A 111,332-nucleotide genomic window follows, 5' to 3' on the forward strand; every position below is an offset into this window, starting at 1 on the left:
AATTTCTTTTTCCCCCCCCACATGTGGGGGGGTGTGTTGTGGTGACGTGTTCTGTTCTGGGCCGCAGTCTGGGCCGCGCTGCGGCCCGACCTCGGGTGATTGCTAGTCCAGGTAGTCGCGCACTAGAACCGGGTGGGCGGTGTGCTGGTCCGAGGTCATCGAGGTGACTCACGAGCGTAATCGCACTGAATATCTTTGGCTGACAACCGAAGACGGCTCCGTCGATCAGTAACTTGTTGATTGCACGCTCATGTCGAGCCATGTGGCCAGTGCGCGCCCCAGGTCAACTGGATGCAGGCCGCAGACTATTCATGAGCAGGCCCAGGGCGAACTCGAAGCGGTCGGGTCCGGTGCCGGAGATCAGCTCGGCGGCATGGCGTCGAGTCTGCGGGAATTTCTCGGCAGGCAGTGCGGTGAAGCGGTCCAGCAACTCCTCGTGGCTGAGCACCCATTCCTGATCCTGATGGCGGCGCCGTTGCTGGACCAGTGACTGTTCCAGCGCATAGGCGCTGACGTAGAGGGACAGCGCGTCCCGGGCCCATCCGGCGGTCCTCGGTTCGATGCCGCCCGCGAGCAGGATCGCCAGGATTCCTTCGCCGACCCGCAGCGTTTCCAGGTTGGTCGGCACCATGGCCAGCGCGGCCCGCGAGACTCCGGGGTATTTCAGGTACAGGTCGCGGATCTGCGTGTACACCCCGAGCAACTGCTCACGCCAGGCGTCCGAATTCGGTTCGGGGAGTACGACTTCGGCGTAGAGCCTGCCGATCAGCAAATCGTCGATGTCGTCCTTGTTGACGATGTGCGCGTAGAGCGACGACGGACCGGTGCCGAGCGCGGCGGCGACCCGGCGGATGGTCAGCGCGTCATACCCCTCGGTGGCGACGACCTCCAGGGCGGCGTCGGTGATCCGTTCGACGGTGATGGGCTTCTTGCGTGGTGCCGACACGGCAGCCTCGGCTGCGGGTTGGGCGTGGCGGGCTGCGCGGCGTTGGCGGGGATCGGCGGGCATACCGGCAACTATAGCTTGACACGAACTAAGTTCGTTACATAGAACTTAGATCGTCATGGCGAACTAAGTTCGTATCGTTGTCCAGGAGGTGCGTGATGCGAGTTTCCGTCGTCGGAGCCGGTCTGGGAGGTCTGGCTCTCGCACAGGGTCTGCGTGGTGCCGGGATCGAGGCCGACGTGTTCGAGCGCGACCCGGGGATCGTCGTGCGGTTCCAGGGCTACCGGCTCGTGCTGAATCCGATCGGTTTCCGGGCGGTGCGAAACTGTCTGCCGACGCGCTGGCACCCGCTGCTCGACGAGATCGTCATGGACGCCTCCGCCGAACAGCTGATCCTGGACCCGCAACTGAACGAGATCGGCAGGCTCGGCGCGGGCCGGACCGGCATCGTCGTCGACCGGCAGGTGCTGCGACACCTGTTGCTGACCGATCTCACCGTGCACACCGATGCCGCGCTGACCGGCTACGACGTGCTGGCCGACGGCAAAGTCCGAGCCCGGTTCGCCCGCCGCGACCCGGCCACCACCGACCTGCTCGTCGGCGCGGACGGCGTCACCTCCGCGGTCCGCGGGGTGTTGTCGCCGCACACCACCCCGGCCGACACCGGCGTCCGGTTCGTCATCGGCCGCACCCCGCTGACCGACGAATTCGCAGCCCTGTCCAAGGCTTTCGGCTCGAAGATCGCCGGCGACGGCGTCAGCCTGCTGCTCGGCGCGATGCGCTTCCGTACCCCGCCGAAGCAGGCCGCCGAGCAATTGGCCCCCGAAGTCACGCTGCCCGACATCGGCGACTACGTGCGCTGGGCGATGATCCTGCCGCCGAACAGTTCGCTGGAGGATCTGACCGCGCAGGACGCCGTGCTGTCCAGGATGGAGGGCTGGCACCCGGCGCTGCGCGCGCTGATCGAGCAGGCCGACCCGGACAACAGCACACTGCTCTCGATCCGAGTGGTCAAGCCCGGTGAGCGCTGGGCGTCCGGCCCGGTCACGCTGCTCGGCGACGCGATCCACGCCACCTCTCCGACCGGCGGCAACGGCGCGAACACCGCGCTGCGCGATGCGGACCTGTTGCGCCGCTGCCTGATCGAGGCCGACGAAGGCCGCCGCGATCTGCGTAACGCGGTCGACGACTACGAGCGGCAGATGTTCGAGTACGGCGCCGAAGCCGTCCGCAGCAGCCTCGAGAAACTGCCCGCCTTCGCCCCCGAAGCGAAACTGTCCTGAGGCCGGTGCACGGAAAGCCCATCTGGCACGGGATCGGTTGCCGCGCAGCTCATTCCGTGGTTCGGAGCACTCGACTTCTCGTGGGTATCGACGAATCCAGCGAGCATGGCTATCTCTGGACCGACAAGTTCGTCCAGGTCGGCCGCAGCGTGATGGCCCCGCGCGGAAACTGCGACTTGCAGACCGGCTTCGAAAACATCGGCTGTCGCAGCAACTAATTCTGTTGCTGATATCTAGGACTGAGACCGCTGTGCTCAGGTCCTGATCCGAGTTTGGGCCGCTGAGCTGTAGCTCAGCGGCCCGAACTCGGGTGATCGCTAGTCCAGGTAGTCGCGCAGGACCTGGGAGCGGCTCGGGTGGCGGAGCTTGCTCATGGTCTTGGACTCGATCTGGCGGATGCGTTCGCGGGTGACGCCGTAGACCTGGCCGATTTCGTCCAGGGTTCGGGGCTGGCCATCCGTGAGGCCGAAGCGGAGGCGGACTACGCCGGCCTCGCGTTCGGACAGGGTCTCGAGGACCGATTGGAGCTGGTCCTGGAGGAGGGTGAAGGAGACTGCGTCGACGGCGACGACGGCTTCGGAGTCTTCGATGAAGTCGCCGAGTTGGGAGTCGCCCTCATCACCGATGGTCTGGTCCAGAGAGATGGGCTCGCGCGCGTACTGCTGGATTTCCAGCACCTTCTCGGGCGTGATGTCCATTTCCTTGGCGAGCTCTTCGGGGGTGGGCTCGCGGCCCAGGTCCTGGAGGAGTTCGCGCTGGATGCGGCCGAGCTTGTTGATGACCTCGACCATGTGCACGGGGATGCGGATGGTGCGGGCCTGGTCGGCCATGGCGCGGGTGATGGCCTGGCGGATCCACCACGTCGCGTAGGTCGAGAACTTGTAACCCTTGGTGTAGTCGAACTTCTCGACCGCGCGGATCAGACCGAGGTTGCCCTCCTGGATCAGGTCCAGGAACGCCATGCCGCGGCCGGTGTAGCGCTTGGCGAGCGACACGACCAGTCGCAGGTTGGCTTCCAGCAGGTGGTTCTTGGCGCGGTTGCCGTCGCGCATGATCCACTGGAAGTCGCGGCGCGACTGCACCGGCAGCTTCTCGCCCTTCTCGGCGAACTCGCGCATCTTCTCCGTGGCGTAGAGGCCGGCCTCGATCCGCTTGGCGAGCTCGACCTCCTCCTCGGCGTTGAGCAGCGCGACCTTACCGATCTGCTTGAGGTAGGCGCGGACCGAGTCGGCGGAGGCGGTGAGCTCGGCATCCTTGCGGGCCTGGCGCAGCGCCTCGGATTCCTCTTCGTCCCAGACGAAGTCACCGGAGGCCTTGTCCTTCTCCGAGGGCTCGTCGGCCTCTTCGGCCTCCTCGGCGGCGGGAGCGGCCGGGCCGGCCTCCTGCTCCTCGTCCTCTTCGACCTCGTCGACCAGGTCGTCCTCGTCGAGGTCGTCCTCGTCGATCTCGATGTCACCCAGGTCGTCGTCGAGTTCCAGCGAGTCGTCGTCGATGACCTCGTCGCCCTCAGCGCCTTCGGCGCCGGGCTCCGCGGCCTTCTTCGGCGAGGCCTTCTTCGCCGCCGTCTTCTTGGCGGTGGCCTTCGTCGCCTTCTTGGCCGCGGTCTTCTTGGCCGCGGTCTTCTTCGCCGCGACCTTCTTGGCCGGGGCCTTCTTCGCGGCAGCCTTCTTGACCGGCCGTGCTTCAGTGGTGTCTGCTGAATCAGCGGCCTCGGCCGATTCGGCGGTCTCTCGGGTATTCGTGGCTACCACGTACGCCCTTTCGTGACGGTCTCGTGCGGCGTCACGCCAGAGTGGTGATCCGGCGGAGCGGTTCTGTCGGGGGGTAAACCGGCTCTCGTGCCGGTGTCGGTTTCCGGCCTACCGCCGGGCATGTGTTCCATTGTAACGATCGAACCAGCTTACTTACGGTGCGATCCCGGCTGACACCGCCATGGCTGCTCCGACGATGCCCGCGGTGTTGCGCAGTACGGCAGGTACCACGGGGGTTCTGTTGGTGAGCAACGGAATCCACTCCTGGTGGTCGCGGCTGATGCCGCCGCCCGCGACGAACACGTTCGGCCAGAACAGGTTTTCCAAGGTGACCAGCACCTTGCTGACCTCCCGCGCCCACTCCGGGTAGGACATGCCGACCCGATCCTTGACCGAGGCGGCGGCCCGGTGCTCGGCCTCGCGGCCGTCGACCTCCATGTGCCCGAGCTCGCTGTTGGGCACGAGCACGCCGTTGTACATCATGGCCGATCCGATACCGGTGCCGAAGGTGAGCAGCATGACCAACCCGTCGAGATCCTTTGCCGCGCCGTACCGGTCCTCGGCCATGCCCGCCGCGTCGGCGTCGTTGAGGACGGTCACGTCGCGGCCGCCCAGCGCCAGCGAGAACAGGTGCCGGGCGTCGATGCCGATCCAGGTCGGGTCGATATTGGCGGCCGTGCGGATCTGCCCGTGCAGCACCACGCTCGGCATGGTGATGCCGACCGGGCCCTCCCAACCGGACTGGGCGACGAGTTTGGCGACTGACTCGGCGACCGCGTTCGGAGTGGCCGGATGCGGCGTCGCGATCTTGATGCGCTCGTAGACCAGCTCGCCGGTCGCGAGATCGACCTCGGCGCCCTTCACACCGCTGCCGCCGATATCGATGCCGAACGCGCGTCCGGGATCGGACATGGACCACTCCTCGTTTTCCTGGGATGCCGGCGAGTCGAAGCCACCGGCCGATGACCGCTCGATCGACCTCCGCCTTGTGTCGTGCACGACAAGCCTAATGCGCCGGATGCCGGATCTGTGCTGCGATGGTGCTCGTGCCGGAATCGAATTTCACTTCCACTGTCCCCGCCGCCGCCACGACCACCGACACGTCCGATATCGCCGAACTGCGCCGCGTCGCGGTGTATCTGGCCGAGACCGCCGCCGCGCACGTCCGCGCGCGCCGGCCGCAGGTCTTCGGACCGGGCACGCACGAGCAGGACGCCGTGCAGTCCAAGAGCACCCCCACCGACCCCGTCACCATCGTCGACACCGAGACCGAGCAGCTGGTCCGCAAACTGGTCGCCGAACTGCGCCCCGGCGACCGCGTGGTCGGCGAGGAGGACGGCGGCGCCCTGGCCGACGACCCGGATCTGGTGCACTGGGTCGTCGATCCCATCGACGGCACCGTCAACTTCGTCTACGGCATCCCGTCCTACTCGGTGTCGGTGGGCGCGGTGCGCGGCGGCCGTCCCGTCGCGGGCGCGGTCGCCGATGTCGCGCACGCGGTCACCTACAGCGCCGGGCTCGGCCTGGGTGCGCACCGTGCTGATTCCAGCGTGGACGGCACCGCCCCGGGGGGTGCGCCGATCGCCTTGCGCGCCAACCGGGTCGACGCGGTGTCCATGGCGCTGGTGGCCACCGGCTTCGCCTACGCCACCGAGCGCCGGATCCGTCAGGGTGAGCTGGTGGCGCAGGTGCTGCCGCACATTCGCGACATCCGCCGCTTCGGCTCGGCGGCGCTGGACCTGTGCGCCGTGGCCGAGGGCCGCACCGACGCCTACTACGAGCACGGCCTGAACCTGTGGGACTGGGCGGCGGGCGCGCTGATCGCGACCGAGGCGGGCGCACGCCTGATCCTGCCGCCCGGACCCGACTCGCCGGGCACCGCAGGCGATTTGGTGTCCGCCGCCGCCCCCGGCATCGCTGACGAACTGTTCGGTCTGTTCAGGCGTCTGGATGTCACCACCCCTATCCCAGTGCCGTGACAGCGGGCTGGACGACCACCGGGCCCGGCTGACCGCCGGTCCGGACCGGGCAAAACGAATCGCCGCGATCGAAGGATCGCGGCGATTCGTGTTATCCGGTTCATTTTTGGTTGCGCCGGTTGGAGTCTCGCGCCGGGTCTGCCGGTCAGAGCATGCACCCCGCGAAAGAGATTCTCAGCACTTCGCGTGCCGCGCGGCCTCCAGCAGCTTCGGGTCGATGGCCGGCGCGGTGCCGGGCGTCGGGTTCTTCAGCGACTTCAGCACCTCCTCGGCATCGGTGTCGGGCCGGATATCGCGGAACAGCGAGCCCAGCACCATGTCCACGGTGTCGTCCTGGCGCTGATCCTCGATGAGCTCGGCGCACGGCGCCACCAGCTGCACGGACGCCGCCGCGGGCCGGCCCTTCACGCCGAAACGGATCTGCCCGGTGCATTCGAGGTCGCCGTTCACGTACACCGGATCGTTACCGATCTGGACGTCCGGTGCACTGGCGAAACCGAGGTCACCCAGCTCGGAGGCGACGTGCGCGGCCTGACCGCGCTGGCCGTTGGCATTGAACACGCGCACCTTCGACTGGGCGAGGGCCGCGGGCTCCACATCCCGCAATCGCGACGCCCCCACTCGCTCGCCGAGGGGGGCGGGCTGGGCCGCGGTCGTGCTCGAGGCGGGGCTGGGGGAGTTGCAGGCCATCGCACCCTGGTCACCCTCGCTCGTGGTCAGCGCCTTGAACCACACGCCGACGCAGATGAGAGCGATGATGCCCACCATGGCCGCCCAGGGCTGCCAGCGCCGCCGGATGAAGGACCGTCCGTCCGGATCGGTCGAGTTACCTTGGGTGATCAGTGAAACCACGCCCACACTCTACGAAAACGTCGCGGTTGTCGTGTGAACGGCCACGGCAAGTCGGCCGCTGGGTGTGGCGGGGAGGTCTCGGAGGATGCCAGGAAGATCTCGAAGAGTTCCCTTGTCGGTGACGATTACCCCTCAGTTTCAACTCGCAGGGGTTTTGATTGCGACTTTTGTCCCGGGGTCCGCTATTGTCTGGCGGCCCAGATCGTACAGCCCGGGTGAAACTGGGGTTCGATTTCGGGAACAACAAGGGCATGTCCTGCGTTGACCGAGCGCGATCCGGTGCGGATGAGGAGTATCCGGCTCGGATCTGTGACCGGTGTACGCGTGACGTACACCACGGGCGGGGCGGCATCCCACCCGATCCGGCTCCTGCCAGGAGCCGGTCAGGAGGGTGCCGGTCCGGGATATACGGAGTAAGGACGAGGGGAAGACGACATGGCAACCGACTATGACGCACCGCGGCGCAATGAATCCGACGACGTGTCGGAGGACTCGCTGGAGGAGCTGAAGGCTCGCCGCAACGAAGCCGCGTCCGCCGTCGTGGATATCGACGAATCCGATACCGCGGAATCGTTCGAGCTTCCCGGCGCGGACCTTTCCGAGGAAGTGCTCTCGGTCCGGGTCATCCCGAAGCAGGCGGACGAATTCACATGTTCGAGCTGCTTCCTGGTGCACCACCGCAGCCGACTGGCCACCGAGTCCGGCGGTCAGCTGATCTGCATGGACTGCGCCGCGTAAGGCACGGTCCCGGAGCGCAATCCGTCAGCCCGCGCTCGGTCCGCCGAGCGCGGACCGGACGGGGCTGCGCGGAAAGTCCCCTGTGCGAAGCAGGGCGGAAAGTCCGCTTCGCAGCGGGGCGCGGAATCTCGATGAATCAGGACTGCTCGGCCGCGTTCTTCAGGCCGAGCGCGGTGATGATGCGTTCCGGATGACGCGTACTGACCAGCCAGTACGGCGTCGGATCGTCCGGATCATCGAGCACGAGCAACACCATGGGCCCGATCCAGGCCCGATGCTGGACGAACGCGGCGGGGTCGAGCTGTCGGCCCAGCGCCGCGCTTTTCGCACTGGTCGGCACCGGTGCGGCGCGCTTGACGAAGGTCGCGGGCAGGTGCGCGCGATCGGTGCGCAGTTCCGGCACACCGGCGTCGTCGGGGGCCACTTCCACGCGATGGCGGGAGAACCACAGCAGCACCCAGACGGGCACCGGGAACAGCAGCACGTACGGCAGCCACGCCCGCACTCCCGGTGCGCCCATGTGGATTTCGGCTGCCAGCAGCCCCGTCACGACGAGCGCGACGGGCCACCACCACAGCGGCACCCAGAGGCGCTCGGTGTAGAGGGGCTCGGTCTGCTGTTTGGGATCCATGGTCACCTGAGGGGGCTGGTCGGACACGACCTCAGACTAGGTCAATGACCGAGAGGGGGAACGCGTAGGCTCGGCCTACGTGACCGGTATTCCACCTATTCCCCTGCTGCGGCTCGATCCCGGCATCCCCGTACCGACGCGTGCCCACGAGGGCGACGCCGGCGTGGACCTGTGCACCACCGAGGACGTCATCATCGAACCGGGGGAGCGGGTGCTCGTCGGCACCGGCATCGCGGTGGCGCTCCCGATCGGCACGGTCGGGCTGATCCATCCGCGCTCGGGCCTGGCGGCGAAGGCGGGACTGTCGGTTGTCAATACCCCCGGCACGGTCGATGCGGGCTACCGCGGTGAGATCAAGGTGTGCCTGATCAATCACGATCCGCGCACGGCCATCGAGCTCCGGCGGGGTGACCGCATCGCGCAGTTGCTGGTGCAGAAGGTCGAATTGGTGGACTTCGTCGAGGTCGAGGCGCTCGACGACACCGCGCGCGGCGCAGGAGGATACGGATCCAGCGGTGGGCACGCCAGCCTGTCCGCGCGGTCCGGTGGGGCGGGTCAGGCGACCGGCAAGGAGGCATGACGATGGTGTTCGGACGCAAGAAGAACAAGGGCGGCGACAGAGACGACGCGTCGCAGTACGACGACGAGTACACCGAGTACGACGAGTACGAGGGCGCGGACGAGTACGACGAGACCGGCTACGCGGCAGACGAATTCGAGGAGTTCGACGAGCCCGCCGCCCGCGGCCCGGAGACCGGTCCCTACGACTACGAGGACGTCGCCGACCGGCTCGAGTCGATCGCCGAGCAGCGCCTGGATCTGGGCTCGGTCATCGTGCCGGTGCCGCCGGGCGGGCAGCTGCAGGTCGAGATGACCCCCGAAGGCGCGCCGCAGGCGGTGCATCTGGCCACCCAGCACGGCCGGATCACGGTGGCGGCCTACGCCGCTCCCAAGACCTCGGGCCAATGGCGTTCGGTGGCAGCCGATCTGGCCGAGACGCTGCGCAAGGACGGCGCGCAGGTGTCGGTGGTGCAGGGTCCGTGGGGTCGTGAGCTGCACGCCGTGACCCAGGGCGCGGATCTGCGCTTCATCGGCGTGGACGGCTACCGCTGGATGGTGCGCCTGGTCGCGGCTGGTCCGACCGGCGCGGCCGACGAGAACACCCCGCTGGTGGCCGCGGCTCGCGCGGTCATGAGCGAGACCGTGGTGCGCCGCGGGGACGAGCCGCTGCCGGTGCGTGAACCGCTGCCGGTGGTCCTACCCCAGGAGCTGGCCGACCAGCTCGCCGCCGCCCACCAGCAGCAGCTGGCCGCCCAGCAGCAGGCCATGCAGGCCCAGATGGCCGCCATGCAGGGCGGCCCGGCCTTCCAGCCCGAGCAGGCGCCCACCGAACCGCGTCGCGGCGCGGAGGGCTCGGCCATGCAGCAGCTCGGCCTGAACTGACCGGACGGTCCGGACCGGTCGGCCCGGATTCGGCTGCACGACAAGCGAAACGGGGCTCCGCCACTGCGGCGGAGCCCCGTTTCGCTCTCGGCGCGATGAAGGTGCGCAGCGCGGCCACCGGGCTGTCGTGAGCGCGACCCGCCGCAGTCACGGACGGGCGTCGTGGCGGGGACGGATTCCGGTCAGGGGGTGGGGATGCGGCGGGGGAGCAGGGCGTTGATGCCCCGGGCGCCGAGGACCGACGGGTCCGCGCCCAGCTCGTCGAGGGTGATCGAGTGCAGGGTGGCGTGCGGGAGCAGCGTGGCCCAGCGTTCGGCCACGACGAACGGGTGGACGGGGTCGTCGATCGCGCCGATGACCTCGACGGGGGCGGTGACGGCGGCCAGGACCTCGGGTTCGGGCCAGCGGTAGGCGGCGGCCTCTTCCAGAGCGGCGGGCAGTTCGGGCCACTGGGAGGTCCAGGAGCGAGTGAGGGCCTCGGCCAGCCAGGCGGGGCTGGATTCGCGCATGCGGGTCAGGACGGCGTCGAGGCCGTCGGCGCGCAGCTGGGCGGCGGTGGCGGCGGCGCTCAGGGCGGCAGGGCAGCCGGTGGTGTCGGCGCCGGTCCAGGCGGGCAGGGCGGCGACCACGCCGTGCACCGAATCCGGGTGATGCGCGGCCCAGTCGACGGCGACGGCCGCACCCAGCGAGATGCCCGCGATCAGCACCGGGCCCGAGCGCGCGGCGGCGTCCAGGGCGCTGCGGTAGCTGTCGATCACCCCGCGCGGGTCCGGGTCGACCGCGAGGAACGGCAGATCCAGTGCGGCGCAAGCAGATCCGAAGGCGCGGCGGGCGAAATGGGCGTCGGAGCCGGTTCCGGGCAGGGCGACGGCGACCGCCGGACGTCGTAGATCGGGCACCGATCGAGAGTACTGGTGACCGGCGTGCGTGGCGGGTGCAGGCCGTCCCATCTACAGTGGCGGAGGTACGGCCACGGGCGGCCGGATGGCAAACCGCCGGGCGCCGTGGAAGGAACGAACGACGTGAGACCCACGCCGTCGAGCTCTACAGGAGAGCGTGCGAGATGCCATCCGCGGGTGGGAAGGACACCCCGTCGGGCTATTTCCGGCGGCTCAGCCGGCGCCTGACAGAGGACCTGGATCGTTTGGATGCCGAGGAGCTCGCCGAGACGTCGGAGGCGTCGGGCGCGTGCCGGGCATCGGAGTGCCGGCGCGGTGAGGAAGTCACCATGCTGGGCCGGCTCCGCAGTGTCGAGGCCTGTCCCAAATCGGCGGGCGCCGAGGTGGAAGCCGAGTTCTTCGACGGCACCGACAGCGTGGCGCTGGTGTTCATCGGGCGGCGTCGCATCCCGGGAATCGAACCGGGTCGTCGTATCCTGGTGCGCGGCCGGGTCGGCGAACGCGACGGCGGCAAGGTCATCTACAACCCCTACTACGAACTCCGCGGGAACTCCTGACACTCATGCCTAACCCCACCAGCAACGGCGACCAGGGCCGTGATCGCACCGAGTCCTTCGGCGCGCCAGCCCCGTTCGATCCGCCCACGGTCCAGCTCAATGCCGTCTCGGGCGACGAACCGCCACTGCGCATGGACCACGCGCTGCTGGACGAGGACATGCAGGCGCTGGTCGACGCCGAGCGCGCGGCCCGGGACGCCGGCGACGACGAGGGCGAGCAGGAACCCGAGCAGACGCTGCTCGAGCAGATGGGCGGTCTCAGCGGCCTGATCTACTCCTCGCTGCCGGTGCTGGTGTTCGTGCCGGTGAACTCGCTGCGCGGGCTGACCGCCGCCATCTGGGCGTCGCTGGGCGTGGCCGCGGCGATCCTGGTGTGGCGCCTGGTGCGTCGCGGTCCGATCCAGCCGGCCATCTCGGGCTTCCTCGGGGTGGGCGTGTGCGCGTTCATCGCCTACCGGATGGGTGAGGCCAAGGGCTTCTTCCTGTTCGGCATCTACGCCAGCCTGGTCTACGGCGGTGTGTTCCTGATGTCGCTGGTGGTGCGCTGGCCGTTGGCGGGCGTGATCTGGGGTGCGCTCAACGGGCACGGCACCGAGTGGCGTTCGGACAAGCGCGTCATGCGGCTCTACGACATCGCGACCGCGGTGTGGGCGTTGGTGTTCGTGGCCCGCTACCTGGTGCAGAACCACCTCTACGACGCCAACAGCACCGGTCTGCTGGCCGTGGCGCGCATCGCCATGGGCTGGCCGCTGACCGCCGTGGCGGCGCTGGTGACCTTCTGGGCGGTGCGCAAGGCGGGCCATCTGCCCTCCTCGTCCGCCAAAGCCCCGGAATCCGCGGGCTAGACAACCGCCCGATCGGGCCCTTATCGCGCTAAATGTCGAGGGCGCAACACCTTCGGAGCCATTGGGGGACGGAAGGGGGTGACCAACCCACCCCTGGGGTACCTATTTCGGCGGGCTCCCGGCGAGCACGATCTTTCTCAGAAGCTCTCAGCAGCTCATCGGAGAAAGGATCGCGGAGTTGGTTACCGACGGCAAGGCAGTGGCAGCGCAGGACCGGGGCGAGGGGCTCGGGACCGCGGTGCAGACGGCAGCCTCGCGCCGGCACCCGGCGGGGCGGGGAGGCAAAGCGGGAAGTGTGGCGTCGTCGGAGTCCCGGCGCGCCGCAGCGGAATTGGAGACGCTGATCGGCCCGGCCGCCGCCGGTGACCGGGCAGCGGTCTCGGAGATTCTCAAGATCGTGTATCCGCTGGTGCGCCGCTACTGCGCGGCGCGCATGGGCGGCGCGGGTCACCTGCACGTGACCGCGGACGATGTGGCGCAGGAGGTCTGTCTGGCGACGGTGCAGGCCATCCCGCGCTACCGGGATCAGGGCAAGTCGTTCCTGGCTTTCGTCTACGGCATCTCGGCGAACAAGGTGGCCGACGCGTTCCGGCGGGCGCAGCTGCACCCGGCCTACCCGGTCGCGGAGTTCCCGGACGCGCCGATGAACGAGGCGGGACCCGAGGAGCGGGCGCTGGCGATGGAAACCCGCCGGGCGGCACGCGATCTCATGCAGGTGCTGTCCTCGACCCACCGTGAGGTGCTGGTCATGCGAATCGTGCTGGGGTGGACGGCGGCGGAGACCGCCGAGGCCATCGGCACCAGCCCGGGCGTGGTGCGGGTCATGCAGCATCGCGCGCTGAACCGGCTGCGCGCCGAACTGCGGGTGGCGTCCTGACGGTTCGGTGCGGTCAACGGCGAGTGGGCCGGGCGCAGGGGGTGCGCCCGGCCCACTGTTGTGTCCGGATCCGTGGTCGGCGCGCGGTCAGGCCGGGGCGTCGCCCGTGCTGTTGAAACTGTTGACGCCGAGCGCTTTGCGCAGCTCGTCCTCGGCTTCGACGGAGGCGACGAACAGCAGCTCGTCCTCGCCTTCGAGGGGGTCGTCGGCCTGCGGGACGATGACGCGGCCGCCGCGCAGGATGGTGACCAGGGCGGCGTCGCGGGGCAGGGCGAGGGTGCGAACGGCCTTGCCCGCCAAGGGGGTGTCGGTGGGCAGGGTGATCTCGACCAGGTTGGCCTGACCCTGGCGCAGTGTCATCAGCCGGACCAGGTCGCCCACCGAGACGGCCTCCTCGACCAGTGAGGCGAGCAGCCGCGGGGTGGAGACGGCGACGTCCACCCCCCAAGACGAGTCGAACAGCCACTCGTTGCGGGGGTCGTTGACGCGGGCCACCACGCGCCCCACGCCGAACTCGGTCTTGGCCAGCAGGCTGAACACCAGGTTCACCTTGTCGTCGCCGGTGGCGGCGATGACCACGTCGTAGGTTTCCAGGCCGGCCTCCTCGAGGGTTTCGAGTTCGCAGGCGTCGGCGTGGGTCCAGACCGCGGTGGGCGCGCTGGTCGGGTCGATGTGGTCGAGGCGGCGTTCCAGCAGCATGACCTGGTGGCCGCCACGCAGGAGTTCCTGGGCGATGGAGCGGCCGACGGCTCCGGCGCCGGCGATGGCTACCTTCATGCTCGGGCTTCTTTCACGATCAGTCTTCGCTAGCGGGGGGATTCGCGGCGAGTGCGACGGCCTCGCCGACGGTGCCGGAGGTGGCGGCGACATAGACCAGGTCGTCGGCCTGCAGCATGGACTTGCCATTGGGCAGTACGCCCTGTCCGAAGCGGATGATGAAGGCCACCCGGGCGCCGATGGCGTCCTCGAGCGACTGCACCGAACGCCCGTACCAGTTCTCGTGCAGGACGAGTTCGGTGACCGCGACGGTGCCGGTCGGGTCGCGCCAGGTGGTGGTCGACTGGTCGGCGACCAGGGCGCGCAGGAAGCGGTCGGTGGTCCAGGGCACGGTGGCGATGGTGGGGATGCCCAGGCGCTCGTACACGGCGGCGCGCTTGGCGTCGTAGATGCGGGCCACCACGCGTTCCACGCCGAAGGTCTCGCGGGCCACGCGGGCGGAGATGATGTTGGAGTTGTCGCCGGAGGACACCGCGGCGAAGGCGCCGGCGCGCTCGATTCCGGCGCGGGTCAAGACATCTCGATCGAAACCGACGCCGGTGATGCACGCACCGGGGAAGTCGCGGCCCAGACGCAGGAAGGCGCTCGAGTTCTGATCGATCACCGCGACCTCGTGGCCGATGCGGACGAGGGCACGAGCGAGCGAGGAGCCGACCCGCCCACACCCCATGATCACGACGTACACCGTACGAACCCCATTCCCGAAAACCGTGGTGTGCGGTCTGGTTGCTTGCTCGGGTCGCAACCGTACCGTTCGAGTTTCACTGCGGGCACTTTCCCCCTCCGGAAGGCGTTCAAACCGGAATCGGGAAAACCTCACAACCCGCATCCGCCACCCTACGACTGCGAGGTCGCGCCCCGAACACGGTCACTCGCGCACTGCCTTATGCTGCCTGGAGTGTCGAAGTTGACGACGGCCGCCAAGCGCATGCTGGTCGGCCGCCCATTCCGCAGCGATTCTCTCGGGCATACGCTGCTGCCCAAGCGGATCGCGCTCCCGGTGTTCGCCTCGGACGCGTTGTCCTCGGTGGCATACGCGCCCGAGGAGATCTTCCTGGTGCTGTCGGTGGCCGGACTGTCGGCCTACGCCTACGCGCCGTGGCTCGGTCTGGCGGTCGCGCTGGTGATGGCCGTGGTGGTTGCCAGCTACCGCCAGAACGTGCACGCCTACCCGTCCGGCGGCGGCGACTACGAGGTCGCGACGAAGAACCTCGGCCCCACCGCGGGATTGACCGTCGGCAGCGCGCTGCTGGTGGACTACGTGCTCACGGTGGCGGTGTCGATTTCGTCGGCGGCCTCCAATATCGGGTCGGCGGTGCCGTTCGTCGCCACCCACAAGGTGTTGTTCGCGGTCTCGGCGATCGTGATCCTCACCGCAATCAATCTGCGCGGTGTGCGGGAATCCGGTACGGCCTTCGCGATCCCCACCTACGCCTTCATGATCGGCATGTTCATCATGCTCATCTGGGGCTTCACCCGGCTCGGCCTGGGGCAGACCGTGCACGCCGAGTCGTACGGCTTCGGCTTGAAGGCCGAGGACGAGCATCTGTTCGGGCTGGCGTTCGTGTTCCTCCTCGCCCGCGCGTTCTCCTCCGGTTGCGCGGCGCTGACCGGTGTCGAGGCGATCAGCAATGGCGTGCCCGCGTTCCGCAAACCCAAGTCCCGCAATGCCGCGACCACTCTGTTGCTGCTCGGCTGCATCGCAGTGACGCTTTTCATGGGCATGATCGTGCTCACTCAGAAGGTCGGCATCGTGTACGCGCACAACACCGACGACCTGATCGGCGCACCCGCCGGATACGAGCAGAAGACGCTGGTGGCGCAGCTGGCGGGCGCGGTGTTCTCCGGATTCCAGCCCGGCTTCTACTTCATCACCATCGTCACCGCGCTGATCCTGGTGCTGGCGGCCAATACCGCCTTCAACGGCTTCCCGGTGCTGGGTTCGATTCTGGCGCAGGACCGTTTCCTGCCGCGGCAGCTGCACACCCGCGGTGATCGGCTGGCGTTCAGCAACGGCATCCTGTTCCTGGCGGGCGCGGCCATCGCCTTCGTGGTGCTGTTCGGCGCGGAGGTGACGCGCCTGATCCAGCTCTACATCGTGGGCGTGTTCGTGTCGTTCGTGCTGAGTCAGACCGGCATGCTGCGGCACTGGACGCGACTGCTGCGCACCGAGACCGATCCGGCGGTGCGGGCGCGGATGAAGCGGTCGCGGGTGATCAACGCGATCGGTCTCACCATGACCGCGACCGTGCTGCTGATCGTGCTGGTCACCAAGTTCCTGGCGGGCGCGTGGATCGCCATCGTCACCATGGCGGCCATCTTCGGGCTGATGAAACTCATTCGCCGCCACTACGACACGGTGTCGCGAGAGCTGGACGAGTCCGAATGGGACGGCGTGCTGCCCAGTCGCACGCACTCGATCGTGCTGGTGTCCAAGCTGCACCTGCCCACCAAGCGCGCCCTGGCCTACGCCCGCGCCACCCGGCCCGACACGCTCGAGGCCATCACGGTGAACGTCGACGAGCCCGACACCCGGGCGCTGGTGCGGGAGTGGGAGCACAGCGATATCGTGGTGCCGCTCAAGGTGATCGAGTCCCCGTACCGTGAGATCACCAAGCCGGTGGTGGATTACGTGAAGCGGGTCCGCAAGGACTCCCCGCGCGACGTGGTGACCGTGTTCATCCCGGAATACGTGGTCGGCCACTGGTGGGAGCAGTTGCTGCACAACCAGAGTGCGCTGCGGCTGAAGGGCCGGCTGCTGTTCGAGCCCGGCGTCATGGTGACCAGCGTGCCCTGGCAGCTGTCGTCCTCGGCGGGCCGGGCCCGTCCCGGCCGGGTGGTCAATGCCCCCGGTTCGGTGCGTCGCGGATTCGGAGACGAGGCATGAGCGCCGGATCCGATTGGTACGGAGAGGTCTTCGAGGTCCGCCTGGGCCCGCCCGGCCACGGCGGCTTCTGTGTGGCCCGTCACGAGGGCCGCGTGCTGTTCGTCCGCCACGGCCTGCCCGGTGAACTGGTCCGCGCTCTCGTCACCGAGGACCGCGGTGGCTCCTTCTGCCGCGCCGACGCCATCGAGATCCTCGACGCCTCGCCCGACCGCATTCCCGCCACCTGCCCGGTCTCCGGCCCGGGCGGTGCCGGCTGCTGCGACTTCACCTTCGCCACCCCCGCGGCCCAGCGCGAACTCAAACGCCAGGTCGTCGCCGAGCAGCTGCGCCGCCTCGCCGACTGGGAACCGGACTTCGCCGTCGAACCGATCCCGGCACCGCCCGGATTGGCGATCGGTGTAGCACCAGGAACCTCGCTCGGTGCACCGATCCCGGAGCCCGGCCATCCCGGGCGGCTCGGCAGCGTGACGACCGACCTCGGCTCGACTCTGCTCGGCGGTCCCGCCGAGCCCGCCGCGACGGCCCCGCGCCCGACCCCTGGCACGAGCGTCCCGCCGGGTCGAATCGGCGGGGTGTCGACGCCCTCTGCGCGCGCGCTCATCGCCCGCCCCGGTGCCGGGGAAACGGCGCAGGGCGGCGAGCCTTCGGTGGGGTCGTATACCGCCGGATGGCGGAGCCGGGTGCGGCTGGTGGTGGACGCGGAGGGGCGGGCCGGGGTGCACCGGTATCGGAGCACCGAGGTGATCGCGGATCTGCGGTGCCCGCAGCCGGTGGCGGGGGCCATGGTGGGGATCGGCGAGCGGGTGTGGACGCCCGGGGCGGATCTCGTTGTGGTCGTGGATGGGGACGGGGTGCGGCATGTCGTCGAACTGGCTCCGGCCGGGGCGGCGGCGGGCGGTCCGCGCGGGCGTCGTGAAAGAGGCGGTGGGGCAGGGGATTCCGGTCGGCCTGGCGGGGGTGATCGGCGCAGCACCGCCGCGCGGCGAGCGGCGGCGCACAGTGCGCGGACCGAGCGCGTGGTGGATGGCAGTGGCCGGGCGGTGCAGTACGTGGGCGAGCGGCGGTGGGAGCTGTCGGCGACCGGGTTCTGGCAGCCGCATTACGGTGCGGCGCAGTGCTATTCGGATGTGGTGGCGGAGTGGGCGGACTGCGCACCCGGGGCGCTGGTCTGGGACCTGTACTGCGGCGTGGGCGTGTTCGCCGCGCGGCTGGCGGAGCAGGTCGGTGTGACCGGAATGGTGCACGGTGTCGAGTTCGCGCGCACCGCGGTCGCCGAAGGGCGTGCCGCGCTACGGGATCTGCCGTGGGTGGACCTGACCGTCGAGCGCGTCGAGCGGTGGATTCACGAACAGCGGGATACCGCACCGGACGTCGTCGTGCTCGACCCGCCGCGCGCGGGCGCGGGCAAGGACGTGATCAATGCGCTGAGCGAGCGTTCGCCGCGGCGCATCATCCACATCGGTTGCGACCCCGCCGCTTTCGCCCGGGACATCGGTCTCTACCGCGCCGCCGGCTACCAGCCGGTGGACCTGCGCGTCTTCGACGCTTTCCCCGGCACCCACCACGTGGAGTGCATCGCGGTCCTGGAACGCTGACCAGGTCCTGCGAGATCGGGGAGCTGTCCCTGCGGAATGTCGCCCGATGCTCCGCGCCGACAGCTCCCCGATCTTGGTGTGGCGCGTCGGGGTCGCGGGGGATGGGTTGGGGCGCGGGCGGTTTGGGGGTGCGCCAAGATGTTGCCCATGACTACGTTGTCGGATCCGACTGTGGCGTCGGTGGTGGAGCTGATCTATGGGGATCAGTCGCGGTTCCACTCGCTCGAGGCATTGCTGCTGGGGGTGGATCTCAAGCGGCCGGAGTACGGCGTCGAGTTGTGGGTGAACGCCGACAGCTACTGGGGGCGGTTGGTGACGCCGGTGTACGGCGCGCGGCTGGCGGCGCTGGGCGGGAACGCGGAGGCGGATCGGGCACTGCTGGATCTGGTCGAGGTGACGGTGGCGCGGTTCCTGCAGGGAGAGTCCTTGGCGCGCAAGAGCCTTCCGGGGTGGATGCCGGCGCTGCGCACGGCGCTGCTCGAGGACGGGTACCGGATGAAGATCGACCGGGTGAACGGTGCGGGGCCGGAGGCGAGCGTGCGATGTCGCCTGAAACCCACGGCGTGGCTGCCGGTGCGGCTGGCCGAGCGGGTGGCGCTGCTGGCGACCGAGCTCGAGGTGCGCGGCCAGCAGACGGCGCTGGATCACCTGCGGCACGCGGTGAAACACTATGAGCGGGGCCGGTTCCCGGCGTGTGAGAAGCGGCTGCGGTCGGCGTTGCAGCAGGTGACGGCGTACGCGGCCGGGACCGGTGATCCGGACGGCGGTCGCAATGTGCGGCACCTGGTGGACATCGGCCGCCTCACCATCGCGCAGGGCACGCGGCTGCTGCACGATCTGCGCGGGATGGTCGTCGAGGACCCGTTCCCGCATCGAACCCGGGCGGACGCCACCCGGTTTCGCATTCAGCTCACCGCCGTGCGCGCGGGTTCCCTGCTGGCGCAGGTCGAGCTCTGAGGCTCAGGCCAGCTGCCAGGTGATTCGGACGCTGGTGGACAGTTCGCTCTCGCCGAGCTCCACCGGCACCGCGCCGCCGGGAGCGGCCATCTTGCTGGCGGCGAACGCGATTCGCGGCGTGGGCGCGGGACCGGAGACGTCCTCGGTGATCTCGAGCACCGGTCCCAGCCGGCGGCCCGCCCGGAACACGTACTGTTCGGCCTTGCCCAGCGCGTGGTCCCAGGCGGCGTCGCGGGCGCGGACCATGAGGCTCTCCTCGTCGGCGACGGTCAGCGTCAGCCCGCCCAGGCGCACATCGTCGCCGCCCGCGTCGACCGCGTGCGCGATGATCGCGGCGGGCCCGCCGTCGGCGGCGGGTTTCGCCTCCCCGCCGGGTCCGGCGATCTCGCGCAGCGTGACCGTCAGCGCGGTGCCGGCGATATAGCCGACCAGCTGCTCCCGATTCCCTTCGGTCCATACGGTTTCCGCGCGCACCGTGAGCCCGCTGGTCGTGATGTCGCGACCCGCCACGCCGTTCGCGCGCAGCGACGAGATCATCGCGTCGGCGCGTTCCCCGGCCCGCGCGTAGGCGGCGGCCACGGTGTCGGCGCGCGTCTCGACCGAGATCGACACCCGCATGATGTCCGGCGTGGCACTGGCACTGCCCGAGCCGACGATCGTGATCGTGCCGGTGGCGTTCTCGCTGGTCACGGATTCCTCCTCGATCGATGCGGGCACAACCCAGCCGATGCTACCGAGCGCCGCCGACCACCTGCCGCCACCGCGTCGACGACGGGTGCCGCGATTCAGCCGACCGGTTGCCCGGTTCCGGTCGCCTGGTCGAGGGTCGCGGCGAGCGAGCGGGCGCCGGTGGCGATCTCGCTCGCCGCGGCCAGCTCCAGCCGGATCTCCAGATCCGGTGCGGCGGCCGGGCCGTCGTGATGGGTGAGGCCGGATTCGGTGATCACGTAGTGGAAGGCGGTTTCGCCGATGCGGACCGTGACGGTGCCGGCGGGCACCAGCTCGGCCACGGCATGTCCGAGGGGGAGTGCGAACCAGTGCGCTCGTACGGCATCGGTCGCGCGCTGTTCGCCGAGTTGTGCCGCGCCCCAGGCCGACAGCGAGTCCAGCACCGGTCGCAGTGCCGCGCCGGAGTCGGTGAGCTCGTAGACCGCGGTTCCGGCGCGGGGGCCGACGCGGCGCTTGGTGAGAATCCCATCACGCTCGAGATCCTTGAGCCGGGCGGCCAGCACATCGGTGCTGATGCCGGGCAGGTCGGCGAACAGATCGCTGTATCGGCGCGGGCCCGAACACAATTCGCGGACCACCAGCAGGTTCCACCGGTCGCCGACGATGTCGAGGGCGCGGCTGACGGTGCAGTAGTGGTCGTAGCTTCGGCGTCTCACGATCCCACTCTAACCCCCAGCTTGGAAATACCAAGTGCAAACTTGGAATTTCCAAGTAGAGTGTGCGGCAACCACACCGAGAAGAGGTCGTTTGATGCAGGTGAAGCAGTCGAGCAAGCTGGCGGGCGTGTCCTACGAGATCCGCGGGCCGGTCGCCGAGCACGCCGCACGGCTGGAGGCGGAAGGGCATCACGTCGTGAAGCTCAACACCGGCAACCCGCTGACCTTCGGCTTCGAGGCGCCCGCCGAACTGCTTCAGGACATGGTCCGCAATCTGCCGCAGTCCAGCGGCTACTCCGCCTCCAAGGGCCTGCTCTCGGCGCGGCGCGCGGTGGTGCAGTACTACCAGACCCTCGGACTCTCCGAGGTCGACGTCGAACAGGTCTTCCTGGGCAACGGCGTCTCCGAGCTCATCATGATGGCCATGACCGCGCTGCTGGAGAACGGTGACGAAGTCCTGGTTCCCGCACCGGATTTCCCGCTCTGGACCGCCGCCACCGCGCTCAACGGCGGCCGGCCCGTGCACTACATCTGTGACGAGGGCTCGGACTGGATGCCCGATCTGGCCGATATCGAGTCCAAGATCACCGACCGCACCCGGGCGCTGGTCATCATCAACCCGAACAACCCCACGGGCGCGGTGTATTCGCCCGAGGTGGTGCGCCAGATGCTGGAGATCGCGCGCCGCCACAACCTGGTGGTGTTCTCCGACGAGATCTACGACAAGATCCTCTACGACGGCCTGGCCCACACCGCGACCGCCGCGCTGGCCCCGGATCTGTTGTGCCTCACCTTCTCCGGGCTCTCCAAGTCCTACCGCGCCGCCGGCTTCCGCGGTGGCTGGCTGGTGGTATCGGGCCCGATCGAGCACGCCGAGAACTACCTCGAGGGCCTGACCATGCTGGCGGGTCTCCGGTTGTGCGCGAATGTCCCTGCGCAGCAGGCGATTCAGGCCGCGCTCGGCGGACACCAGAGCATCTACGACCTCACCCTGCCCGGCGGCCGCCTGCGCGAGCAGCGCGACCGCGCGTGGGAGGCGCTCAACGCCATCCCGGGCATCTCGTGCGTGAAGCCCCGGGGCGCGCTGTACGCCTTCCCGCGCATCGACCTCGACATGTACCGGATCCACGACGACGAGCAGTTCGTGCTGGATCTGCTGCTGCGCGAGAAGATCCACATCGTGCAGGGCACCGGCTTCAATTGGCCGCGCCCCGACCACTTCCGGATCGTGACGCTGCCGCACGCCGATGAGCTCGAGGCCATCATCGAGCGCATCGGACGTTTCCTGGCGACCTACAAGCAGTAGGTCTCAGACCGGGCGGCCCGCCGTCATCCCGCCGTCGACGACGAACTCGGCGCCATTGCAATAGCTGGATTCGTGGCTGGCGAGGAACACCACGAGCGCCGTGACCTCTTCGGGCACACCGAGGCGGGCCAGGGTGTTCGCGTCGCGATCGGTGGTCGTGCCCTCGGGCACGCCGATCATGGGCGTCATGATCCCGCCCGGGTGAACGGAATTCACCCGTACCCCGTGCGGGGCGAGTTCGAGCGCCGCGGACTTGGTGAGCCCGCGCACCCCGAATTTCGAGGCGGTGTAGGCGTGCGCGCCCGGCACGCCCTGGATCCCCGCAGCGGAGGAGATGTTCACCACCGCCGCGGGCCTGGCCGCCACCAGGGCGTCGCGGGCGGCGGTCAGGCCGAGGAAGGGGCCGGTGAGGTTGATGGACAGGGCCCGCTGCCACTGCTCTTCGGTGTAGGTGCCGAGCGGCCCGAAGTCGAGGATGCCGGCATTGTTGACCAGCACGTCGAGCTTGCCGAAGCGTTCGACCGCGGTGTCCACGGCCGTGCGCCAGTCCTCGGCCCTGGCGACATCGAGGTGGACGTACGCCGCGGCGTCGCCGAGTTCGGCGGCCAGTTTCGCGCCCGCCTCGTCGGAGATGTCGCCGATGAGCACCGAGGCGCCCTCGGCCACGAATGCCCGCGCGTGCGAGGCGCCCATTCCCGATGCCGCGCCGCTGATCAGCGCTACGCGCCCGTCGAGCCGTCCACTCATGCTCGGTGCCTTCCGTCGAGATCGATGATGGTCCGCTCCGGCCGGAACACGCAGCGGGTGGTGGTGTAGATGGTGGGCATGCACTTGTTGCAGTGCACGCAGGCCGACCGGGTGGCCGCGTCGGACTGGATGCGCTGCAACAGATTCGGCTCGCGCAGCAGTGCCCGGCCCATGGCGACGAACTCGAATCCCTCGGTCATGGCCAGGTTCATGGTGTCGAGATTGGTGATGCCGCCCAGCAGGATCAGCGGCATGGACAGTTCGCGGCGGAACTGGCGGGCCCGCTCCAGCAGGTACGCCTCGTGGTAGGGGTACTCCTTGAGGAAGGCACGCCCGACCAGTTTGAAACCCATGCGCGCCGGGCCGGGCAGCACCTCGGCGAACTCCTTGCGCGGTGCGTCGCCGTGGAACAGCAGCATGGGGTTGAGAAGTGAACTGCCCGCGGTCAATTCGAGGGCGTCGAGCGCGCCGTCGGCCTCCAGCCAGGCGGCTACCTGGATGCTCTCCGGGACCGTGAGCCCGCCGCGGCGGCCGTCCTCCATGTTCAGTTTGGCGGTCACCGCCAGCCGGTCGCCCACGGCATCCCTGACCGCGCAGGCGATTTCGCGTGCGAGCCGGGCCCGGTTGGCGAGCGTACCGCCCCACTTGTCGTGGCGGCGGTTGAGCAGCGGGCTCAGGAACGAGCTCACCAGATAATTGTGGCCGAAATGGATTTCGACCGCGTCGAATCCGGCCTGCTCGGCCAGCAGCGCCGCATTCGCGTGTGCCGCAATGAGTTCGCGGATCTCGGAGTCGCCGGGCACGTGCATGGCCTGCATGCTCAGCGGGCTGAACATACGGCTCGGCGCGAGCGCGGGGGCGCGGTTGGAGGCGGCGTTGGCGACCGGACCGGCGTGCCCGATCTGGGCGCTGGCGGCCGCGCCCTCGGCGTGCACGGCGTCGGTCAGCTCACGCAGTCCGGGAACGGCTTCGGGCCGCATCCAGATCTGGTGCCGATCGGTGCGGCCGCCCGGCGCGACCGCGCAGTAGGCGACGGTGGTCATGCCCACCCCGCCCGCGGCGACCTCGCGGTGGAAGTCGATGAGCTCGGGGGTGACCAGCGCGTCGGGGGTGCGTCCCTCGAAGGTGGCGGCCTTGATCACCCGGTTGCGCAGGGTGATCGGGCCGAGTTTCGCCGGTGCGAAGATCTCGTTCATGGTTGTTCTCCCGGTGCAGTGAGTCCGGCCACCACGAAGTTCCGCAGGGCCGTCAACGCCGGTTCGGGCATCCCGTGATCCTCGATCTCGGGAGCGCCGAACCGCATGATGATCAGGTCGAAGGCCAGCATCCAGCGCCGTCGCGCCTCGCCGGCCCCCAGTTCGGGCAGCAGCGGGGTCCAGGAATCCATCCGGAACCACGGCCCCTGCCACGAGGTCTGATGCCGGCCCAGCACGAAGCGGGCCAGCAGCCGAAGATGCAGGCGCCCCAGCGGATCCGCGGCCAGCTCCTGGAACGGCGCGAGGATGGTGTCCACCACCGCGGGCACCGAATCCCGCCCGCCCGTGGCCCGGTCCAGCCCCTCCTCCCACAGCGGCCCGAGCCTGGCCTCGATGAGGGCGGCGACCAGCGCCTCCTTGGATCCGAAGTGGTAGTGCACCGCCGCGGGATTGGCGCCCGCCGCCGCGCACACGGCGCGTACCGATACCTCGTCATAGGGCTCGGTCAGCAGTAGCTGCTCGGCCGCAGCCAGCAGCCGTTCCCGCGTTCCCGCGGACACCTTCTCGACCATGGCAAGCAGTGAAACACGGTTCAATCAGTAATTCAATCATTGATTGAAAATTGCCGTTGTGGGCGTGGTCTGCGTTGTGGGCCTGGTCTATTGGACGTGGCGGCGGCACCATCGCGCCGGGCAGCAGTGCGCGATCACTCGCTCTGCGACCAGGCCGCGACCGGCAGGGTCAGATAGACGCCGATATGGGCGTCGACGAACTTCTCGATATCGGCGAGCAGCTGGTCACAGCGCTCCTGCCGGTTCTCGGCCCGGCTCGCGAAGTACTTCGACCGGACCTCGATGACCACATCCATCCCCGAGCGATCGAACTTGCCCAGTGGATGGAAGCGGATCTCGACATCCCCCGGCTGCAGGTCGCCGTCGTAGGGCTCCTCCGGGCATTCGACGGCGAGGGACACCAGGTGCGGCAGCCATTTGCCCAGCTCACGCAGCACGGTCTCGGGAAGCTCCGGCTTGTAGGTCACCTCGACGAGGGGCATCCGGCCAGTGTATTAGCCGAGGCAAGGACCATCGGGGCCCGGCGGCGGTACGCGCTAGCGGGCGGGGAGGGCGCGGCCGATGATCTCCTCGATGACCGCGCTCTTGGCGTTGGCGTAGTGCTGGACGTACTTCCACTGTCGTTGCGCCAGTTCGCGTTTGGTCCGTTCGTAGTGGGCGCGGTCGGCCGCGTGGGTGCGGAGCCGATCACGGAAGGCGAGGACTCGCTCGATCTCGGTGTCGCCGAGGCCGGGGGAGAACACGTGGAGGTTGACGTCGTGCGGCGCACCGTCTTCCACGCGGCGGACCAGGCAGCGGTGTTCGTGCCAGTCGGGTTCGCGTACGCGCAGGGTGTATCCGGCGGCTTCCAGGGCGGACACGTAGGCCGGTTCGTCGGCGGTGTCCGCGACCACGAGCAGGATGTCGATGACCGGCTTGGCGGCGAGGCCGGGCACCGAGGTGGAACCGGTGTGCTCGAGCCGTAAGACCTTCGCCCCCAAGGCCGCTCGGATCGCCCGGGCGTCGTCGGCGTACCAGGACGGCCAGTCGGGGTCGGGTTCCTCGAGGATCACCGGCACCGCGTGGGGCGTCAGCTCGCCGACGAACGCGGCGGAGATCTCGTCGTCGTCCATGATGGCCACGACCTGAGCCTAATCGGTGCGGGTCAGGAGGTACGGAGACTGGCGATCATCTGCGCGGCCCGGTCGGCGGTGAGTTCGCCCTGGGTGCCGCGGTCGGCCAGGACGGCCAGCACCAGCAGCGCCTTGTTCGGGCCGGCGAACGCGAAGGTGTAGATCGAGTAGCTGGTCGTGGTGCAGCCCGGCGCGCCCGGCTGCCAGCTGCCGGAGGTCTCGACCTGCTGGCCGGTGATGCCGCTGGCGGTGGTGACCGCGGCCGGCGCGCCCTGGTTGCCGCCGGTCGCGTCCGAATAGCCGCTCTCCGCCGAGATTCTCGCCACCTTGACGGCCGCGGCGGCGGGATCGCTGCCGTCCACGTGGGCGACGAAGGCGAGGGTCCGATACGCCGAGCCCGCGCAGTAGTCGTTGCCCTCGGTGGACTTGGCGTGCCCGATGACCGAGCCGTCGGTCCCGGTCTGCACGGTGATATCGGTGGGCTCGGCGATCGTCCACCCGGCGGGCACGTCGTAGCTGATACCCAGTGCCGGGGCGACCACGGTGGTGCTGCCGGGCTTGGGTGCGCCGGACCGGGACGGCCCGGTGGCGGACGGCCCGCCCGAGGGCGCGGCGGTGGTGCCGGGCGCGGCGGTGGTGCCGCTGCCGGCGGAGTCCCGGGTCAGCGCGTACGCCGCGATACCGCCGCCGGCCAGCACGATGACCGCGGCCAGCGCGGCGAGGATCAGCAGGGTGCGACGGGGCCCGCCGCCGGGTGCGGATGGCGACGCGTAGCCCGGAATCGGTTGCTGCCCCGCATAATTCGGGACGGAATGCTGACCGGTGACGTACGGGTGCTGCTGTCCGGTGACGTACTGGGGCTGCTGGCCGGTGATGTACTGCGGAGGCGCGAGCTGGTACCCCGGGGGCAGTTGCGCGGCAAAGCCCGGATACTCGGTCGGCTGCGGTGCCTCGCCCTGGTAACCCCAGTCCTGTTGTCCCGCATCGGGATAACCCCAACCATGAGGCCCGCCGTGGGGGTTCGCCCAGTGATCATTGTTGTCGGTCACGTGTTTTCACCCTCCGGCCGCACCGAGCCGCCTCGGCTTGGTCGAAGCCCGACCCTATCGGGTGTGTCCTAGCCCTGCGACGCGGGCGCGTCCGGGCCGGGATCCGGCCGGGCCGGGGACACCCGGATCACCCCGGCGTCCAGATCGAGGCTGACCCGGGGCCGGTGGCCCTCGCCGCTGCCGTCCTCGCTGCCCTCGTCCTGCAGCTTCTTGCCGGGGAACAGTTCGCCTATGACGCCCACGAATTCACCCTAGCCCTCACATGCGGTGGTAGCGCGGACCGCGATACCCGTACCGCCCGCGTGCGAAGACGAAGAACAGCACCGGGAACAGGAAGAAGGGGAAGAAGTGGGTGGTCGCCGCGAACGCGATCATGAACAGCAGCAGCACGGCCGCACCGATCGGGGCCACCGGCAGCGGGCGGCGCGGGGCGGGCGGCGGGGCCGGGATCTGCGGCGCGGGCCGTTGCGGCCGGGGTAGGTCGCCGAACAGCACCGCCAGCTCGCCCGCGGTCTTGGCCGCGTATGCCCGGCCCACCCGCTCGTCGTATTCCGCGATGTCGAGCCGGCCGGCGGCGAAATGCTCGCCCAGTGCGGCGGCGGCCTGCTCGCGTTCCGCGGTACCGACGCGGACGGTGGACGGTCCGTAGACCGCGGGATCGAAATCGGTCATGACAATCCACCTCGGGGGAGGGAAGCAATCTCGTTGTCCGCCAGCGTAGGCGCGTTCGCGGCGGCGCGCCTGCACGTGTTTGCGTAATCCCGGCTACGCCTGCTGACGTAGGCCCGCCGCGGGCTGTCCAGCGGCCAGCCCGGCGAATTCGTCGACCTTGGGATGGTCGGTGTCGGTGCGCCACACCAGCCGGACCCGTGCGTCGGGCAGGCCGGTGAGCGGGACGAATGTCACCTCCGGATGAGTGAAGTAGGTGGGCATGGCGGTGGTGGTGGCGAAGACGGCGTTGTTGTGGGCGACCGCGGTGAGCATCTCGGGTTCGGTGCGCGCGGGCGCGACCCGCGGGATGGGCCGCCCGCCCGGGGTGGTGGCCGGAGGCCAGAAGGCGCGCGCGAATTCGGGCGCGACATCCGGATGCGGTCCGATTACCCGCAATTCGGCCAGATCCTCGACGTCGACGCGGTCGCGGGTGGCCCACGGATGGCTGCGGGCGATGGCCAGCAGCCGCGGGAACACGCCCACCTCCGGCCCGACGGTCAGGCCGAGCTGCTCGACCGGGGCGAGGCAGATCTGGATGTCCACCTCGCCGCGCCGCAGCGGGCCGAAGATGTCGGTCCACGCCAGCTGGGTCAGCGTGACCTGGCATTCCGGATGGCGGGCCCGGAATCCGGTCAGTGCGGTGTCCAGGGTGGACGCGTAGGGCCCGAGGAATCCGATGCGCAGACCCCGTGCCGCGGTGCGGGTTTCGGCGAAGGCCCGCTGCAGCTCCTGGAAGGCGGGGCGGGCCCGGGCCAGCAGATGCTCGCCCAGCGGATTGAGGGTGACCCGGCGGCTGGTGCGCTCCACCAGGCGGCGGCCGACGCGGCGCTCCAGGCTGCGGATCAGCTGGCTGACCCGGGGCTGGGACAGTCCGAGGCGGTCGGCGGTCCGGCCGAAGTGCAGTTCTTCGGCGAGGACCACGAACGCTTCCAGTTCGGCCGGGTCGACGCGGGTTTCTCGAGGCGAGTCTTCGATCAGCATTTCTTATCGATCTTCGCGGATTTCGGCGTTGATGGCTATCCGACACGTGACGGATGCTGAGCCGGTGAGTAGATCGCGTCGACTTGCCGCGGTCACCGAGATGGGCGGCATCGTCCTGAGCACCCGACACCGGCGAACACCCGACGCTAAGGAAAACCCCTGTGCCGCATTTGAAGAGCCTGCGCGAGTTCATCGAGGCGCTCGACGCCATCGGTGAGGTCCAGCACATCGACACCGAGGTCGACTGGAATCTGGAGATCGGCGCGATCATTCGCCGCTCCTACGATCTGCGGGCCCCCGCGCCGTTGTTCACCAATATCACCGGATATCAGGACAGTGGTTTCCGGGTGCTCGGCGCACCCGGCGCGCTCTCGGGTCCGCAGCACCGGCTGGCGCGCATCGCGCTGGCGCTGGGCCTGCCCGCCGACGCCACCGGTCAGCAGATCGTGGAGGTGCTCGCCGAGGCGCGCGCCAAGCCGGGCATCCCGCCGGTGGTGGTGGACCGCGCGGCCGCGCCCTGCAAAGAGAACGTCATGCTCGGCGGCGACATCGACCTGTTCGTCTTCCCGACCCCGAAGCTGCACGGCAATGACGGCGGCCGCTACATCCAGACCTACGGGATGAACATCGTCAAGACACCCGACGGCTCGTGGACCAACTGGTCGATCAACCGCATGATGATCCACGACCGGAACACCCTGGCCTGCCTGATCCCGGGACCCCAGCACCTGGGCATCATCCGCTCGAAGTGGACCGAGATCGGCGAGCCCATGCCGATCGCACTGGCCATCGGCGTCGAGCCGGGCCTGCCGTGGGTGGGCGGCATGCCGATTCCCGAGGGCGAGGACGAAACCCATTACCTGGGCGCGCTCTTCGGCGAGGGCCTGGAACTGGTCCCGGCCGAGACCGTCGATCTGCTGGTGCCCGCGACCGCCGAGATCGTGATCGAGGGTCACATCGCGCTCGACGAGACGGTCATGGAGGGCCCGTTCAACGAGTTCCCCGGCTACAACGCCACCGAGGCCGGCCCCAAGGCGGTCTTCCACGTCTCGGCGATCACCCACCGCGACGGCGCGATCCAGCCGACCGTGGCGGCGGGCCCGCCGGTGGAGGAGGACCACACCATCATCGGCACCACCAGTGCCGCCGAGATCCTTCACCTGCTGCGGCAGGCCGGACTGCCGATCTCCTCGGCCTGGTACAACTTCGAGGCCGCGGTGCACTGGCTGACCCTGGCGGTCCGGCAGGACTGGCACGAGAGCACCGGCCTGGGCTCGCACGAGCTGGTGGACCAGATCGCCAAGATCATCTTCACCGGCAAGCCGTCGGTCAACGCGCCCAAGATCCTGGTGGTCGAGGACGATGTCGACATCACGAATATCGACGAGGTGGTGTGGGCCTTCGCCACCCGCTCCCACCCGGATGTCGAGCGCGGTGAATTCCATTATCCGGCAGCGGTTTCCGATCAGCTCGCGGTCTACCTCTCGCCGGAGGAAGCACATTCCTTCATGGCGGGCAAGGTGATCTACAACTGCCTGCTGGCCGATCACTTCCCGCAGGGCCGCCGCCCGATCAAGGGCAGCTTCGAGAACGGCTGGCCCGCGGAGATCCAGCAGCGCGTCCTGGATCGCTGGCAGGAGTACGGCTACCGCTGATCGCGGGAACGACTACGGGCGGCGTCGTGCGACCGGACGAGGGGTGTCGGACGAGGCTCGGCCCGAGGCGGGCCAGATGCCGCCGTGCGCCGACCGCGCGCACGGCGGCATCGGCCTGTGTACAGGCAGCGGGCCGGCGCATACGTGAACGGCCCGGAAATCGACCGAATCGTGAAGGCGGCGTCCGGATCTCCGCTGCCGTAGACCGGCCTGTCCGCGGTAGCCAGGCAGATGCCGAATGAATCGGGTTGTACTGCCGCCAGTTCCGGAATGTGGTCGGCCGGCGTTCCCGACGTGTCGGCCCGGCACAGCTCGTACACTTCGTCGATGATGCGGGCGACCACGCCGCCGGACGGACCCTCTGGGCCACCGTAACCGGCGAAATCTGTGTTGAGCCTCACATCTGCTACGGATGTTGCAGGTGGCGTTTCGTTCCTGGCATCGGGGGCCGGAATGGGCTCCGTAGACTGTTGCAAACACAGGAGACATCCGGAGGGAGCAATAGCCGTGGGAGTGCTTTCCCGGGTCGACACGCCCGAGGACCTGCGTCGGCTGTCGGTACCGGAGCTGCACGAGCTGGCCGAGGAGATTCGTGAGTTCCTGGTGCGGAAGGTCGCCGTCACCGGCGGGCACCTGGGGCCGAACCTCGGCGTCGTGGAGCTGACCATCGCGTTGCACCGGGTTTTCGACTCGCCGGCCGACCCGATCATCTTCGATACCGGGCATCAGGCCTACGTGCACAAGATCCTTACCGGCCGCAAGGACGGGTTCGACACGCTGCGCAAAGAGGGCGGGCTGTCGGGGTACCCGAGCCGGGCCGAGAGCGCCCACGACTGGGTGGAGTCCTCGCACGCGTCGGCCTCGCTGTCCTACGCGGACGGCATCGCCAAGGCGTTCGCGCTGACCCGGCAGAAGCGGCATGTGGTCGCGGTCGTCGGTGACGGCGCGCTCACTGGCGGCATGTGCTGGGAGGCGCTGAACAATATCGCCGCCGGGCCGGACCGCTCGGTCATCGTGGTCGTCAACGACAATGGCCGCTCCTACGCGCCGACCATCGGCGGGCTCGCCGAGCGGCTCGCGGGGCTGCGCACCCAGCCCGCCTACGAGCACGCGCTCGACGCCACCAAGCGGATCGTCCAGAGCATTCCGCGCGTGGGGGATTCGGCGTACTCGATGCTGCACGCCATCAAGACCGGCATCAAGGACGCGGTCGCGCCGCAGGAGCTGTTCAGCGATCTCGGGCTGAAGTATGTGGGCCCGGTCGACGGGCACGATCCGGTACAGCTGGAGGCTGCGCTGCGGCGGGCCAAGGACTTCGGTGGTCCGGTCATCGTGCACGCGGTGACGCAGAAGGGTCGCGGCTACAAGCCGGCCGAGGACCACGAGGCCGATCAGATGCACGCCATCAACCAGATCGACCCGGAGACCGGTGAGCCGCTGGGTGGCCCGTCCGCGCCGAGCTGGACCTCGGTGTTCTCCAAGGAGCTCATCGCCCAGGCCGAGCAGCGTGACGACATCGTGGCGATCACCGCCGCCATGCCGGGGCCGACCGGTCTGACCCCGTTCGGAAATCGCTTCCCGGAGCGCATGTTCGACGTCGGCATCGCCGAACAGCACGCCATGACCTCCGCGGCCGGTATGGCCCTGGGCGGTCTGCACCCCGTGGTGGCCATCTACTCCACCTTCCTCAACCGGGCCTTCGATCAGCTGCTCATGGATGTGGCGCTGCTCAAGCTCCCGGTGACCCTGGTGCTCGATCGCGCCGGCATCACCGGCGACGACGGCGCCTCGCACAACGGCATGTGGGACCTGTCGGTGCTGGGCATCATCCCCGGCATCCGGGTCGCGGCCCCGCGCGACGCCGCCCGCCTGCGTGAGGAATTGGGGGAGGCCCTGCACATCAGCGACGGGCCCACCGCCATCCGCTTCCCCAAGGGTCCTGCGATCGAAGAGATTCCGGCGGTGGAACGCTTCGAGGGCGTGGATGTGCTGCGCCTGCCCGACGTGCAAGACGCTGCCGCGTACTCGGTGCGCGCCGATGTCCTGCTGGTCGCGGTCGGCGCCTTCGCCGACCTCGCGCTCAAGGTCGCGGATCTGCTGGAGGCCGAGGGCGTCTCGGTGACCGTGGTCGACCCGCGCTGGGTCCTCCCGGTCTCCGACACCGTGGTGAAGCTGGCCGAGAACCACCGCCTGGTGGTCACTCTGGAGGACAGTGGCCTGCACGGCGGTATCGGCTCCACCGTTTCCGCCCGGCTCCGCAGTTCGGGCGTCGACGTTCCGACCCGCGACCTCGGCGTCCCCCAGCATTTCCTGGACCACTCCTCCCGCGCCAAGATCCACCAGGATCTCGGCCTCACTCCGGGCGAGGTGGCCCAGCGGGTGCACGTGTGGCTCGGCGCCGCCGATGCCTCCGGCAGCGAGATCGAACAGGCCCTGCTCCCGGCGGCCGAGTAGCACCGCCGAGTGACACTCCGCTCGTGACGGGCCCGCGATCATCCGATCGCGGGCCCTTCTTTCTATACGGAGCTGGGGTTCTCGCGTAGATTCTGAAACAGGTTACAGTTTCGGGACGGGAGTTCGGATGTCGTTTGTGCTTGTCGAGAAGCCGCGGCCGGGGATCGCGTTGGTCACGTTGAACCGGCCGGACCGGATGAACGCCATGGCGTTCGACGTGATGGTGCCGCTGCGGGAGACCCTCGAGGGCGTGGCGGCCGACAACGAGGTGCGCGTGGTGGTGCTCACGGGCGCCGGGCACGGGTTCTGCTCGGGCGCGGATCTGCAGCACGCGGGCAAGGTGCCGGGGGTAGAGGGGTTGACGCGCACCAGTATTGCGCGGCGCTCGATGGAGCTGCTGAACAATGTGATGCTCACGATCAAGCGGATGCACCAGCCGGTGATCAGCGCCATCAACGGCGCGGCCATCGGCGGCGGGTTCTGCCTGGCCATGGGGACCGATATCCGAATCGCCTCGGAGGACGCCTATTTCCGCGCGGCGGGCATCAACAACGGCCTGACCTCGGCCGAACTCGGCATCAGCTACACGCTGCCGCGGGCCATCGGCTCCACCCGCGCCTTCGAGATCATGCTCACCGGCCGCGATGTGGACGCCGCGGAAGCCGAGCGCATCGGCATCGTCTCCCGCGTCGTCCCCGGCGACAAACTCCTCGAGGCCGCCTACGACACCGCCGACCAGATCATCCGCTGGAGCCGGGTCGGCGGCGAGCTCACCAAGCGCCTGCTGTGGAGTGGCCTGGAGGCGGGCAGTTTCGAATCCCACATGCAGAACGAGGGCATGGCCCAGCTCTACGTCCGCCTCACCACCGACAATTTCGACGAGGCCATCCGAGCCCGCCGCGACCGCCGCCCACCCGAATTCCAGGACTGAGCGAACGGCCGCCGCGCGCCCGGCGCGTTCTGAGTGCCGGATCCGAGCGGGTCCGCGCTGCCGGAGCCGAGCGGACCGCCGCTGCCGGATCCGACGCAGGTGCCCTGCAGCGGTGGCTGCTGTGGGACAGGTGATCCCGGTGGCGCGGCGACCACGGACACCGGGATCACTGTCGGCGGGGATGCCATGAACGGGATGACGCCGATGAGCGTGAGGGAAGGTGCCGGTCGAGAAAACCCTTGTGGCCCAACTTTCTTGGGCGATATTCCCGGGGTCAGCTCTTCGGGTAGAGGGCTTCGCTCAGGCGCGGGACGGTCAGAGCACGCTGCCACGGGCGGGCCCCGCCCGCGGCGAGGTAGCCCTCGATGAGGGTCGGGGCTTCACCGTTGGCGACCGATTTGGGCAGCCCGTCCCAGCACATGCGGCGCAGCAGGTCCGGGGTGAGCAGGTTCTCGACCGGGACCGACACCTCGGTGGAGAGGTCGGTCATGGCCGCGCGGGCGCACTGCAGGCGGGCGGCGGCGGCCGGGTCACGGCGCTCCCAGCGGTTGACCGGGGGCGGGCCGTCGAAGTGCTGGGTGAGCGGCGGGAGTTCGCTGTCGGGGAGGGTGCGGGCGCGTTCCACCGCGCCGAGCCATTCGCGCGAGTAGCGGCGCTGGCGGGGGCCGCCGAAGATCGGCAGGGTGCGCAGCTGGGCGATGGACTTGGGCTCGTTGGTGGCGGCGGCCACGATGGCCGAGTCCGGGAGGATACGGGCGGGGGCCACGTCGCGCAGGCGGGCCAGGCGGTCGCGGGTCGTCCATAGTTCGCGGACGATGGCGAGCTGGCGGGTACGGCGCAGGGTGTGGATGCCGGAGGTACGCCGCCAGCGGTCGGCCTTGGGGCCGGCCGGCTCCGCGGTGCGGACGTGCTCGAATTCCTCTGCGGCCCACTCGGATTTGCCCTGCTCGGCCAGGTCGGCGGCGACCGCGTCGCGCAGCTCGATGAGTAGCTCGACATCGAGGGCCGCGTAGTTCAGCCAGTCGTCGGGCAGCGGCCGGGTGGACCAGTCGGCCGCGCCGTGGCCCTTGCGCAGCTCGCGGCCGAGCAGCTTCTCCACCATGGCGGCCAGGCCCACGCGCTCGTAACCCGCGAGGCGGCCGCCGAGTTCGGTGTCGAAGAGCCGGGCCGGGTGCAGCCCGAGTTCGGCCAGCCCGGGCAGATCCTGATCCGCGGAGTGCAGCACCCACTCCAGATCGTTGATCGCCTCGGCCAGCGGCGTGAGCTCCCCGTCCACCGGGATCGGGTCGATCAGGAAGGTGCCCGCACCCTCGCGCCGCAGCTGGATCAGGTACGCGCGATTGGAGTAGCGGAAGCCGGAGGCGCGCTCGGCGTCGACCGCGAGCGGTCCGGTTCCGGCGGCGAGCCGGTTGGCGGCTGCGGCCACCGCGGCGGCGGAGTCCAGTACCGGCGGCACACCGTCCACTGGCGCGAGCAACGGTACCGCGGCAGTGGCTTCGGGTTCATCTGGTACGGACATGGTCTTGAACTCTACGGGTTGGGCATTGGCGGGCCGCGTCACGTCGGTGAAACGACCGGCCGTGACACTGCGTCGGGCCATGGGGAATCGTACGTGGCGGCCGTCGATTTCGTTGCAGTACAGATGTTCTCGCAGGCGAGAGGGGATTTTCGGGCGACCGGCGCGGGAATTCGCGGATCGGCCGTCCCGATCTCGCGCCCAATTATTCGGTGCTCTCGTCCCGGCGCACGTCCAGCCGGGTTACCCCCGCGGGCGGCAGTCCGGCCGCGTAGGCGAGCACCTCGCAGAAGGCTTCCACGTGCGGCCGCATGACGGTGTCGGACACGGTCCAGGAGGCGCGCAGTTCGAGCTGGTGCGCGCGTGGCGGCCCGGCGATGTCGCCGTAGCGCACCGAGCTGGTAGCGGTGACCGTGCCGCCGAGGGCGGTGAAGGAGGTGCGCGAGTCCAGCGCGTCGACCAGCCAGCTCCACGCCACCTCCGGCAGCAGCGGGTCGGCGGCGAGGGCGGAGTCGATGTCGGCCTGGATGTAGGCGACCAGACGGAACACCCCGTGCCAGGCTTCCTGCCCGGCCGGGTCGTGCAGCAGGATCAGCCGGCCGAACGCGTCGCCCTCGGAGTCGACGGGCACCACATTTGTATCGGGTCGCGTGACTTCCGCGCCTAGGGCGTACGAGTACGGGGCGAGGCGCTGCGGCGGGCGGATCGGTGCCAGCTCGATTCGAGGATGCACAGATGCGGTTCCCATGGCCTCGACCGCGGCGCGGAACCGGGCTGGTTCTTCGGGCTCCGGGGTGGGGGCAGCGCCGTCGCGGAAGTCGAGCGGTGTCACGAAAGGCACCGTAGACCCCTCCGGTGCCGAGTAGTGCGAGGCGCGCCGCCGGGCCCCCTTTACGATGGGCGGTGATGAGTACTCACACCCGACGCCTGCTGACCGATGCCCCGTTCCTTGCCGCCGCCACCGGTGGCGTGCCGCATCGGCGTCCGGTGTGGTTCATGAGACAGGCTGGTCGGTCCCTTCCGGAGTATCGCGAGGTGCGTGCCGGAATCGGCATGCTGGAATCGTGTTTCGATCCGGAGCTGGTGTGCGAGATCACCATGCAGCCGATCCGCCGCCACCAGATGGACGCGGCAATCCTCTTCTCCGACATCGTGGTTCCGCTCAAGGCCGCCGGTATCGATCTCGACATCGTGGCCGGCGTCGGCCCGGTGGTCGCGAATCCGGTGCGCACCGTCGCCGATGTGCGTGCGCTGCCGCGCCTGCGCGCCGAGGAGGTGGGCGCGGTCACCGCCGGTGTGAAGCTGCTGCTGGACGCGCTCGGTGACACCCCGCTCATCGGATTCGCCGGTGCCCCGTTCACTTTGGCGTCGTACCTGGTCGAGGGCGGGCCCAGTAAGAACCACGAGCGCACCAAGGCGATGATGCTCGCCGACCCAGAGACCTGGCACCAGCTGCTGGGCGTGCTCACCGACATCACCATCGAATTCCTGCGCGCCCAGATCGATGCGGGCGTGGACGCCGTGCAGCTGTTCGACTCCTGGGCGGGCGCGCTGAGCCTGGCCCAGTACCGGGAATACGTTCTGCCGCACTCGGAACGGGTCTTCACCGAGATCGCGTCCGCGGGTGTGCCGCGCATCCACTTCGGCGTCGGCACCGGAGAACTGCTGGGCGCCATGGGCGAAGCGGGCGCGGACGTGGTCGGCGTCGACTGGCGGATTCCGCTGAACGAGGCCGCGCGCCGGGTCGGCCCCGGAAAAGCGTTGCAGGGCAACCTCGATCCGGCCGTGCTCTTCGCGGGCCCGGCGGCGATCGACGCCGAGGTGCGCCGCATCGCCCGTGAAGCCGACGAGGCAATCACTTTGGGCGCCAAAGGTCACATCTTCAACCTCGGCCACGGCGTCCTCCCGAACACCGACCCCGGTGTCATCACCGAGACCGTCGCCCTGATCCACAGCCTCCCGCTCCCGCTCTGACCAGCACCTCGAAGGCGCTGGCCGTCGGGGCCCGGCCGCGGCTGGTGGCCGCGCTGTGGTCGAGGTCACCGATACCGTCGAATGCCCAGCGGATGCGCCGGCCCGCCCAGGTGAGCTCCGGGAGGGCGGCGTAGGCGCGACGGGCGGCGGGAGTAGGTTGGCTCGGGGCGGCTCGAGGTCGAGGTGCGGGTCGCGGGCCGCGGGCTCGTGTGGTCGCGGCGTTCGGCGAGTGGCGAGGAGTTGTCGATGCGGGTCGCGGTTGTCGGTGGCGGCATCAGTGGGCTGGTGGCCGCGTATCGGCTGCGGAAGGCGCTCGGGGAGTCGGCGGAACTGATCCTCGTGGAGCGGCGGGATCGGGTCGGGGGGATCCTGCGGACCGTGCAGATCGAGGGGGATCCGGTCGATCTGGGGGCCGAGGCGTTTGTGGGCCGGCGGCCCGAGATTCCGGAACTGATGGGGGAGTTGGGGATTGCGGAGCAGCTCGTTCATCCCGCGGGCAAGCGGCCGCTGGTGTGGTCGGAAGGGGTGGGGCATCGGCTGCCCGAGCGGACGCTGATGGGCATCCCCGCCGCGCCGGAATCGGTTGCGGGGCTGGTGGATGCGCAGACCCTGGCCACCGTTGCGGCGGAGCCGTCCCGGCCGCTGCGGTGGGAGCGGGGCGGGGACGTGTCGGTGGGGGAGCTGGTGCGGGATCGCTTCGGGGAGCAGGTGGTCCGGCGCAGCGTGGATCCGCTGCTCGGGGGAGTGTATGCGGGACTTGCGGATTCGATCGGCGTGCGGGCCGCGCTGCCGACGCTGGCCGCCGCCCTGGATCGCGGCGCGGCCAGCCTGACCCGGGCCGTGTCCGAGGCCCTGCCCCCGCCCAGCACCACGCCGGTGTTCGGCGGCATCCGCGACGGCTACCGCGTCCTGCTGGACGCGCTGCGCGCCGCCGCCGATGTGAAGGCCGAAACCGGTACGGCGGTCACCACTCTCGCCCGCACCGCACAGGGCTGGCGGCTCGACCCGGTCGGCGACGTCGACGCTGTGATTCTCGCGACCCCTGCCCCGGTGACCGCGGAGCTCCTGCGCGCGGTGGCCCCGGAGGCCGCCGAGCTGGCCGCTGGAATCGACCTGGCCTCCTCGGCGGTGGTGGCCCTGGCCCTGCCGCCCGAGACCGCCCTGCCCGACAACTCCGGCATCCTCGTCGCTACCGGTGAACCGTTGCGCGCCAAGGCCTTCACCCTCTCCAGCCGCAAGTGGCCGCACCTGGCCGCCCGTGACGTGGCCCTGGTCCGCGTCTCCTTCGGCCGCTTCGGCGACCCGGCTCCGCTGTCCTGGTCCGACGACGACCTCATCACCGCCGCTGTCGAAGATCTCACCACCGTCACCGCCGCCGACATCCGCCCCCTGCGGGCCGTGGTCCAGCGCTGGCCCGGCGGCCTTCCGCAGTACGCCCCCGGCCACACCACCCGCATCGCCGACCTGCGTTCCGCCACGGCCGACCTCCCCGGCCTGGCCCTGGCCGGCGCCTACCTCGACGGCGTCGGCGTCCCCGCCTGCGCCGCGACCGGCACCAAGGCCGCCGCCCGCATCATCGCGCAGCTCTCCTGACCCACTCCCCGGGACCTCGCTCGTCGAGGGCCCTCGCGGTCGCCGTGATCGAGGTCGGCATGTCTTCGATCCAACCAGTGTTGACGCTGCCTACATCCTTCCCCTATGTTAGCGCTGCGCACATTATGTAAGCGCAGTCAACATTTGGAGGTGGATTGCCCGATGACGAGTGATTTGTTCTCGCCGCTGGTACTGCGATCGGGCGCGGTCCTGGCCAACCGGATCGTGAAAGCGGCCATGGAGGAGGGGATGGCCGGCTACGGGCAATTACCCGACGACCATCTCGTGTCGCTCTACCGACGGTGGGGAGCGGGCGGCTCGGGCGCCCTGATCACCGGCAATGTGATGGTGCACGCCGAGGCGCTCACCGGACCCGGCGGCATCGTGCTCGATGACGCCGCGCCGCTGGAACCGTTCGCGGAATGGGCGCGGGCGGGCAAGGCGGCGGGTGCGGCCATGTGGATGCAGATCAGTCACCCGGGCCGCCAGGTCGCGGCCAACCAGCCCGGCGTGGTGTGGGGTCCGTCGGATATCCCGGTCGATCTGGGCCGGCTCAGCAGCCGGTTCGGCCGTCCGGTCGCGATGACGAAGGCTCAGATCGAGGACACCATCGCCCGGTTCGCCACCACCGCGCGCCGCGCCGAACAGGCCGGGTTCGACGGGGTGGAAATCCATGCCGCACATGGCTATCTGCTGTCGCAGTTCCTGTCTCCGCTGGTCAACAACCGCACGGACGAGTGGGGTGGCTCGCTGGAGAACCGGGCGCGGCTTCTGCTCGAGGTGGTGCGCGCGATCTGCGTGGTCGTGTCGCCCCGGTTCGTGGTCGCGGTGAAACTGAACTCCGCCGACTTCCAGCGCGGCGGCTTCGACGCCGACGACGCCCGCCGGGTGATCGCCCTGCTCACGCCCCTCGGCGTCGACCTGGTCGAAGTGTCGGGCGGCAGTTACGAAAGCCCCGCCATGACCGGCCGCCCCGCCGACAGCCGGACGCAGGCTCGCGAAGCCTATTTCCTGGAGCTGGCGACGGAACTGGTTGCCACCAGCCCGATTCCGCTCATGCTCACCGGCGGCATCACCCGCCTCCAGACCGCCCAGGACGTCCTGGCGAGCGGCGTGGCGGTGATCGGCATGGGCACCGCCCTGTCCATCACCCCGGACCTCCCCGCCCGCTGGCGCGACGATCTCGGGGCCGACGCCACCCCGAAGCCCATCACCTGGTCGAACAAGGCCCTCGCGTCCGCCGCGGGTATGGCGGTGGTTCGGCACCACATGCGCCGCATGGCTCGCGGCCGGAACCCCCGTCCCGCAACCGGTCCCGTCCAGGCCCTGCTGTCCGACCAGATCGTGCAGGGGCGCGCCCTCCGCCGCTACCGTTCCTGGCTCCAGTCCCGTCCGGCCCATCCCGCCCCGGCCGACACCGGACGCTGACCCTCCGTCACCGCGGCATCAGCGGGCTACCAGGTCGATCGGATCGGTGTTCGCGCCGCAGACGATGACCGCCACCCGTTCGCCGGGGGCGGGGACGTAGGCGCCCGACAGCAGGGCGGCCAGGGCAGTGGAACCGCCGTGCTCGACGGCGACACGGCGGCAGTCCCACAGGGTTTGGCGGGCGGCGATGATCTGCTTGTCACTGACCAGGACCGAGCGGACATCGCCCGCGTTCGCGGCGGACAGGGCCATGGGCGTGACGCGACGGGCGCCGAGGGAATCGGCTGCGACGGAGTCGATTTCGACGTCCACCGGTTCCCCGGCCTCGACCGCCGCGTGGAAGGCACGGCAGTGTTCGGGTTCCACCGCCACCACCCGCACGCCGTGATGATTGGCCGACACCGTGATTCCGGTCAGCAGCCCGCCGCCGCCGACCGCGACCACCACGGTGTCGAGTTCCGGTACCTGCGAGACGATTTCGTCGAGCAGTGTTCCCGCGCCCGCCGCGATATAGGGGTCGTCGTAGGCGTGTGAGCGCAGCGCCCCGCTGACCGCGGCGAAGCGCTCGCATTCGGCGGCCGCGTCGGCGTAGGCGTCGCCGCCGCACAGCACCTGCGCCCCCAGTGCCCGCAGCCGCGCCACTTTCACCGCGGGTGCGGAGTCGGGCAGGAACACGGTGGCGGTGGAGTCGACCAGCCGGGCGGCCCACGCGCACGCCACCCCGGCGTTCCCGCCGGAGGCGATGGTGATCCCCACCTTGGGCAGCAGCCCCTGTTCCCGCTGTGCCAGTACGAAATTCGCCGCCCCGCGCGCCTTGAAGCTGCCGGTGTGCTGCATGTGCTCGAGCGCGAACCAGACCTCGCCGGCCACCGGGACGGTGTCGGCGTCCGCGCGGGCGAGGACCACCGGGCGGGTGTGGCCGGCGATTCGGTCGGCCGCCGCTGTCACGTCCCCATATGTCGGATGCACTGGCGCTTCTTTCGTTTCCGTCGCTGGATCCTCTTCCCGCCGCGCGGCGCACGGCACGGCTCACGGAACACCCCCGAGCCGATGGACCCCCTTGTTCCACTGTAGTGGGCGGCGCACTCCATCGAGCAGCGTTTCACCGCCTGGTACCGGCTGCGCACCGGCTATCCGGACTGGTCATGCTGCGCGGCCCGCGCCCCTGGCTGGGCCGGAACCTGCGGTCGCGGCTCACCGAACCCCAACTGGCTGATAATCTTTCGCGCCGCCGCCGCATCGCCTCCTGGGCCGCCGGCGCGAGCCGAATCACGCAGTGCGAGCCGAATCACGCGGTCCGCCGTGCCCCATTTCGGGCGGGTTCGGGCGCAGTGGCACGATGGAGGCCATGGCGCGACTCGACTACAAGGCCCTCAACGACACCATCCGCTACCTCATGTTCTCGGTGTTCCAGGTGGAGCCCGGCGTGCTCGGCGAGGATCGCCAGGCGGCGATCAAGGAGGCGCGGGCCTTCTTCGACTCGCTCGAGGAGCGCGGCGTGGTGGTGCGCGGTATCTACGATGTCGCCGGCCTGCGCGCCGACGCCGACTTCATGATCTGGTGGCACGCGGAGCAGATCGAGGATCTGCAGGCCGCCTACGCCGACTTCCGCCGCGTCACCGAGCTGGGCCAGATCTCCAACCCGGTCTGGAGCAATGCGGCCCTGCACCGCCCCGCCGAGTTCAACAAGTCCCACATCCCCGCCTTCCTCGCGGGCGAGGAGCCGGGCAACTACATCTGTGTCTACCCGTTCGTGCGCTCCTACGACTGGTACCTGCTCCCCGACGAGGAGCGCCGCAAGATGCTGGCCGACCACGGCAAGGCCGCCCGCGACTACCCGGACGTGCGCGCCAACACCGTGGCCTCGTTCGCCCTGGGCGACTACGAGTGGATCCTGGCCTTCGAGGCCCCCGAGCTGCACCGCATCGTCGACCTCATGCGCGACCTGCGTGCCACCGAGGCGCGTCGCCATGTGCGCGAGGAGATTCCGTTCTTCACCGGCCCGCGCGTGGAGCTCGAGCAGCTCATCGCCGCACTGCCGTAGCTACCTGCACACTCCCGTAGCGACCCGCACGGAGATCGGGCCCGGCCGCATACCGCGGCCGGGCCCGATGTCGTTAGCGGGAAGGTCGCCGGTGTGTTGCCCGCATAATTCGGGGCATGCGCGAAATCACGCATGCCCCATAGTGTTTCTGCGACTCACTCAGCTGCGCTGTCCGAGGGGTGCAATCGGAGCGAGATCGAGTTGATGCAGTAGCGCTTGTCCGTGGGCGTGGGATATCCCTCGCCCTCGAACACGTGCCCCAGATGACTGTGGCAGTTCGAGCACAGTACTTCGACGCGCCGCATCCCCAGCGAGTTGTCCTCCACCAGCAGCACGGCTTCCGACTTCGCCGGATCGAAGAACGACGGCCACCCGCAGTGCGAGTGGAACTTCTCGGCGCTGCGGAACAATTCGGCCCCGCACGCCCGGCAGGAGTAGACGCCCTCGGTCTCGGTGTCGGTGTATTCGCCCGTGAACGCCCGCTCGGTGCCCGCCTCGCGCAGTACCCGGTATTCGTCCGGGGTCAGCTTGGTCCGCCATTCCTGCGGGGTCAGCTGGATACGCGGGACGGGCAGACCCTCGGTCCCCGTGGAGCTGTCAGCATCGGAACTCATGGCTCCACGCTAATACGAGGCGGTCGCCTTCGTCCGGGGCGCGATGGTGACCTCGGGTTCGTCGGCCACCCATTCGGGGTGCATCCACTTCGGATCCAGGGACGTGCCGACCTCGAGGCGGCCTTCGCGACGGGCGGCGAGATAGCGGTCGCCCAGCACGCAGAACACCACGATCAGCAGCAGCCCCCACCCGAAGGTCGTGCGCAGGTACTCCAGATCGCGGCCGATGCTCTGCCAGCGGTCCGAGAGCCACTTGTCGTAGGACATGAATCCGAAGATCGCCACCCACGCGGGCCAGTTGCGCAGCAGCGAGTTGCGCAACACCACGGTCATCAGCATGGGGAACAGGAACATCGAGTAGTACATCTGGCCCAGCGGACCCAGCAGCATGGCCGCGGTGATCAGGATGCCGGAGGTGTTGCAGATGTAGAACACCTCGTCCTCGCGGTAGTACCGGTATAGCAGCCACAGCGAGATCAACACCAGGACGCCGACGGTGATACGCATGGTCCAGGTCAGCCACTCGGCGACACCGTAGTACCCGGCATTGCCGACGATGGCGCTGTTGAAGTAGTCCCGGGCCTCCGACAGGTACGGCAGCGTGTGGGTCCAGAACTGCTTGTAGTCCACGATCAGCGGCCAGGCCAGCAGGTTCAGTGCCACCGGGATGCCGAGGGCGGTGATGAACACCTTCCACTGCCCGCGGACCAGCGGAATCAGCAGCAGCGGCGCCAGCAATGGCCCCTTCACCGCGATGGTCAGCCCCAAGGCCACACCGGCCCACAGGTCCCGGCGCTTCAGGAGCAGGTGGATGAACACCAGCATGGCCATGAACAGGCAGCCGTTGATATTGGTGAAGGCCAGTGTGTTCGTCACCGTCTCGGAGACGAACATGGCCAGCAGCAGCGCGGGCGCGGCGACGGAGTTCAGCGTGTAGTTGAACAGCTTCAGCAGCAGATACCAGGCCAGCAGCAGGGCCATCGCATTGACCAGGATGAAGGCCCACCGCGACTTCTCCGGATCGATGAAGGCCAGCGGTGAGATGAGCAGCGTGCCGCTGGGCGGATACAGATAGGCCGGATCGGTCGAGCTGAAGTTCGCGTTGTACACGGGCCGGTGGTTGAGGAACGCGAGGGACGCGTTGTACACCGGTGTGAAGTCATTGGTGATGTGGTAGTTGACAGCGTTGATGAACACCCGGTGCAACACGGTGAGGATCGCGAGCGGCCACAGTGCGAAATTCAGTACCTCGGCGGTGGTGCGAGCGGTGCGGGGCTCGAGCTGTCGAAGGAACACTCGGGCACGGTACACCGAATCCCCGCGTCACACATGCGCCGACCCGCTTAATGCGTTGTGCGGGACACACCATGCCCGCCGGTCGGATGAAACCCCGGCCCGCCTCGAATGCTCGGGCCGGTCAAGCACACTCCGCGCTCCGTCGAGTAGTGACCGGCGTCACTTCACAGGTGTGTACTCAGGCCGGGCAGGCGGTGCCGTCGGCGGGCAGCGTGGCGTCCTTCAGGTAGTCGGCGAGGGACTGCTGGGCGCAGCCGGAGTGGGCGAAGGTCGGGTGCCCCCAACCCTGCCAGACGACGGTGGCGGTGCGCGCACCCGCCGCGCCGAGCGCGCCGGTGACGGTGGGCCGGCCGTCCTGGCCGGTGACGGGGTCGGCGCTGCCGCCGAGGACCAGGACCGGCAGGTTCAGCTTGTCGGGCAGGGTCATGGGGGTGGCGGCGGGCCAGGCCGAGCATGCCATCAGGTCGATGGCCGCGACCTTACCGAACACCGGATACTGTGTGCCCCAGGTCGTTTCGAGCTCCTTGGCCTTGTCGGGGGTGGAGGGCTCGTGGTTGTCGCTGCAGCGGTTGACGAATTGACCGTCGGTGGCGATCCCCGCGGCGGCGCGCAGCAGGAACGGCGTGATCGGGACGTGGTCGCCCTTGCCGAGGGCACTGAGGGCGTCGGCGAATTCGGTGATCTGCGCGTTGCCGGTCGCCCGGGAGTCGCCGAGGAAGCCGCTCAGGGTGGTCACCAGCACCGAGGCCGACAGGTCGCCGAGCTGTCCGGCGCCGGCCCGGTTCATCAGGTCGACGACGGCGGCCCGTGGGTCGCTCCCGAGCGAGCAGTTCAGCGACGCGCACCGCTGCCCGAAAGCGGTGAGCGCGGCCTCCTGTCCCTTGACCCGCTGCTCGGCGCGCCCGTTGGCGTCCGTGCCGACTCCCTGCGGCGAGTCCAGCACCAGTCGGCCCAGGTGCTGTCCGTATTTCCGTGCGTAGCTCAACGCGACGTTCGTGCCGGTTCCGGTGCCGAGCAGCGCGAGATGGTCCACCTGCAACTGCTTGCGCAGCTGCTCGAGGTCGTCCGCGGCGTGTGGTGCGTCGAAGGTGGCCTGGGCCGGGGCCAGGAAGTCCAGGCAGGCGACGGTGGCGTCGCGCCCGGCGGTGCTCATGGTGTCCACGGCATCGGTTGCGCCCCGGGTGAATTGGGTCTGATCGGCGATGGCCTTGCGCTGCGGATCGGTCATGCAGGTCACCGGCTGGGAGCTGCCGATGCCGCGCCGGTCCACCGCGATGATCGGCCGCGCGGCCAGCAGCGCGCTGGCGGGCCCGGCCGCGAGCCCGGCCAGGGTGGCCGTCGAGGACCGGTCGGAACCGGAGGTCAGGATGAGCGGCGCGGCGTCCTTGGGCGTCCGGTCGTAGCGGGCCCGCATGGCCGCGTTGCGGAAGTTGCCCGCCACATTTCCGGCCACGTCCACCTGCGAGGTGTATTCGGCGCATTCGAGCACCAGTCCCTGCGGCGGCGCGCCCAGCGACAGCAGGTTCAATGTCGGTGCGGTGCAGTCCTTCCAGGCCAGGTCGGCCTTGGGCACCTCGGGTGCGGGCGGGGTGGCGTCGGCGGGCGCGGTGGAGGTGGCGACTCCGGCCTGGTGCGGCTGTTCCACGGCGACGGCGGGCCGGTTGGACGGCCCGGCCCCACACGCGGTGGTCACCAATATCGACAGTGTCGACGCCAGCAGAGCGGCCCGAGTCCAGCGCATGCGCTACAGCCTGCCAGGTCCGGCACGCGGTTTCAGCCTCGGGTCTGCGCGCGTTCCCATCGGGTCAGGATCGTGCCGTCGGTGTCGAGCAGCAGGTGGCAGGGGCTCATCGGGGTGGGCAGGGCCTTGGGGGACACCGCGATTCGGCCCGCGGTCCCGCCCACCAGCTGCGGGGATACGGTCAGGCACAGCTCGTCCACGGCCCCGGCGGTCAGGAATTGGCCGAACAGTGAGGGCCCGCCCTCGCACAGCACCCGCCGCAGCCCGAGACGCTCCAGTGCGGTGCGGACGGCGGTCACGGTGGCTTCGTTCGGGTCGGATTCGATCACCTCGGCCCCCGCGTCGAGGAGCCGCTTCGTGCGGTCGCCGGGCGCGGCGGTGGTGGTGAGGATGATCGGCCGCGCCCCGGTGTCGGTGAACAGCTTGCTCGCCGGATCCAGCGCCGCGGACCCGGTGACGACCGCGATGCGCGGCGGCGTCCCGTCCGGATCGCCGCCGAGCCCCTCCTCGTGCAGCCGCTTGCGGAGTTCCGGATCGGTGTGTGCCGCACCGTAGTTCTCCGCGCGCACGGTCCCGGCCCCGACCAGCACCACGTCGGCCAGATCCCGCAGCAGCCCGAAGACCCGTTTGTCGGCGGGCGTGCCCAGCGCGCCGGAGCGCCCGTCGACGGTGACCGCGCCGTCGATGCTGGTGACGAAGTTGACTCGAACGTAGGGTGCGGATGGCTCGACCGGATACGCGTACAACTCGACCAGGTCGTCGCGGGTGAGATCTGTGAGCTGAATCGCATTCGGCATACGCTGCATAAGGACCCATCCCACCACGCATCTACGCTGACGCCGTGCAACAACGCCTCGTCGATCGCCACCCGGAGGTTCCGGCAGACCAGCTCGTGGCCCAGATGGTTCCCCCGCCCACCTTCGACGAGGTGAGCTTCGGTTCCTACATCCCGGATCCGAAGGAACCGTCCCAGGCCGCGGCCGTGCTGAAGGCCGAGCTGTTCGCGGATCAGGTGACCAAGCTCCGCAAGGCCGCGGACAAGAAGGGCCTGTTCGGCAAGAAGAAGCCGGTGCACGGCATCGGCCTGTACCTGGACGGCGGCTTCGGTGTGGGCAAGACCCACCTGCTGGCCTCGATCTTCCACAGCGTGCCGGAGCCGAAGTCCTTCGGCACCTTCGGTGAGGTCACCAATCTGGTTGGCGCGCTGGGCTTCAACAATGCCGTCGAGCGGCTCGCGGCCAACAGCGTGCTGTGCATCGACGAGTTCGAACTCGACGATCCGGGCGACACCATGCTGGTCTCGCGCCTGCTCACCGAGCTGACCGACCGCGGCGTCTCCGTGGTCGCCACCTCCAATACCCTGCCGGGCCAGCTGGGTGAGGGCCGCTTCGCTGCCCAGGACTTCCTGCGCGAGATCAAGAAGCTGGGCGCCCTGTTCGAGGCCGTCCGTGTCGACGGCCCCGACTACCGGCACCGCGATCTGCCGCCTGCCCCGGAGCCCACCGCTCCCGAGCTGCTGGCCGAGAAGGCCGCCGCCACACCGGGTTCCACGCTCGACGACTTCGACGCGCTGGTGAAGCACCTGAGCACGCTGCACCCGTCCCGCTACGGCGCCCTGATCCACGACGTCTCGGCCGTGTACATCTCGGATGTGCACCCGGTGACCGATCAGGCGGTCGCGCTGCGCATCGTGGTGCTCGCCGACCGTCTGTACGACGCGGGCATCCCGGTCACCATCTCGGGCGCGAAGCTGGATCAGATCTTCACCCAGGAGATGCTCGACGGCGGCTACCGCAAGAAGTACCTGCGCGCGATCTCGCGTCTGCTGGCGCTGTCGCGGTTCGAAGCCCCGGCTAACGCGTAACGCAGGTCCGGCGCACGCGTGACCGCCGGCCTTGGCTCAGGTGCAACCGCCAGGTAGGACCCGGTTTCTCTCATAGTTTCCTTAGGTAATAAATTCCGAGGGTCAGTGAAAGCCGGGCCGGATTCGGTTTTCGGCCCCGGAAGGAGATCTACCTTGCGTAACCGTGCTGTCCAAGCTGCCGCGGTGGTCACCATCGCACTGTCCGCGAGCCTCGGGTCGGCGGCGACCGCCTTCGCCGCCGACCCGCCCGCCGCCACCGGCAGCGTGCTCGTCAACACCGACCACCGTGCCCTCGGGCTGACCGGCGTGCTCAACGCCCGGGACGCCGGCGGCTACCGGACCGTCGACGGCCACACCGTGCGTACCGGTCTGGTCTTCCGCACCGGCGATCTGAGCAAGGCCACCGGCGCCGACCTGGCCGAGCTGGCGTCGTTGAACGTGGCGTCCATCCACGATCTGCGCACCAGCTACGAGCAGCTGTTCATGGGCGTGGACAAGGTCCCCGCCGGCGCCGCCGAGCATCACGACGACATCATCGGCCAGGCTCCGCCGCAGGTGATGGTCTCGACCCTGTCCGCGGGCACCGACCTGTATCGCGCCTTCATCACCGCGCCGGGCGCGAACGAGGGCTTCGCGAACGTGTTGCGCGACATCGCCTACAACCCGGGCGGCGTGCTGTTCCACTGCACCGCGGGCAAGGACCGCACCGGCTGGACCTCGGCGGTGCTGCTCACCATCCTGGGTGTGGACAAGGACACGGTCTACTACGACTACCTGCTGTCCAACTACTACCGGGGCGCCAAGGACGGCGACATGATGAACGGCGTCACCGCCTCGGCGCTGGATTCGGCCTTCGACCAGGTGAACAAGAGCTACGGCAGCTTCGACAACTACGTGCGCGAGGGCCTGAAGCTCTCCGACGCGGACGTGGCCGCGCTGAAGGCGAAACTGCTGGCCTGACAAGGTCGTTCACGATGTGATGGCGAACGCCGGGTGGTTCTTACCGCCCGGCGTTCTCCTTTGTGATCCACGTTTGTGATCCACGACAAAGTGGTTGACGGCCCCGCGTCGTACCGTTAACGTTCCAGGCCTCATGGGTTTCGGTTTCCTGTTCTTGTGATCGCTTCGCCGCGTTGAGCTTTGCTCCGCGTCGAATCCCCTCCCACGCCTATCCGCCTGTCGGCGTTCGATTTTCGCGTGGGCTCCACCCATCCGGCTCGTGCCGAGCCGAGAACAGGAGATCCCTGTGCTCACCCTCCGAACACCTGCCGTCTCCCAGCTGACCCTGTCCGGTGTCACCAGACGTTATGCCGACCGCATCGTGCTGGACACTGTGAACCTGTCCATAAAGTCCGGTGAGAAGGCCGGCGTGGTCGGCGACAACGGTGCCGGCAAGTCGACCCTGCTGCGGCTCATCGCGGGTCGCGAAGTCCCCGACAACGGCGAGGTCGTCGTGCAGGCCCCGGGCGGCATCGGCTACCTGGCCCAGAGTCTGGAGCTGCCGCCCACCGGCACCGTCGGCGCGGCAATCGACCTGGCTCTCAGCGATATTCGCGACCTGGAGGACCGGATGCGCACCGCCGAGGCCGAATTGGCCGCGCCCGGGCCGCTCGGCCGCCGCCTCGAGGCGTACACCGCCCTGGCGGCCCGGTTCGAGGCGCGCGGCGGGTACCAGGCCGATGCCCGGGTGGACGCGGCCCTGCACGGGCTCGGCCTGCCCGGCCTGGATCGGAATCGCCTGCTGGGCACGCTGTCCGGCGGTCAGCGCCGCCGCCTGGCGCTGGCGGCCACCCTCGCCTCCGCGCCGGAGTTGCTGCTGCTCGACGAGCCCACCAACGACCTCGACGACAATGCCGTCGAATGGCTCGAGGGGCAGCTGCGTGACTACTCCGGCACCGTGGTGGCCGTGACCCACGATCGCGTCTTCCTCGAACGCATCACCAGCATCGTGCTCGAGGTGGACGCGGGCGCGGTCGCCCGCCACGGCAACGGCTACCGTGGCTACCTCACCGCCAAGGCCGCTCAGCGGCACCGGCAGCAGCTCGCGCACCAGCGCTGGCGCACCGAACTGGCCCGCAACGAGCGACTGGCCGAGTCGAATGTCGTCCGCCTGGAAGCGATTCCGCGCAAGCTCCCGCTCGCGGTCTTCGCCGCCGGTCCCTTCCGAACCCGCAGCCGCGGCCACGGCGCCCAGTCCCGCATCCGCAATGCCAAGGAGCGGGTCTCCCGCCTGACCGCGGATCCAATTGCGCCCCCACCGGATCCGCTCCGCTTCACCGCCGAGATATCCACGACCGACCCCCTCCCAGCCGCCGCAGGACCGGCCGTCGCTGGATCGGCCGTTGCTGGATCGGCCGTTGCTGGATCGGCCGTTGCTGGATCGGCCGTTGCTGGATCGGCCGTTGCTGGATCGGCCGTCGCTGGACCGACCGGCACTGCGCCGACGGACGCCGGCGACAGCGTCGGGGTGGTCGCAGCCGTGGTGGTACCGCCCGTCGCCGAGATGAGTTCGGTTGTGGTGGAAGGCCGTTTGCGCATGGACGGCCTGCGGATCGAGGCCGGTGAACGGTTGCTGGTGACCGGTCCCAATGGCGCGGGCAAGACCACGCTGCTGCGGCTGCTGGCCGGGGAGCTGGTTGCCGAGGCGGGCGAGGTCACGGTGCGCGGGCGGGTCGGGCACCTGCGGCAGGAGGAGTCACCGTGGCCGGCGGAGCTGACGGTGCTCGGTGCGTTCGCTTCCGGGCGGACGGGCTGCCCGGACGAGCATGCCGCGGCGCTGCTGGCGCTGGGCCTGTTCCGGCCGGACGACCTGCGCCTGCGCGTGGGTGAGCTGTCCTATGGCCAGCGTCGTCGCGTCGAATTGGCGCGGCTGGTCACCGATCCGGTGGATCTGCTGCTGCTCGACGAGCCGACCAATCACCTGTCCCCGGCCCTGGTGGAGGATCTGGAGCAGGCCCTGGACGGCTACTCCGGCGCGGTGGTGCTGGTGACCCATGATCGCCGGATGCGGCAGCGCTTCGCGGGTCGCCGCCTGGAGCTTCAGAATTCGTGCAGCATGACGTAGTCGTGGTGCAGCTGATTGCCGACGGTGAAGGTCTTGGTGTCCGCGACGGTGAAGCCGTGTTTGCCGTAGAAGCGCTGGGCGCGCGCGTTCTGCTGGTTCACGCCCAGCCACACGGCCTTGCTGCTGTCGGCCCGGGAGTGCTCGAGCGCGCGCAGCATCAGCGCCGCCGAGACCCCGCTGCCGTGCTGGCCGGGCAGCACGTACATCTTGCTGAGCTCGATCACCGGGCGCAGGGTGATGACCTCCGCCACCGCGGGATCGGCCGGTTCCATGGCATTGAGCAGTGCGTAGCCGACGATCTCGCCGCCGAGCACCGCCTTCAGAACCACACGGCCGGGATCGGCCAGATACTCGCGGAACCGGTCCGCGGACAGCACCTCCGCGATGAAGGCGGCCATGTCCTCGGGTGTGGATCCGGGCGGGCAGGCCAGCGGAAAGGTCGCGGCGGCGACGACGGCGAGTTCGCCGGCGTCGTCCGCGGTCGCCGGTGTGATGGCTACGGAATCGCTCACCGCTCCAGTCAAGCAGGCTCCGCGGCGGGCTCGGCGGCCGCGGGGGTGGCGTCGGTGCGGCGGTGGAAGACCCGCGCGCAGCCGATCAGCACCACCGCGAAGGCGAGCGGAATCGCGAATCCGGCTCGCAGATTGGCGGCGTCGGCGACCGCGCCCACCACCGCGCCGCCGACCAGGGTGCCCGCGTAGTTGAACAGGTTGAGCCGCGCGATGAGCGCATCCAGCTCGCGTCCGCTGGTGAGCTGGCCGGCCTCGCTGAAGCATAGGGGCGCGATCACCGGCAATCCGATTCCGGCGACCAGGAATCCGAGGATCGCGGCCACCGGTCCCGGGGCGGTGACCACGATCACCAGACCGACCGACCCGACCGCCGCGGCCACCCGCACCACCATGCGTGGTCCGAACCGGCGTACCCACAGGTCGCCGGTGAGGCGGCCGAGCAGCGACGCGCCCTGGTAGGCGGCCAGCGCCAGCGCGGCGGTCGCGGAGGAGGAGAGCAGTTCGTCCTTCAGGTACAGCGCCGACCAGTTGCCGACCGCGAGGTCGATGGCGAAGGCGAGGGCGATCACCGCGCCGAAGATCCAGAAGATGCGCATCGGCACCGCGCCGGCCGGTTCGTGTTCGGCCGGACCGGCTTCGGCCTCGTCGGTGCCCAGCAGTCGCGGTCCCGCGGCCAGGCAGCCGATGGCCACCACCGCCGCGGCCACCAGGATCGACGCCTGCAGCGGCACTTTCAGCGCCTCGAACGCCGAGACGAACAGCGCGCCGGTGATCGATCCCGCACTCCAGGCCGCGTAGAACGAGACCAGAATGAATCGGCCATAGCCATGTTGAATGAATACCGCCTGCATATTGGTTCCGGCGTCCACGATTCCGACGGCCACGCCGTACACGCCCAGGGCCACGAAGGCCGCAATGATGTTCGGCGACAGCGCGATCGCCACACCGGAGACCGCGATCAGCGCCAGCCCGATCCGCAGTGCGGTGCGGCTCGACCAGTGCAGCGCGATCCGCTCGGCGGTGATGCTGCCCACGCCCGCGAGCAGGGAGATGAGCGCGACGATCGCCACGATCAGTCCGTCGGAGAGGGTGAATTTGTCCTTCAGCTGTGGGAGCTCGGTGAGAATCACGGCGAGGAAGAACCCCTGCAGCGCGAATGCCACCGAGTTCGCGGAGCGCGCCGCGCGCAGTGTCGGATGGAGTGCGCTGAGCTGCGGCTTCGGGGACTGACTCGGGGGCATTTCGAAAGAGTAGCGGCGGCGGGGCGGTCCGGCATCCCGGGCACGGGTTACGATCCGCGGCGCGCTTGATCACACGCGGCTCGCGGTTGGGTAACGAATCTGGTCGCTTTCGTGTCTTCGGACGCATGCCCTGCGGCACTCTGGAAGTGACGGCTCGGGCTGGTGGTTTCCGATAGGACGGAAGCGGTCCTTCCGGTGAGTGTGGTGGCTGGGGTGATCTTGTGAGCGCGAGGCGAGTGGAAGTTCCGCGAGAGCGGTCGGTGGCTCTTGCCGACCCGGATCCGCGCGCGAATCCTCCGACGGCCGTGGGGGATTCGGCGGTCGACAAGTCTGTGCGCGAGACGGTGGAGAAGTCTGTGCGGGGCGACGCGGACACGGCTGTCCGCAGTGTCGACGGTCGTGGCCATGTGGCGGGGGAGCGGTGCCGGGAAACCGACTGCGCGGACTGCCGCTGGGATGTGCAGCGGCTCAAATTCTGGCTGCGCGGCCGGCTGCTGGCGGCCGGCGCCGAGGATGTCCAGCTGGATGTCGCTGTCGGTGGGCGGCTCTCGGATGTGCTGTGGCGCAAAGGTGATCGCAGTGGCGTCATCGAGGTGTCCAGTGCGCCACCCGAGTTGGCGCGCGCCCGTGCGGTCACCGCCGAGCTCCGGGCCGGCGGTGGTGGTGAAGTGCTGTGGATCTGCCCGCCGGGTTTCTGGACCGCGCAGCTGCCCGCGCTCGGCCTCGACGACTTCGCTGCCGAGGGCTGCGAGTATCGGGTGGTCGGCGGCCTGCTGTCCTCCGGCCCGGGCGGTGTGGTGTCGGCTCGCCAATCCGCTTGTGAACTGCGTGAATTCGTAACGGGCTGGGTGGCGGGGGCGATAGCGTTCGGCTGCCGCGACGAGCACACGGGAGGATGGGCGACAGTGACCGACTGGGAACGCCACACTCGGACACAGGCGGCCGTCATCGCACGGCAGCGCCAGGAACTCATGAATCAGAGCACGGCTCTGGCGTTGGCCCGCAAGGCCACCCGCGACAAGACCAAGCAGCTGCTGCGCATGACGCACCGCCTGGAGCGCGCGGAGATCGCCGCCCAGCAGCAGGCCGACGATCTGGCCCAGACCCGCCGCAAGATCGCCGACCACAATCGGGTCGACGCCACGCTGCGGCTCACGGTGGCGAGTCAGAAGTCCGCGATCCTGCACTGGCAGCTGATCACCTGGTTCGCGGTGATGGTGATCATCACCTTCATCGCCGCGGGTCTGGTCCTGAAGTAGCCGCGAATCGCGCCTGAATCTCCCTCCCCCTTCAACGTATATCGCAGTGGGGGGCTTGCGGCAAGGCCCGGGGGGTGCCGCAGAATCGTCGGCCGACAGGCGATTACCTGCGGAAATCAGGAGGATGGCGATTCATGGCCGATGTGATCATTGCGGGTGCCGGGCCGACGGGACTGATGCTGGCCGCGGAGTTGCGGTTGCACGGGGTGGAGGTGCTCGTGCTGGATCGGGACCCGGAACCGACCAAGGTGGTGCGGGCGATGGGGATGCACGCACGCACTGTCGAGGTGCTGGATCAGCGCGGTGTGGCGGATCGATTCCTGGCGCTGGGCAAGCAGCACGATCCGAGCGCGTTCTTCGCCGGCATCGTGCCCGCACGGCCGGTGCGCTTGGACACCACGTTTCCGTTCGTGCTGGGTCTGCTGCAGCCGATCACGGATCGCCTGCTGGCCGAGCGCGCGGTAGAGCTGGGCGTGGAGATCCGGCGCGGGTGTGCGGTGGCCGGGCTGAGCCAGGATGCGGACGGGGTGACGGTCGAGCTGGCCGGCGGTTCCCGGCTGCGCTCGCGCTACCTGGTCGGCTGTGACGGCGGCCGGTCCACGGTGCGGAAATTGCTCGGCATCGGGTTTCCGGGCGAGCCCGCCCGGCTCGAGACGCTGATGGGCGAGGTGGAGCTGACCACACCGCAGGAGGAGGTGATGGCGCTGGTCACCGAACTGCACAAGACCCATCGGCGCTTCGGCGCGATGCCGCTGGGCAATGGCGTGTACCGGCTGGGCGCGCCCGCCGACGGCGTGGCCGAGGACGGCGATGTTCCGCCCACCCTCGACGAGCTCAAGCGTCAGGTCCGGGCGGTGGCGGGCACCGATTTCGGCGCCCACTCACCCCGTTGGCTCTCCCGCTTCGGCGACGCCACCCGTCTCGCCGACGCCTACCGATCGGGCCGCGTCTTCCTGGCGGGCGACGCGGCCCACATCCACCCGCCCAACGGCGGTCAGGGTCTCAACCTCGGGGTCCAGGACGCGTTCAACCTGGGCTGGAAGCTCGCCGCGGCCGTGAACGGCTGGGCCCCGGCCGATCTCCTCGACACCTACGAATCCGAACGCCGCCCGGTGGCCGCCGACGTCCTCGACACCGCCCGCGCCATGAGCGAACTCACCTCCCTCGAACCCGGCCCCCAGGCCCTGCGCCGCCTGCTCACCCAACTGATGGAATTCGAAGCGGTCCACCGGTTCCTGATCGAACGCGTCACCGCCCTCGGCGTCCGCTACGACTTCGGCCCGGGCGACGACCTCCGCGGTCGCCGCCAACGCGACGTGGCCCTGAAGCGCGGCCGCCTCTACGAGCTCATGCGCCAGGGCCGCGGCCTGCTCCTCGACCAGACCGGCCGGCTGTCGGTCCAGGGCTGGTCCGACCGCGTCGACCACGTGGTCGACGTCAGCGAGGAACTCACCGCCCCCGCCCTCCTGCTCCGCCCCGACGGCCACATCGCCTGGTCCGGCTCCGACCAGGACGACCTGTTCGAAGTCCTGCCCCGCTGGTTCGGCACCGCCACAAGCTGATTCGGCGCCATCATGTGTCGATTCCGCACCGTCGAGTGCTGGTTCAGCACCGCGCCGCGCTGATTCGGCAGCGTCGCATGCTGATTCGGCACCACCACGAGTTGATTCGGCACGCAGTGTGCCGATATGGCAACCATGACAGTGTGATTCGGCAGCGCCCGATAGTCCGATCGGGCACTGCGAGAGGCTGATCGGACACGCCTATCGCGGATTGGATACCAGCGCAGGTTGATTCGGCGTGTATAACGCGTTTGCCGTTTCGCAATGTCGGTATCGCAGGCCAGGCGTGTCCCACAGGGTTTTCAAGATCAGGGAGCTCACAGCGCGGGGAATCGGGTGAAATTCCTCGCCGAGAGCTCCCTGATCTTGGAAGGGTCAGCGGGTGAGGCGGAAGGGGGCGCGGTGCCAGTGCCAGTCGTGGCGCAGGACGAGGGCGGCGAGGTCGAGGAGGTCGATGCCGGTCTCGGTGCGGTAGGCATCGAGGGCGGGCCAGCTCATCGGACCTGTGGACAGGCGGCTGGTCAGGGTGGACTCGTGGTGGGGGTGCACGGTGCGCGACAGCAGTTCCGGGATGCCGTCGCGGCTGCCGGTCCAGGTGAGCCAGCCCCAGCCGCGGGAGAAGGCGTGGGCACGGGAGGCTGCCGCGCGGGCGCGCTGGGGGTGCAGGGCGGTGTGGGCGAGGGGGAGCACGTCGATGAGGACGGTGCGGCCATCGGTGAATCGCGCTGCGGCGGTGGGGTAGTGGACGCGGTCGGCGCCGTCGAGTTCGTAGCCGACGGCGGCGGGGAGCTCGCGGAAGGATTCCACGCGCGGGCTGGCGTCCAGCAGGCGGAGCAGGCGCGCCTGCAGGGCGGTGTCGAAAGTGACTTCACGGCCGAGCTTTTCGGAGTACATGCGCCCGCGGCCGTCATCGTCGTAGTCCAGGCGTCCGGCCGGGAGGACCGGGAGTTCCTCGGGACTGCCGTCGCCCCATTCGACGCGCCGCAGCCACGTATTCCACATGTCGTCGGGTGTGTCATCGGATGGCGCCGCGGGCAGCAGATGCCAGCGCCCCTTCTGCTGCCACCCCGCGATGCGCTGAAAGACGAAGCCCGCCAGTCGTTTCGAGTCCTGCAGATCGTGCCCGGCGAGCCGCAGCTTCAGATATGCCCAGTCCTGGGCCGCGATATCGCCGTCGGTGGCATAGGTTTCCGCGAGCAGTGTCCGCACCAGTCGCTCGTCACCCCACCCCACGGGATACCGTTCCGCGAACACCCCCAGATCGTGCTGCCCGGTGGCCAGTGTCTGCCGCAGCATGGTGCCCACGGCCCGCGTGTACAGCTGCCGCGCCCGATCGCGCGACACCCCGAATCGCACGCCCAGCAGCATGAGGGTCTCCGGACCCTCCCCGTCCAGTCCGAGCCGGCAGGTGATCAGCTCGGCATCGCGTGGCCGATCGGCCACCACATCGCCGGCCATGGCGGCCAGCACCTCGTTGACGTGCTCCAGCCCGAAGTCGACTCCCTCGGCCGGGTCGTCGCGCGGTGTGGTGCGCGCGGTGCGTGCATCGCTCGTCGTCAAGGCCCCTACCCGTCTTCGCCAGTCGGTTCGACGAGCCTAACGGTGCCCACCGACACACGGCGCACCACGCGCTGAACGGCCGGAATCGCCGTGGAACGGTCAGGATCCGATGACGGCATTCATGATGGTGCCCGCGCTGGTGGCGATGATTCCGCCGATCATCGCTCCGGCCACCATCTTCGGGGAGGCGAGCCCGCCGCCCGACCACTTCTCCCAGGCGAAGCGGCCACCGGCGTAGGTGATGCCCAGGACACCCGACAGCAACACGAACCAGGTGAAGTACCGGACGAGCTTCATGAGCTTGTCCGCCACCGGCGGTGTCTCCGGTGTGGGATTGCCGAGCTGGGCGAGCACGGCGTGTTGGGAAAGCACAGTGTCGTGGAAGGCGCTGAGCAACATGGTCACTCTGACAAGGTTACCGCGAAATCGGGCCGATATGGCTGCGAATGTGCTCGGGATCTACTGCGCAAGAACAACTTTCGCGACTGAGGTGCTGCGTCTCGTTGTCTGTGTTGAGCGGATGACGGGATTCGAACCCGCGACCCTCACCTTGGCAAGGTGATGCGCTACCAGCTGCGCTACATCCGCATCGCTTCCATCCGGCCCGTTTCGGCCCGTCCGGCTGCGAGAGAAAACACTAGCCCACCCGCCCCGCATTTCCAAAACGCCTGGCAAACCCCGAGTTGCCACAGCGTGCCTCCGGGGCGGGGTGGCGGTGTTCCGGTTGTGGCGCGGCGGCTATTTGGGAGTGTCCTCGTTCATGGGCACGATGGCGGAGATGAGGGTCGCGTCTCCGATCTTGGTGGTGATGACCAGCTGCGGGGACCAGGTGCGTTTGCTGGCGTCGGGGTGCTGTTCGGTGACGACCATGATGTGCTGGCCGTCGAAGGGGCCGGGCATGATCTGCACGCAGTAGGTGGTGCCCACCGGGATGCTGTCGATGCCGGCCTGGATCTGGTCGACGGTCGGCGTGGGTGCATCGGGCGCGAACATCTCACGGACCGCCTTGCCCGAGCGGTCGACGTAGTAGCGGTTCTGCAGCGCGAGAATGGCGTCCGGGCCGGACTTGGTACTGCCGGGCCCGTTGCCGCGGACATTGCCGCCCTTCACCTCGTTGGGGCAGAGATTGGCGGGCAGGCCCGACGCCGGTTGGTCGGTGGGAGAGGCTGCGGCGGGCGTGGATGCGGCGGGTGCGGCCTGAGGCGTGGCGAGATGGGGCTTCGCGGGTGCGTCGCCACCGGTGACCTTGGCGATCTGGACCGCGATCGCGGCCGTCACCGCGAGGACGGCGAGCAGGCCGAGCAGGGGGACGGCCCAACGGCCGCCGTTCAGCGTGGGGAGTGCGAATCTCGGTCGCTGCCTGGCCGACCGCGCGGCCCGCTTCAAGGGGCGCCGGGCGGTCGGGTAGCCGGGCGGGGGACCGTCGGCGCCCGCGGCACGCCGGGCGGGGTCGTAGGCGGTGAGCGCCCGTGGCGGATCGCCCGCCCGGGCGCGGCCCAGCCGGGCGTGGGCCACGTTCGGCTGCCGGGCGTCCGGCGGGTCGTCGATCGACCGAGCGTGGGACGAGCCGGAGGCCGCCCGGGCGCCCGGCCCGCTGTACTCCGGCGCGGCGGCGGCCCAGCCGGTCGCCTGCGGGGGATTCGATGCCGCGGATCGCGTCTCGTAGTACTCGTCCTCGTCGTCGAAATCGTCGTACTCGTCGTCCAATTCGTCGGCTTCGTACTCGTCAGGACCGGCCGCGTAGTTCTCGCGGCGGGCCGCGCTGACCCTACGGTCGCCGGACTGCTCGGGGTACTCGCCGTATCCGGAGCGCACCGGCCCGGCCGCACCGGTGATCCAGTCCGACCAGCTGCCCGTGTACGCCTGCGCGCCCTGGTGCAGCGGGGTGGGCGGCTCCGATTCCGTTGTCCGCGACTCCGATTCGGTGGTGCTCATGGCGTCGCCCGCGGGCTGAGGTAGGGGATCAGTGGCGCCCCGCTGGTGGTGGGTGTGGTCGGGGCGGGGGAGAAGCTCAGTACCGGGACGCCGCTGCTGGGCGTGCCGGTGGAGGTGCCGCCGCCGAGCGGGAACTGCCCGTTGGGTGCGACGCTGGTGGGCGTCGTCGAGGTGCCCGCGAAATCCATTCCCAGCGTTGGTTTGTCGCTGCCACCGCTCGGGATGGCGCCCGGGGTGGCGGCCCCGGACAGGTCGTGGGCGACGGCCGCGAACCATTGGCCGACCCAGTCGGTCGGGCTCTCGCCGAATCCCGCGCCCTGGGCGTGGGTGTAGTCGTGCTTCTGAGCGGTGTCCCAGTACCGCACCCAGGTGGTGATGTCGAGCAGATCCTTGTTGTCGGTGACGTTCTGGGTGACGGCCGTGAATGCCTGGGTGGTGAGCCGGCTGATGGTGGTGGGCGGCACCAGGTTGGTGACCGCGCCGACCAGTTTGGCCCCGAACACCGCGAGCCCGGCGAGGGGGTTGGCCAGTCCGGCGGTGGCGATCTCGGTGATATTGGCCGGGGTCAGGATGTCCTTCACCACGGCCACAATGGAATTGATGGCGATGGTGCCGACCTTGAGCAGCGCCTGGAACGCACCCGGGACGTCGACCTGGTTGTTCGGGTTGGAGGCGTCGGCGATGCGCTGCGAGATCGACTTCTGCGGCTGGTACGAGAGATCCGACAGCGAGTTGCCGGACACGTCGTTGTTCACCACCGAGGTGGCGGTTTTGATCGAGGTGTAGGCCAGCGCCTCCGCGATGGATTTCAGCGACCCGATCGGGTCGCCCGCCGAAATCTCCACCTGCCCAGCGATATTGGCGACGGTCCGCACCAGCGGCGCGCCCACCGGGGTGTCGCAGGCCAGATCGCCCTCGGTGCAGAATTCGGCGACCCGCCCGACCAGGGTGCCGAAGTTCTCGAGGGTGGCGCTGTCGGGGGCGATGCCCGCCCCGGACGCGGTCTTGGTGGCGGGCGGATCTCCCAGTGCCGCCACGGATTTGCCGTCCGTGCCGGGTGCGGCGGTGGGCAGCTTCTGATCCGGCTTGCCCGGGAACAACGGCGCGTTGGCATTGCGGTTGGGATCGCCGAACAGCGCGACGGCTGCGATCCGGTCGGCCGGGACGGTGCCCTGGCCCGCGCCGACCTCCTGCGCGAACTGCGAGGCCACATGCGCGCCCTGCGAGTACCCGGCGATGGCGAGTTTCGTGCTGGGGCAGCGGTCGGTGACCTGTTTGGCCATGGACCGCAGCCGGTCCAGGCCGCCGGTGACGGACTGGCTGTAGGTGGTGGTGGACACCGACACCGCGCCGCCGAAGGACGCCTCGTAGGGCACGTAGGCCCGGTCCACCAGACCGGCGTCGGTGGCGGCGGCCATCATGGGCCGGAAGACTTCCGAGAGCATGCCGGTGTCGGTGGTGACGGCGGCGTCGGGGGAGGATTCGCCGGTGCCCTGGACGCCGAGCGCGAACAGCGCCGGGCATTTGTCGATGGGGACCGTGGTGTCCGGCGGCCCGCCCCGGGCTTCCGCCGTGCTCAGCACAGCAGGCCCGACGGCGGCCGTCGCCACGATGCAGACGGCCGCGGTCAAGAGTGCCGAACTCCGAAACCCCACGCTGGGCAGCAGTTTTCGATGCACGTCGCACCTCGTTCAGGTTATGGACTGGCTGATTCCGCGCCGTGCTGCGCGCGTTCGGTGATCCGCGCCCCGGCAATGCGCGCCGCGGTGAGGATCTGCTCGGCCAGAAGCCGAACCGGTTGCGGGGGAGTACGAGTGGGATCCCCGTCGTCCACCGGTGAGCCACCGGCGGCGGGATCCCATTCCGCCATTTCGTAGGGTTCGAGGGCGCGCCACTGTTCGAGCCAGCCCAGCCGCCAGGTGCGGGCGCCGAGCGCGACGGCCAGGCCCTCCATCTCCTCGCGCCGCTGCGCGACCGGAATCGGCAGCGGCCGAGCCGAATCCGATACGGTCACCACGCCGACCACCTGACTGCCGGCGGGCGTGGCCCGGGCCTGATGTGCCAGCAGCGCCCGATGCAGGGCATTCACCCCGCGCAGATGACTGCGCCCGACGAGCACCACCAGCGGCGAATCCAGATCTCCGGCCAGCCCGATCCGCGCGGGCCACCGTTGCCCCGCGTCGCCCGCCCAACTGAGACTGGCCGCGAGACTGCTGACCCCCGCGCCGCCGTGCACGCCCACCAGCCACACCAGTGGCGGCCGCGGCGGCCGATTCGGCACCGCTCGATGCCACATCGGCACGGGAGGAGCCGTGGGCGCGGGCCGGCTCGGTGCAGGCACGTCGGAATATGCTGTGCCGCTGCGCCATTCGCCGCCGCCCAGTGGTTGCCATGCGGTGCTCGGCATAGCGGGCCGACCAGAGGCCGTCTCGTCGGTATCGAAGGGACTGTGCGCAGTGTGCGGTGCCGGACCCGAGTTGTCGGTCAAGCGCGGTGCCGGGGTGTGGGCGGCGTGCGGGTCCGGGGACGGCGAGGCGCGGCGTGGGTCGTGGAGCGTGGTCATCGCAGCGCTCCGAGGAGGGTGAGGTAGGCGTCGCGGGTGGGTGCGGTGAGATGGTGCCAGGTGATGGGGCCGCCGGTGGCGAGGTGGAGATCGAAGGGGATCGGGACCACGGCGCGGACCCAGGAGCCGAGGTGGGTGCGTACGTGGTCGAGAACCGCTGCGGCCGAACCGGGTACCTGTTCGGTGAGGACGATGACCGCATCGCCGACGACGAATTCGCTGAAGTTCTCGTCCAGCCAGGTGAGGGCGGGCTGGAGGCGGTTGATGGCGTCGGGGCGTGCGGCCACGGTGATCACCAGCCCGACCCGGGGGTCCGCCAGCAGCGGGGCCGCCAACCGGCTGGTGACCGGGGCGCCCGCATCGAAAACCCCCAGCAGCCCGGCATTTTCGAGATGCCGCGCGACCGACACCAGGGATTCCCTGCGCGGCAACGGGTCCGGCGTCCGCCCCAGCACCCGCACCCCGGTCGACGTCTGCCCCGAGCACGCCCCCACGCTCGATGCCAGCCCCGGATACGGTGTGCCGAGCCACTTCTGCAGGCTCCCCACCGGAGCCGCCGCATCACACCCGCGCAGCGCCACGTCCCCGCCCCCGAGCGTCGCGTCCACCACCACCGGCCACACCTCGCCGTCACTGTCCACGGCCGCCGCCGCGGCCAGCCCCAGCGCCGTCGTACTGGCCCCCGATGCCCCCGACCCGCCCAGCACCAGCACCGGCGGCACGGCGGCCCGCACCAGCCGCCCCTGCCCGCCCCGCAACGGCACGCCATCGGTGGGCGAACCCGCGGGCCCGGGCTGCATCAGCTCACTGAGCCCCGAATCTCCCTCGCCCCCAGCCACACTCGCCCGCACCGCCTCGACCAGCCGCGCCTCCACCTCCGCACTCGTGTTCGGCTGTTCGAGACCGGGCCCGGGTGTGGGGGTTGCGGGGGGACCGGGGGGAGTGGAGCGGAGCCGGTCGTCGATGTCGACCATGGCTCACCGGCTTCCGGCGACGATGGAGGTGATGCGGACCTGGCCGTCACGGGCGGCGGTGGTGATGACCTGCTGCCAGGAGGTCTGAGTGCCGTCCGGGTGCTTCTCGTCGACGGTGACATTCCAGCGGTCGGCGTCCGCGCCGGTGATGGTGACGCAGTGCTTGGTGCCGGCCGGGGTGGCCGAAATCGCGTCGCGGGTGGCCTGTTCCGGGGCGACGCGGGCGTCCGGGGTGAGCAGGGCGCGCACCGCGCCGACGTCGCGCAGCACGTACCAGGCGTATTCGAGGTGCATGATGACGCCGGGCCCACTGAGGAGGTCGCCGGCGGTGTCGCCGCTCACCCGCTGCGGCGTACTGACTTCCTGGCACCAGGTGACCAGCCCCGGCTGATTCCCGCCGGACGTGCTCGGGCCCGCCGCACTGGTCGCCGGAACCGCCTGCGGCGCCTGTGAATCGCCCGGCGTGAGCGCCAGCCACCCGGCCACCGCCACCAGCACCAGCGTCAGCGAAACTCCGGCAATCGCGAGCGCCCGATTGCGGATCCGCAACCGCCGCTGCGTCTGCTCCGCCCGCCGCCGCGCTTCGGACACCAGCGCCGCCATCGGATCCTCGGCCCGCAACTCGTCCGCCCGAACCGACTGCCGCCCTGCCTCACTCGCCGCCGGCACCGCCCCCTCCGTCAGCCACGAGGCCCACCCCGGCGCCTCCGCCTCCACGGCCCCCACCGGCTCCCCACCGCCGGGAGCCAGCACCGGCATCACCGGCCGCCCCGCACTCGGCCCCGAACCCCCAACGTCCCCGCCCACATCCCCGCCGCCCCTATCCTGGTCCGCCGAGAACCCTCCCCAACCCTCCGCAGCCCGATGCCGCCCCGCCCCACCTCGACCATCCATACCTTCGCTCCCAACCCGGACCAAGCCACCCTCGCCCAAGCCCACGTCGACCCCACCGGCAGTACCTCGAGCACCCCCGCCGGCAGCCGGAACAACTCCCGAATGCCCCACGCCGATCACCCGCGCGGCTGCACCCAGTCCCGGCCGACCCCTGTCGGGTTCCCACCTACCTGTATCGGGTTCGCGTCCACCAGTGCCGGTTCGGTGCTGAGCTGTGGCGGATTCTTCTTGCGCTGTGCCGGGTTCGCGCGCTGTGGCGGACGCGCGCTGAGCTGTGCCGGGTCTTCGGTGTGCCGGGTCGGCTGCGCGTGGAGTGGTACTGCTTTCGGCCCTGGCTGCGCCACCCCCGACCCGGGGTGTGCCGTATTCGGTCCTGCGGGTGCCGCTTTGGGGCTGGGCTGGGGTGCCGTTGGACTGGGGTGTGGCGCTGCTGGCCGGGGCCGTGCTGCCTTCGGTTCGAGGTGTGGCGCTATCGGGCCGGGCTGCGCCGTTTTCGACTCGGGGTGTGCCGCTTTGGGTCTGGGCTGCGCCGTTCTTGGCTTGGGGCGCGGCGCTTTCGGCCTGGGCCTCGTGACCTTCGGTCCGGGCCGTTGCAGATGTCTGGACGGCGGGATCGGGGTCGAGGGCGAGGAAGTCGTGGGCGCGGTCGGTTCGGGTCAGGTCGGGATGCGGAGGTGCGGAGGTGGGGTCGGGGGTGGCGGGAGGTAAGTGGCCTGGGGTGGAGTCGGAGGCGTTGGTGTCTGGAGTCACGGCGTTGCCCGTGCCGTTCCGGTCACGCACCCGGCGGGGCGGGTTGCAGTGCGGCCATGAAGGCTTCGGGGGTGAGCGGGGGCATCTGCGCCACGGCGGTGCGGAACGAGTCGACCTGCGCGTTCACGCCGTCCACCACCTGCTCGACCACGGGCGCGGCCTGCGGCGCCACCGCGGCCACCTGCTGCCCGACCCCGGTAACCGCCTGCTCCACCACCGGCGCAACCTGTTGCTCGACCGTGGTGGCGACCTGCTGCGCGACGGGCGCGGCCACCTGCGCGATCGGCGCGGGCAATCCGGCGATCGCCGAAACCGGCCGTACCCCGGGAAAACCCGTCACCGGATCCGAAACCGGCACCTGCGCAGCGGTATCGATCAAAGCCGGGGGAGCAGGAGGTGCTGGCTGCGTCGCATCGCCGCCGCTGAGTGCACCTGCGCCGAGGGCAGCGAGTGCGCCGCCGCCGACTACCAATGGGACGCTGACGAGTCCGCCGAGCGAGCCGCCGCCGACACAACCCGCGATTCCACCGACGATTGCGCCCGCAGGCGCTCCAACCCCGGCAGTTGGAACACCGGCGATAGCCGCACCGGCCAGCGCTCCGACTACCGCGCCAACGCCGCAGCCGATCGGCGCCAGCACTGCTGGCGCGGCCACGCCAACTGTGCCCGCGCCGAGAAGCGCACCCATCGAGCTCGAGGCCGCCATTCGGTCGGAATCGTCTCGCGAGAAACCCATTCGGTCGTAGGCGGCCGCGATCTGCCACTCCGCCATATCGAGATAGGCCTGGGCCTTGTCGCGAGTTTTGGTGTCGATCCAGTCCGGCAGCTCGACGCCGCCCGTGCCGACCCGCAGTTGATGCGGGTCCGCGGGCATCACTTCGGGCGCATTCGCGGCGGGCTGACCAGGCTGGGTGTTCTGCGGTTCAGTCGGCTGGACCTGTGGCTGGGTCTGCGGCTGAATGATGGTGTCCTGCTGCGGCGTTGTCTGCTGCTTCGGCCGGGGACGGTTCGGGGGAGCGATGGGCGGATCCGGGATGTAATCCGCCGGGCTGGGTGAGGAATTCGCGGGCGGCTGTTGCGGCTGGGTGCTCAGGCCCGGTTGCCCGTCGCCGGGTACGGCGAGGCCCGGCTGGCCCGGGGCCGCGGCGGCGACGCCCTGGCCGGCCACCAGCGCGATGGGCAGCATCGACAACAGGATCGAAGTTCGTGTGGTCTTCATGTCCCCAATTCCCCTTCCCCGAATGGACAGCACCGGGCACACGGCCCGAATCCCCCGGATGCCATGGCATTCCGCACCCCTGGCCGACTACACAGGTGGCCCACCGGAACCAGGTCCCGATGATCCATCATGAACCCCACCACCTGCGATGATCATGTTGCGGCCCTGATCTTACCCGGATCGTGGGCCCCCACAACCGGTTCCGTTACAGGAGTGACGAATTGTTAAACCGAGCCGAGCAACACTCGTGGATCAGCTCCGGCACTCGTAGGATCACGACACGTCGCCCGCCCGCGCGTCATCCGAACCGGCTTCACCGCAACACTTCTCGACCACCCGCAGGTCCACCCGGAGGAATTCTCATGCGCGCCAAGCCAGCACATAACGCGCAAACTTTCGCCGCCGCGGCCGCGACCCTGCTCGCCTCCGCAGCCGTCCTCAGCGTCGCTGCCTGCGGAGTCAGTGATCAGAGCGCCGCGAAAACGACTACCACACCGGTCGATCCGACCCGTGCGCCCGCCGACGTGCACTGGGAGAATTACCAGGGAGTCCAACTCCCCATCGGCAGTCACGACGGTCCCAGCAAACTCGGCACCACCGCCGCGGGCTTCTCGCACACCCCGCAGGGAGCGGCGCTGGCCGCCATCAATCACAGCACCCGGCTGTCACTGGCCCCGGACGGCGCATGGCCGCAGGTGGCAGCGATTTCGCTGATTCCCGGTCCGGCCAAGGACTCCTGGGTACTGGCCCGCGCGCAGGTCTCGATCACCGCCCCCGCCAATCCGGTGGTGGCCCCGCGCATCACGGCCTACAAGCTCACCGCCTACACCCCCGACCGCGCCGACCTCACCGTCTACGCCACTTACTCCGACGCCAGCATCACCGCGACCGCCGAGACGGTGCTCTGGGCGTCCGAGGACTGGCGGCTGCTCCTCGCGGACCCCGCCGCCAAAACCCAGACCGTGCAATCGGTTCCCAGCGTCCCCGCGGACGCGGTCAGGCTGGAACCCCCGAAATAGCGGCTACCCGACCAGCTTCAACCCGATCACGCACGCAACGATCCCGCCCAGGAACAGCACCTTGACCGCGCTGACCGAGTCCCCACCGGTAGCCATGGAATAGACGACGGTCAACACCGCTCCGATCCCCACCCACACCGCGTACGCCGTCCCCACGGGCAGCCCCCGCATGGCGTAGGCCAGTCCCGTCATACTCACCACGAGCGCCACCCCGAACACCGCGGTCGGCCCGAGCCGGGTGAACCCCTCCGACTTCCCGAGCGCGGTGGCCCACACGGCCTCGAACACCCCGGACACGACCAGTACCAGCCACGACATGACAACCTCCCAAGGCCGTCTTGTCGCACACCGGGTACGGCTCCCTCGTCCGGGCCCCCAACCGGGGACTGCCTACACGATGGCAAATATTCAGCGAACAGGGCAAATTCCCGGCTGGTGATCTCCGCCTCCATCCGCCGAGATCACCAGCTGTATCTCAGCGCCAGATCCCACTACCGAGGAATCGATCCCACTGCTCACCGGAGAAGACGAGCACCGGCCCACCCGGATCCTTCGAATCACGCACCCCGACGAGCCCGGCATCGTCGGCGAAGGCGATCTCGACACACTCCGAAGCGTTCGGGGACTTGCTGGACTTGAACCATTGGGCGTTGGAAAGGTCGAAGCTCACGCGGTGCACTCCTTCGCGATGCGCCACACCAGATCGCGGCTGGCGTCCTCACTCAACGCTACCTGCCGGAGAGTGTCGATGGCCCGCCGATGCCGGGCGATGACCTCTCGCTGTTCGAGATAGATCGCGCCTTCATAGCCTTCGATGTAGACGACCGGCGGCTCGACCAATCTGTTTGTGAGTGGCGGGAATTCGAGCAGCGTGAATGACCGCACCACCAGACCGCAGTTGTTTTCGGTGGCGGATGGCACCACTCGAATCGATACGTTCTCGCGCTCGCCGGCCTCGCTGAGCCGCCGCAGCTGTGCGGCCATGACGGACGGTCCGCCAGGGCGATGTCGCAGCACCGCCTCCGACAGCAGCGCGTCGAGCCGGAAGTCGTCCTGTTCGAGCCGCGCCTGCCGCCGTGCGGAGAACTCGAGGCGGCGCTCGATATCGACGGTGGACAGCTCTAGCTCGGCGAAGCTGATGAGGGTTCGGCGGTACTGAGCGGTCTGCAACAGGCCCGGTACCAGCGAAAGTTGATGCGTTGTCAAGTGATCCGCCTCTTCCTCCAGTCTCAGGTAATGATCGAAGTGCGCATCCAACTGATCGCTGTAGGCCCGCCACCAGCCGGCGGTGCCGCCCTGCGCCTTCATGATGAGATCCTGTTGCTTGACCTCCTCCCACAACCGCAGCACCTCGTCCCGTTTCGGGCTCGGATTGGGGACGCCGTAGAACTCGAGTAGGTCCCTGATCTGTGCTGTGCACATCTTGACGCGCTGGCCGTCCTCCAGGCGGCCGACGCTCTGGGGTGACATCTCGATGTGCCGACCGGCCGCGAGTTGCCCTTTTCCGGCCTGAATGCGAAAGGTTCGGAGTGCACGTCCAAATGCCCTGCGGGGCAATGTCGATCCCGCCATTTCGTTAGCCTCTCTATCTGGGAAGCTCCGTACTGGAATAGCCCTCGGTGGATGTCCAACGAATTGGAATGAATTGCACGATTCGATGGTGTCAATTCGTCCCGCGCAGTGTCTACTGAATACGGCGCGCCACACCGAATCTCGAAGAATTCCTCGCAAAAGGGAGTCCGAAATGCCCTGGGACGCATGGGCGCTGCTGTCCATCATCGTGGTCTGCACCGCCATTACCGCCCGCACCGCGTGGGACTCGTACCGCCTCGGCCGCGAGTCCCGCCCCACCACCCTGCGCCTGCCCCTGTCCACCGGCGGCCACCTCGACATCCCTTGTCCACCCGGCCATCCCACCGGCCGCCACCGCCCCCACTCGACCAGGTGACCCCATGACCCCCGCCGAAATCGCCGTCCTCGCCACCCTCCACCCCGACCACACCCTCACCGCTCCGCAGATCCAGCAATCTGCCGCCCTGACCAGCTGGCGCACACGAAATGCCCTCTCCCGCCTGGAATCCCGTGGCCTCATCACACCCAGCCGTCCCCGCGGCCGCTACCGCATCACCCCTCGTGGCCGGGTCGCGCTGGCCACTAAGGCCCGCCGCTTCGCCTGACCCGTAGCCCTTCGGCTCGCCAGAGTCGTTGGATCCTCTTGTGGTTTGCCGTCCAGCCTTCGGCGCGAGCTTCGTGGTAGGCGCGGCAGACCCTTTCCGCGGATGACCTCGCGCCTATTCGCGCAGCCGATCACGCAGTGCCGCATCGGGATCGGCGGCTGATTGCGCGGCCGGAGGGCGGCGTTGGGTGCTTCGGTGTTGCCCGGTGACCCGGCAGGCGAACCGTTCGCTCACCTCGAGCACGCGCATAAGATGCGCGACGGCCGCCCGCCGGCGTTCCGGGTCCAGAAGTTCCCTTGGCGATCTCCTGCAATGCTGCCTTCGCCAGCTCGGCCTCGGCGAGAGGCCTTTTCAGGGTGGAGTTTTCGCGTTCGAGGTCCTTCAACCGTTTGGCGTCGTCGGCCTCGAGCCCGCCGAACTGGTTGCGTCAGCGGTAGTAGGTGGCCTCGGTGATCTGCCGCGTCCGGCACACGTCGGCGATGTCTTTGCCCTCGCCCAGCAGCCGATCGGCCTCGCCCAGCTTGCGCACGACCTGCTCGGGGGTGTGACTCTTGCGCGTTGCCATGGTTTTCGAGCCTTCCTGCCCACTTCGTGGGCCGCAAGGGCTCTCACACTCCCCGGACCGAGGTCATGGGGTCAGGTCAGGGGAGATTGTCGGAGTCGCGTTGGCAGGTGAGGTCGGCATCGGGGAGGGTGCCGTCACGGAAGTAGGTATTGACGACCTCGTTCACGCATTGGCTCAGGTTGGAGCCGAGGAGGCCGTGAACGCGGGTGTCTGCCAGTGTGACCATTCGTGACGCTGTCAGGTCCTGGTGCAATGCAAGGCTCCCCTGGTAGGGGGTGCGGGTGTCGCGGGTTGCCTGCAGGATCAGGGCTGGTGTCGCGTTGTGCACGGCGGTGGGTGGCTCGACCGGGTCCGGCCAGAACGCGCATGCGGTGATGTTGTTGGCGAAGGCGCCGAACACCGGTTGGGTCGCCCGGACGCTGTCGATATTGCGGCTATACCAGCCCAGGTCCCGGGGTGCGGCCTTGTCGCCGCACATGACCGCGGCCATGCCCGACGCATCCAGCGCAACGGGACCGCTGACCTTCGCTTTCAGCTGTTCCATGTCGATGGGCAGCCCGGACACTGCGTCGTCCAGGGTCCGCACGAGCTCGGCGAGGTTGACGTTCTTCTTCGGATTCGACAACAGCGACAGCAGCATCATCGGAACGGTGTGTTCATCGATGAGATAGCCGTTGCCGATGACCGGATGGGCGGCGGCACGTCGGATCAGGTCCTCGACAAAGGCCCGGACCTGCGGTCCGCTGTCGCCGAAGTGGTAGTCGGCGTCGTGGCGGGCCGCCCAGATCGCCCAGTCGTCGAGCCCGGCCTCGTTGACGGCGCCCATGTCCTGGTACGTGCCGATCCAGTAGCGGTCCGGGTCGAGGGCGCTGTCCAGCACGATCCGGTCACTGTGCTGAGGGAACATCTGCGTGTACACCGCGCCCAGGTAGGTGCCATAGGAGTCGCCGTAATAGTTGAGCTCGCGTTCGCCGAATGCGCTGCGGATGACATCCATGTCGCGGGCGGTATTGCGGGTGGTGATGGACCGAGCCTTCTCGGGATCGGGCATCACGCAGGAAGCCGCGAACGCGGCGGCCAGGGTGGCGTCGCGCGCGTAGCCGAAGGCGTCGAAGCCGGCCGAGAACAACATGCTGGGCAGCGGCAGCGCACAACTCATTCGGTCCGATCGGCCGATACCACGCGGGTCCATGCCGATCAGGTCGTACCGGGCGCGGACATCCGGTGTGAGCCGATCCCGGAGGTCGGCGATCATGCTCAGGCCCGGACCGCCGGGACCGCCGGGGTTGGACAGCATGATCCCGCGTCTGCGGGCTGGGTCGGTGGCCGGGATACGCGAGATCGCTACGGTCAGCGTGCGCGAGTCCGGTCGGTTGTAGTCGAGCGGTACGACAACGCCCGCGCACTGAGCCCCCGCACCGTCGAGCACCGCATCGTTACACGGCGTCCAGTTCAGCGGCTGGTGATAGAACGACTCCAGCCCACCCGGAATGTCGTCGATCGGATCGGCGCTTGCCGATCCCATGGGCAACGTGGCGAATGCAGCTGCCGATATGACTCCCAGAACGAGCCATCGTAACCATTTTGTCGGCATCGCATCTCCTGCCCGCGACCTCCGTGTACGCATCCCTGATTCCGCCGCACAGCTATTTCCGGGGTCTCGGACCAGCACACTACAGACGTTTGCTGAAACCGGCTCGGCGAGGCAGAAATTCTCAGGAGCGTCACACATGCTTGCCCGGTCACATCATGGTTGTGCCTCTGACATCTGGTTTTGCCGTGCGCGCGACGTGCACGGCCCAGAGGCTAGCGCGATAGCGGCGTATGCCGAGCAATAGCCCGCCGTGTCGAGACCGGGCGCCCGCGCTCGTATCCGCTCGGTCCGGCGAGCCTTCTCCGCCGTACTGGGCGGCCTCGACCGTTGTCGGAAAGTTACAGCTGCGAATGCGGGATCGTTATGCTACCGTGATCTAGATCTCGAATTGGTGCGACTGATTGTGCGGGCCCCGATTGCCTGCGCGTCGGATTAGTGGACGCGGGAGGCGTGATGGAATTCCGGCATATGTTGTCGACATATCGAAAAAATGCTTGCCGCACAGCGTATTCGGCAACCAATACGCCCGGCCTGCCGGTTGGCAGCACGCCCGGGCAACAAGTGATGTGGTGGCGGATCGGCCTGCAATGGCTTGCGGCCCTCGTACTCGCCATGATCGTGCTGCCGGCAGCGGTGTCGATGCCGGTCGCGCGAGCCGCTTCGCTGTCCCCTGGTGACGATCCCTTCTATGCCGCACCCTCCGATCTCGCGTCACATCCGAACGGCGCGGTACTCGGAGCGCGGACGATCGCACTGCTCGGTCTGCCGGTACCGGTGTCGGCATGGCAATTGAGTTATCGCACAACCGATTCCGAAGAGCGTCCGCAGTTGAACGTGACCACGGTGCTGGTGCCATCGGTGCCCTGGAACGGGCCGCGGCCGGTGTTGTCGTACCAGGTACCCGAGAACAGTCTCGACACCCGGTGCGCGCCGTCGGTCACGCTGCGCGGCGGAAGCGACAACGACATGGCGAGCGCCATGCAGGATGTGCCGTTCATCGCGGACGCACTGCTGCGGGGATGGGCCGTCGTGGCCAGCGACTACGAAGGGCCGCAGTCCCGGCTCTTCGACGGCGTGACATCCGGGCGTGGAGTGCTGGACGGAATCCGGGCCGCGCGGTCGTTCTCGCCGGCCGGCATCGATGCCTCGAGCCCGATCGGCGCCTGGGGATACTCGGCCGGAGCCTTCGCGACCCTGTGGGCCACACAGTTGCGCCGGGAATACGCACCAGACGTGCGATTGGTCGGCACCAGCGCCGGCGGAATCCCCACCGATCTCCCGGCCGTCGCGCAACGCGCCGACAGCGCAGCCGGGGCGATACTGATGCTGCTCGGGCTGGCCCGCAACGAACCCGCCTCCCGATTGGCCGACTTGTTGAACGACCGGGGCCGCCGCGCGCTGCTTGCCGCGGGCACCTCCGGCTGTGGTGCGGATCTGTCTCAGGAATACTCCGACGTCCACGTCGACGATTTCGCCACAGTCCCGAACCTGTTGGCGCAGCCCGCTTTCCGCAACGCCGCCCTGCCCAATGAACTCGGCCGCACCGCTCCCGACACCCCGCTGTACCTGTACCACAGCATCGCCGACGAGAAGATCCCCGTCGCCGGCTACACCGCCCTCGTCGATACCTACTGCGCTCTGGGCGCCACCCTCACCGCGATCCACTCGCTGTTCCCGACGCACATCGGAGCCGCCGCGGGCGAAGCACTCGGCGGCATGAACTTCCTCGCCGACCGCTTCGCGGGCACCCCACAAGCCGCGAGGTGTGTGGTGGAGTGACCGCCGGCGCACCCGGTACCCCCGCCGGGCCGTTGGCCGGACTCACCTTCACGGGACGCGTACGGCGACCGCCGCACAAGTCTCGCCGAATCGGGGACCGGAGTTCGATATCAACTGGGCAGGCATGACTGCGGCTCACGATGGCACCGGGCTCTCCACAGCCTGGACCAACCACTGTCATGGGCTCGTCGGAGCTGTTCACCCCAGCCTCGCCGTGGTGGTACCAGGTCATTTCATGGTGGCGAGGTTGTGCCAGAGGTGTCGCAGGCTGTCGGTGCCGCCGAAGAGCGTGGTGAAGTTGGTGGAGTCGATGAGCAGGATGTCGCCGGCGCGCGGGCGGGCGGGCGGCATCCAGATCAAAGTGTTGAATTCGGTGTTTCCGGCGGTGGTGAAGGGATGCGGTCGGTGGGGGTCGACGCGCTGGCGGGCCAGTACGCGGAGCGAGTCGCTTTCGGGTGCGGTGAGTTCGTAGTGCGGTAGATGTGGGTGGAAGTTGAATGTGGTGACCTGGTCGAGGAGCCGGGGTGTGTCCAGGTCGCGGAACGCGGTGACGGGGGCGATCTGATCGGTGCCTTCGACGACTGCCGGGCGCAGGCCCCAGATGTTGTGCACCGGCACGTCGAGCGCTTTCATCAGTGAGCGCGTGTATTGGCCGAATCGCTGCTGGCGGGGCACGAGCGGATCGCCGTGATGCTCGTATTCGATCTGTCGCTGCGCGTTGTCGTCGGTGAAGCCGACGTCGTGGTGCGGCGCCAGCAGCAGGCAGGTGCCATCCCGTTGCAACCACTCACGGATGGCGTCGATCTCCTCGGGCGCGGCCTGCTGTTCGGCGAGGACATGGTCGAGCCCGAACACCATCAGGGTGTCGGTGTCGGCCAGGATGCGTTCGTCGATGGGCAGGAAGTAGCCGGCCTGATCGATGCGCTGGAAGACCGCGACGGGATGGCCGGTGGCCTGCCCCGCCAGCTGTTGGAAATCCAGTGTCGAACGGTGGAACAGCTCGAGGGTGCCGGCGATACCCTGCAGGAAATGGTCCTTGTCGTAGTCGGGGGTCTCGTAGGCCGGCCAGGTGACGTTGCGTACCTCGGTCATCGTGGAGAAGCGATTGTAGATTTCGGCGGGGTCGCGTTGGGCTTCCCAGGGGTAGCTCCACGTCCAGTAGATGCTGACCCGCCGCCGCCCATCGGCCGTGCGCGGAATGTGGCTCTGGTTGTAGGTGCGTGCCGTCGGCAGGCTGCTCATGAGGTCACCTCTCGGTTTTCGAGCGTGGCCAGGTAGCGCAGGGCGCTGATCCCGGGCAGGAAGAAGTACGCCCCGCCTTTGAGAGTGGTGAAGGCGGGCAGGCCCGTGAACACCTCTCGGATCGGGCGCTTGGGGATGGTGAATTCCAGGGTGCCGTCCTGGGCGCCGCAAATGGGGTCGTGCTCATTGCCGAGTTCGTGGAATGCCTTGTCGTTGATCCAGACGTTCTGGGCGAACTCGAACTGGCGAACCAGGCTGGCGCAGATGATGAACGCGGCGATGCCCCGGTCCACGCCGTCGTCGGGCGCATCCTCGGGCAGCGCCGGTCCGTAGGTGGCGCCACGGCGAATCATCCTGCGCCGGTTCATGTTCGGCGCGGTGTCGCGCGGGTTGAGTCGGCGCGCATGCGAGCCCAGCGGCACCGCGTAACCGTGCGGGTCCATCTGTTTGTAGTTGAAGTCGTTGTTGCGCAAGGGATCTGCACCGAGCTGGGGATCGTCGTGGTCCGGTGACAGCACGAGCGGCGCGCCGCTGCGCCAACGGCCCATGATCTTGGCGGCGAGGAGCTCCTGCCCGTCCGGGGTGTCGGCGTGCTCACGCAGGAAGTTCCGGAATGCACCCACGTGTTCTTGCAGCCGCCGGTAGGCCATGTAGCTGCCGTTGCGGGACAAGACCTCCGGCTGCGGCAGCCCGTGGGGTGGCCCTTCCTCGTCGGGGTAGCCCAGGATGAATTCACCGGGTTGCAGGGACGCGCCCGAGCCCGGGGTCGGTTCTTCCCCGGATCCTTGCATCACCGGCTGGGACAAGCGGTCGCGAAACCCGAAGTGGTCGTGGGCGTAGTTGAACGGCGGTGTCGCGTTCAAATCCAGGAACGACAACACGCGTACACCCGGACAGCCGGCCACCAGCTTCTCGTGTTCGGCCGTGCAGCGCAGTCGTTCATCCTCGGTGCGGGCGAAAAGGATTGCGATGGCGTGCAGGTCGGCACCGGCCAGCCCGCCCACCCAGTTGTCGGGATGATTGGCGCCGGTGTCACCCAGGATGTCGGCCCGGGCGGCCATGCCCTCCCGGAATTCGTCGGGAAAGGTGGCAAGCGCTCGGTCTGGAACCCCGAGCGCCCGCAACCCATTCCAGGTGAAGGCCAGCGTGATCCAGCGCTGCGAACTGTCCATCGTGGCGCGCACGTCCGCGGCCGACTGCACCCGGTCCAGCAGCGGCGTCAACCAGGCTCGGCCCCCGGCGGGGTCGTCGAAGGACAGGAACTCATAGCGCCCGGTCACCGCTGGGGTGCGGGTCAGCAGGATGTGCTGAATATCCTCGAGCTCGAGCATGGCCCCGGGCTACTGCATCTGATCGAGCATGTCGGAGAACGCCGCCTTCGCCCGCAGCGCCTTCTTGATCTCGTCAGCGGTGGCGTAGGGGTACTCGCCGTACTCGAGGAAGCTCGGAAACTGGTGTTTGCGAACGAATTCCACGAATGACTCCGGATTTTCCTTCCAGTCCTCCGGGAATCCCTCGAGGTTCGTGAAAACGGTGTCGATACCGGTCTGCGAGAACAGCATCACCGCGTCTTCGGTGTACTTGTCGAAATCGGTATCGAAGATGCCCTGATACTGGAAGTACAGTCCGAAGCCGACGTCGAACAGCAGCCACCGCAGGTAGTGCAGCCGGAGCGGTGCCAATACGTCCGGGCTTGCGGCCACCGCGTCTTGGATCCGCTTGCCGTGGGCGCGGATGGCCTCTTCCCGGCCGGGTTTCACCTTGGCAATGATCGAGAATCCGTAACAGGCGGGGGTCCGTGGATAGATGGGACCGTATCTACCGCGCTGCAGTTCGAAGTAGCCCTCTTTGGGAATGGCCAGCGCTGCTGGTTTACTCCAGTCCTGATCGGCGGATGGCATGTTGTCCACACCTTTCGCAGTAAGCCACCTATTGAGACCGTGTCGTAACCTGCATTCGGCACCGAATATGGATGCCGTGAATCGGCTGAGGCCAGGGCCGGAAACTGTTGTCGTTTTGTTAGGCTGCCCGACTGCTCTACGCGGTAGCGATACCGCCGAATTCTCGGGGCAGGCAACCCATTCTGGCAGGATGACCCTATGCCGACTCCGTCGCAACAGAGCAAGCCTGCGCCACCTCTGGGTCAACTGTCAACGCCGCGAGCCGCCGCACTGGCCGGGGTGCTCTTCGCGATATTACTCGGTACAACGCTGGTCCTGATTCGCATCCAAATGCCCGACCATATCGAGGATTCGGCGCAATGGCTGCAGAGCCGGCGCGGCGCGCTCACCACGGCGACCGTGCTGATGCCATTCGCCGGAATCAGCTTCTTGTGGTTCATCGGCGTCGTCCGCGATGGGTTCGGACACCACGAAGACCGGTTCTTCCTGACGGTATTCCTGTGCAGCGGACTGCTCTTCGTCGCAATGATGTTCGTCGCGACCGCCGGTATTGCCGGTCTTGTGACGAGTAACAACAGCGTCACCGATCCGCCCGCCCGCACCGAGGTGATCAACTTCGCCAGGATGATGGTGATCTCGGCGAGCCAAACCTACGCACTGCGGATGGCCGCGGTGTTCATGATCTCGCTCGCGACGATTTGGGCGAAGACCAGGCTCATGCCCCGCTGGCTCGTCGTACTCAGCTATCTGGCCGCCCTGGTGCTGCTGATCGGCAGCGAGATGAGCCGCTGGCTGACCCTGGTGTTCCCGGTCTGGGTGCTCGTGGTCAGCTGCTTGCTCCTGGCCCGCGCCGGACTGATCGGCGAGCGCCGCGACGAGGGCGATCGGTCTCGGAGGCTTTCGTGAACGAGCCACCTTCGCCGCGTTCGCCTGATCTGGAGCTGCTCTACTTCGCGGTGGCGGACCGGCACCTGCAATACGAGAATCTGCTCTGGCAGGTGCCTGCGCTCAGTCTGACCGCCCAGGCCTTCCTGTTCAGTATTGCGATGGGAGCAGGCAACGACCCCGTCGCGCGGATCGCCTCCTCGCTTCTCGCGCTGATCGTTTCGATCATCTCGATCATGCTGATGGCAAGCCATCGCCTCGCCGGCCGCAAGGATGAGCTCTGGCTGGAGCGATTCGAACAAACTGAACTCGACGTGGGAACCTGGGGCGCACACGGCTCGGCATTCGCGAGGCAACAGGACATCGCCGACCTGGACGCGGGGCTGGTGGGCAAGCTGATCCCGATACGGCAGATGTTCAAGGTATGGGTCGTCGGACTCAGCTGCTTCGGCGTAGCCGCCGTGTTCATGATCGTGCGGACACTGACCAATCTCGGCGGTTGAGCAGTCTGAGCTGGTCGGCAGTGGTGACCTACGAATGAAGACTTCTGGCCCCTAGCGGATGCTGGCTGATCGCGGTTAGCCTGAAGATCGTCCTTTCTCAAAAACTGTGGAGAGGACGTTGCTTCGGTCGACACAGCTACCGGAGCCGCCAGGTCGACGTGGTAGTGACAGTGCCTGGCACCGGACCATTCCCACACAGGATCTGGTTCGGCAACTTCACCGTGTGGCTATCGCTCGTCATCAGGACCATGACAACTGGTCGGGGTCGAGAACGACGAAGTGCGTCATGAGCCGCTTCCGAGAGCGGCGAAGCGAGCGACAGCAGTCGTACCACTGTCTGCTTCAGCAGACTTCGCCGCTCAAGCACCAGCGCAGCGGCTCGGCGGCAATCACCGAGGTTGCCCGGCTGCACTGGACAAGTCACTCGACATCGAGGAACAGATATGTCCAGCAAAATGATCAAGTTCGTGGCCGCAATCGCTATTGCCCTGCCGTTGGGCGCTATCGCAGCTCCGGCAGCTTCGGCCGCAACGCCGAGTTCGACATCGACCGCGGTTACTCCCGCTGATGGATCAATTGCTATCTGCTTCCCCCTGGGCAGTGTGGTCTGGTGCATCTGAGACCACGGGCTGACGCCCCCGCATAGTCGGAAGGAGCTGCAAGGATCCTGTGGCATCCCCGGATTCCGACTTCCCCGGGCCGGGGATGTCCTCATACTCACCGGGTAGACATATCGAGCGCGTCCACGCTACATCGCGGGTAACCGGTCTCCCTGGACGAGCTCTATGTCCAGTTCGATACGCACTGTGGTGCCCACCGCGGCGATACCCGCCTGCACCATGACGTTGTAGTCGAGCGCGAAATCCTCCCGGTGCAAGAGGGTTTCGGCGTGGAAGGCCGCGCGGACGCCACCCCACGGGTCGGGGCCGTAGCCCCCGTAGGTGACCGTGAGTTCGGTGGGGCGGGTGCGGCCGTGCAGCGTCAGGGCGCCGGGCATCGACCAGCCGGTAGGGCCGGTGCGGTGTAATCCGGTGCCACGGAAGGTGATCAGCGGAAAGCGCTCGACATCGAGGAAGTCCGCCGACCGCAGGTGGTCGTCGCGCATGGCGATGCCGGTGTCGACGGTGGCGGCCTTGATTTCCGCGTATCCGGTGGTGCGCTCGAAGATCTCGGCAATATCGAGTCGGCCACCGACCTCGGCGAAGCGGGCCTTGATGCCGGCGATGCCGAGGTGGCGGGCGGTGACCAGGACGGTGGAGTGCGCCGGGTCGATGGTCCAGGGGCCCGGCGGCGGGGTGGTGACCGCGTCGGCGGAGCGTTCCAGGCGGATTTCGCCGAGAGTGCCCGCGCCGGTGGCCGAGACGCGGGCGATCAGCGCGACCGGCTGGTGGCCGGGCGCGGTGACAACCGCGGTGTGCGTGCCCGGGGGCAGCGGCGCGGTGGCCGCCGCCCCGGTCGCATCGGCGGCGGCCCGGGCGAGCTGGTGGCCGTCGAGGTCGGTGACGGTGAGTACCGCCTCGGCGACCGGCCAGCCCTCCGGACCGCGGATCTCGGCGGTCAGGCCGGTCACGGCAACTCCGCGGCCGGGTCGGAACTCGTTGCGTAGAGCTCGCTTTCGCCCTGTTCCGCCGGAACCCGTTCGGGCTCGGTGCTTTCCAGGTCGTAGCCGAGTTCGACGGAGTGCTCGACCTCGCCGCCGAGCACGGTCACCCGGCTGGTCACCGGCGGATAGCCGCGGGCGACGACGGTGTACGCGCCCGCGTCCAGATCGGTGAGCGTGTAGCGGCCGTCCGCGTCGGTGCGGGTGGTCCCAACCGGCGTGCCCGCCGCGTCCAGCACGGTGACCTCGGCGTTCGCCACCGCCCGGCCGTCGCCCCGGACCGTGCCGGTGAGCGCCGCCGTCGGGGTCAGTTCGATGTCGTAGCGCAGCAGGCCACCGGCGGGCACCACCAGTGCCGTGGCCGTCGGGCGCAGGCGTTCGGCCGCCGCTACCAGGGTGTACGTACCGGCTCCGACGCCGTGGCAGACATAACCACCGTCGTCACCGGAGATGGCCGCGCCGACCACCTCGCCGTGCAGATCGGTCACCGTAATGGTCACGCCCGCAAGCAGTTCGCCGCCCGCGGCGCGCACGGTGCCGGACAGCTCGCCCGAACCCTCCAGCGTGAGGTCCAGTTCCGGCGACCGCCCGTTGATCGACACGTTCACCGCGGTCGGCATGTGCCCGTTCGCCGAAGCGATGAGCACGTAGCTGCCGGTAGCGGGCGAGTCGATGCGATAGCGGCCGTCGTCACCGCCGGTGGCGCGCGAAACCTGATGCCCGCGTTGATCGATCAGGGTGAGCGCCGCGGCGGGGACGGGGCTGCCGTCCGTCCGCTGGATCCGGCCGCCGATCGACGAGCCGTCCGCCCCGCCGAGTGCGGCGGTCGCGATCCGCTGCGCCACCGGGTCGTCGGCCGCCGCGTGCTCACCGGCGAGCAGGGCATGACCGTTCGCGATGACGCTGTGCCCGTTGGCAATCGAGCTGTGCGCTGCCGCGGCCGCGGCCAGCACCGGCTCGGGCTGGGAGATCGCCTGCGCCGCACCCTCCCATACCTGGTCCTCGGCCCACTCGGCCTCGGCCTCTCGCGCCGTGACCGCCGGATCGGACTGTGCGGCCAGAAGATCGGTGGCCGGGGCCGGAGCGGCCGGAGCCTCCTGGAGCGGGATCTCCTTCATGAACAGCAGCACTATGCACGCCACCAGGGCCACGCCCGCCGCGGCCCAGAACACACCGTGCATCGAGTTGGTGAACCCGATCAGGATGGGGTCGCGCACCTGCGCCGGCAGCGCCGCGATGCCCGCGGTATTGGACTGCACGCTGGAGAGCTTGTCGGCCGAGAATCCGGGCGGCAGGTGTCCGCCGAACGCGTCGGTGATCTTGTGCGGCAACAGGTTGAACAGGATCGTCAGGAAGACCGCGACGCCCAGCGTGCCGCCGACCTGCCGGAAGAAGGTCGCCGCGGCGGTCGACACACCCATATCCGAACGCGGCCCGGCATTCTGCACCGCGATGATCAGCGTCTGCATGCAGCCGCCCAGGCCGAGACCGATGATGCCGCCGTAGACCAGCGGCTGCCACAGCGCGCTGTCGTACTGCACCGTCGCGTACAGCGCACCGCCGCAGGCGATGATGAACGTGCCCAGCACCGGCAGGATCTTGTACCGCCCGGTGCGCTTGGTGACCTGACCGGAGACCAGCGATCCGATCATGATGCCCGCCACCAGCGGCAGCATGAGCAGACCCGCCTTGGTGGGCGAGAAGCCGCGCACCACCTGCATGTACAGCGGGACCATGGAGATCGCGCCGAACATGGCGATACCGACGATGAAACCGCCCACGATGCACACCGTGAAGGTGGAATTCTTGAACAGCCGCAAGGGAATGAGCGCGGCGTCCGCCATCAGATGCTCGACGACGAGGAACAACACCAGGCCGACGAGCCCGATGGCGTAGCAGACCAGCGCCCGGCCCGAACCCCAGCCCCAGCCGCGGCCCTGTTCGGCGACGATGAGCAACGGCACCACGCAGATGGCCAGCGCCACCGCGCCGCCCCAGTCCACCCGCAGGTCACGCCGCTGGTGCGGCACGTTGAGCACGCGCGCCACCACACCGAGCGCGAGCACGCCGATCGGCACGTTCACCAGGAACACCCAGCGCCAGCCCTCGATCCCCCACAGGTGGTCGAAGCCGGAGAACCAGCCGCCCAGCACCGGCCCGAGCACGGTGGCGATACCGAAGGTCATCATGAAATAGCCCTGGTAGCGCGCTCTTTCGCGGGGCGGAACGATATCGCCGATGATCGTCATGGCCAGCGACATGAGCCCGCCCGCGCCCAGGCCCTGGAAGGCTCGGTACCCCGCCAGCTCGTACATGGAGGTGGCGAAGGTACAGGCCGCGGAGCCGATGACGAACAGCCCGATCGCGGTGAGGTAGAAGGACTTTCGCCCGTAGATGTCGGCCAGCTTGCCGTAGAGCGGGGTGCTGATGGTGGCCGTGATCAGGTAGGCGGTGGTGGCCCAGGCCTGCTGGTCGAACCCGTGCAGGCTGTTGGCGATCTTGACGATCGCCACGCTGACGATGTTCTGGTCCAGCGCGGCCAGGAACATGCCCAGCAGCAGGCCGGACAGGATGGTGAGGATCTGCCGATGCGACAGTTGGGGTGGAGCGCCTGCCGGTGCGCCTGCGTGCGCGTCGGTCGTCGCTGTTGTCATGTGTCGATGCCCTGTTTCGAATCGATTGTTGCGGTGGTCTTTTCGATGCCGTCCACGAGCCGCGCCAGCAGACCGGTCAACGCTGCCCGGTCGGCGGTGGACCAATCGGCCAGCATTTCGGCGATCCAGAGATTGCGCAGCCGCCGGTTCTCGGCGAAGACGCGCTCCCCGTCGGCGGTGGCCTTGAGCACGCACGCGCGTCCGTCGATCGGATCGGCGCCGCGCTCGACCAGCCCGTGGCGCACCAGGTTCCGGCTCTGCCGGCTGATGGTGGAGATCTCGGCGTGCAGCAGCTCGGCGAGTTTCCCGGTGCGTTGTGGCCCGTCGTGGACCAGGGTGAACAGCATGGCGTAGGCCAGCTGTTCGAGTCCTTCGGGACCGTGTTTGATCACCCGATGCTTGGCTCGGCCGACGGCACGGAGGAGCCGAACCAGTTGCGCCCCTAGCGCGTCGGCATCCCCCAGCGCCCCGGCGTCCGACAGGTCGGTGCTGGTATCGGGATCGTGGGTGGTGTGAGCCATTATCGGTTCCTTCTCACACTTACTTAGCACGTGCAACTACTTGCGTGTGCCAACTATACCCACGTTCGCCCGCTCGATTCCAGTCCCGGTTCGGCGGCGATCGCCGCGAACCGGAAGCGTGGCCGGGAAATTCGTACGGCAGGCTGTGCCGTCCCTGCGCAGCCTCACCACGCCGTGAGGTCAGCACCTGCGCGCCCAACTCGCACGGTCCGGTGGTCTCGATGCCGGGCACCGGTATCCGGCACTGCGGGAACCGCCAGTGCGGCGGGCGCGGTGGCTCCCGCGCCCCCGGTGGCGTGCTCAGTCGTGACCGGTCGCGCGGCGGTGCTGGATCGCCCACCAGACCTGTAGTGCGGTGCCCGCGCCGCGCAGATCGGTCGCGGCGAGTTCCTCGAAACGCGACAGGCGATAGCGAACGGTGTTGGGGTGCACGATGAGTCGCTCGGCGGTGGCGTCGACCCGCATGCCGGTGTCGAGGAAGCACTCGGCGGTGTCGATCAGGGTGCGGGCGGCCTCGCCGGGGCCGAGCGGGTCGAGGTAGCGGCGCACGAGTTCGGCGCCCAGCTCGGTGTCGGCGGCGATGGCGGGCAGCAGCCCGACGCGATCGAGGTCCAGCGGTCCGGTGAGGTCGAACAGCTGGGCGGTGGCGAGGACCCGGGTGGCCAGGCGGAAGGAGCGGTCCAGGTCCGCGATGCGCGTGGCGGGGCCGTAGGCGATCAGGCGGGATCCCTCGAGCCTGCTGGAGTTTTCCACAAAGCCCGCGAGATCGCCGTCCACCGTGGTGGCGAACCCACGCGCAGTCGAAATACCTTGCAGGGCAGGCACTGTCGGTCCCTCATCCGGGCGGGACCGGTACGCGCGGTACTCGCCGTCGACGTCGAGGCCGAGCTGCTGGGCGCGAATCTGCAGCTCCGCGGGGCCGATCGTGCCCAGCAGCAGGGCCCGGGTGACCTCGGCGCGGAACTGCTCGTCATGGCGGGCCAGCGCGATCTCGACCTCGCGATGGGCGGAACTGAAGGCGATGGAGGCCTGGTCGACGAGGTCGAGGAGGTCGGTGATGGACTCCAGCAGCACGCGGTCGGGAACCTTGCCGGCATGGGCGGCCGCGGTCAGCTCGGCCAGGATCTCGCGCACCGCGATACGCCAGCCGCTCTGCACGTCCGCCAGTGAAATGCCCTGGCGGGCACGGGTTTCACCGAAATCCCGCAGGGCGTCGAGATCGTCGGCCAGCAGCGGGCGGGAGTCGAGCAGGGCCCGGGCCAGCCGCTGCAGGATGGCCTCGGTGCTGCGTACGACGGTCGTCGCGGACAGGCGGGCGTAGACCGGCATCTCGGCGCGGGCGCGGGCGACCACGCGCTGGGACGCCTCGGAGACCCGGTCCAGGACCCCGGTGATCATCCGTTGTTTCGCGCTCACCCGACTCGAACTCATGGTGTCCCGACCCTACGACCGGTGTCTTGGAGAAATCAACAATCCGGCGACCTGGAATTGAACCCCATCTCCATGGCGCACGTCACAGTGCCCGCGAATACTCGTGACACCGACCACAGTTGTTCGACGAAGGGTTACCCGATGTACCTGACCCAGGGGCTGCACCGCGCCGCTCAGCAGCGGCCCGACGGCATCATGACCATCTGCGGCGAGCGGACCCGCACCAATCGGGAGGTGCTGGATCGCGTGTCCCGGCTGGCCGGGGCGCTGCGCGGGCTGGGGGTCGGGCCGGGGGACCGGGTGGCCATGCTGTCGCTGAACTCGGACCGGTACCACGAGTACCTGCTCGCGGTGCCCTGGGCGGACGCGGTGCTCAATCCGGTCAATATCCGCTGGAGCGCCGCCGAAATCGCCTACAGCCTCGCCGATTCCGACAGCCGCGTCCTCCTGGTGGACGACGCCTTCGCGGCCCTGGTGCCCGCATTGCGGGAGCGGTACGACGGACTGGCCACGGTGATCCACTGCGGTGACGGCGCGACGCCCGAGGGCATGGAGTCCTACGAGACGCTGATCGCCGCGGCCGAGCCCATCGCCGACGCCCGCCGCGGCGGTGACGCGCTGGCCGGAATCTTCTACACCGGCGGCACCACCGGATTCCCCAAGGGCGTCATGCTCAGCCACGCGAATCTGATGACCTCCGCGCTCGGCGGCGTCGCCACCGGCTACCTGATGTCCCAGGACACGGTGTTCCTGCACGCCGCGCCCATGTTCCACCTGGCGGATCTGGCCGGTTGGCTGGGTGTGCTCATCGTCGGCGGCACCCATGTGACGGTTCCGGCCTTCGACCCCGTGGCGGTGCTGAGTTCCGTTCGGCAGCACCGGGTCACCTCGAGCGTGCTGGTGCCGGTGATGATCCAGCTGCTGGCCGATCACCCACAGGCGGCCGAATTCGACCTGTCCAGCGTCGAGCACCTCATGTACGGCGCCTCCCCGATCTCGGAGGCGGTGCTGGAGCGGGCCATGCGGCTGTTCCCGCGCGCCGGATTCACCCAGGCCTACGGCCAGACCGAGGCCTCGCCCATCATCACCCTGCTCGGCCCCGGCGAGCACCGGGCCGGCCGATTGCGTTCGGCGGGAAAGGCGGTGCCGCACAGCGAAATCCGCATTGTCGACGGTGACGGGCAGGACGTGCCGTCGGGTGCGGTCGGCGAGGTGGTGACCCGCGGCGGCCACGTCATGCTCGGCTACTGGAACAAGCCCGACGAGACCGCCGCCGCGCTCCGCGCGGGCTGGCTGCACACCGGCGACGGCGGCTACCTCGACGCCGAGGGCTTCCTCCACATCGTCGACCGGTTGAAGGACATGATCGTGTCCGGCGGTGAGAACGTCTACTCCGCCGAGGTGGAGAACGCCGTCGCCGCGCACCCCGCCGTGGCCGCGGTCGCCGTCATCGGCGTCCCCGACGAGGAATGGGGTGAACGAGTCCACGCGGTCATCGTCTGCAAGCCCGGCCATTCGGTGACCCCGGCCGAGATCCGCGATCACACGCGGCAGCTGATCGCCGGCTACAAGGCCCCGCGCAGCGTCGAGATCGTCGACGCCATGCCGGTGTCGGGAGCCGGAAAGATCCTGAAACGCGACCTGCGCGAACGGTATTGGGGAGAGCACGCGCGCCTGGTCAACTGACCCTGGTGGGTCGGCGATGCATCGCAGGCCGCGGGACGTTCGGCGGCGGTGAAGAACTGGCAGATCCAGCTCGGAACGATCTGCCAGGCACTGTCTTCGGGAACGAGCGGAATCTCGAATGGCAACGCGGCCCGCAGGGTGTCGCTCGGTTCCTGGTCGAGCTCCGCGGCCGCGGGGACCGGCGGCTCAACGGCTTCGGGATCGGCGGCCGTCACCAGTCCCGTGCCCAGGTAGAGGGCAGTGCATCGTTGCCGGCCGACCGTCACACTTCGGGCCGGGACACCTGGCGTGTCCCGGCCCGAAGTGTGCTGCGGAGCAGGAAGAACTACTGGCCGGTCTGGCAGACGCCGTTCAGGATCGCCGCGTTGTTGCCGACCAGCGCGACGTCGCCCTTGGCCAGCGCGTCGGCGTAGTTGTCGATCGCCCACCGCTCCTGGCCGCTGGCGTCGATGGCGTGCAGGCGGTCGGCGACCTCCTGCTTCTGCTGCGGGCTCGGGCCGAGCGAACCGTAGCTGCCGAGGATGTCGTTGGCGGCCTGGCAGGCCGGGGTGAGGGCATTGGCGGTGCCGGCGGGCAGTACCAGCAGGGCGCCCACGGCGCTGGCGGCCAGCAGGGCGGAAGGCAGGATCTTGCGCATTCATTCACTCCCAAGAGATCGTGTGCGGTTGGCGCCTCCGAGTGTGCCCGATGCCCGCCGAAAATCGATCATCGACATCTGCTCGACGACCCACCATCGGGGCTGATTAGGGAGAAATCCCCCAATGGCGTGCAGTTCCCGGGCATCGGATGGGCGGCTCGTCTTCGCCGTGAATCCACGATGCGCACCGTCGGCCGCTCCCCGCCTGGCGCGGGCTCAGCGTGTCGCCGAAGCGCACCGGGGCGGATCGTCTCGAGGCGGCGGGTGCGGCACGGTCCCTCAGTGTTCCCCGGCGGACCGTCCGCCCCGTCCGTTCGCGTCTGCTGCTGCCGATCCCGCTCGGCGATCCGTGCGAACAGCCGCACCACGACCTCCTCGAGCCGCAGGCCGAGCGATTCGGCCCGCAGCGCGGCCATCTCCAACGCGAACTCCCGGTCGGCGGGTGACGGGTCGCTCAGGATCTCGTCCAGCGCCATCCCGTCGATGGCCTGCTCCCGGGTCAGATCCCACCCCGGTAGCCAGCTCAACACCCACGTACCACCGCCGGAACCGAACACCAGATGCGCGGTCTCGGGCGTCACATCGCTGGTAATCGCGCGACCGGATATGCGGAGCGCCATAGCCTTTCACCCTCTCGATCCCCTCGAAATCTACGGGTGCAGCCTTGAAGATCGCTATCGAATTGCTCGCCCCGCATTACAACCGAAGGTGTCCTCCGGCCTGCGGTAGCGTGCGTTCCCCTGGATCAAGATTACTTGCCGGGGGCCGATGCGTAAAAGGCGCAATGATGTGAGGCGGGTACGGGGCACAGCGTCTGCATATGTTGCCGAGTCCACCAGGTCACGACGGGCGGAACAACCCGCCGTGACGGTGTGGAGCAGGGTCTACGCCGGTCAGCGGAGGCCGGCGAAGAGGTCGGTTTCCGGGGTGGGTGCGGCGACGCGGTTGAAGTGGCGGACGAAGGATTCGGTGCCGAAGATCGAGTGCTGTAGTTCGGCGGGCATCTGCAGGAACGGCACGCTGTCGCTCTGACTGGCGTGAGCCTCGAGCGCCTTGATCTTGCGCCGGGTATGGGCGGCCACGTCCACGACGGTGGTGATCTGATCCATGGGCGTACCGAAGTTGTCCGGCGGCTCGAAGTCGATCAGGCCTCTCAGCCGCAGGTCCGCGAACATTTCGCGAGAGGATTCGCGCGGAAGCGCCGTGTAGTACAGCTTGTCCGGGATATCGGTTGCCGCTGCCGCCGCCACTGCGACACGGTTGGCCTGGATGTGGTCAGGGTGGCCATAGTTGCCGTTTTCGTCATAGGTGACGACCACCTGGGGACGGTAGTGCCGCATGAGGTCCGCGAGTCGTGCGGCCGCCTGCTCGACCGGAATATTCCAGAAGGCCTCGGGGTCGTGGTTGGCGTCCCAGCCGTCCATCCCCGAATCGCGGTAGCCGAGCAGCTCGACGTGCTGGATGTCCAGCAGCGCAGCCGACTCCTGAAGTTCGGAAAGTCGCTGCGCCCGTACGGCATTCGGATCGTGGCCCGGAAGGCCCGGCTTGATCCCGCCCGGCGCATCGCCCTGCTCGCCATTGGTGCAGGTCACCAGGACCGTCCGGATTCCTTCGGCGGCATACTGCGCGAAAACCCCACCGGTGCTGAGGACTTCGTCATCCGGATGGGCGTGTACGGCCATGATCGTCAGTTGGTCGGTCATGAGTCCCCATCCAGGTGCGCTCGGCGATTCGGTGCATTCACTCTACGAAGCAACACCGCGACTCGGAGCGGTGATTCCCGTGCCTCGCGTCATTCGCGTCTGTCCGCCGCCGAGTCGAATCGGCCGATCTTGCATGAGGTACGTTCGAAAGGGGCACGCGACAGGAGGATTCAACGGTGACTGCTGTGCACGGGATGTCGGTCGACATTCGGACACCGGACGGTGTCGCGGACGCGTACGTCGTCCATCCCGACGATGGCGCGACTCATCCGGGTGTGCTGGTGATCCAGGACGGGTTCGGGCTGCGGCCGAGCCTGCGGGCGCTGGCCGATCGTATTGCCGCCCACGGCTACACCGTCCTGCTGCCCAACGCCTTCTACCGGCACGGGCGCGCACCGATGATCGAGCTGCCGGACTTCATCGACCCGTCGGAGCGGCCGGAGATCTTCCAGCAGGTCTTCCCGATGATCCGTGAGCTGACACTGGAGCGAATGCGTTCCGACGCGGGCGCCTACCTCGACTGGCTGGCAGCCTCACCGCAGGTCGCCCCGGGCAAGGTCGGTCTCACCGGCTACTGCATGGGTGCCCGGCTGGCGGTGATCATCGCCGCCATGTTCCCGGACCGGGTCGCGGCGGTGGCCGGATTCCACGGCGGCCCGCTCGTCACCGACAGTCCGGAAAGTCCGCACCTGACCGTCGGAAACATCACGGGGGAGCTGTATTTCGCCCACGCCGGCGAGGACCACCACATGACTCCGGAGCACATTGCCCAGTTCGACAAGGCACTCGATGCCGCCGGTATCCGCCACCGCACCGAAGTCTACGAAGGCGCGCAGCACGGCTACACCCAGGCCGACACCTCCGCCTACGACGCCGAGGCCGACGAACGCCACTACCGCGAACTACTGAACCTGTTCGACCGCAACCTGCGCTGAGCACGTCCGTCCCCAGCGATTCTGACAGGCGCACAAGCGCTTCCGGGCCGTTCCGGCTCCATGGAAGTGGTGGACTGCGGCGGCGATCGAGGATATCGGCAGGATGCCGGGTCTCCGACGGCCCGGCCGCGCGGACGGGCGGCGCCGGAGTGCCGGCGCCGCCCGGTGCGGACTAACCCACCAACTCGGGGACGCGCAGGTGTGCGAGCGCGAGTTCGAACTCACCGACGTCGGTCACCTCGACGCCGGCCTGCTGGGTCGTGGATGCCCGGAGATCGGCGGCCTCCATGCTGTTGCGAGCCATGGCCTCGGCGCTGTCGAACGAGGCACTCGAGACAGTGGTCCCGGTTGCCCGATTGACCATGAGACTGGCACTGCAGAAGCCTTCCAGCCCTTCCATGCCCGGCAGGGCAGCAGATCGGTAGACGTTGATGGCCGAGTCGAGCCGATCCGGGGTGGTCCGGGTCCAGATCGCACGGACGCAGGCACCCTCCTGTGCGAGGTGGTCCCGATGCAGAACGGCGATATCCCATTCCTCGACCAGCGGTCCGCCACCGCCGAACATTTCGGCCGCGCGATCGCGAATCGGGCGAACTCGACCCTGACTGTCACGCATCGCGTCTTCCGTTTCCCAGGCGGTCGTGGCGATGCACCGGCCGGAGCGTCGGTCGACCATGAGCGACAGGCCCACCCAACCGGGCATGTCCGCCAATTCGGACATCACTTCATCGCGCATGTAGGCAATCCCGGCATCAATAGAGGACAGCTGCGCCTGAATCGTGCTAGAGCGTGCGAACACGTTCGATCCACCTCCTCTGAGCGGGGGCAGCGCCTCGGTGACGCCACCGACGCCCCTCAGCCTGCCCCGGCAAGATCGCTGTGGCAATAGCCTGTCGGCAAACGCCCGGCAGCCATGGGTGAACAGCGGAAACGGATCACTCGGCGCCGCCCCGGAGTATCTGAGCGGATATCTCGAGCTCCGGTGCATGTGGGCCGACGGTGGCGTGGCCGCAGTACCGCTGATATGGCGAATGCCGCTTGGAGGCCTGGAAAACGGCAGAGAGCGAACGGTTCTCGTGCAAACCGGCATGGTGCACTCCGGGCCGCACCGCGGCCGGCTGGTGACGCAGTTCTTGCTGCGCCTGAATTCCGCGGCCGTTATCCGGTGGCTTCCTGTTCTCGGCGGACTGCGGCTTCGTAGGCGGCGGTGAGTTCCGACAGGACGCCGTCGGTTGGGGGCGGTGCGCCGTGTAGGTGGATTGCACAGAGTTCGGCCATGAATCGCTCCCATAGGGCGGGGCCGCCGGCGGCGAGGAGTTCGGCTCGCACGGTCAGCTCCGGGGTCGTATCGAGCCAGCGTGCGCCCCATGCGCCGAGTTGAGCCATGACCGGCACGAGCTGGATCGCCGCTTCGGTGAGGTGGTATTCCACCTTCTGCCGGTGGCTCGGATCGTCGTCGCGGGTGAGCAGGCCCGCGTCGACGAGTTTCGACAGGCGCGCCGCGAGGATGTTCGAGGCGATGCCCTCGATGGATCCGGAGAGTAGTTCGCGGAAGTGGGTGGCGCCGCTGAACATGATGTCGCGCAGGACGATCAGACTCCACCGGTCTCCGAGCAGCTCGACCGTCATATTGATCGGGCAGCCGGACTTGCCCGGGGGCGTCGTCAGCTTGTCATGAGCAACTGGTTGCACCATAAGATCAGTCTAGGTACAGTCCGAACTGATTGCAGATTGCAACCAGAAGGGATTGTCGATGGCGCAGATGGTTCGGGTTCACAATTTCAATCTCTCCAGCGATGGGTACGGCGCCGGTGAGGGGCAAAGTCTCTCGCACCCGTTCGGCGACGCCGACGCGACCGCGCTGTTCTCCTGGTCCGGCGCCACCGCCCACGCGCCCACCCGGACCGAGCCCGGCGGCAGCTACGGCCTCGACGACTACTGCACCCGGGAGTGGCACCGCAATATCGGCGCAGAAATCATGGGTCGCAACAAATTCGGCCCCCAACGAGGCCCGTGGGAGAACTACGAGTGGGAAGGCTGGTGGGGAGAGGAACCGCCCTTCCGCACACCGGTATTCGTCCTCACCCACCATGTACGGCCGTCGATCACCCGGGGCGCCACCACCTTCCACTTCCTGAACACATCGCCGAAGGACGCCCTGGAACAGGCTCTCGAGGCCGCCGAAGGTAAGGACGTCCGCATCGGCGGCGGCGTGGCCACGGTCCGCCAATTCCTCGACGCCGACCTCATCGACACCCTCCATTTCGCCGTCGCGCCAGTCGAATTCGGCCACGGCGAAAGACTGTGGACCAGCCCCGACGAACTCACCGACCGCTTCCACCTGGAGCAGATCCCGAGCCCGAGCGGCGTGACGCACCACTTCTTCTGGCGCCGATAGCTCGGATCAGCTGACGGTGCCGCCCGGACGTGCAGGGCGGCACCGAGTCCCATGCGGTCTCGCCGGCAGTGGTGACGTTGCAGGACACTGACGTGATGGCTAATCGCTGGGTCGGGGTGACCATCGACTGCGTCGACGTCGAACGGGTGGCAGATTTTTGGAGTGCGTTGCTGGATCGGCCGCGAGGGCCCTCCGAACCTGGCTGGGTCTATCTCGGGGATCCCGGAGATCAGCAGCCCCGCCTTGTCTTTCAGCCGGTCGCCGAGCCCAAGCGCGGCAAGGTGCGCGTGCATCTTGATGTCGCAGTGGACGATATCGATCAGGGGATCGCCCAGGTTGTCGCGCTCGGTGGAAAGTGGACCGGGGAGCGACACGACTATGACGAGGGTGTGGTCGTCGTAATGGGTGACCCCGAGGAGCACGAATTCTGTCTGGTTCAGTACCGCTCGTAGTTCGGGGTTGCCCCGCCGACCGCGATTGAACGGATCATCCCACCGATGACGGATTCGATGACCAATTCAATGCCCTACTGCGAGATGCCAAGTCCCTGTTAGAGTTCGCCGCGCCGTCTTTGTTTCGGGCGCGGCGGGGATTCGACAAGAGGAATGGGTTGGGGATGAAGCGTGTGTTCGGGGTGGGGTCGGCCGGAGCGGCGGCGTTCGCGATGGCAGTGGGTGTAGCGGGTGCGGCTCCCGGCGATGTGAGCAACGGCGACCCGAATGTGCTTGCACAGCAACAGGTCCGGCACGTATCGGTAGGCGTGGATATCCCATCCGACATGTGGGTCTTCTCGCCCCCGGCCGCCGGACTCGCCTGCTACTGGGGTTACGTCCCGTACCCCGGCTATGACGCCCAGGGCAAGCCCTATTCGCCGTGGACGGACACACTTCACGTGGTCGGCCCCGCCGGCTGGACCGAACACCTCGACCCCGGTTCGGTGATCGAAACCAACTGCTACATGCACCGATCCGGAGTGTGATCCACCCTCGAAACGCCGGCGAATCAGGTTGCCTGTTTCGTATCTGCCGACTGGGCGGGTCGCCGCGACGTGCCGCGCAGGCGCCTGTTGGCCGTGCGCAGGAGCTGGCATGATGCGCCTTACCTTGGCGTTCAGGGGCAGTTGGTGGCCAATGGCGCACCACGCAGCGCGGAATCGATCAACTGCTGCAATGCACCGTCGATCGGCTCTTGGCCGTGGGAGACCGTACGGCCGGGGCAGAACGATTGGATACTGACATTGGTCGCGCCCGGCAGCGGGCTCTTCTCCGCCCCAGCGCTGTCGGAGGAGAAATGGTAGGCGATCAGGCCCGACGGCACCGCGGGATCCGCATTGAGCCGAGTCAGGAATGCTGAACCCGGCACCAGATCTTGGCAACCCGGGGACACCCCGGAGCACAGGGTTCCGAGGTCGTCACCTTGTTCGGGTGTGCCGTAGTCGATGTAGGTTCCGACCGAATCGATTCCGCCGAGGAATTTCACATAGGCCCGCTGTGCTAGACCGCCCATGGAGTGACCGACCAGATCCACCCGTCGCGCCCCGGTCTGTCGACGGATGTCGGCGACCTTGTCGGCGACGGCCTGCGCTGACTCCGAGATCGGCGCTGTCCCCGTAGGATTCCCGGCCAGCACCATCGAAAAGGCAGAGTATCCGCGTGCATCGAGCCAATCCTGGAGGCTCTCCAACCGCGCCTGATCCGCATAGATGCCGCCGATCACCAGGACCGGGTCCCGGTCACCGCCTTCCGCTGCCGCGGTCCCGACGTGCCCTGTGACCAATCCTGTTGCCGCGCACAGCAGGACAAGGCCTGTGCGTGCGATCTGCCTGAGGGAGTACATCGGCCCGCTTTCGTTGAAGATCTGACTGCCGTTCTACCACCGCAGTTATCAGCGTGCCGAGTCCGTGCAGTCGATCCGAATTTCTCGAGTGCCTTGCGGTGGTTCGTGACGGCTTGGTTTCCGAGCCTGGGCATCGTCCTGCCGGCCCAACCGGTCGCCGATATCCTGTGCACGCCATTGCCTCGGTCGACATTCGGCCTTACAGGCTCATGGCCAGAGCGACGATGACGAAACCGCCGCCCACCGCGAGGACGTCTTCAGCCAACGCCACCGGAAGGTCGCGGCCGCCGGTCCGCTCGACCAGCAGTCGCCGCGCATGGAACCCGCCCAGTGTCCCGATTACCGCGCCGACCACGCCGCACACCATCCCGGTGAAGGTGTGGTGCCACCCGGCACCAACTACGGCACCGGCGAAGGCGCCGGTGACGATCCGGGACAGGAACTGCGGCGGTACCGTCCGGGGCGGGGTCGAAGGCAGTTGATCAGTGATCAGCTCGACCACCAGCAGGATGGTCAGCACGGTCACGGCGACTGGGTGCGCGATCCAGCCGGCCCATGTGTCCGCCACCGGCAACCAGCCGAGCGCGGCACCCCAGGCCACCACCGCGGGTGCGGTGAGCGCCCGGAGGCCCGCAACTACACCGATAAGCAGGGCTGACAGCAATACCAGCGCGTGTGTCACGTAGCCCTCTTCTCGTGCAAGTTACCGGGTGAAGGAGTATCCGCGGCGTTGCCCCGGCAGTGGACGTAGCCATCGAGTTCGATGATCATGACGCGCTCGTCGTGCTGGTTGGAGAGTTCCCCCCGGACACGGACTTTCGCTCGCCCGCCCCGCGCCGGTGCGACGTCGGCGATCGTGACCCGGCCCGTAAGGGTGTCTCCGGGGTGGACCGGTTTCGGCAGCGTCATGCCCCTGACGTCGCGTCCGGCGACGACGGCCCATCGCGAGTAGACGCCGGCCACGGCGAGCCGTTGGAACACGCACAGAGTGTGCAGGCCGCTGGCGATCACACCGCCGAAGTGTTCGCCATCGCCGACATGGATCGCCAGCGGATCCCATTGCTGCGCGAACGCGCGGATGGCCTCCTCGGTCAGGTTGTATCGGCCGAGTTCCTGTGTGACACCGACTATCTCGGTGAGGTCCTCGGCGTAGAGGCGCGCGCCGGTGGACTGGTTTCCGTTCATGGGACATCTCCTTGGCGTGGCTCAGGTGAGAAGACACGGTGGACGGCGGTGACGTCGACGGCGAGGATCACTTGGTTGGCGGATCGCTGATGCCGCCAACCAGATGGTCCTCGCCGGCCTATGCGTCAGGCGTCGTCGTCACCGGGTGTACAGATCGCGGGCGATGATCATCTTCTGGATCTGCGGTGTGCCGTCACCGATCTGGTAGCCCGACACGTCGCGCAGCATGGCCTGCAACGGCATTTCCTCGGACCAGCCGATGTGGCCGTGCAGGACGACGCAGTCGTTGACGGCGGCCATCGCGACCTGCGGAGCCCACCACTTGAGCATCGCCGCCTGGGCGGTGTGCGGCTCGCCCGCCATGCGCAAGCCGAGGGTCTGATAGGCCAGCGCCCGGACCGCGGTGATGTAGGTGCTGTGCTCGGCCAGCGGGAACTGCACACCCTGGTTCACCGCCAGCGGCTGCCCGAAGGTGGTGCGCTGCTGGGTGTATTCCACTGTCATGTCGACGGCGCGCTGCGCGGTGCCGATCACCATGAGCCCGATCAGAGTTCTGGTGAGGTCGAATTCGCGCATGATCCCGTGGAAGCCGGTGCCCGGTTCCATCATCACGGCGGAGTCGGGCACGAAGGTGCCGTCGAAGGTGAGCGCGCCGCGGCCGATGGGCTTGCAGCCCGGGTCGTGGAACGCCTGTCGCGCGATGGTCGGATCGTCGAGCGGCACCACGAAGGCGCCGATTCCCTTGGCGCGCTTGCCCGGATCGGTCTGCGCGATGACGGCGGCGACATCGGCGTGCGGGGCCTGGGTGATGGAGGACTTCTCGCCGTACAGTTTCCAGCCGCCCTCGACCCGCTCGGCGCGGCAGGTCAACGCGGAGGCGTCGGAGCCGGTGCCGGGTTCGGTGAGTGCGGTGCAGCCGATGGCTTCGCCGGAGATCAGTTTGGGCAGCCACTCCTCGCGCACCGCCGCCGGGGCGTGTGCGGCGAAGAAGCTGGTCTGCACATTGACGAAGAAGTACGCCAGCGCCATGGTCGAGCAGGCGTAGCCGATTTCTTCGGCGCCGATCCCGAGGGCGAGCAGGTCCGCGCCCTGTCCGCCGTATTCCTCCGGCACGGCCAATGCGGTGAGACCCGCGGCGGCCAGCTCCCGCAGCTCCGCGCGCGGGTATTCCGTGCTCGCGGCCCGTTGCAGCTGGCCGGGAGTGAACTTCTCGCGGGCGAACTTGCGGACGTTGTCGCGGAAGACGAGGTGATCCTCGTCGAGGATGAATGCGTTCATGGTGGTCCGATCTGGTTGCAGGAGTAGCTGATTCAGTGGCCGACGAGGCTGCCGTTCTCGGCGGCGGCCACCACCGAGGCGGGCGGGGAGAATCGAGGGCCGTAGGCGGCGGCGAGTTCGCGGGCCCGGGCGGCGAATCCGGCGGGGCCGCCCTGGTAGGTGTTGATGAACGACAGCGCACCGCCGGTTCCGGCCGGGAATCCGCCCATGACCGAACCGACATTGGCCGTGCTCGCGGATTCGACGATGCCCTCCTCGAGGCAGGCGACCACCTCCAACGCCACCCGGAACAGGTAGCGGTCGCGCAGATCCTGGAACGGGATGTCCCGGGCGGGTCCGAACGCCTCGCGCAAGCCCGGCCACAGCCCGAGACGCTTGCCGTTCGCGTAGTCGTAGAAGCCCGCTCCGGCAGCGCGGCCCAGGCGCCCGAATTCGTCGACCATGCGGATCACGACGCCCTCGCCCGCGGTGCGGCTGTCCGTGCTACCCGTCGCGGCTTCCCGGTCGGCGATGATCTGCCGGGACAGCGACAGGCTCACCTGGTCGAGCACCAGCAGCGGCTGGGTCATCATGCCGTTCTGCAGCGCCGCCTGTTCGATGGAGGTGGCGGGCACGCCATCGGCCACCATCTCGCACGCCTCGAACGTGGCCGCCATGAACAAGCGCGTCAGGTAGAAGCCGCGACCGTCGTTGACCACGATCGGCGTCTTGTTGATCAGCCGGACCGCGTCGATGGCGCGCGACACCGTTTCCCGGTCGGTCAGAGCACCTTTGACCACCTCGACCATCGGCATCCTGTCCACCGGCGAGGAGAAGTGCATGCCGATGAACGCCTCCGGCCGGGTGACTCCCTCGGCGAGTCCGGTGATCGGAATCTGCGAGGTGTTCGACGCCAGCAGCGCACCGCCGTCGAGGACCGGCTCGACCTGGCCGTAGGTCTTCTTCTTCAGTTCGGGGTCCTCGAACACGGCCTCGATCATCAGATCCGCACCGGCGAGGTCGGCGTCGTCGGCCGTCGGGGTGATGCGGGCGAGCAGATCGTCGGCGCGCTGCTGGGTCCACCGGCCCTTGGCGACCGCGGCCTCGACCAGGGTGCGAGAATACGTCTTGCCGTGTTCGGCCGCCTCCAGCGAGATGTCCTTGAGGGCTACGGCCACACCGGCTTTGGCGTATTCGTAGGCGATACCCGCGCCCATCATGCCCGCGCCGAGCACCGCCACCTTGGTCGGACGGAAAGGCGCCGTCCCCGCGGGGCGATCAGTGTTCCGGTTCACCTGCTGCAGGTCGAAGAATGCCTGAATCCCGTTGGCGGTCAGCGGATTCATCGCCAGGTTGACCAGGTACCGGGTCTCGATCGTGGACGCTGCGGTGAAGTCGACGAGGCTGCCCTCGACCGCGGCGGCGATCAGGTTGCGCGGGGCCGGCAGATCGGCTCCCTTGAGCTGCTTGCGCACGGTGGCCGCCAGCGCCAACACCTGCTGCGACAGCTCGGCCTCGGTGGCGCGCCCGCCCGGGAGGGTGTAGCCCTTGCGGTCCCACGGCTGCACGGGAGCCGGGTTGGCGGCGATCCACGCCCGCGCGGCGGGCAGCAATTCGGCATCGGTGCCGACCACCTCGTCGACCAGCCCGGCCGCGAGCGCCTTGCGCGGGCTGAACTTGGTGCCCTTCAGCAGCACGTTCATCAACGCGCCCGCCAGGCCGAACATGCGCACGGTGCGCACCACGCCGCCCGCGCCGGGAATCACGCCGAGGGTCACCTCGGGCAAGCCGATCTGAATTCCTGAACGGTCCACAGCAATTCGGTGGTGTGTTGCCAACGCGAGTTCGAGGCCACCGCCGAGCGCGGTGCCGTTGATTGCGGTCACGACCGGCTTGCCCAGGCGCTCCAGCCGGCGCAGCAGCGCCTTCGCCCCGTCGAAGAAGGCGGCGATCTGTACCGCGTCCGCGCTCTGGAACAGTGGCCCGACCTCCTTGAGATCCGCTCCGGCGCTGAAGATTTCCTTGCCGGAGGTGATCACGACGCCCGCGTAGGTCTCCCGTTCGGCCTCCAGGCGGTCCACGGTGACGGCCAGCGACTGCCGGAAGGCGGCATTCCACGTGTTGGCGGTCTGGGAGGGATCGTCCACGGTCAGCACCACGATGCCGTCCGCACCGAGTTCCCAGCCGATGATGTTCTCGCTCATTGTCTTTCCAGTCCTCTCTGGTGCGGGCGGATCAGCTCAGGCGCTCGACGATGGTGGCGATGCCGATGCCGCCGACCGCGCAGAGCGTGACCATACCGTAGCGTTTGCCGGTGCCCTCGAGTTCGTCGATGACGGTGCCGAGCAGCATGCCGCCGGTCGCGCCCAGCGGGTGACCCATGGCGATGGCGCCACCGTTGACGTTGATCTTGTCCACGTCGATGTCGAACTGCTGCGCAAAGGTCAGCACCACGGCCGCGAACGCCTCGTTGACCTCGATCAGATCGATGTCGTCGATGCTCAGTCCGGCCTTGTCCAGCGCCTTGCGGCAGGCCGGGTAGGGGCCGGTGAATCCGATCGACGTGTCGGATCCGGTGACCGCGGTGGCCACGATCCGCGCGCGCGGGGTGAGTCCGAATTCCGCACCGACACGGGCGTTTCCGATGGCGAGCAGCGACGCGCCGTCCACGATGCCCGAGGAATTGCCCGCCGTGTGCACGTGCTCGATGCGCTCGAGCTCGTGATAGCGCTGCAGCGCGACGGCGTCGAAGCCGCCGTGCTCACCGATCGCCGCGAACGACGGCCGCAACGCGCCCAGCGACTCCACGGTGGCGTCCGGGCGAACCAGTTCGTCGTGGTCGAGCACGACGACACCGTTGAGGTCCGCGACGGGCACCACGGAATCCTTGAAACGGCCTTCGGCCCACGCTCGGGCGGCGTTCTGGTGCGAGCGCGCGGCGAAGGCGTCGAGATCGGTGCGGTCGAATCCGTATTTGGCGGCCAGCAGATCCGAGGCCGGTCCCTGCGGAATGATCGGGGTGCGCTGGTAGGCATTGGGATCCGAGGCGACGACCATGCCGCCGTCGGAGCCCATCGGCACCCGGGACATGGATTCGACGCCACCGGCGAAGATGAGGTCTTCCCAGCCCGAGGCGATCTTCTGGGCGGCGGTGTTCACCGCTTCGAGTCCCGAAGCGCAGTAGCGGTTGAGCTGCACGCCCACCGCGGTCTCGCCCAATCCCGCACGCAGTACCGCCATTTCGGCGATGCCGAAGCCCTGCTCACCGACCGCGCTGACACAGCCCAGGATCACGTCGTCGATCCGGTTCGCGTCGATGCCCTCGTTGCGCCGCAGCAGTTCCCGGATCAGGCCGGTGGCGAGCTCGACCGGCGCGATCGTGTACAGCCCACCGGTCGGCTTGCCCAGCCCTCGTGGGGTGCGAATCGCGTCGTACACGAATGCTTCTGTCGTCATTGCTCTCTTTCTTCCGTTCTGTCGCTTCGACGCGACGGTTCATTCGATTGGAAATGCCTGAGCGGCAGCATGTTCAGGTCCGGTCGCGCGTGTAGAGCCCATCGATCTCGCTCGCGTATTTCTCGGCGATGACGGCGCGGCGCAGCTTCATCGTGGGAGTGATCTCGTCGCTGCCGGGTGCCCAGAAGACCGGCAGCACGGTGTAGGCCTTCACCTGCTCGACCCGTGACAGTCGCGCGTTGGCGACGGCTACGGCCTCGTCGAGCCGGCGTCGAATGGCCGGATCGGCCGCCAGCACCTGCGGCGACCCCTCGACGCCGTGCGCGGCGGCGAATACAGCCGCCGCCTCGGGCTCGAGGGTGATCAGCGCGGTCACATATTTGCGCCGATCGCCGATGGCCGCCACGGAACCGACCAGCGGGCTCGCCGCACGGATCGCGCTCTCGATATTGGTGGGCGACATGTTCTTGCCCGCGGAATTGATGATCAATTCCTTCTTGCGATCGACGATGGTGACGTAACCGTCGGCATCGATGACCCCGACATCGCCGGTGTACACCCAGCCGTCGGCGTCGACGGCCTCGGCAGTGCGGACCGGGTCGTTGCGGTACCTCTTCATCACCCCCGGAGTGCGGACCACCAATTCACCGTCCTCGAGACGGCGAATTTCTACCCGGTTCAGCACCGTGCCGACGGTGCCCACCCGCTGCGCACCCGGACGATTGGACGTCGCCAGGCCGATCTCGGACATACCCCATGCCTCGGCTACCGGAATCCCCAGCGCCAGCAGGAATTCCAGGGTCTCCGGGGTGATCGGCGCGGCACCGGTATAGGCAATACTCGTCTGGTCCAAACCGATTCGTTCCCGCAGCCGCGCCAGCACCAGGCGCTCGGCCAGCAGATACCGCAGCCGCAGCCCCACGGAGATCGATCGGCCCGCGAGATCCGCGGCGACCTTGCGCCGGCCGACCTCGAGCGCCCACGCGGCCACCGCACCGCGCCGGCCGGTCTGCTCGGCGAGCGCGGTACGCACCGCCGCCTCGATCTTGTACCAGAGCATCGGCACGGTGATGAACACCGTCGGCCGCACCACCGGCAGAGCGGCCCCGAGGTTCTTGCCATCGGCCACCGTGTACACCGCCGCACCGGTGACGGCGGGCATGTAGTGGGCGAGCCACCGGTTGATGGCGTGCGCATCGGGAAGATAGGACACCACCCGCCCACCGCAACCCGCCGCGAACTCCGGGATCCCCAGCATCGCTTCCGTGCCGAACATGGCGTTGCCATGCGACATCTCCACGCCCTTCGGCGCCCCGGTGGTGCCGGAGGTGTAGATGATGGTGATCGGGTCATCGGCGTCAACCGCACGCCAATGGGACTCGAAATCGAACTCGGAATCGCCCAGGGCTTCGAGTTCGGCGAGCGTCATGGCGCCCGCCGGGGCGTCATCGAGGCAGATCACGTGCTCGACCCGGCCACCCTCCTTGGCTTCGAGCACACGTGCCAGGAACTGTGCCTCGCACACGACGACGCGATTGCCCGCATTGGCGAAGAGGTAGGCGATCTGCGCCGGGGCGTTGGTGTTGTAGACCGAGAAGGGGATCGCGCCCAGGTGGTACGCGGCAGTATCGATCAGATGGAACTCGGGGCGGTTGGTGAGCATGATCGCGACCGTGTCACCGCGTCCGACACCGAGGGCCGCCAGCCCCGCAGCGAGCCGGCGCACTCGAGCACCGTATTCACCCCACGTCAACGCGGTCTTGCCGTCGAGTGTGCGCAGCGCGAGATCTCCGGCTCGAGTCGCGCAGGTGTGCTGGAACAGCTCGCACAGCGACTTCGCCTGCGACAGCCGCGAAAGGGTGTCTGTAGTGCTCATGACGGTCAGTGTGCTGTCATGCGCGAATGAGACGCTTGTACCGTGGATCACAAAGCGACCGGCCGCGGTTGTGCCGCCGCCGCAGTCTGTAATGTGCCACGGCTGCCATCTGTACATCGACGTACGCCGGGAGAAACTGATATGCGTCAACCCCGTGACCTCGTTGGGGAGGCCAGAGCCTGGTTCGAATCCTTCGCCAACCGTGAGGTGGCCGAGCCGGAGTTGAGCATCCTGTCCGGGCGAATGATCGACGCCATCGCCGCCGACGTGCCCGAGATCGGATCCGACGCCGCGCTCCGGCAGGAACTTCGGGTCGCGGTGCACGACGGCGTCGGCGCGTACTTCAGCCAGGGGCCGCACGAACGTCCCGGCGATATCCACCTGCCCAACGCCGCCAAGGCGCTGGGCCGCGCACTGGCCCAGCGCAGCTACGACATCGCACTGCTGCAACGCTGCTACCGGACCCTGCAACGCATCAGCTGGGCCGAGATCATGACCTCCGCCTGCCGTGAGATCACCGATCCGGAGTTGCTGCCGGTGGTGCTGGATCTACAGTGGGATCACTTGAGCCGCACCATATCCGGTGCTACCGAGCGCGCTGAAATGGCCTTTCTGGACGAGACGCGGCGGCAAGCGAGCAGCGCGCTGACCCGCAGGCGCGAACTCGTCGAGGCAATCCTCCACGAGGACAGGGTCGATATCGAGCGCAGCACACGGCAACTCGGGCACAACCTCTACATCCAGCAGACCGGCCTGATCATCTGGACTCTGGACCGCACCGAGGACGACGTCACCGCGATGCTGGAGACACTGGCCGTCGACATCGCGACCGGCCTCGGCGCTCCACGTCCGCTGATGCTGCCCGCCGGCGGCCGGATGCTCTGGGCCTGGCTGGCCACGCCGGAAGTGCCCGACCTCCGGAAGATTGCTCACCTGAAGGCATTTGAGCAGCGTCAACCTATCGTTCAGTTGGCCGCCGGGGTCCCCGCGACCGGAGTGGAAGGATTCCGCGTCAGCCACCAGGAGGCCCTGCGGGCCTACCGGATCGCCGCGGAGACCGAGCCCGCGCCGGTGACCCTGTACCGCGATGTCGAACTCGTCAGCTGCCTGGCCGCCGACATCGCCGCGCTGTCGCGGTTCGTGCGCCGCGAACTGGGCGGCCTCGCAGCGCGGGGCGAGGCCACCGCACGGCTGCGCGATACCGCCCTGGTCTACCTCGAACAAGGCAGCATGGCCAAGGCCGCCGAATCACTGAGCGTGCACAAGAACACGGTGCTCTACCGGATGCAGCAGGTCGAGGAATTACTGCCGCAGCCGCTCGACGAACACAAGATGCCCTTGGAGGTCGCTCTCCGGGTAGTGGCCACCCTCGGTGAACGGGTGCTCCCGGAGTGAAGCACCGGCACCCTGCCCGCCGCGGCGTCGCAGAGGCTCCCGGCCGAAGAGGAATTTCCGATCTCCGGGCCGCCGCGATCCCAACGGACCGAAGCAGGAATTCGTCCTCGGGCGCGGAGGGCGACGCGCTGAAATCAGGCGCTCCACCCCGCCCAGGACGCGGCAGGCACTCGTCACGGAACCAGATACCGAGGCCGGCCATCGTGACAGATTGCCCGAATCAGCCTATCGGTCATCATGATTCGGGATGCCAGGCCCGCGTAGAACTAGCGCGAGTGGTGGTTCCATGGGATGTGATCGCTAACCGCCGACGTGAGCCGAATCGGCAGAAAGGCCCGGCGGAAGCCGGGCCTTTCTGGTCGAACTCTGGTGCGCGATACTGGGATTGAACCAGTGACCTCTTCCGTGTCAGGGAAGCGCTCTCCCGCTGAGCTAATCGCGCCGACAAAATCCCCCGTGGAGCGGATGACGGGATTCGAACCCGCGACCCTCACCTTGGCAAGGTGATGCGCTACCAGCTGCGCTACATCCGCGTGCTCACCCGGCCTTGTGGGCCGATCGGCTTGCGGGACAGAACATTAGCCTATGGGTGGGTGGTTAATGCAAATCGCCAGGAAAATGGGGGATTTCGGGCGTGGCGGCGATGGTCAGTCGGTGGCGGGCCGGGGTGCGGGGGCGGGGGTGGCCTGGGCGCGGGAAAGGCGCACCGCCGCAACGCACATGACGACGACCGCCGCGGCGACGAAGGCGGTGCCGACGGGGCCGGAGCGCAGCCGCTCGCCGAGGACCGTCATGCCGAGGAAGGCCGCGCCCAGCGGTTCGGCCACGGTGAAGGCCGGCAGCGAGGCCGATAGTGGGCCTACCTGGTAGCCGCGCTGTTGCACGTACAGGCCGAGCATGCCGCACGCGGCCAGGACGTAGAGCTCCCAACTGGTCAGTGCGGTGCCGATGCCGACCCGGAACAGCTGGGTGACATTCTCCGTGAGAGCGGCGGAGATGCCGAACAGCAGACCCGCGGCCGTGCCCAGCAGCAAGGCTTGCAGGGTCGGCACCCGCACCGTGGTTGCCACTGCGATGCCGGCGACGATCGCACCCAGCGTCAACCCCAGCGGCAGCATCCATTGATGCCAGGGCGCGTCGGTCACCCCTTGGGTCGGGTCCCCGATCACCAGGAAGCAGGCCAGCGCGATCGACAGCGCCGCCGCCTGCATCCACATCTCCACCGTCACCCGGCGGCCGCTGTAGTGCGCGGCCAGCGGCAGCGCGAACACCAGTGCCGTCACCAGGATCGGCTGGACCACCAGCACCGAGCCCAGCGCCAGCGCCGCCACCTGGAACGCGAAACCGCCCGCGTCCCCGATCAGACCCGCCAACCATCGCGGATTCCGAATCAACTTGGCGACCAGTGCTTCCCCTTCGGGCACATCCGCCGCGGCCCGCTGCTGCGCCACCGCCGACACCGCGAACAAGATCGCACCGATGAACGCACAGATCACCGCTGCCACAGGTAGGTTTCCCACCCGGTCAGTCTGCCCGACCACCCTATGCCGGTCGGTCGCCAGGGGCCCGCTACCAGCGGAATGCGAGGCGGTCGACAGCAAGGGGCGGCCGTCAGCGGTCGATTTCCTCGGCCCAGGCTTGCAGGCCGGCCAGGAAGCCCCGGCGTTCCTCGGCGCCGAGCCGGGACATGGCGCGCAGCAGGGCGTCGGAGCGCCGGTTGATGAAGGTGGCCACATCGTCGCGGCGGTCGTCGGGGAGCGACAGCAGGGTCCGGCGATTGTCGTCCGGGTCGTTGTGGCGTTGCAGCCAGCCGGCCCGATTCAGTTCTCCCGCAAGCTGACTCGCGTTGGTGAGGCTGATGCCGAGGCGACGGGCCAGCTCGCTCACGCTGATGCTGCCCGCGGCCAGCACCTGGGCCAGGACGGCGCCGTGGCGATTGCCCAGCCCGTCCGCCTCGAAGGACGTGCGCAGGGTCGAGGGCATATCGCCGTGGGCGCGGCGGAAATGCGTGGCGATGAGCGGCGCCAGCGCCTCGAGCCGCCGCTGCTCCTCGGCGCTCACCGGTGCGCCCGCGGTGTGCGCCGGTCGCGGTGAACGAGGCACGAACCCTCCGATCGATGTCGAACCGCTGTCTTGACAGAGTCAGGATACAGGTTCAAAAATCAGAACTGTTCAGAAAGATGAACTATCTGTGCACCACTGACCTCTCGAAAGGCTCGCCCATGCGCACCCGCCTGCTCACCGCAGCCGCTCTGCTCACCACCGGATACCTGTGCGGCGCATTCGGTTACGGCTTGATCAATGTCGCCCAGGCATTCAAGACCGTCCCCCTGGACGTCCGCTTCACCTTCCATACCGCCCTCATGAAGGTCAACGGTCCCGTCATGCAATCGGCCATGGCGCTGGCCGCGCTGACCTCACTGCTGCTGGCCGTCTACAGCGGCGGTCTCGTGCGCCGTTTGGCCGCCACGTCGTTCGGCCTCGAGGTGACGAGCTTCGTCATCACACGATTCGGCAACGTCCCCATCAACGGCAAGATCAAGCAGTGGGCGGTGGGCCCGGTCCCCGCCGACTATGCCCAGCTGCTGCATCGCTGGGAGCTGTTCCACATCGCCCGCACCACGACGGCACTGCTGGCCTTCGTGCTCATAGTCACCGTGGCCGTCTTCGTCCAGTCCGCACCGTCGCGTCAGGCGGTTCTGGTGGCCCCCAACTGAATTCGGGCGGTCGGGGCGGCGCCGTGATAGAAGTACCGTCCCAGTCCGACCGAGAACACCAGCATCCCGTACAGCGCGTGCTCGACCGAGGCGGTGAACAGCGACTGCGTCCGCATGTACCGCGCGGCGAACAACCAACCGCCGACGCTGCTCGCCGCCACCGAGAACCAGCTTCCGAACACGATGTGCACGTAGCCGAAGGCCGCGGCGCTGGCCGCCACCATCGCCCGCCCGTCACCGAACACCGGCTGGTAGCGGTGGAACAGGAACGACCGGAAGATCAACTCTTGCGGATACACGCTCAGGGCGGGATACAGCACCATCACCGCCAGCCAGATCAGCGGATTCCGCCGCGGCAGATCGAACAGATCCTCCCGGCGCAGCGCCGCGGTCACGGCGGTCAGCGCCACCGCGTTCGCTCCGGCGGTCACCGCCATCGACCGCGCCTGCTCGGGGAATGCCTCCGCCCGCCACAGCGACCCTCGATCGAATCCCTTCGACCGCCGCAGATACACCGTCACCCCGGTCCCCAGTACCAGCAGCGCCGGAATCGGCGGCTTCCCCCGCAGTACCGCGTTGTAGAGGGTCGTCCCGCCGAAGAACAACGCCGCGTACTCGGCAGCCAGATAAACCCGCCGCCACCGCCGAATTCTCATGGGCTCCACCATAATTTCCCGCACGTCACCGCGCTGATCGGAACGGATTCTCCCGATTCCCACTTCGCTGACGTCATGTCTAGTTAGTCTGTGCAGTGTTAGCGAATCTGGATTGCTAGGACCTCTCGTGAGCTACTCACTCATCATCGGCAGCGGCACGATCGTCGACGGGACCGGAGCGGAACCGTATCCGGCCGACATCGCGGTGGAGAACGGACGGATCGCGGTGATCGCCGCGCCCGGGGCGCTCGCGAACGCGGTGGCGCAGAACCGGATCGACGCGACGGGGCTGCTGGTCACCCCGGGCTTCGTGGACATCCACACGCATTACGACGGGCAGATCACCTGGGACCCGCAGCTCACGCCCAGCTGCTGGCACGGCGTGACGACCGTGGTGATGGGGAACTGCGGAGTCGGGTTCGCCCCGGTCACGCCCGAGAAGCGGGAGTGGCTGATCGGGCTGATGGAGGGTGTCGAGGATATTCCGGGCGCGGCGCTGTCGACCGGAATCCGCTGGGACTGGCAGTCTTTCCCGCAATTCCTCGACGCACTGGACCGGCTGCCGCTGGCCATCGACGTCGGCACACAGGTGCCGCACGGCGCGGTGCGCGCATACGTGATGGGGGAGCGGGGCGCGAAGAACGACCCCGCCTCGCCCGAGGACATCGCCATGATGGCCAAACTGGTGCGCGAGGGCATCGAGGCCGGGGCACTGGGCTTTTCGACCTCACGCACGATCGTGCACCGCGCCATCGACGGTGAACCCGTGCCCGGCACCTTCGCCGCCGAGGAGGAACTGTTCGGCATCGGCCAGGCGCTGGCCGACGCGGGCGCGGGCGTGTTCGAACTCGCCCCCGCCGGCATCATGGGCGAAGATCTCGCCGCCCCCGATCGCGAACTGGCCTGGATGCTGCGCCTCGCCGAACAGACCGGCCGCACGGTGAGTTTCGGCCTCCTGCAACACGACGGCGCACCCGACGACTGGAAACGCCTGCTGGACGCGGCCGCCGCCGCCTTCGACTCCGGAATCCCGGTGCGCCCACAGGTTTCCGCACGGCCACTGGGCCTGCTGATCGGCCTGCAGACCTTCAACCCGTTCTCGTTCCGGCCCTCCTACCAGGCCGCGGTCGAACGCGCGGGCCAGAACCTGGACGCCCTCGTCGCCGAACTCCGCGATCCCGCGCTGCGCGAGACGATCCTGACCGAGGCCGATCTCCCCGACAATCCGATGGCCTTCATCAGCATGGGACTCGACCGCACATTCACCCTCGGCGACCCGCCCGACTACGAACCGGACCCGGAAACCAGCCTGGCCGGCGACGCCACCCGCGCGGGTCTCGAACCGTTCCACTACATCTACGACCAGCTGCTCTCCCGCGACGGCCGGGCACTGTTCTACCGCCCGCTGCTCAACTACTCCCGCTTCACACAGGATCCGATCCGCGAGATGCTCCTGCATCCGGCCACCGCGGTGGGTCTCGGCGACGGCGGCGCGCACGTCGGCGCGATCTGCGACGCCTCCAACACCACCTACCTGCTCACCCACTGGGCGCGCGATCGTGCGCGGGGCGAACGCATTCCGCTGCCCCTGGCGATCCGGAAGATGACCTACGACACCGCCCAGATGTACGGGCTGGACGACCGCGGCGTCATCGCCGTCGGTAAGAAGGCCGACCTCAATGTGATCGACTTCGAGGCGCTGCGCCTACTGCCGCCCGCCATGGCCTACGACCTGCCCGGTGGTGCTCGCCGATTGCTACAGCGCGCCGAAGGCTACCGCGCGACGATCGTCTCCGGCGAGGTCGTGCTCCGCGACGGCGAGGACACCGGCGCCCGGCCCGGCGCCCTCATCCGCTCCCAGCGTTCACACTGATTGCCGGACGTGACCGCCGTGTTCACCGTTCGACAACGGGTGAACGCCCTACATCGAGCCCCAGGACTGCCCTTTCGGGTGAAGTGACGTCGGCCGGGGCGGATCAGCTCAGCTGGACCACGGCGGTGGCGCGGCCGAATACCTTGCGGCCCTCGTGCATTGCGGTGATCGCGACCGCGGCGGTGCCGGCCACCGGATCGATCGCCTTGACCTTGCCGGTGAATTCGATCGCGGTCGGCCCCTCGCTGCCCACGTAGACGGGATTGCTCATGCGCACACTCAGCCGCTTCATCGCGCCCGGATCACCCAGCCAGGACGTGACGAAGGCTCCGGCATAGGCCATGGTGAGCATGCCGTGCGCGACCACGCCACGCTCCAGACCCACCATGCGGGCGGCGTCGGGGTGCCAATGGATCGGATTCGCGTCGCCCGCCACCCCCGCGTAGCGGACCAGATCGCCGAGGGTGAGAAAGACTGTGCGACTGGGCAACTCATCGCATTCGCGGAGCGAGCCGACCGCCCGCGAGTGGGTGCTCCGGTACGTGGCCGGCGTGGGGATCCAGTCGACGAGCTCGACCCGTTCGGGCGAATGCCGCACGAACGGGTCCAGGCCGCGGTGCACCAGCGCCCCGATCCGCTGTGCCACCTCCGCGGTCTGTGCCGACCGTTCCGACCGCGAGATCATGCTGGTCGTCCCCGTGACCACCGCCTCGCCCCACTGATCGGTGACGACATTCTCGAACACCAGCATGTCCCCGCCGAACGCCTGCCGGAACGACTGCAGCACCACATTGCTGGTCAATCGATCCCCGACCAGAACCGGCCGATGGAACTCCAGCACCTGATCCGTGTGCACCGAAGCCCGCAGGTCATAACCCATCAGCAGCTTGCTCACCCCGTGCAGCACCGGGCCGCCCAGCAGCGCCACGAATGTCGGCGAAGCCGGCAATGCCGAATACCCCAGCGCGGCCGCGACCTCGTCATCCCAGTGCGCCGCATGCTCGTCCTGAACCGCTGCCGCGAACTCCAGCACCTTCTCGCGCCCGACCTCGTAATACCCGTCCAGCCGGAAGCGCCGCCCCGCCATCTCCCGCGCGTGTTCGATCGCATCGAACCCGTCTCGGGTATCCACGCCGACCCCGGCCTCCATTACCCCACCTCCTGCACGAACCGAAGCGAACGATCTCGAGTCATCGATGTAGGGCAACAGCCGTGTGGTCCAGCGAACCCCGGGTCGATCGAACGTGGGTCGAGCGAAACCTGTAACGGCGTGACAAGGCAGAGTAACCAACGCGAGCCCATTTCTGTCGCAGCGACCCCGAAGCGGACAAAGACCCCCGAGTGAGCAGACAGCTCGGCGACGGTGGTGAGGACCACCGGATCGGCGTGATCGAATAGGGCCATGCTGTTCCGCCAGCTCGAGTATTTCGTCGCGCTCGCGCGGGAGCGTCATTTCGCGCGGGCCGCGGCCGCCTGCTACGTGTCGCAACCGGCGCTGTCGGAGGCGATACGCAAACTGGAGAACGAATTGAAGGTGCCGCTCGTGAAGCGCGGCCGCACCTTCGAGGGGCTGACTCCCGAGGGGGAGCGGCTGGTGCTGTGGGCGCGCCGCATCCTGGCCGACCACGATGCGCTCAAACAAGAGGTCACCGCGCTGCGGACCGGTCTGTCCGGCGAGCTGCGGCTGGGTGTCATCCCCGCCTCCGCCGCGACCATCGCGCTGCTCACCGACCCGTTCTGCGCCGCGCATCCGCTGGTCCGGGTCCACGTAGAGACCAGCCTGGCCTCCGCGGACATCGTCGATCGGTTGCGCCGGTTCGAACTCGACGCGGGCGTCATCTACCCCGACGGGCAGGACACCTCCGGACTGACCGTCACGCCCCTGTACCGCGAAGAGCAGGTGCTGCTCGTCGGCGCCGACCTGGTCGCCGAGCGGACGAGCCCCCTCGACTGGATCGACATCGTGGAATTGCCGCTGTGCCTGCTGAATCCCGGAATGCGAGGCCGCCAGCTGGTCGATTCCGCTCTTGCCACCCGGAATCTGGTCGCGCACCCGCGTCTCGAAACCGACTCGGTCGCAACCCTTTTCGCGCATGTCGTCACCGGTCGCTGGGCCACGGTCATCCCTTCGACGTGGCTGCGCACCACGCCGCCACCCGCCGGAGCCCGGGTCGTGCCCCTGCGAGACCCTGCCGTCGGCTCGATGATCGCGCTGGTCATCCAGTCGGACGAACCGGTCCCTACGCTGGCCCGGGCCCTGATCGAAACCGCCCGCGCCGCGCGCCCCGGTGTCGTCGAGCACGAGCACACAGATCGCCCACCCACCCAGCGTGGTCCAGAAGCGAGTTGATCTTCGGGGAGTGCGGTGGTCCCGAAGTGCGCTGATTGCCGGGCTTGCACCGCCGTGTCGAGATGCGGTGGTCGCCGGGCCGGGTCGACCGGCGTTGATCGGCGTTGTTTATCGACGAATAAGAATTGCCGTTTGAACTGGGCATTCATAATCGACGACAATGGGTTGGCGGACGAATACCCGCGGATCTGTGTCCCCTCCGTTGTCGGATCGTGAGCGTCGGTCCGCTCGTCCGTCACCACCTCGCGCGAACTCCGGCTCACACCGTCGGTGGGCGTGCCGTATCTCTATGCCCGGTGGCGCCACTGCCACCGGCAGGCGATGCGGAGCTGCTCGTACGACGATCGGAGACCGGCTGTGCACCCGATACGCGGACTGACGCGCGAACTGCTGGTGGTCGGTCCCCGCGGCGACGACCACCACCATGCGGTGCGTGTCGCGGCCGGGCTGGCGATCCCGGGCATGGTGCTGGTGCTGGCGGGCCGGACGGATCTGCTGGTGTTCGCGGTATTCGGCTCCTTCGTCGGCATGTGCGGGCGTGGCCGCAGCCGCTGGTCACGGCTGCGGCACCAGTTGCTCGCGGCCGCGTTGATCGGTGCGGGCGCGGCGATCGGCGTCCTGCTGGCGGCGATCCATGCCCGTCCGGTGCTCCTGGTCGCCGTCGAGACCGGATTCGCCGCTGCCGGTTCGTTGTTCGCCGACCGTGCCGGACTGCGGCCCGGCGGCCCCTTCTTCGGGTTGTTCGCGCTCGGCGCGCTGGCGTCGGTTCCCGCGTGTGCGGCCGCACCATTGCCGGGACTGTCGCTGTTCGCCGTCACCGCGCTGCTCTGCGTCCTGCTCGGGACGCTGCACGCCGACACGGTCGCGCCGACCACAGAAGCCCGGGCGTTCGAGCTGGGGGAGTCGGCGCGCCACGCCGGCCGCTATGTCCTCGCGGTCGCGCTCGCCGGTGCGGTCGGGGTGGGGTGGGGTGTGGCCCATGCCAATTGGGCGATGGCCGCGGCGGCGGTACCCCTGGCGGCCCAGGGTGCGCGCGGCCACGTCCTGCGCGGGATACACCGCGTACTGGGGACTTTCGTCGGCCTCGCCGCCACCGCGGTCCTGCTGTTGCCGCATCTGCCCGCGGCGCTGCTCGGCGTGCTGGTCTTGCTGCTGCTGTTTCCCACCGAACTGTTCATGGCCCGCAATTACGCTCTCGCACTGGGCTTCTTCACCCCGCTGATCATGGTGATGACCGACCTCGCCGCGCCCGCCGACCCGGTTCGGCTGCTGCTCGACCGCGGCACGGACACCATCCTCGGGGTGGGCGTCGGTATCTGCGTAGCCATCGCCACCCGGCCGCGGACGACTCCCGGGCCGTCGCAGCCCGAACCGGCCGAGGATCGGGGCCGCGTCGCGCCGGGGCCGGAACCTCGCCCGTGAGCCGAGCGTCGAAAGCTCTGTATTCGCGACGCCGGTCAGCGACCCGAGGCCTCGACCCGGACATTGACGTTCTTCATGATCGGCTGGTCGCTCTGGGTGCTGTAGTCGCCGATCGCGCACAGCACATTCATCTCCGGCATGTACCCGGCCGCGCAACCCCGCGGAATGTCATAGGGAATGACCTTGTAGCCGCTCAGCTTCCGCGTGCTGCCGTCCCGGGCGATGCTGGTGATGTCGACCTCGTCGAACTCCCTGAGCCCACGCTCGCGCATATCGTCGGTGTTCATGAAGATCAGGGTGCGCAGATTCTTGATGCCCCGGTAGCGATCGTTGTCCGAATAGATGGTGGTGTTCCACTGGTCGTGTGAGCGCACGGTCGCCAGCGTCAGCACATCCGCGTTCTGTGCAAGTTGCGGCAGCGGGGCCGCGGAGAACTCCGCGCGCCCCGACGGCGTGCGGAAGACGAGTTCGCGTGCGGGCTGGCGGATCCGGAACCCGAGCGGCAACCGCACTCGGCGGTTGAAGTCCTCGAATCCGTCCAGCACGGCGGCCATGGTGTCGCGGATGCGGTCATAGTCGCCGACGTAGTCCTGCCAGGGGGTGTGGCTGTCGGGTAGCGCGGCGCGCGCGATACCGGCGATGATCGCCGGCTCGGAGAGCAGATGCGGGGACGCAGGCTTCTTCATGCCGGTCGAGAGGTGCACCATGCTCATCGAGTCCTCCACCGAGGCGGACTGGATCCCGTTGCGCTGCATGTCCTTCTCGGTGCGGCCCAGGCAGGGGAGGATGAGCGCACGCCGTCCGTGCACCAGATGGCTGCGATTGAGTTTGGTGCTGACGTGGACCGTCAACTCGCAGTTGCGCAATGCCTCGAAGGTGTACGCGGTGTCCGGCGCGGCGAGCGCGAAGTTCCCGCCCATCCCGATGAACACCTTCACCTGCCCGGCCGTCATCGCCTCGATGGTGGCGACCGTGTCCAGGCCGTGCGCGCGCGGCGGCTCGATGCCACACACCTGGCCGAGCCGGTCCAGGAACGCCTCGGTGGGCCGATGGTCGATGCCGCAGGTGCGATTGCCCTGCACATTGCTGTGCCCGCGCACCGGTGACGGACCCGCGCCCTCACGGCCCAGATTGCCGCGGAGCAGCAGCAGGTTCACGATCTCGCGCACCGTGTCGACGCCGTGCTCGTGCTGCGTGACTCCCAGACACCAGCTGACGATGGTGCGGTCGGCGGCACGGTAGATGTCCACCGCCGCGCGGATTCGCGCTTCGCTGACTCCGGACAGCTGTTCGATCTCGGCCCACGAGGTGGCCTCGCAGACCGCGCGATAGGCGTCGAACCCGCTGGTGTAGCGGTCGA

At 68.6% G+C, this 111,332-nt stretch carries 106 protein-coding genes, 3 tRNA genes, 2 pseudogenes and 1 riboswitch (1 of these 112 running past the window's edge); of the genes and pseudogenes, 42 read left to right on the top strand and 69 right to left on the bottom strand.

The annotated features are described in order from the left end of the window. Positions 1-283: 283 nt before the first annotated feature. The gene (locus tag ACWEKS_RS26430; protein WP_452342561.1) at positions 284-1,009 is read right to left on the bottom strand and encodes a TetR/AcrR family transcriptional regulator; all 726 of its coding nucleotides are present in this window, start codon (positions 1,007-1,009) and stop codon (positions 284-286) included. A 95-nt stretch (positions 1,010-1,104) separates the two neighbouring features. Between ACWEKS_RS26430 and ACWEKS_RS26435 the strand changes: the two genes are divergently transcribed. After that, positions 1,105-2,229 (top strand): FAD-dependent oxidoreductase, encoded by a 1,125-nt coding sequence (locus ACWEKS_RS26435; protein WP_452342562.1) that lies wholly within the window; start codon positions 1,105-1,107, stop codon positions 2,227-2,229. A gap of 80 nt (positions 2,230-2,309) precedes the next feature. Beyond that, entirely contained in the window at positions 2,310-2,447 is a 138-nt protein-coding gene (locus tag ACWEKS_RS26440) for a hypothetical protein (RefSeq protein WP_452342563.1), read from the top strand. A gap of 99 nt (positions 2,448-2,546) precedes the next feature. Here the strand turns inward: ACWEKS_RS26440 and ACWEKS_RS26445 are convergent. Both ACWEKS_RS26445 and ppgK read right to left on the bottom strand, forming a co-directional pair. Further along, a pseudogene (locus ACWEKS_RS26445) lies at positions 2,547-4,067 on the bottom strand (RNA polymerase sigma factor); the annotation flags it as partial. Positions 4,068-4,133: 66 nt separating this feature from the next. Next, complete coding sequence (ppgK, locus tag ACWEKS_RS26450) at positions 4,134-4,892, bottom strand: polyphosphate--glucose phosphotransferase (protein ID WP_452342564.1); 759 nt, start codon at positions 4,890-4,892, stop codon at positions 4,134-4,136. Between the two features lie 125 nt (positions 4,893-5,017). Here ppgK and ACWEKS_RS26455 point away from each other — a divergent pair, with 125 nt between their 5' ends. After that, positions 5,018-5,959, top strand: a complete 942-nt coding sequence (locus ACWEKS_RS26455) for an inositol monophosphatase family protein (RefSeq protein ID WP_452342565.1) — start codon at positions 5,018-5,020, stop codon at positions 5,957-5,959. 174 nt (positions 5,960-6,133) lie between these two features. On the opposite strand, the gene cei is transcribed toward ACWEKS_RS26455, so the two are convergent. Continuing rightward, on the bottom strand, positions 6,134-6,811 hold the full coding sequence (gene cei, locus ACWEKS_RS26460) for an envelope integrity protein Cei (RefSeq protein ID WP_452342566.1): 678 nt from the start codon (positions 6,809-6,811) through the stop codon (positions 6,134-6,136). Positions 6,812-7,246: 435 nt separating this feature from the next. Here cei and ACWEKS_RS26465 point away from each other — a divergent pair, with 435 nt between their 5' ends. Next, entirely contained in the window at positions 7,247-7,549 is a 303-nt protein-coding gene (locus ACWEKS_RS26465; protein ID WP_364618887.1) for a DUF4193 domain-containing protein, read from the top strand. A 136-nt stretch (positions 7,550-7,685) separates the two neighbouring features. On the opposite strand, the gene ACWEKS_RS26470 is transcribed toward ACWEKS_RS26465, so the two are convergent. Beyond that, complete coding sequence (locus ACWEKS_RS26470) at positions 7,686-8,180, bottom strand: DUF3093 domain-containing protein (protein WP_379385930.1); 495 nt, start codon at positions 8,178-8,180, stop codon at positions 7,686-7,688. Positions 8,181-8,259: 79 nt separating this feature from the next. Between ACWEKS_RS26470 and dut the strand changes: the two genes are divergently transcribed. Both dut and ACWEKS_RS26480 read left to right on the top strand, forming a co-directional pair. Further along, positions 8,260-8,760, top strand: a complete 501-nt coding sequence (gene dut, locus ACWEKS_RS26475; protein WP_328290080.1) for a dUTP diphosphatase — start codon at positions 8,260-8,262, stop codon at positions 8,758-8,760. Positions 8,761-8,765: 5 nt separating this feature from the next. Next, a complete protein-coding gene (locus ACWEKS_RS26480) occupies positions 8,766-9,623 on the top strand; it encodes a DUF3710 domain-containing protein (protein WP_452342660.1) in 858 nt (285 codons plus the stop codon). 182 nt (positions 9,624-9,805) lie between these two features. Here ACWEKS_RS26480 and ACWEKS_RS26485 read toward each other — a convergent pair whose 3' ends face one another. After that, on the bottom strand, positions 9,806-10,522 hold the full coding sequence (locus ACWEKS_RS26485) for an alpha/beta fold hydrolase (protein WP_452342567.1): 717 nt from the start codon (positions 10,520-10,522) through the stop codon (positions 9,806-9,808). 164 nt (positions 10,523-10,686) lie between these two features. On the opposite strand from ACWEKS_RS26485, the gene ACWEKS_RS26490 reads away from it, so the two are divergent. From ACWEKS_RS26490 to ACWEKS_RS26500, 3 genes are all read left to right on the top strand, one after another. After that, positions 10,687-11,079, top strand: a complete 393-nt coding sequence (locus ACWEKS_RS26490; RefSeq protein WP_379362240.1) for an OB-fold nucleic acid binding domain-containing protein — start codon at positions 10,687-10,689, stop codon at positions 11,077-11,079. A gap of 248 nt (positions 11,080-11,327) precedes the next feature. Continuing rightward, positions 11,328-11,924, top strand: a complete 597-nt coding sequence (locus ACWEKS_RS26495) for a DUF3159 domain-containing protein (protein WP_452342661.1) — start codon at positions 11,328-11,330, stop codon at positions 11,922-11,924. A gap of 295 nt (positions 11,925-12,219) precedes the next feature. Next, on the top strand, positions 12,220-12,801 hold the full coding sequence (locus tag ACWEKS_RS26500) for a sigma-70 family RNA polymerase sigma factor (protein ID WP_452342662.1): 582 nt from the start codon (positions 12,220-12,222) through the stop codon (positions 12,799-12,801). An 87-nt stretch (positions 12,802-12,888) separates the two neighbouring features. On the opposite strand, the gene ACWEKS_RS26505 is transcribed toward ACWEKS_RS26500, so the two are convergent. Together ACWEKS_RS26505 and ACWEKS_RS26510 are read right to left on the bottom strand one after the other, a co-directional pair. Continuing rightward, the gene (locus ACWEKS_RS26505; protein WP_452342568.1) at positions 12,889-13,578 is read right to left on the bottom strand and encodes a potassium channel family protein; all 690 of its coding nucleotides are present in this window, start codon (positions 13,576-13,578) and stop codon (positions 12,889-12,891) included. A 19-nt stretch (positions 13,579-13,597) separates the two neighbouring features. Next, positions 13,598-14,263, bottom strand: a complete 666-nt coding sequence (locus ACWEKS_RS26510) for a potassium channel family protein (protein ID WP_452342569.1) — start codon at positions 14,261-14,263, stop codon at positions 13,598-13,600. A gap of 213 nt (positions 14,264-14,476) precedes the next feature. Here ACWEKS_RS26510 and ACWEKS_RS26515 point away from each other — a divergent pair, with 213 nt between their 5' ends. From ACWEKS_RS26515 to ACWEKS_RS26525, 3 genes are all read left to right on the top strand, one after another. Continuing rightward, positions 14,477-16,465: an APC family permease gene (locus ACWEKS_RS26515; RefSeq protein WP_452342570.1), complete on the top strand. Its 1,989-nt coding sequence runs from the start codon at positions 14,477-14,479 to the stop codon at positions 16,463-16,465. Then, a complete protein-coding gene (locus tag ACWEKS_RS26520; RefSeq protein ID WP_452342571.1) occupies positions 16,462-18,060 on the top strand; it encodes a TRAM domain-containing protein in 1,599 nt (532 codons plus the stop codon). Before ACWEKS_RS26515 ends, ACWEKS_RS26520 begins: the two co-directional genes overlap by 4 nt. 147 nt (positions 18,061-18,207) lie before the next feature. Beyond that, the gene (locus ACWEKS_RS26525) at positions 18,208-19,017 is read left to right on the top strand and encodes a hypothetical protein (protein WP_452342572.1); all 810 of its coding nucleotides are present in this window, start codon (positions 18,208-18,210) and stop codon (positions 19,015-19,017) included. A 3-nt stretch (positions 19,018-19,020) separates the two neighbouring features. Here the strand turns inward: ACWEKS_RS26525 and ACWEKS_RS26530 are convergent, their stop codons facing one another. Further along, positions 19,021-19,707 (bottom strand): SIMPL domain-containing protein, encoded by a 687-nt coding sequence (locus tag ACWEKS_RS26530; protein WP_452342573.1) that lies wholly within the window; start codon positions 19,705-19,707, stop codon positions 19,021-19,023. 95 nt (positions 19,708-19,802) lie between these two features. Next, positions 19,803-20,402: a winged helix-turn-helix transcriptional regulator gene (locus tag ACWEKS_RS26535; protein ID WP_452342574.1), complete on the bottom strand. Its 600-nt coding sequence runs from the start codon at positions 20,400-20,402 to the stop codon at positions 19,803-19,805. 94 nt (positions 20,403-20,496) lie between these two features. Here ACWEKS_RS26535 and ACWEKS_RS26540 point away from each other — a divergent pair, with 94 nt between their 5' ends. Continuing rightward, positions 20,497-21,708, top strand: coding sequence for a pyridoxal phosphate-dependent aminotransferase (locus tag ACWEKS_RS26540; protein WP_452342575.1), 1,212 nt, complete (start codon positions 20,497-20,499; stop codon positions 21,706-21,708). A 3-nt stretch (positions 21,709-21,711) separates the two neighbouring features. Here ACWEKS_RS26540 and ACWEKS_RS26545 read toward each other — a convergent pair whose 3' ends face one another. The 9 genes from ACWEKS_RS26545 to ACWEKS_RS26585 all read right to left on the bottom strand — a co-directional run bounded on the left by ACWEKS_RS26545 (position 21,712) and on the right by ACWEKS_RS26585 (position 28,076). Further along, positions 21,712-22,455: a glucose 1-dehydrogenase gene (locus ACWEKS_RS26545; protein ID WP_452342576.1), complete on the bottom strand. Its 744-nt coding sequence runs from the start codon at positions 22,453-22,455 to the stop codon at positions 21,712-21,714. Further along, on the bottom strand, positions 22,452-23,651 hold the full coding sequence (locus ACWEKS_RS26550; RefSeq protein WP_452342577.1) for an NADH:flavin oxidoreductase: 1,200 nt from the start codon (positions 23,649-23,651) through the stop codon (positions 22,452-22,454). The genes ACWEKS_RS26545 and ACWEKS_RS26550 overlap by 4 nt, the downstream gene beginning before the upstream one ends. Then, on the bottom strand, positions 23,648-24,223 hold the full coding sequence (locus tag ACWEKS_RS26555) for a TetR/AcrR family transcriptional regulator (protein ID WP_452342578.1): 576 nt from the start codon (positions 24,221-24,223) through the stop codon (positions 23,648-23,650). The genes ACWEKS_RS26550 and ACWEKS_RS26555 overlap by 4 nt, the downstream gene beginning before the upstream one ends. Positions 24,224-24,357: 134 nt before the next feature. Then, positions 24,358-24,705 (bottom strand): hypothetical protein, encoded by a 348-nt coding sequence (locus ACWEKS_RS26560; protein WP_354836864.1) that lies wholly within the window; start codon positions 24,703-24,705, stop codon positions 24,358-24,360. Between the two features lie 54 nt (positions 24,706-24,759). Further along, positions 24,760-25,335: a GrpB family protein gene (locus tag ACWEKS_RS26565; RefSeq protein ID WP_452342663.1), complete on the bottom strand. Its 576-nt coding sequence runs from the start codon at positions 25,333-25,335 to the stop codon at positions 24,760-24,762. A gap of 32 nt (positions 25,336-25,367) precedes the next feature. Beyond that, positions 25,368-26,384 carry a hypothetical protein gene (locus ACWEKS_RS26570; protein ID WP_452342579.1) on the bottom strand — a complete coding sequence of 339 codons (1,017 nt, stop codon included), beginning with the start codon at positions 26,382-26,384 and terminating at the stop codon, positions 25,368-25,370. A gap of 68 nt (positions 26,385-26,452) precedes the next feature. Beyond that, a complete protein-coding gene (locus tag ACWEKS_RS26575; protein WP_364618937.1) occupies positions 26,453-26,626 on the bottom strand; it encodes a hypothetical protein in 174 nt (57 codons plus the stop codon). 16 nt (positions 26,627-26,642) lie between these two features. Beyond that, a complete protein-coding gene (locus tag ACWEKS_RS26580) occupies positions 26,643-27,056 on the bottom strand; it encodes a DUF1707 SHOCT-like domain-containing protein (protein ID WP_452342580.1) in 414 nt (137 codons plus the stop codon). A gap of 93 nt (positions 27,057-27,149) precedes the next feature. Then, on the bottom strand, positions 27,150-28,076 hold the full coding sequence (locus tag ACWEKS_RS26585; protein WP_452342581.1) for a LysR family transcriptional regulator: 927 nt from the start codon (positions 28,074-28,076) through the stop codon (positions 27,150-27,152). A gap of 161 nt (positions 28,077-28,237) precedes the next feature. Here ACWEKS_RS26585 and ACWEKS_RS26590 point away from each other — a divergent pair, with 161 nt between their 5' ends. Further along, complete coding sequence (locus ACWEKS_RS26590; protein ID WP_452342582.1) at positions 28,238-29,731, top strand: UbiD family decarboxylase; 1,494 nt, start codon at positions 28,238-28,240, stop codon at positions 29,729-29,731. On the opposite strand, the gene ACWEKS_RS26595 is transcribed toward ACWEKS_RS26590, so the two are convergent. Further along, positions 29,722-30,354 (bottom strand): glutaminase, encoded by a 633-nt coding sequence (locus ACWEKS_RS26595; RefSeq protein ID WP_452342583.1) that lies wholly within the window; start codon positions 30,352-30,354, stop codon positions 29,722-29,724. The two genes, ACWEKS_RS26590 and ACWEKS_RS26595, sit on opposite strands and share 10 nt — an antisense overlap. On the opposite strand from ACWEKS_RS26595, the gene dxs reads away from it, so the two are divergent. Both dxs and ACWEKS_RS26605 read left to right on the top strand, forming a co-directional pair. Continuing rightward, positions 30,239-32,185: a 1-deoxy-D-xylulose-5-phosphate synthase gene (gene dxs, locus ACWEKS_RS26600; RefSeq protein ID WP_452342584.1), complete on the top strand. Its 1,947-nt coding sequence runs from the start codon at positions 30,239-30,241 to the stop codon at positions 32,183-32,185. The two genes, ACWEKS_RS26595 and dxs, sit on opposite strands and share 116 nt — an antisense overlap. A gap of 127 nt (positions 32,186-32,312) precedes the next feature. Next, positions 32,313-33,116, top strand: coding sequence for an enoyl-CoA hydratase (locus ACWEKS_RS26605; RefSeq protein ID WP_379385828.1), 804 nt, complete (start codon positions 32,313-32,315; stop codon positions 33,114-33,116). Positions 33,117-33,390: 274 nt separating this feature from the next. Here the strand turns inward: ACWEKS_RS26605 and ACWEKS_RS26610 are convergent, their stop codons facing one another. Both ACWEKS_RS26610 and ACWEKS_RS26615 read right to left on the bottom strand, forming a co-directional pair. Beyond that, complete coding sequence (locus ACWEKS_RS26610) at positions 33,391-34,635, bottom strand: HRDC domain-containing protein (RefSeq protein WP_452342585.1); 1,245 nt, start codon at positions 34,633-34,635, stop codon at positions 33,391-33,393. Positions 34,636-34,837: 202 nt separating this feature from the next. Then, positions 34,838-35,464: a DUF3000 domain-containing protein gene (locus tag ACWEKS_RS26615; RefSeq protein ID WP_354836847.1), complete on the bottom strand. Its 627-nt coding sequence runs from the start codon at positions 35,462-35,464 to the stop codon at positions 34,838-34,840. 74 nt (positions 35,465-35,538) lie between these two features. Between ACWEKS_RS26615 and hemE the strand changes: the two genes are divergently transcribed. From hemE to ACWEKS_RS26630, 3 genes are all read left to right on the top strand, one after another. Further along, positions 35,539-36,606 (top strand): uroporphyrinogen decarboxylase, encoded by a 1,068-nt coding sequence (hemE, locus tag ACWEKS_RS26620; RefSeq protein ID WP_452342586.1) that lies wholly within the window; start codon positions 35,539-35,541, stop codon positions 36,604-36,606. A 246-nt stretch (positions 36,607-36,852) separates the two neighbouring features. Further along, on the top strand, positions 36,853-38,199 hold the full coding sequence (locus ACWEKS_RS26625; RefSeq protein ID WP_452342587.1) for a protoporphyrinogen oxidase: 1,347 nt from the start codon (positions 36,853-36,855) through the stop codon (positions 38,197-38,199). Between the two features lie 162 nt (positions 38,200-38,361). Further along, the gene (locus tag ACWEKS_RS26630) at positions 38,362-39,627 is read left to right on the top strand and encodes an NADH:flavin oxidoreductase/NADH oxidase family protein (protein WP_452342588.1); all 1,266 of its coding nucleotides are present in this window, start codon (positions 38,362-38,364) and stop codon (positions 39,625-39,627) included. Positions 39,628-39,645: 18 nt separating this feature from the next. Here the strand turns inward: ACWEKS_RS26630 and ACWEKS_RS26635 are convergent, their stop codons facing one another. Then, on the bottom strand, positions 39,646-40,596 hold the full coding sequence (locus ACWEKS_RS26635; RefSeq protein ID WP_452342589.1) for a serine/threonine dehydratase: 951 nt from the start codon (positions 40,594-40,596) through the stop codon (positions 39,646-39,648). 379 nt (positions 40,597-40,975) lie between these two features. Here ACWEKS_RS26635 and hemQ point away from each other — a divergent pair, with 379 nt between their 5' ends. After that, complete coding sequence (gene hemQ, locus ACWEKS_RS26640) at positions 40,976-41,671, top strand: hydrogen peroxide-dependent heme synthase (protein WP_452342590.1); 696 nt, start codon at positions 40,976-40,978, stop codon at positions 41,669-41,671. A 155-nt stretch (positions 41,672-41,826) separates the two neighbouring features. Here hemQ and msrB read toward each other — a convergent pair whose 3' ends face one another. The 4 genes from msrB to ACWEKS_RS26660 form a co-directional block, all read right to left on the bottom strand. Further along, entirely contained in the window at positions 41,827-42,285 is a 459-nt protein-coding gene (gene msrB, locus ACWEKS_RS26645) for a peptide-methionine (R)-S-oxide reductase MsrB (RefSeq protein ID WP_452342591.1), read from the bottom strand. 9 nt (positions 42,286-42,294) lie between these two features. Further along, positions 42,295-43,581 carry a glycosyltransferase family 87 protein gene (locus ACWEKS_RS26650; protein ID WP_452342592.1) on the bottom strand — a complete coding sequence of 429 codons (1,287 nt, stop codon included), beginning with the start codon at positions 43,579-43,581 and terminating at the stop codon, positions 42,295-42,297. Positions 43,582-43,759: 178 nt separating this feature from the next. Continuing rightward, a complete protein-coding gene (locus ACWEKS_RS26655) occupies positions 43,760-45,322 on the bottom strand; it encodes an alpha/beta fold hydrolase (protein ID WP_452342593.1) in 1,563 nt (520 codons plus the stop codon). 32 nt (positions 45,323-45,354) lie between these two features. After that, positions 45,355-46,128, bottom strand: a complete 774-nt coding sequence (locus ACWEKS_RS26660) for a pyrimidine reductase family protein (RefSeq protein ID WP_452342594.1) — start codon at positions 46,126-46,128, stop codon at positions 45,355-45,357. A gap of 35 nt (positions 46,129-46,163) precedes the next feature. Here ACWEKS_RS26660 and zapE point away from each other — a divergent pair, with 35 nt between their 5' ends. The 3 genes from zapE to ACWEKS_RS26675 all read left to right on the top strand — a co-directional run bounded on the left by zapE (position 46,164) and on the right by ACWEKS_RS26675 (position 50,250). Then, positions 46,164-47,186, top strand: coding sequence for a cell division protein ZapE (gene zapE / locus ACWEKS_RS26665; protein ID WP_452342595.1), 1,023 nt, complete (start codon positions 46,164-46,166; stop codon positions 47,184-47,186). A gap of 153 nt (positions 47,187-47,339) precedes the next feature. Beyond that, positions 47,340-48,146 (top strand): tyrosine-protein phosphatase, encoded by an 807-nt coding sequence (locus ACWEKS_RS26670; protein WP_452342596.1) that lies wholly within the window; start codon positions 47,340-47,342, stop codon positions 48,144-48,146. Positions 48,147-48,432: 286 nt separating this feature from the next. Continuing rightward, positions 48,433-50,250: an ABC-F family ATP-binding cassette domain-containing protein gene (locus ACWEKS_RS26675; protein ID WP_452342597.1), complete on the top strand. Its 1,818-nt coding sequence runs from the start codon at positions 48,433-48,435 to the stop codon at positions 50,248-50,250. On the opposite strand, the gene ACWEKS_RS26680 is transcribed toward ACWEKS_RS26675, so the two are convergent. Next, the gene (locus tag ACWEKS_RS26680; protein WP_452342598.1) at positions 50,226-50,762 is read right to left on the bottom strand and encodes a GNAT family N-acetyltransferase; all 537 of its coding nucleotides are present in this window, start codon (positions 50,760-50,762) and stop codon (positions 50,226-50,228) included. The genes ACWEKS_RS26675 and ACWEKS_RS26680 overlap by 25 nt on opposite strands. 8 nt (positions 50,763-50,770) lie before the next feature. Further along, entirely contained in the window at positions 50,771-52,003 is a 1,233-nt protein-coding gene (locus ACWEKS_RS26685) for an MFS transporter (protein WP_452342599.1), read from the bottom strand. Positions 52,004-52,263: 260 nt separating this feature from the next. Here ACWEKS_RS26685 and ACWEKS_RS26690 point away from each other — a divergent pair, with 260 nt between their 5' ends. Together ACWEKS_RS26690 and rox are read left to right on the top strand one after the other, a co-directional pair. Next, positions 52,264-53,262 carry a hypothetical protein gene (locus ACWEKS_RS26690; protein WP_452342600.1) on the top strand — a complete coding sequence of 333 codons (999 nt, stop codon included), beginning with the start codon at positions 52,264-52,266 and terminating at the stop codon, positions 53,260-53,262. Between the two features lie 134 nt (positions 53,263-53,396). Then, complete coding sequence (gene rox, locus ACWEKS_RS26695) at positions 53,397-54,824, top strand: rifampin monooxygenase (protein ID WP_452342601.1); 1,428 nt, start codon at positions 53,397-53,399, stop codon at positions 54,822-54,824. Positions 54,825-55,199: 375 nt separating this feature from the next. Here rox and ACWEKS_RS26700 read toward each other — a convergent pair whose 3' ends face one another. From ACWEKS_RS26700 to ACWEKS_RS26740, 9 genes are all read right to left on the bottom strand, one after another. After that, positions 55,200-56,384: a hypothetical protein gene (locus ACWEKS_RS26700; RefSeq protein ID WP_452342602.1), complete on the bottom strand. Its 1,185-nt coding sequence runs from the start codon at positions 56,382-56,384 to the stop codon at positions 55,200-55,202. A gap of 99 nt (positions 56,385-56,483) precedes the next feature. Next, entirely contained in the window at positions 56,484-56,783 is a 300-nt protein-coding gene (locus ACWEKS_RS26705; protein ID WP_354837076.1) for a hypothetical protein, read from the bottom strand. Between the two features lie 116 nt (positions 56,784-56,899). Then, a tRNA-Gly gene (locus ACWEKS_RS26710) sits at positions 56,900-56,972 on the bottom strand. A gap of 150 nt (positions 56,973-57,122) precedes the next feature. Further along, the gene (locus ACWEKS_RS26715) at positions 57,123-58,319 is read right to left on the bottom strand and encodes a hypothetical protein (protein ID WP_452342603.1); all 1,197 of its coding nucleotides are present in this window, start codon (positions 58,317-58,319) and stop codon (positions 57,123-57,125) included. Beyond that, positions 58,316-59,998 (bottom strand): cutinase family protein, encoded by a 1,683-nt coding sequence (locus tag ACWEKS_RS26720; protein ID WP_452342604.1) that lies wholly within the window; start codon positions 59,996-59,998, stop codon positions 58,316-58,318. The genes ACWEKS_RS26715 and ACWEKS_RS26720 overlap by 4 nt, the downstream gene beginning before the upstream one ends. Positions 59,999-60,015: 17 nt before the next feature. Beyond that, on the bottom strand, positions 60,016-60,600 hold the full coding sequence (locus ACWEKS_RS26725; protein ID WP_354836805.1) for a hypothetical protein: 585 nt from the start codon (positions 60,598-60,600) through the stop codon (positions 60,016-60,018). A gap of 278 nt (positions 60,601-60,878) precedes the next feature. Continuing rightward, positions 60,879-61,856, bottom strand: coding sequence for a MinD/ParA family ATP-binding protein (locus ACWEKS_RS26730; RefSeq protein ID WP_452342605.1), 978 nt, complete (start codon positions 61,854-61,856; stop codon positions 60,879-60,881). Between the two features lie 3 nt (positions 61,857-61,859). Then, positions 61,860-62,615, bottom strand: coding sequence for a hypothetical protein (locus ACWEKS_RS26735; protein ID WP_452342606.1), 756 nt, complete (start codon positions 62,613-62,615; stop codon positions 61,860-61,862). Positions 62,616-63,522: 907 nt separating this feature from the next. Further along, a complete protein-coding gene (locus ACWEKS_RS26740) occupies positions 63,523-64,719 on the bottom strand; it encodes a hypothetical protein (protein WP_452342607.1) in 1,197 nt (398 codons plus the stop codon). Positions 64,720-65,081: 362 nt separating this feature from the next. On the opposite strand from ACWEKS_RS26740, the gene ACWEKS_RS26745 reads away from it, so the two are divergent. Further along, positions 65,082-65,738 carry a hypothetical protein gene (locus ACWEKS_RS26745; RefSeq protein WP_452342608.1) on the top strand — a complete coding sequence of 219 codons (657 nt, stop codon included), beginning with the start codon at positions 65,082-65,084 and terminating at the stop codon, positions 65,736-65,738. Between the two features lie 3 nt (positions 65,739-65,741). Here the strand turns inward: ACWEKS_RS26745 and ACWEKS_RS26750 are convergent, their stop codons facing one another. The 3 genes from ACWEKS_RS26750 to ACWEKS_RS26760 form a co-directional block, all read right to left on the bottom strand. Then, positions 65,742-66,056 carry a DMT family transporter gene (locus tag ACWEKS_RS26750; RefSeq protein WP_452342609.1) on the bottom strand — a complete coding sequence of 105 codons (315 nt, stop codon included), beginning with the start codon at positions 66,054-66,056 and terminating at the stop codon, positions 65,742-65,744. A 9-nt stretch (positions 66,057-66,065) separates the two neighbouring features. Beyond that, positions 66,066-66,128: riboswitch (guanidine-III (ykkC-III) riboswitch) on the bottom strand. Positions 66,129-66,213: 85 nt separating this feature from the next. Next, positions 66,214-66,408 carry a DUF397 domain-containing protein gene (locus ACWEKS_RS26755; protein ID WP_354836793.1) on the bottom strand — a complete coding sequence of 65 codons (195 nt, stop codon included), beginning with the start codon at positions 66,406-66,408 and terminating at the stop codon, positions 66,214-66,216. Further along, positions 66,405-67,535: a helix-turn-helix domain-containing protein gene (locus ACWEKS_RS26760; RefSeq protein WP_452342610.1), complete on the bottom strand. Its 1,131-nt coding sequence runs from the start codon at positions 67,533-67,535 to the stop codon at positions 66,405-66,407. Before ACWEKS_RS26760 ends, ACWEKS_RS26755 begins: the two co-directional genes overlap by 4 nt. Between ACWEKS_RS26760 and ACWEKS_RS26765 the strand changes: the two genes are divergently transcribed. After that, positions 67,483-67,686, top strand: a complete 204-nt coding sequence (locus ACWEKS_RS26765) for a hypothetical protein (protein WP_452342611.1) — start codon at positions 67,483-67,485, stop codon at positions 67,684-67,686. The two genes, ACWEKS_RS26760 and ACWEKS_RS26765, sit on opposite strands and share 53 nt — an antisense overlap. A 4-nt stretch (positions 67,687-67,690) precedes the next feature. Then, complete coding sequence (locus tag ACWEKS_RS26770; RefSeq protein ID WP_452342612.1) at positions 67,691-67,915, top strand: hypothetical protein; 225 nt, start codon at positions 67,691-67,693, stop codon at positions 67,913-67,915. On the opposite strand, the pseudogene ACWEKS_RS26775 reads toward ACWEKS_RS26770, so the two are convergent. Together ACWEKS_RS26775 and ACWEKS_RS26780 are read right to left on the bottom strand one after the other, a co-directional pair. Beyond that, a pseudogene (locus ACWEKS_RS26775) lies at positions 67,914-68,480 on the bottom strand (transposase); the annotation flags it as partial. The gene ACWEKS_RS26770 and the pseudogene ACWEKS_RS26775 sit on opposite strands and share 2 nt — an antisense overlap. 76 nt (positions 68,481-68,556) lie before the next feature. Continuing rightward, positions 68,557-70,005, bottom strand: a complete 1,449-nt coding sequence (locus tag ACWEKS_RS26780; protein WP_452342613.1) for an alpha/beta hydrolase — start codon at positions 70,003-70,005, stop codon at positions 68,557-68,559. Positions 70,006-70,638: 633 nt separating this feature from the next. On the opposite strand from ACWEKS_RS26780, the gene ACWEKS_RS26785 reads away from it, so the two are divergent. Next, complete coding sequence (locus tag ACWEKS_RS26785) at positions 70,639-71,853, top strand: lipase family protein (protein ID WP_452342614.1); 1,215 nt, start codon at positions 70,639-70,641, stop codon at positions 71,851-71,853. Between the two features lie 228 nt (positions 71,854-72,081). On the opposite strand, the gene ACWEKS_RS26790 is transcribed toward ACWEKS_RS26785, so the two are convergent. From ACWEKS_RS26790 to ACWEKS_RS26800, 3 genes are read right to left on the bottom strand one after another with little or no spacing between them, the layout of a single operon-like run. Further along, positions 72,082-73,095 carry a hypothetical protein gene (locus ACWEKS_RS26790; RefSeq protein ID WP_452342615.1) on the bottom strand — a complete coding sequence of 338 codons (1,014 nt, stop codon included), beginning with the start codon at positions 73,093-73,095 and terminating at the stop codon, positions 72,082-72,084. Next, entirely contained in the window at positions 73,092-74,426 is a 1,335-nt protein-coding gene (locus ACWEKS_RS26795) for a Dyp-type peroxidase (RefSeq protein WP_452342616.1), read from the bottom strand. The genes ACWEKS_RS26790 and ACWEKS_RS26795 overlap by 4 nt, the downstream gene beginning before the upstream one ends. Positions 74,427-74,435: 9 nt before the next feature. After that, a complete protein-coding gene (locus ACWEKS_RS26800; RefSeq protein WP_452342617.1) occupies positions 74,436-74,996 on the bottom strand; it encodes a hypothetical protein in 561 nt (186 codons plus the stop codon). Between the two features lie 198 nt (positions 74,997-75,194). On the opposite strand from ACWEKS_RS26800, the gene ACWEKS_RS26805 reads away from it, so the two are divergent. The 3 genes from ACWEKS_RS26805 (at position 75,195) to ACWEKS_RS26815 (ending at position 76,952) form a co-directional block, all read left to right on the top strand. Further along, positions 75,195-75,902: a hypothetical protein gene (locus tag ACWEKS_RS26805; protein ID WP_452342618.1), complete on the top strand. Its 708-nt coding sequence runs from the start codon at positions 75,195-75,197 to the stop codon at positions 75,900-75,902. Further along, complete coding sequence (locus ACWEKS_RS26810; RefSeq protein ID WP_452342619.1) at positions 75,899-76,384, top strand: hypothetical protein; 486 nt, start codon at positions 75,899-75,901, stop codon at positions 76,382-76,384. The genes ACWEKS_RS26805 and ACWEKS_RS26810 overlap by 4 nt, the downstream gene beginning before the upstream one ends. 286 nt (positions 76,385-76,670) lie before the next feature. After that, positions 76,671-76,952 (top strand): hypothetical protein, encoded by a 282-nt coding sequence (locus ACWEKS_RS26815; RefSeq protein WP_452342620.1) that lies wholly within the window; start codon positions 76,671-76,673, stop codon positions 76,950-76,952. A gap of 180 nt (positions 76,953-77,132) precedes the next feature. Here ACWEKS_RS26815 and ACWEKS_RS26820 read toward each other — a convergent pair whose 3' ends face one another. The 4 genes from ACWEKS_RS26820 to ACWEKS_RS26835 form a co-directional block, all read right to left on the bottom strand. Beyond that, positions 77,133-77,954: a YceI family protein gene (locus tag ACWEKS_RS26820; protein WP_452342621.1), complete on the bottom strand. Its 822-nt coding sequence runs from the start codon at positions 77,952-77,954 to the stop codon at positions 77,133-77,135. Next, the gene (locus ACWEKS_RS26825) at positions 77,951-80,638 is read right to left on the bottom strand and encodes an MFS transporter (RefSeq protein ID WP_452342622.1); all 2,688 of its coding nucleotides are present in this window, start codon (positions 80,636-80,638) and stop codon (positions 77,951-77,953) included. The genes ACWEKS_RS26820 and ACWEKS_RS26825 overlap by 4 nt, the downstream gene beginning before the upstream one ends. Then, positions 80,635-81,159, bottom strand: coding sequence for a MarR family winged helix-turn-helix transcriptional regulator (locus ACWEKS_RS26830; protein WP_452342623.1), 525 nt, complete (start codon positions 81,157-81,159; stop codon positions 80,635-80,637). The genes ACWEKS_RS26825 and ACWEKS_RS26830 overlap by 4 nt, the downstream gene beginning before the upstream one ends. 300 nt (positions 81,160-81,459) lie before the next feature. Continuing rightward, positions 81,460-82,590, bottom strand: a complete 1,131-nt coding sequence (locus ACWEKS_RS26835; RefSeq protein ID WP_452342624.1) for a PucR family transcriptional regulator — start codon at positions 82,588-82,590, stop codon at positions 81,460-81,462. 141 nt (positions 82,591-82,731) lie between these two features. Between ACWEKS_RS26835 and ACWEKS_RS26840 the strand changes: the two genes are divergently transcribed. After that, entirely contained in the window at positions 82,732-84,276 is a 1,545-nt protein-coding gene (locus ACWEKS_RS26840) for an acyl-CoA synthetase (RefSeq protein WP_452342664.1), read from the top strand. A 325-nt stretch (positions 84,277-84,601) separates the two neighbouring features. On the opposite strand, the gene ACWEKS_RS26845 is transcribed toward ACWEKS_RS26840, so the two are convergent. From ACWEKS_RS26845 to ACWEKS_RS26855, 3 genes are all read right to left on the bottom strand, one after another. Then, positions 84,602-84,913, bottom strand: coding sequence for a hypothetical protein (locus tag ACWEKS_RS26845; RefSeq protein WP_452342625.1), 312 nt, complete (start codon positions 84,911-84,913; stop codon positions 84,602-84,604). 68 nt (positions 84,914-84,981) lie between these two features. Continuing rightward, on the bottom strand, positions 84,982-85,533 hold the full coding sequence (locus ACWEKS_RS26850; RefSeq protein WP_452342626.1) for a hypothetical protein: 552 nt from the start codon (positions 85,531-85,533) through the stop codon (positions 84,982-84,984). Between the two features lie 273 nt (positions 85,534-85,806). Next, entirely contained in the window at positions 85,807-86,616 is an 810-nt protein-coding gene (locus tag ACWEKS_RS26855) for a PIG-L family deacetylase (RefSeq protein ID WP_452342627.1), read from the bottom strand. A 176-nt stretch (positions 86,617-86,792) separates the two neighbouring features. Between ACWEKS_RS26855 and ACWEKS_RS26860 the strand changes: the two genes are divergently transcribed. Beyond that, positions 86,793-87,551 (top strand): dienelactone hydrolase family protein, encoded by a 759-nt coding sequence (locus ACWEKS_RS26860; protein ID WP_452342628.1) that lies wholly within the window; start codon positions 86,793-86,795, stop codon positions 87,549-87,551. A 172-nt stretch (positions 87,552-87,723) separates the two neighbouring features. Here ACWEKS_RS26860 and ACWEKS_RS26865 read toward each other — a convergent pair whose 3' ends face one another. Both ACWEKS_RS26865 and ACWEKS_RS26870 read right to left on the bottom strand, forming a co-directional pair. Further along, positions 87,724-88,350 carry a hypothetical protein gene (locus ACWEKS_RS26865; protein WP_379385916.1) on the bottom strand — a complete coding sequence of 209 codons (627 nt, stop codon included), beginning with the start codon at positions 88,348-88,350 and terminating at the stop codon, positions 87,724-87,726. Positions 88,351-88,709: 359 nt separating this feature from the next. Beyond that, positions 88,710-89,246, bottom strand: coding sequence for a winged helix-turn-helix transcriptional regulator (locus tag ACWEKS_RS26870; protein ID WP_452342629.1), 537 nt, complete (start codon positions 89,244-89,246; stop codon positions 88,710-88,712). A 58-nt stretch (positions 89,247-89,304) separates the two neighbouring features. On the opposite strand from ACWEKS_RS26870, the gene ACWEKS_RS26875 reads away from it, so the two are divergent. The 3 genes from ACWEKS_RS26875 (at position 89,305) to ACWEKS_RS26885 (ending at position 90,928) form a co-directional block, all read left to right on the top strand. Then, positions 89,305-89,949, top strand: coding sequence for a dihydrofolate reductase family protein (locus tag ACWEKS_RS26875; RefSeq protein ID WP_452342630.1), 645 nt, complete (start codon positions 89,305-89,307; stop codon positions 89,947-89,949). Positions 89,950-89,978: 29 nt separating this feature from the next. Next, entirely contained in the window at positions 89,979-90,401 is a 423-nt protein-coding gene (locus tag ACWEKS_RS26880) for a VOC family protein (RefSeq protein ID WP_452342631.1), read from the top strand. Between the two features lie 164 nt (positions 90,402-90,565). Further along, entirely contained in the window at positions 90,566-90,928 is a 363-nt protein-coding gene (locus ACWEKS_RS26885) for a hypothetical protein (protein ID WP_452342632.1), read from the top strand. Positions 90,929-91,059: 131 nt separating this feature from the next. Here ACWEKS_RS26885 and ACWEKS_RS26890 read toward each other — a convergent pair whose 3' ends face one another. The 7 genes from ACWEKS_RS26890 to ACWEKS_RS26920 all read right to left on the bottom strand — a co-directional run bounded on the left by ACWEKS_RS26890 (position 91,060) and on the right by ACWEKS_RS26920 (position 99,559). After that, a complete protein-coding gene (locus ACWEKS_RS26890; RefSeq protein WP_452342633.1) occupies positions 91,060-91,725 on the bottom strand; it encodes an esterase/lipase family protein in 666 nt (221 codons plus the stop codon). A gap of 259 nt (positions 91,726-91,984) precedes the next feature. After that, positions 91,985-92,467, bottom strand: coding sequence for a DUF4126 family protein (locus ACWEKS_RS26895; protein WP_452342634.1), 483 nt, complete (start codon positions 92,465-92,467; stop codon positions 91,985-91,987). After that, positions 92,464-92,970: a MaoC/PaaZ C-terminal domain-containing protein gene (locus ACWEKS_RS26900; protein ID WP_452342635.1), complete on the bottom strand. Its 507-nt coding sequence runs from the start codon at positions 92,968-92,970 to the stop codon at positions 92,464-92,466. The genes ACWEKS_RS26895 and ACWEKS_RS26900 overlap by 4 nt, the downstream gene beginning before the upstream one ends. Before the next feature lie 138 nt (positions 92,971-93,108). After that, entirely contained in the window at positions 93,109-94,248 is a 1,140-nt protein-coding gene (locus ACWEKS_RS26905) for an acyl-CoA dehydrogenase family protein (protein ID WP_452342636.1), read from the bottom strand. Positions 94,249-94,280: 32 nt separating this feature from the next. Continuing rightward, entirely contained in the window at positions 94,281-96,431 is a 2,151-nt protein-coding gene (locus ACWEKS_RS26910) for a 3-hydroxyacyl-CoA dehydrogenase NAD-binding domain-containing protein (RefSeq protein ID WP_452342637.1), read from the bottom strand. Positions 96,432-96,462: 31 nt separating this feature from the next. Beyond that, a complete protein-coding gene (locus ACWEKS_RS26915) occupies positions 96,463-97,683 on the bottom strand; it encodes an acetyl-CoA C-acetyltransferase (RefSeq protein ID WP_452342638.1) in 1,221 nt (406 codons plus the stop codon). Between the two features lie 73 nt (positions 97,684-97,756). Then, positions 97,757-99,559, bottom strand: coding sequence for an AMP-dependent synthetase/ligase (locus ACWEKS_RS26920; RefSeq protein ID WP_452342639.1), 1,803 nt, complete (start codon positions 99,557-99,559; stop codon positions 97,757-97,759). Between the two features lie 141 nt (positions 99,560-99,700). On the opposite strand from ACWEKS_RS26920, the gene ACWEKS_RS26925 reads away from it, so the two are divergent. Then, entirely contained in the window at positions 99,701-100,954 is a 1,254-nt protein-coding gene (locus tag ACWEKS_RS26925) for a PucR family transcriptional regulator (protein ID WP_452342640.1), read from the top strand. Positions 100,955-101,321: 367 nt separating this feature from the next. On the opposite strand, the gene ACWEKS_RS26930 is transcribed toward ACWEKS_RS26925, so the two are convergent. From ACWEKS_RS26930 to ACWEKS_RS26945, 4 genes are all read right to left on the bottom strand, one after another. Then, positions 101,322-101,396, bottom strand: a tRNA-Val gene (locus ACWEKS_RS26930). A gap of 15 nt (positions 101,397-101,411) precedes the next feature. Then, a tRNA-Gly gene (locus tag ACWEKS_RS26935) sits at positions 101,412-101,487 on the bottom strand. A gap of 114 nt (positions 101,488-101,601) precedes the next feature. Continuing rightward, a complete protein-coding gene (locus ACWEKS_RS26940; RefSeq protein ID WP_452342641.1) occupies positions 101,602-102,474 on the bottom strand; it encodes a DMT family transporter in 873 nt (290 codons plus the stop codon). Positions 102,475-102,565: 91 nt separating this feature from the next. After that, positions 102,566-103,057 (bottom strand): MarR family winged helix-turn-helix transcriptional regulator, encoded by a 492-nt coding sequence (locus ACWEKS_RS26945; RefSeq protein ID WP_452342642.1) that lies wholly within the window; start codon positions 103,055-103,057, stop codon positions 102,566-102,568. Positions 103,058-103,176: 119 nt separating this feature from the next. Between ACWEKS_RS26945 and ACWEKS_RS26950 the strand changes: the two genes are divergently transcribed. Beyond that, on the top strand, positions 103,177-103,671 hold the full coding sequence (locus ACWEKS_RS26950; RefSeq protein ID WP_452342643.1) for a DUF1772 domain-containing protein: 495 nt from the start codon (positions 103,177-103,179) through the stop codon (positions 103,669-103,671). Here ACWEKS_RS26950 and ACWEKS_RS26955 read toward each other — a convergent pair. Further along, a complete protein-coding gene (locus ACWEKS_RS26955; protein WP_452342644.1) occupies positions 103,644-104,327 on the bottom strand; it encodes a CPBP family intramembrane glutamic endopeptidase in 684 nt (227 codons plus the stop codon). The genes ACWEKS_RS26950 and ACWEKS_RS26955 overlap by 28 nt on opposite strands. 127 nt (positions 104,328-104,454) lie before the next feature. Here ACWEKS_RS26955 and ACWEKS_RS26960 point away from each other — a divergent pair, with 127 nt between their 5' ends. Next, complete coding sequence (locus ACWEKS_RS26960) at positions 104,455-106,200, top strand: N-acyl-D-amino-acid deacylase family protein (protein ID WP_452342645.1); 1,746 nt, start codon at positions 104,455-104,457, stop codon at positions 106,198-106,200. 103 nt (positions 106,201-106,303) lie between these two features. Here ACWEKS_RS26960 and ACWEKS_RS26965 read toward each other — a convergent pair whose 3' ends face one another. Then, on the bottom strand, positions 106,304-107,350 hold the full coding sequence (locus tag ACWEKS_RS26965; protein WP_452342646.1) for a fused (3R)-hydroxyacyl-ACP dehydratase subunits HadA/HadB: 1,047 nt from the start codon (positions 107,348-107,350) through the stop codon (positions 106,304-106,306). Between the two features lie 252 nt (positions 107,351-107,602). Between ACWEKS_RS26965 and ACWEKS_RS26970 the strand changes: the two genes are divergently transcribed. Beyond that, the gene (locus ACWEKS_RS26970) at positions 107,603-108,550 is read left to right on the top strand and encodes a LysR family transcriptional regulator (protein ID WP_452342647.1); all 948 of its coding nucleotides are present in this window, start codon (positions 107,603-107,605) and stop codon (positions 108,548-108,550) included. Positions 108,551-108,907: 357 nt separating this feature from the next. Then, complete coding sequence (locus ACWEKS_RS26975; RefSeq protein ID WP_452342648.1) at positions 108,908-109,972, top strand: FUSC family protein; 1,065 nt, start codon at positions 108,908-108,910, stop codon at positions 109,970-109,972. Between the two features lie 35 nt (positions 109,973-110,007). On the opposite strand, the gene ACWEKS_RS26980 is transcribed toward ACWEKS_RS26975, so the two are convergent. Then, positions 110,008-111,332 carry the 3' portion of an FdhF/YdeP family oxidoreductase gene (locus ACWEKS_RS26980; RefSeq protein ID WP_452342649.1) on the bottom strand. It continues 973 nt past the right edge of the window, so only the last 1,325 of its 2,298 coding nucleotides appear in the window; its start codon lies off the right edge, out of view; it ends in the stop codon at positions 110,008-110,010.

This window comes from Nocardia sp. NPDC004711, from assembly GCF_053601595.1.

What these genes read in the sequence shown, in the direction of transcription:
- ACWEKS_RS26765 (WP_452342611.1), top strand. Translation starts at nt 67,483, where the DNA reads ATGCCCTGGGACGCATGGGCGCTGCTGTCCATCATCGTGGTCTGCACC.
- ACWEKS_RS26795 (WP_452342616.1), bottom strand. Translation starts at nt 74,426, where the DNA reads ATGCTCGAGCTCGAGGATATTCAGCACATCCTGCTGACCCGCACCCCA.
- ACWEKS_RS26580 (WP_452342580.1), bottom strand. Translation starts at nt 27,056, where the DNA reads ATGACCGATTTCGATCCCGCGGTCTACGGACCGTCCACCGTCCGCGTC.
- ACWEKS_RS26735 (WP_452342606.1), bottom strand. Translation starts at nt 62,615, where the DNA reads ATGCCGGTGCTGGCTCCCGGCGGTGGGGAGCCGGTGGGGGCCGTGGAG.
- ACWEKS_RS26830 (WP_452342623.1), bottom strand. Translation starts at nt 81,159, where the DNA reads ATGGCTCACACCACCCACGATCCCGATACCAGCACCGACCTGTCGGAC.
- ACWEKS_RS26545 (WP_452342576.1), bottom strand. Translation starts at nt 22,455, where the DNA reads ATGAGTGGACGGCTCGACGGGCGCGTAGCGCTGATCAGCGGCGCGGCA.
- ACWEKS_RS26585 (WP_452342581.1), bottom strand. Translation starts at nt 28,076, where the DNA reads ATGCTGATCGAAGACTCGCCTCGAGAAACCCGCGTCGACCCGGCCGAA.
- ACWEKS_RS26605 (WP_379385828.1), top strand. Translation starts at nt 32,313, where the DNA reads ATGTCGTTTGTGCTTGTCGAGAAGCCGCGGCCGGGGATCGCGTTGGTC.
- ACWEKS_RS26800 (WP_452342617.1), bottom strand. Translation starts at nt 74,996, where the DNA reads ATGCCATCCGCCGATCAGGACTGGAGTAAACCAGCAGCGCTGGCCATT.
- ACWEKS_RS26565 (WP_452342663.1), bottom strand. Translation starts at nt 25,335, where the DNA reads ATGGACGACGACGAGATCTCCGCCGCGTTCGTCGGCGAGCTGACGCCC.
- ACWEKS_RS26900 (WP_452342635.1), bottom strand. Translation starts at nt 92,970, where the DNA reads ATGAACGGAAACCAGTCCACCGGCGCGCGCCTCTACGCCGAGGACCTC.
- ACWEKS_RS26685 (WP_452342599.1), bottom strand. Translation starts at nt 52,003, where the DNA reads ATGCCCCCGAGTCAGTCCCCGAAGCCGCAGCTCAGCGCACTCCATCCG.
- ACWEKS_RS26625 (WP_452342587.1), top strand. Translation starts at nt 36,853, where the DNA reads ATGCGGGTCGCGGTTGTCGGTGGCGGCATCAGTGGGCTGGTGGCCGCG.
- ACWEKS_RS26560 (WP_354836864.1), bottom strand. Translation starts at nt 24,705, where the DNA reads ATGCCCCTCGTCGAGGTGACCTACAAGCCGGAGCTTCCCGAGACCGTG.
- ACWEKS_RS26920 (WP_452342639.1), bottom strand. Translation starts at nt 99,559, where the DNA reads ATGAGCACTACAGACACCCTTTCGCGGCTGTCGCAGGCGAAGTCGCTG.
- hemQ (WP_452342590.1), top strand. Translation starts at nt 40,976, where the DNA reads ATGGCGCGACTCGACTACAAGGCCCTCAACGACACCATCCGCTACCTC.
- ACWEKS_RS26465 (WP_364618887.1), top strand. Translation starts at nt 7,247, where the DNA reads ATGGCAACCGACTATGACGCACCGCGGCGCAATGAATCCGACGACGTG.
- ACWEKS_RS26875 (WP_452342630.1), top strand. Translation starts at nt 89,305, where the DNA reads ATGGCGCAGATGGTTCGGGTTCACAATTTCAATCTCTCCAGCGATGGG.
- ACWEKS_RS26910 (WP_452342637.1), bottom strand. Translation starts at nt 96,431, where the DNA reads ATGAGCGAGAACATCATCGGCTGGGAACTCGGTGCGGACGGCATCGTG.
- ACWEKS_RS26780 (WP_452342613.1), bottom strand. Translation starts at nt 70,005, where the DNA reads ATGGGATCGGCAAGCGCCGATCCGATCGACGACATTCCGGGTGGGCTG.
- ACWEKS_RS26540 (WP_452342575.1), top strand. Translation starts at nt 20,497, where the DNA reads ATGCAGGTGAAGCAGTCGAGCAAGCTGGCGGGCGTGTCCTACGAGATC.
- ACWEKS_RS26825 (WP_452342622.1), bottom strand. Translation starts at nt 80,638, where the DNA reads ATGACAACAGCGACGACCGACGCGCACGCAGGCGCACCGGCAGGCGCT.
- ACWEKS_RS26815 (WP_452342620.1), top strand. Translation starts at nt 76,671, where the DNA reads ATGAGCCGCTTCCGAGAGCGGCGAAGCGAGCGACAGCAGTCGTACCAC.
- ACWEKS_RS26430 (WP_452342561.1), bottom strand. Translation starts at nt 1,009, where the DNA reads ATGCCCGCCGATCCCCGCCAACGCCGCGCAGCCCGCCACGCCCAACCC.
- ACWEKS_RS26955 (WP_452342644.1), bottom strand. Translation starts at nt 104,327, where the DNA reads ATGAGAATTCGGCGGTGGCGGCGGGTTTATCTGGCTGCCGAGTACGCG.
- ACWEKS_RS26505 (WP_452342568.1), bottom strand. Translation starts at nt 13,578, where the DNA reads ATGAAGGTAGCCATCGCCGGCGCCGGAGCCGTCGGCCGCTCCATCGCC.
- ACWEKS_RS26790 (WP_452342615.1), bottom strand. Translation starts at nt 73,095, where the DNA reads ATGAGCAGCCTGCCGACGGCACGCACCTACAACCAGAGCCACATTCCG.
- ACWEKS_RS26655 (WP_452342593.1), bottom strand. Translation starts at nt 45,322, where the DNA reads ATGCGCTGGACTCGGGCCGCTCTGCTGGCGTCGACACTGTCGATATTG.
- ACWEKS_RS26925 (WP_452342640.1), top strand. Translation starts at nt 99,701, where the DNA reads ATGCGTCAACCCCGTGACCTCGTTGGGGAGGCCAGAGCCTGGTTCGAA.
- ACWEKS_RS26835 (WP_452342624.1), bottom strand. Translation starts at nt 82,590, where the DNA reads ATGAGTTCGAGTCGGGTGAGCGCGAAACAACGGATGATCACCGGGGTC.
- ACWEKS_RS26455 (WP_452342565.1), top strand. Translation starts at nt 5,018, where the DNA reads ATGGTGCTCGTGCCGGAATCGAATTTCACTTCCACTGTCCCCGCCGCC.
- ACWEKS_RS26870 (WP_452342629.1), bottom strand. Translation starts at nt 89,246, where the DNA reads ATGGTGCAACCAGTTGCTCATGACAAGCTGACGACGCCCCCGGGCAAG.
- rox (WP_452342601.1), top strand. Translation starts at nt 53,397, where the DNA reads ATGGCCGATGTGATCATTGCGGGTGCCGGGCCGACGGGACTGATGCTG.
- ACWEKS_RS26845 (WP_452342625.1), bottom strand. Translation starts at nt 84,913, where the DNA reads ATGCGCAAGATCCTGCCTTCCGCCCTGCTGGCCGCCAGCGCCGTGGGC.
- ACWEKS_RS26705 (WP_354837076.1), bottom strand. Translation starts at nt 56,783, where the DNA reads ATGTTGCTCAGCGCCTTCCACGACACTGTGCTTTCCCAACACGCCGTG.
- ACWEKS_RS26750 (WP_452342609.1), bottom strand. Translation starts at nt 66,056, where the DNA reads ATGTCGTGGCTGGTACTGGTCGTGTCCGGGGTGTTCGAGGCCGTGTGG.
- ACWEKS_RS26740 (WP_452342607.1), bottom strand. Translation starts at nt 64,719, where the DNA reads ATGAAGACCACACGAACTTCGATCCTGTTGTCGATGCTGCCCATCGCG.
- ppgK (WP_452342564.1), bottom strand. Translation starts at nt 4,892, where the DNA reads ATGTCCGATCCCGGACGCGCGTTCGGCATCGATATCGGCGGCAGCGGT.
- ACWEKS_RS26555 (WP_452342578.1), bottom strand. Translation starts at nt 24,223, where the DNA reads ATGGTCGAGAAGGTGTCCGCGGGAACGCGGGAACGGCTGCTGGCTGCG.
- ACWEKS_RS26855 (WP_452342627.1), bottom strand. Translation starts at nt 86,616, where the DNA reads ATGACCGACCAACTGACGATCATGGCCGTACACGCCCATCCGGATGAC.
- ACWEKS_RS26435 (WP_452342562.1), top strand. Translation starts at nt 1,105, where the DNA reads ATGCGAGTTTCCGTCGTCGGAGCCGGTCTGGGAGGTCTGGCTCTCGCA.
- ACWEKS_RS26495 (WP_452342661.1), top strand. Translation starts at nt 11,328, where the DNA reads ATGGGCGGTCTCAGCGGCCTGATCTACTCCTCGCTGCCGGTGCTGGTG.
- ACWEKS_RS26715 (WP_452342603.1), bottom strand. Translation starts at nt 58,319, where the DNA reads ATGAGCACCACCGAATCGGAGTCGCGGACAACGGAATCGGAGCCGCCC.
- ACWEKS_RS26965 (WP_452342646.1), bottom strand. Translation starts at nt 107,350, where the DNA reads ATGGAGGCCGGGGTCGGCGTGGATACCCGAGACGGGTTCGATGCGATC.
- ACWEKS_RS26760 (WP_452342610.1), bottom strand. Translation starts at nt 67,535, where the DNA reads ATGGCGGTGCAGACCACGATGATGGACAGCAGCGCCCATGCGTCCCAG.
- ACWEKS_RS26950 (WP_452342643.1), top strand. Translation starts at nt 103,177, where the DNA reads ATGCGCACCCGCCTGCTCACCGCAGCCGCTCTGCTCACCACCGGATAC.
- ACWEKS_RS26970 (WP_452342647.1), top strand. Translation starts at nt 107,603, where the DNA reads ATGCTGTTCCGCCAGCTCGAGTATTTCGTCGCGCTCGCGCGGGAGCGT.
- ACWEKS_RS26850 (WP_452342626.1), bottom strand. Translation starts at nt 85,533, where the DNA reads ATGGCGCTCCGCATATCCGGTCGCGCGATTACCAGCGATGTGACGCCC.
- ACWEKS_RS26470 (WP_379385930.1), bottom strand. Translation starts at nt 8,180, where the DNA reads ATGGATCCCAAACAGCAGACCGAGCCCCTCTACACCGAGCGCCTCTGG.
- ACWEKS_RS26660 (WP_452342594.1), bottom strand. Translation starts at nt 46,128, where the DNA reads ATGCAGCGTATGCCGAATGCGATTCAGCTCACAGATCTCACCCGCGAC.
- ACWEKS_RS26885 (WP_452342632.1), top strand. Translation starts at nt 90,566, where the DNA reads ATGAAGCGTGTGTTCGGGGTGGGGTCGGCCGGAGCGGCGGCGTTCGCG.
- ACWEKS_RS26610 (WP_452342585.1), bottom strand. Translation starts at nt 34,635, where the DNA reads ATGTCCGTACCAGATGAACCCGAAGCCACTGCCGCGGTACCGTTGCTC.
- ACWEKS_RS26770 (WP_452342612.1), top strand. Translation starts at nt 67,691, where the DNA reads ATGACCCCCGCCGAAATCGCCGTCCTCGCCACCCTCCACCCCGACCAC.
- ACWEKS_RS26905 (WP_452342636.1), bottom strand. Translation starts at nt 94,248, where the DNA reads ATGAACGCATTCATCCTCGACGAGGATCACCTCGTCTTCCGCGACAAC.
- ACWEKS_RS26785 (WP_452342614.1), top strand. Translation starts at nt 70,639, where the DNA reads ATGTGGTGGCGGATCGGCCTGCAATGGCTTGCGGCCCTCGTACTCGCC.
- ACWEKS_RS26805 (WP_452342618.1), top strand. Translation starts at nt 75,195, where the DNA reads ATGCCGACTCCGTCGCAACAGAGCAAGCCTGCGCCACCTCTGGGTCAA.
- ACWEKS_RS26840 (WP_452342664.1), top strand. Translation starts at nt 82,732, where the DNA reads ATGTACCTGACCCAGGGGCTGCACCGCGCCGCTCAGCAGCGGCCCGAC.
- ACWEKS_RS26490 (WP_379362240.1), top strand. Translation starts at nt 10,687, where the DNA reads ATGCCATCCGCGGGTGGGAAGGACACCCCGTCGGGCTATTTCCGGCGG.
- ACWEKS_RS26550 (WP_452342577.1), bottom strand. Translation starts at nt 23,651, where the DNA reads ATGAACGAGATCTTCGCACCGGCGAAACTCGGCCCGATCACCCTGCGC.
- hemE (WP_452342586.1), top strand. Translation starts at nt 35,539, where the DNA reads ATGAGTACTCACACCCGACGCCTGCTGACCGATGCCCCGTTCCTTGCC.
- ACWEKS_RS26745 (WP_452342608.1), top strand. Translation starts at nt 65,082, where the DNA reads ATGCGCGCCAAGCCAGCACATAACGCGCAAACTTTCGCCGCCGCGGCC.
- msrB (WP_452342591.1), bottom strand. Translation starts at nt 42,285, where the DNA reads ATGAGTTCCGATGCTGACAGCTCCACGGGGACCGAGGGTCTGCCCGTC.
- ACWEKS_RS26915 (WP_452342638.1), bottom strand. Translation starts at nt 97,683, where the DNA reads ATGACGACAGAAGCATTCGTGTACGACGCGATTCGCACCCCACGAGGG.
- ACWEKS_RS26630 (WP_452342588.1), top strand. Translation starts at nt 38,362, where the DNA reads ATGACGAGTGATTTGTTCTCGCCGCTGGTACTGCGATCGGGCGCGGTC.
- ACWEKS_RS26520 (WP_452342571.1), top strand. Translation starts at nt 16,462, where the DNA reads ATGAGCGCCGGATCCGATTGGTACGGAGAGGTCTTCGAGGTCCGCCTG.
- ACWEKS_RS26525 (WP_452342572.1), top strand. Translation starts at nt 18,208, where the DNA reads ATGACTACGTTGTCGGATCCGACTGTGGCGTCGGTGGTGGAGCTGATC.
- ACWEKS_RS26730 (WP_452342605.1), bottom strand. Translation starts at nt 61,856, where the DNA reads ATGGTCGACATCGACGACCGGCTCCGCTCCACTCCCCCCGGTCCCCCC.